The organism is Aerosakkonema sp. BLCC-F183 (genome assembly GCF_041929145.1).
Classification (GTDB): Bacteria; Cyanobacteriota; Cyanobacteriia; order Cyanobacteriales; family Aerosakkonemataceae; genus Aerosakkonema.
On the sequence record NZ_JBHFNU010000016.1, the window covers coordinates 57672 to 173014 of the forward strand.

The 115343-nt window shown below is 43.7% G+C and carries 94 protein-coding genes, 1 tRNA gene and 1 pseudogene (1 of these 96 only partly in view); 58 read left to right on the forward strand and 38 right to left on the reverse strand.

Annotated features, from left to right (window positions below; all coding sequences use genetic code 11):
* The first annotated feature begins 84 nt into the window (after window positions 1–84).
* The 3 genes from ACE1CD_RS03275 to ACE1CD_RS03285 all read left to right on the forward strand — a co-directional run bounded on the left by ACE1CD_RS03275 (window position 85) and on the right by ACE1CD_RS03285 (window position 2598).
* Window positions 85–1104: an ATP-binding cassette domain-containing protein gene (locus ACE1CD_RS03275; RefSeq protein WP_374821585.1), complete on the forward strand. Its 1020-nt coding sequence runs from the start codon at window positions 85–87 to the stop codon at window positions 1102–1104.
* Window positions 1105–1302: 198 nt separating this feature from the next.
* Window positions 1303–2190, forward strand: coding sequence for an ABC transporter permease (locus ACE1CD_RS03280; protein WP_374821587.1), 888 nt, complete (start codon window positions 1303–1305; stop codon window positions 2188–2190).
* A gap of 18 nt (window positions 2191–2208) precedes the next feature.
* On the forward strand, window positions 2209–2598 hold the full coding sequence (locus ACE1CD_RS03285) for a hypothetical protein (protein WP_374821589.1): 390 nt from the start codon (window positions 2209–2211) through the stop codon (window positions 2596–2598).
* Between the two features lie 32 nt (window positions 2599–2630).
* Here ACE1CD_RS03285 and ACE1CD_RS03290 read toward each other — a convergent pair whose 3' ends face one another.
* Complete coding sequence (locus ACE1CD_RS03290) at window positions 2631–3068, reverse strand: peroxiredoxin (protein ID WP_374821592.1); 438 nt, start codon at window positions 3066–3068, stop codon at window positions 2631–2633.
* A 198-nt stretch (window positions 3069–3266) separates the two neighbouring features.
* On the opposite strand from ACE1CD_RS03290, the gene ACE1CD_RS03295 reads away from it, so the two are divergent.
* The 3 genes from ACE1CD_RS03295 (at window position 3267) to ACE1CD_RS03305 (ending at window position 5595) form a co-directional block, all read left to right on the forward strand.
* Window positions 3267–3677 carry an Npun_F0494 family protein gene (locus ACE1CD_RS03295; RefSeq protein ID WP_374790591.1) on the forward strand — a complete coding sequence of 137 codons (411 nt, stop codon included), beginning with the start codon at window positions 3267–3269 and terminating at the stop codon, window positions 3675–3677.
* Window positions 3678–3814: 137 nt separating this feature from the next.
* Entirely contained in the window at window positions 3815–5290 is a 1476-nt protein-coding gene (gene cobQ / locus ACE1CD_RS03300; RefSeq protein ID WP_374790593.1) for a cobyric acid synthase CobQ, read from the forward strand.
* Between the two features lie 68 nt (window positions 5291–5358).
* The gene (locus ACE1CD_RS03305) at window positions 5359–5595 is read left to right on the forward strand and encodes a 2Fe-2S iron-sulfur cluster-binding protein (RefSeq protein ID WP_374790595.1); all 237 of its coding nucleotides are present in this window, start codon (window positions 5359–5361) and stop codon (window positions 5593–5595) included.
* Between the two features lie 52 nt (window positions 5596–5647).
* On the opposite strand, the gene ACE1CD_RS03310 is transcribed toward ACE1CD_RS03305, so the two are convergent.
* A complete protein-coding gene (locus ACE1CD_RS03310) occupies window positions 5648–5794 on the reverse strand; it encodes a hypothetical protein (protein ID WP_374821595.1) in 147 nt (48 codons plus the stop codon).
* Window positions 5795–6421: 627 nt separating this feature from the next.
* The gene (locus tag ACE1CD_RS03315; protein ID WP_374790599.1) at window positions 6422–7258 is read right to left on the reverse strand and encodes a DUF1838 family protein; all 837 of its coding nucleotides are present in this window, start codon (window positions 7256–7258) and stop codon (window positions 6422–6424) included.
* 123 nt (window positions 7259–7381) lie between these two features.
* Between ACE1CD_RS03315 and ACE1CD_RS03320 the strand changes: the two genes are divergently transcribed.
* The 3 genes from ACE1CD_RS03320 (at window position 7382) to ACE1CD_RS03330 (ending at window position 10012) form a co-directional block, all read left to right on the forward strand.
* Window positions 7382–7921 carry a hypothetical protein gene (locus ACE1CD_RS03320; RefSeq protein WP_374790601.1) on the forward strand — a complete coding sequence of 180 codons (540 nt, stop codon included), beginning with the start codon at window positions 7382–7384 and terminating at the stop codon, window positions 7919–7921.
* A gap of 114 nt (window positions 7922–8035) precedes the next feature.
* Entirely contained in the window at window positions 8036–9529 is a 1494-nt protein-coding gene (locus tag ACE1CD_RS03325) for an aldehyde dehydrogenase family protein (protein WP_374821598.1), read from the forward strand.
* A gap of 24 nt (window positions 9530–9553) precedes the next feature.
* Window positions 9554–10012, forward strand: coding sequence for a DUF29 domain-containing protein (locus tag ACE1CD_RS03330; RefSeq protein WP_374821601.1), 459 nt, complete (start codon window positions 9554–9556; stop codon window positions 10010–10012).
* 24 nt (window positions 10013–10036) lie between these two features.
* Here the strand turns inward: ACE1CD_RS03330 and ACE1CD_RS03335 are convergent, their stop codons facing one another.
* Window positions 10037–10543 (reverse strand): thiol-disulfide oxidoreductase DCC family protein, encoded by a 507-nt coding sequence (locus ACE1CD_RS03335; RefSeq protein ID WP_374821604.1) that lies wholly within the window; start codon window positions 10541–10543, stop codon window positions 10037–10039.
* Between the two features lie 80 nt (window positions 10544–10623).
* Between ACE1CD_RS03335 and ACE1CD_RS03340 the strand changes: the two genes are divergently transcribed.
* Window positions 10624–10824, forward strand: a complete 201-nt coding sequence (locus ACE1CD_RS03340) for a hypothetical protein (protein WP_374790609.1) — start codon at window positions 10624–10626, stop codon at window positions 10822–10824.
* Between the two features lie 148 nt (window positions 10825–10972).
* On the opposite strand, the gene ACE1CD_RS03345 is transcribed toward ACE1CD_RS03340, so the two are convergent.
* From ACE1CD_RS03345 to ACE1CD_RS03395, 11 genes are all read right to left on the reverse strand, one after another.
* On the reverse strand, window positions 10973–14227 hold the full coding sequence (locus tag ACE1CD_RS03345; RefSeq protein ID WP_374821607.1) for a tetratricopeptide repeat protein: 3255 nt from the start codon (window positions 14225–14227) through the stop codon (window positions 10973–10975).
* A gap of 54 nt (window positions 14228–14281) precedes the next feature.
* A complete protein-coding gene (locus ACE1CD_RS03350; RefSeq protein ID WP_374821610.1) occupies window positions 14282–16300 on the reverse strand; it encodes a trypsin-like peptidase domain-containing protein in 2019 nt (672 codons plus the stop codon).
* Window positions 16297–17970, reverse strand: a complete 1674-nt coding sequence (locus ACE1CD_RS03355; RefSeq protein WP_374821613.1) for a trypsin-like peptidase domain-containing protein — start codon at window positions 17968–17970, stop codon at window positions 16297–16299. The genes ACE1CD_RS03350 and ACE1CD_RS03355 overlap by 4 nt, the downstream gene beginning before the upstream one ends.
* Complete coding sequence (locus ACE1CD_RS03360) at window positions 17942–19219, reverse strand: WD40 repeat domain-containing protein (RefSeq protein WP_374821615.1); 1278 nt, start codon at window positions 19217–19219, stop codon at window positions 17942–17944. Before ACE1CD_RS03360 ends, ACE1CD_RS03355 begins: the two co-directional genes overlap by 29 nt.
* A complete protein-coding gene (locus tag ACE1CD_RS03365; RefSeq protein WP_374821618.1) occupies window positions 19219–19803 on the reverse strand; it encodes a COP23 domain-containing protein in 585 nt (194 codons plus the stop codon). The genes ACE1CD_RS03360 and ACE1CD_RS03365 overlap by 1 nt, the downstream gene beginning before the upstream one ends.
* 42 nt (window positions 19804–19845) lie before the next feature.
* Window positions 19846–22386, reverse strand: coding sequence for an ATP-binding protein (locus ACE1CD_RS03370; protein ID WP_374821620.1), 2541 nt, complete (start codon window positions 22384–22386; stop codon window positions 19846–19848).
* A gap of 387 nt (window positions 22387–22773) precedes the next feature.
* Entirely contained in the window at window positions 22774–23358 is a 585-nt protein-coding gene (locus ACE1CD_RS03375) for a DUF99 family protein (protein WP_374790623.1), read from the reverse strand.
* A gap of 48 nt (window positions 23359–23406) precedes the next feature.
* Entirely contained in the window at window positions 23407–24414 is a 1008-nt protein-coding gene (locus ACE1CD_RS03380; protein WP_374821623.1) for an ADP-ribosylglycohydrolase family protein, read from the reverse strand.
* A 16-nt stretch (window positions 24415–24430) separates the two neighbouring features.
* Complete coding sequence (gene rbsK / locus ACE1CD_RS03385; RefSeq protein WP_374821626.1) at window positions 24431–25366, reverse strand: ribokinase; 936 nt, start codon at window positions 25364–25366, stop codon at window positions 24431–24433.
* Window positions 25367–25369: 3 nt separating this feature from the next.
* Window positions 25370–25768, reverse strand: coding sequence for a J domain-containing protein (locus tag ACE1CD_RS03390; protein ID WP_374821629.1), 399 nt, complete (start codon window positions 25766–25768; stop codon window positions 25370–25372).
* A gap of 222 nt (window positions 25769–25990) precedes the next feature.
* Window positions 25991–26293: an acylphosphatase gene (locus tag ACE1CD_RS03395; RefSeq protein WP_374821631.1), complete on the reverse strand. Its 303-nt coding sequence runs from the start codon at window positions 26291–26293 to the stop codon at window positions 25991–25993.
* A gap of 106 nt (window positions 26294–26399) precedes the next feature.
* Between ACE1CD_RS03395 and ACE1CD_RS03400 the strand changes: the two genes are divergently transcribed.
* Together ACE1CD_RS03400 and ACE1CD_RS03405 are read left to right on the forward strand one after the other, a co-directional pair.
* Window positions 26400–27485 carry an ATP/GTP-binding protein gene (locus tag ACE1CD_RS03400; protein ID WP_374821634.1) on the forward strand — a complete coding sequence of 362 codons (1086 nt, stop codon included), beginning with the start codon at window positions 26400–26402 and terminating at the stop codon, window positions 27483–27485.
* Window positions 27485–28159: a DUF3226 domain-containing protein gene (locus ACE1CD_RS03405; protein ID WP_374821637.1), complete on the forward strand. Its 675-nt coding sequence runs from the start codon at window positions 27485–27487 to the stop codon at window positions 28157–28159. Before ACE1CD_RS03400 ends, ACE1CD_RS03405 begins: the two co-directional genes overlap by 1 nt.
* A gap of 1 nt (window position 28160) precedes the next feature.
* Here ACE1CD_RS03405 and ACE1CD_RS03410 read toward each other — a convergent pair whose 3' ends face one another.
* On the reverse strand, window positions 28161–29546 hold the full coding sequence (locus ACE1CD_RS03410; protein WP_374821640.1) for an acylphosphatase: 1386 nt from the start codon (window positions 29544–29546) through the stop codon (window positions 28161–28163).
* A 78-nt stretch (window positions 29547–29624) separates the two neighbouring features.
* Between ACE1CD_RS03410 and ACE1CD_RS03415 the strand changes: the two genes are divergently transcribed.
* The 3 genes from ACE1CD_RS03415 to ACE1CD_RS03425 are packed head-to-tail and all read left to right on the forward strand — an operon-like array spanning window position 29625 to window position 31400.
* Window positions 29625–30185, forward strand: coding sequence for a type II CAAX prenyl endopeptidase Rce1 family protein (locus ACE1CD_RS03415; RefSeq protein WP_374821643.1), 561 nt, complete (start codon window positions 29625–29627; stop codon window positions 30183–30185).
* Between the two features lie 28 nt (window positions 30186–30213).
* The gene (locus ACE1CD_RS03420; protein ID WP_374821838.1) at window positions 30214–30600 is read left to right on the forward strand and encodes a DUF1823 family protein; all 387 of its coding nucleotides are present in this window, start codon (window positions 30214–30216) and stop codon (window positions 30598–30600) included.
* A 41-nt stretch (window positions 30601–30641) separates the two neighbouring features.
* Window positions 30642–31400, forward strand: a complete 759-nt coding sequence (locus tag ACE1CD_RS03425; protein WP_374821646.1) for a hypothetical protein — start codon at window positions 30642–30644, stop codon at window positions 31398–31400.
* Between the two features lie 50 nt (window positions 31401–31450).
* Here the strand turns inward: ACE1CD_RS03425 and ACE1CD_RS03430 are convergent, their stop codons facing one another.
* Complete coding sequence (locus ACE1CD_RS03430) at window positions 31451–31834, reverse strand: response regulator (RefSeq protein WP_374790641.1); 384 nt, start codon at window positions 31832–31834, stop codon at window positions 31451–31453.
* Window positions 31831–33159, reverse strand: coding sequence for a sigma-54-dependent Fis family transcriptional regulator (locus tag ACE1CD_RS03435; protein WP_374821648.1), 1329 nt, complete (start codon window positions 33157–33159; stop codon window positions 31831–31833). Before ACE1CD_RS03435 ends, ACE1CD_RS03430 begins: the two co-directional genes overlap by 4 nt.
* 95 nt (window positions 33160–33254) lie before the next feature.
* Between ACE1CD_RS03435 and ACE1CD_RS03440 the strand changes: the two genes are divergently transcribed.
* The 4 genes from ACE1CD_RS03440 (at window position 33255) to ACE1CD_RS03455 (ending at window position 35594) form a co-directional block, all read left to right on the forward strand.
* Entirely contained in the window at window positions 33255–33524 is a 270-nt protein-coding gene (locus ACE1CD_RS03440; protein ID WP_374790644.1) for a hypothetical protein, read from the forward strand.
* A gap of 11 nt (window positions 33525–33535) precedes the next feature.
* Window positions 33536–34702, forward strand: a complete 1167-nt coding sequence (gene bioF, locus ACE1CD_RS03445) for an 8-amino-7-oxononanoate synthase (RefSeq protein ID WP_374790646.1) — start codon at window positions 33536–33538, stop codon at window positions 34700–34702.
* Window positions 34703–34788: 86 nt separating this feature from the next.
* A complete protein-coding gene (modA, locus tag ACE1CD_RS03450; RefSeq protein WP_374821650.1) occupies window positions 34789–35484 on the forward strand; it encodes a molybdate ABC transporter substrate-binding protein in 696 nt (231 codons plus the stop codon).
* A gap of 17 nt (window positions 35485–35501) precedes the next feature.
* Window positions 35502–35594, forward strand: coding sequence for a hypothetical protein (locus ACE1CD_RS03455; RefSeq protein ID WP_374821653.1), 93 nt, complete (start codon window positions 35502–35504; stop codon window positions 35592–35594).
* Window positions 35595–35678: 84 nt separating this feature from the next.
* On the opposite strand, the gene ACE1CD_RS03460 is transcribed toward ACE1CD_RS03455, so the two are convergent.
* From ACE1CD_RS03460 to ACE1CD_RS03470, 3 genes are all read right to left on the reverse strand, one after another.
* Window positions 35679–37979, reverse strand: a complete 2301-nt coding sequence (locus ACE1CD_RS03460; protein WP_374821656.1) for an ATP-binding protein — start codon at window positions 37977–37979, stop codon at window positions 35679–35681.
* A gap of 18 nt (window positions 37980–37997) precedes the next feature.
* Complete coding sequence (locus ACE1CD_RS03465; RefSeq protein WP_374821659.1) at window positions 37998–38189, reverse strand: hypothetical protein; 192 nt, start codon at window positions 38187–38189, stop codon at window positions 37998–38000.
* A gap of 187 nt (window positions 38190–38376) precedes the next feature.
* The gene (locus ACE1CD_RS03470; protein ID WP_374790658.1) at window positions 38377–39045 is read right to left on the reverse strand and encodes a general stress protein; all 669 of its coding nucleotides are present in this window, start codon (window positions 39043–39045) and stop codon (window positions 38377–38379) included.
* A gap of 427 nt (window positions 39046–39472) precedes the next feature.
* Here ACE1CD_RS03470 and ACE1CD_RS03475 point away from each other — a divergent pair, with 427 nt between their 5' ends.
* Both ACE1CD_RS03475 and ACE1CD_RS03480 read left to right on the forward strand, forming a co-directional pair.
* A complete protein-coding gene (locus tag ACE1CD_RS03475; protein ID WP_374790660.1) occupies window positions 39473–39622 on the forward strand; it encodes a hypothetical protein in 150 nt (49 codons plus the stop codon).
* 124 nt (window positions 39623–39746) lie between these two features.
* On the forward strand, window positions 39747–41420 hold the full coding sequence (locus ACE1CD_RS03480; RefSeq protein WP_374790662.1) for a sensor histidine kinase: 1674 nt from the start codon (window positions 39747–39749) through the stop codon (window positions 41418–41420).
* A 357-nt stretch (window positions 41421–41777) separates the two neighbouring features.
* Here the strand turns inward: ACE1CD_RS03480 and ACE1CD_RS03485 are convergent, their stop codons facing one another.
* Entirely contained in the window at window positions 41778–42167 is a 390-nt protein-coding gene (locus ACE1CD_RS03485) for a hypothetical protein (RefSeq protein WP_374821662.1), read from the reverse strand.
* Between the two features lie 337 nt (window positions 42168–42504).
* Here ACE1CD_RS03485 and ACE1CD_RS03490 point away from each other — a divergent pair.
* The 6 genes and pseudogenes from ACE1CD_RS03490 to ACE1CD_RS03515 form a co-directional block, all read left to right on the forward strand.
* A pseudogene (locus tag ACE1CD_RS03490) lies at window positions 42505–42723 on the forward strand (transposase); the annotation flags it as partial.
* A gap of 361 nt (window positions 42724–43084) precedes the next feature.
* A complete protein-coding gene (locus ACE1CD_RS03495; RefSeq protein WP_374821665.1) occupies window positions 43085–48484 on the forward strand; it encodes an AAA family ATPase in 5400 nt (1799 codons plus the stop codon).
* A 260-nt stretch (window positions 48485–48744) separates the two neighbouring features.
* Window positions 48745–51489 carry a CHAT domain-containing protein gene (locus tag ACE1CD_RS03500; protein ID WP_374821667.1) on the forward strand — a complete coding sequence of 915 codons (2745 nt, stop codon included), beginning with the start codon at window positions 48745–48747 and terminating at the stop codon, window positions 51487–51489.
* A 288-nt stretch (window positions 51490–51777) separates the two neighbouring features.
* A complete protein-coding gene (locus ACE1CD_RS03505) occupies window positions 51778–54231 on the forward strand; it encodes a filamentous hemagglutinin N-terminal domain-containing protein (RefSeq protein ID WP_374821669.1) in 2454 nt (817 codons plus the stop codon).
* Between the two features lie 127 nt (window positions 54232–54358).
* Window positions 54359–56278 (forward strand): CHASE2 domain-containing protein, encoded by a 1920-nt coding sequence (locus ACE1CD_RS03510; RefSeq protein ID WP_374821671.1) that lies wholly within the window; start codon window positions 54359–54361, stop codon window positions 56276–56278.
* Window positions 56279–56628: 350 nt separating this feature from the next.
* Window positions 56629–57429: a DUF928 domain-containing protein gene (locus ACE1CD_RS03515; RefSeq protein WP_374790672.1), complete on the forward strand. Its 801-nt coding sequence runs from the start codon at window positions 56629–56631 to the stop codon at window positions 57427–57429.
* A gap of 142 nt (window positions 57430–57571) precedes the next feature.
* On the opposite strand, the gene ACE1CD_RS03520 is transcribed toward ACE1CD_RS03515, so the two are convergent.
* Both ACE1CD_RS03520 and ACE1CD_RS03525 read right to left on the reverse strand, forming a co-directional pair.
* Complete coding sequence (locus ACE1CD_RS03520; protein ID WP_374790674.1) at window positions 57572–59092, reverse strand: UDP-N-acetylmuramoyl-L-alanyl-D-glutamate--2,6-diaminopimelate ligase; 1521 nt, start codon at window positions 59090–59092, stop codon at window positions 57572–57574.
* A 31-nt stretch (window positions 59093–59123) separates the two neighbouring features.
* Window positions 59124–59405 (reverse strand): glutaredoxin family protein, encoded by a 282-nt coding sequence (locus ACE1CD_RS03525; RefSeq protein WP_374790676.1) that lies wholly within the window; start codon window positions 59403–59405, stop codon window positions 59124–59126.
* 433 nt (window positions 59406–59838) lie between these two features.
* Between ACE1CD_RS03525 and ACE1CD_RS03530 the strand changes: the two genes are divergently transcribed.
* From ACE1CD_RS03530 to ACE1CD_RS03560, 7 genes are all read left to right on the forward strand, one after another.
* A complete protein-coding gene (locus ACE1CD_RS03530) occupies window positions 59839–60147 on the forward strand; it encodes an RNA-binding protein (RefSeq protein WP_190464172.1) in 309 nt (102 codons plus the stop codon).
* A 360-nt stretch (window positions 60148–60507) separates the two neighbouring features.
* Window positions 60508–61239: a phosphoadenosine phosphosulfate reductase gene (gene cysH, locus ACE1CD_RS03535; protein ID WP_374790678.1), complete on the forward strand. Its 732-nt coding sequence runs from the start codon at window positions 60508–60510 to the stop codon at window positions 61237–61239.
* Window positions 61240–61320: 81 nt separating this feature from the next.
* The gene (gene sbcD / locus ACE1CD_RS03540) at window positions 61321–62625 is read left to right on the forward strand and encodes an exonuclease subunit SbcD (protein ID WP_374790981.1); all 1305 of its coding nucleotides are present in this window, start codon (window positions 61321–61323) and stop codon (window positions 62623–62625) included.
* A gap of 135 nt (window positions 62626–62760) precedes the next feature.
* Window positions 62761–64077: a hypothetical protein gene (locus ACE1CD_RS03545; RefSeq protein WP_374821673.1), complete on the forward strand. Its 1317-nt coding sequence runs from the start codon at window positions 62761–62763 to the stop codon at window positions 64075–64077.
* Window positions 64078–64199: 122 nt separating this feature from the next.
* Entirely contained in the window at window positions 64200–64640 is a 441-nt protein-coding gene (locus ACE1CD_RS03550; protein WP_374790682.1) for a hypothetical protein, read from the forward strand.
* 100 nt (window positions 64641–64740) lie between these two features.
* Entirely contained in the window at window positions 64741–65166 is a 426-nt protein-coding gene (locus tag ACE1CD_RS03555) for a hypothetical protein (protein WP_374790684.1), read from the forward strand.
* Complete coding sequence (locus ACE1CD_RS03560; protein ID WP_374790686.1) at window positions 65166–67241, forward strand: DHH family phosphoesterase; 2076 nt, start codon at window positions 65166–65168, stop codon at window positions 67239–67241. The genes ACE1CD_RS03555 and ACE1CD_RS03560 overlap by 1 nt, the downstream gene beginning before the upstream one ends.
* Before the next feature lie 55 nt (window positions 67242–67296).
* Here the strand turns inward: ACE1CD_RS03560 and psb30 are convergent, their stop codons facing one another.
* On the reverse strand, window positions 67297–67491 hold the full coding sequence (gene psb30 / locus ACE1CD_RS03565; protein ID WP_374790688.1) for a photosystem II reaction center protein Ycf12/Psb30: 195 nt from the start codon (window positions 67489–67491) through the stop codon (window positions 67297–67299).
* A 141-nt stretch (window positions 67492–67632) separates the two neighbouring features.
* Between psb30 and ACE1CD_RS03570 the strand changes: the two genes are divergently transcribed.
* From ACE1CD_RS03570 to ACE1CD_RS03590, 5 genes are all read left to right on the forward strand, one after another.
* Window positions 67633–67983 carry a YkgJ family cysteine cluster protein gene (locus tag ACE1CD_RS03570; RefSeq protein WP_374790690.1) on the forward strand — a complete coding sequence of 117 codons (351 nt, stop codon included), beginning with the start codon at window positions 67633–67635 and terminating at the stop codon, window positions 67981–67983.
* Window positions 67984–68232: 249 nt separating this feature from the next.
* Window positions 68233–69762 (forward strand): serine hydrolase, encoded by a 1530-nt coding sequence (locus tag ACE1CD_RS03575; RefSeq protein WP_374790692.1) that lies wholly within the window; start codon window positions 68233–68235, stop codon window positions 69760–69762.
* A gap of 173 nt (window positions 69763–69935) precedes the next feature.
* Window positions 69936–70865: a DUF4388 domain-containing protein gene (locus ACE1CD_RS03580; RefSeq protein ID WP_374790694.1), complete on the forward strand. Its 930-nt coding sequence runs from the start codon at window positions 69936–69938 to the stop codon at window positions 70863–70865.
* Window positions 70866–71299: 434 nt separating this feature from the next.
* On the forward strand, window positions 71300–71605 hold the full coding sequence (locus ACE1CD_RS03585; protein ID WP_374790983.1) for a TMEM165/GDT1 family protein: 306 nt from the start codon (window positions 71300–71302) through the stop codon (window positions 71603–71605).
* 36 nt (window positions 71606–71641) lie between these two features.
* Complete coding sequence (locus ACE1CD_RS03590) at window positions 71642–71929, forward strand: TMEM165/GDT1 family protein (RefSeq protein WP_374790696.1); 288 nt, start codon at window positions 71642–71644, stop codon at window positions 71927–71929.
* Between the two features lie 71 nt (window positions 71930–72000).
* Here ACE1CD_RS03590 and ACE1CD_RS03595 read toward each other — a convergent pair whose 3' ends face one another.
* Window positions 72001–72501, reverse strand: a complete 501-nt coding sequence (locus ACE1CD_RS03595) for a hypothetical protein (RefSeq protein ID WP_374790698.1) — start codon at window positions 72499–72501, stop codon at window positions 72001–72003.
* Between the two features lie 197 nt (window positions 72502–72698).
* On the opposite strand from ACE1CD_RS03595, the gene ACE1CD_RS03600 reads away from it, so the two are divergent.
* The 3 genes from ACE1CD_RS03600 to ACE1CD_RS03610 all read left to right on the forward strand — a co-directional run bounded on the left by ACE1CD_RS03600 (window position 72699) and on the right by ACE1CD_RS03610 (window position 80036).
* Complete coding sequence (locus tag ACE1CD_RS03600; RefSeq protein ID WP_374790700.1) at window positions 72699–73259, forward strand: DUF2808 domain-containing protein; 561 nt, start codon at window positions 72699–72701, stop codon at window positions 73257–73259.
* A complete protein-coding gene (locus tag ACE1CD_RS03605) occupies window positions 73256–74791 on the forward strand; it encodes a DUF5009 domain-containing protein (protein ID WP_374790702.1) in 1536 nt (511 codons plus the stop codon). The genes ACE1CD_RS03600 and ACE1CD_RS03605 overlap by 4 nt, the downstream gene beginning before the upstream one ends.
* 133 nt (window positions 74792–74924) lie before the next feature.
* Entirely contained in the window at window positions 74925–80036 is a 5112-nt protein-coding gene (locus ACE1CD_RS03610; RefSeq protein ID WP_374821675.1) for an AAA family ATPase, read from the forward strand.
* Here ACE1CD_RS03610 and ACE1CD_RS03615 read toward each other — a convergent pair.
* Complete coding sequence (locus ACE1CD_RS03615; protein WP_374821678.1) at window positions 80016–80174, reverse strand: hypothetical protein; 159 nt, start codon at window positions 80172–80174, stop codon at window positions 80016–80018. The genes ACE1CD_RS03610 and ACE1CD_RS03615 overlap by 21 nt on opposite strands.
* Before the next feature lie 64 nt (window positions 80175–80238).
* Between ACE1CD_RS03615 and ACE1CD_RS03620 the strand changes: the two genes are divergently transcribed.
* From ACE1CD_RS03620 to ACE1CD_RS03670, 11 genes are all read left to right on the forward strand, one after another.
* Window positions 80239–82662: a PAS domain S-box protein gene (locus tag ACE1CD_RS03620; RefSeq protein WP_374821681.1), complete on the forward strand. Its 2424-nt coding sequence runs from the start codon at window positions 80239–80241 to the stop codon at window positions 82660–82662.
* Between the two features lie 72 nt (window positions 82663–82734).
* On the forward strand, window positions 82735–83712 hold the full coding sequence (gene arsM / locus ACE1CD_RS03625; RefSeq protein ID WP_374821683.1) for an arsenosugar biosynthesis arsenite methyltransferase ArsM: 978 nt from the start codon (window positions 82735–82737) through the stop codon (window positions 83710–83712).
* A gap of 49 nt (window positions 83713–83761) precedes the next feature.
* A complete protein-coding gene (locus tag ACE1CD_RS03630; RefSeq protein WP_190466340.1) occupies window positions 83762–84082 on the forward strand; it encodes a helix-turn-helix transcriptional regulator in 321 nt (106 codons plus the stop codon).
* 267 nt (window positions 84083–84349) lie between these two features.
* Window positions 84350–85504, forward strand: coding sequence for an ACR3 family arsenite efflux transporter (gene arsB / locus ACE1CD_RS03635; RefSeq protein ID WP_374821686.1), 1155 nt, complete (start codon window positions 84350–84352; stop codon window positions 85502–85504).
* Window positions 85505–85692: 188 nt separating this feature from the next.
* A complete protein-coding gene (arsC, locus tag ACE1CD_RS03640; RefSeq protein ID WP_374790716.1) occupies window positions 85693–86088 on the forward strand; it encodes an arsenate reductase, glutathione/glutaredoxin type in 396 nt (131 codons plus the stop codon).
* A gap of 109 nt (window positions 86089–86197) precedes the next feature.
* Window positions 86198–87211: an arsenosugar biosynthesis radical SAM (seleno)protein ArsS gene (gene arsS, locus ACE1CD_RS03645; RefSeq protein ID WP_374790985.1), complete on the forward strand. Its 1014-nt coding sequence runs from the start codon at window positions 86198–86200 to the stop codon at window positions 87209–87211.
* An 11-nt stretch (window positions 87212–87222) separates the two neighbouring features.
* Window positions 87223–87903 (forward strand): TVP38/TMEM64 family protein, encoded by a 681-nt coding sequence (locus ACE1CD_RS03650; RefSeq protein WP_374821689.1) that lies wholly within the window; start codon window positions 87223–87225, stop codon window positions 87901–87903.
* 370 nt (window positions 87904–88273) lie between these two features.
* Window positions 88274–89581, forward strand: a complete 1308-nt coding sequence (locus ACE1CD_RS03655) for a glycoside hydrolase family 5 protein (RefSeq protein ID WP_374821692.1) — start codon at window positions 88274–88276, stop codon at window positions 89579–89581.
* Between the two features lie 165 nt (window positions 89582–89746).
* A tRNA-Asp gene (locus ACE1CD_RS03660) sits at window positions 89747–89820 on the forward strand.
* A gap of 105 nt (window positions 89821–89925) precedes the next feature.
* A complete protein-coding gene (gene gltX, locus ACE1CD_RS03665) occupies window positions 89926–91428 on the forward strand; it encodes a glutamate--tRNA ligase (RefSeq protein WP_374821695.1) in 1503 nt (500 codons plus the stop codon).
* 147 nt (window positions 91429–91575) lie between these two features.
* On the forward strand, window positions 91576–92139 hold the full coding sequence (locus tag ACE1CD_RS03670) for a hypothetical protein (protein ID WP_374790724.1): 564 nt from the start codon (window positions 91576–91578) through the stop codon (window positions 92137–92139).
* Window positions 92140–92172: 33 nt separating this feature from the next.
* Here ACE1CD_RS03670 and ACE1CD_RS03675 read toward each other — a convergent pair whose 3' ends face one another.
* From ACE1CD_RS03675 to ACE1CD_RS03700, 6 genes are all read right to left on the reverse strand, one after another.
* Window positions 92173–95268, reverse strand: a complete 3096-nt coding sequence (locus ACE1CD_RS03675) for a response regulator (RefSeq protein ID WP_374821698.1) — start codon at window positions 95266–95268, stop codon at window positions 92173–92175.
* Between the two features lie 175 nt (window positions 95269–95443).
* The gene (locus ACE1CD_RS03680) at window positions 95444–98098 is read right to left on the reverse strand and encodes a GAF domain-containing protein (RefSeq protein ID WP_374790728.1); all 2655 of its coding nucleotides are present in this window, start codon (window positions 98096–98098) and stop codon (window positions 95444–95446) included.
* Between the two features lie 78 nt (window positions 98099–98176).
* Entirely contained in the window at window positions 98177–98644 is a 468-nt protein-coding gene (locus ACE1CD_RS03685; RefSeq protein ID WP_374790730.1) for a chemotaxis protein CheW, read from the reverse strand.
* 5 nt (window positions 98645–98649) lie between these two features.
* Window positions 98650–99018 (reverse strand): response regulator transcription factor, encoded by a 369-nt coding sequence (locus tag ACE1CD_RS03690; protein ID WP_374790732.1) that lies wholly within the window; start codon window positions 99016–99018, stop codon window positions 98650–98652.
* Window positions 99019–99097: 79 nt separating this feature from the next.
* The gene (locus ACE1CD_RS03695; protein ID WP_374821700.1) at window positions 99098–100285 is read right to left on the reverse strand and encodes a response regulator; all 1188 of its coding nucleotides are present in this window, start codon (window positions 100283–100285) and stop codon (window positions 99098–99100) included.
* A gap of 257 nt (window positions 100286–100542) precedes the next feature.
* Window positions 100543–101718: a response regulator gene (locus ACE1CD_RS03700; protein WP_374821704.1), complete on the reverse strand. Its 1176-nt coding sequence runs from the start codon at window positions 101716–101718 to the stop codon at window positions 100543–100545.
* Window positions 101719–101900: 182 nt separating this feature from the next.
* Between ACE1CD_RS03700 and ACE1CD_RS03705 the strand changes: the two genes are divergently transcribed.
* On the forward strand, window positions 101901–102701 hold the full coding sequence (locus ACE1CD_RS03705; RefSeq protein WP_374790738.1) for a creatininase family protein: 801 nt from the start codon (window positions 101901–101903) through the stop codon (window positions 102699–102701).
* Here ACE1CD_RS03705 and ACE1CD_RS03710 read toward each other — a convergent pair.
* From ACE1CD_RS03710 to ACE1CD_RS03720, 3 genes are all read right to left on the reverse strand, one after another.
* Complete coding sequence (locus ACE1CD_RS03710) at window positions 102686–104047, reverse strand: response regulator (protein ID WP_374790740.1); 1362 nt, start codon at window positions 104045–104047, stop codon at window positions 102686–102688. The genes ACE1CD_RS03705 and ACE1CD_RS03710 overlap by 16 nt on opposite strands.
* Window positions 104040–107411: a PAS domain S-box protein gene (locus tag ACE1CD_RS03715; protein WP_374821707.1), complete on the reverse strand. Its 3372-nt coding sequence runs from the start codon at window positions 107409–107411 to the stop codon at window positions 104040–104042. Before ACE1CD_RS03715 ends, ACE1CD_RS03710 begins: the two co-directional genes overlap by 8 nt.
* A gap of 710 nt (window positions 107412–108121) precedes the next feature.
* The gene (locus tag ACE1CD_RS03720; protein ID WP_374821710.1) at window positions 108122–111022 is read right to left on the reverse strand and encodes a UPF0182 family protein; all 2901 of its coding nucleotides are present in this window, start codon (window positions 111020–111022) and stop codon (window positions 108122–108124) included.
* Between the two features lie 250 nt (window positions 111023–111272).
* On the opposite strand from ACE1CD_RS03720, the gene ACE1CD_RS03725 reads away from it, so the two are divergent.
* The 4 genes from ACE1CD_RS03725 to ACE1CD_RS03740 all read left to right on the forward strand — a co-directional run bounded on the left by ACE1CD_RS03725 (window position 111273) and on the right by ACE1CD_RS03740 (window position 114005).
* Window positions 111273–111911 carry a peroxiredoxin gene (locus ACE1CD_RS03725; protein WP_374790746.1) on the forward strand — a complete coding sequence of 213 codons (639 nt, stop codon included), beginning with the start codon at window positions 111273–111275 and terminating at the stop codon, window positions 111909–111911.
* Window positions 111912–112016: 105 nt separating this feature from the next.
* Window positions 112017–112601, forward strand: a complete 585-nt coding sequence (locus ACE1CD_RS03730) for a Uma2 family endonuclease (RefSeq protein WP_374790748.1) — start codon at window positions 112017–112019, stop codon at window positions 112599–112601.
* A gap of 87 nt (window positions 112602–112688) precedes the next feature.
* Window positions 112689–113663, forward strand: coding sequence for a cysteine synthase A (locus ACE1CD_RS03735; protein WP_374790750.1), 975 nt, complete (start codon window positions 112689–112691; stop codon window positions 113661–113663).
* Between the two features lie 24 nt (window positions 113664–113687).
* Window positions 113688–114005, forward strand: a complete 318-nt coding sequence (locus ACE1CD_RS03740; protein ID WP_374790752.1) for a ferredoxin — start codon at window positions 113688–113690, stop codon at window positions 114003–114005.
* Window positions 114006–114028: 23 nt separating this feature from the next.
* Here ACE1CD_RS03740 and ACE1CD_RS03745 read toward each other — a convergent pair whose 3' ends face one another.
* Entirely contained in the window at window positions 114029–115099 is a 1071-nt protein-coding gene (locus tag ACE1CD_RS03745; protein ID WP_374821712.1) for a YgfZ/GcvT domain-containing protein, read from the reverse strand.
* 51 nt (window positions 115100–115150) lie between these two features.
* Window positions 115151–115343, reverse strand: partial view of a hypothetical protein gene (locus ACE1CD_RS03750; RefSeq protein ID WP_374790756.1) — the 3' portion only. Its footprint extends 191 nt past the window's final position; 193 of the gene's 384 nt are visible here — the last part of the coding sequence; its start codon lies beyond the right edge, outside the window; it ends in the stop codon at window positions 115151–115153.

Here is a 115343-nt window from a genome sequence, read left to right on the forward strand (position 1 = left end):
AATAGCGAGGCCGATGTCGATCGCACCGCAAATCCCGCTACAATAAAATTAAAGATTGTTTAGATTTGTAAATTTGGGACAGCTATGGCTCCCGCAGTTTTAATAGAAAAACTCCAGAAGCGTTACGGTAAGGTTGAAGCCGTCAAAGATGTATCCTTTCAGGTAGAACCGGGAGAAATTTTTGGGCTGCTTGGGCCAAATGGTGCGGGGAAAACTACAACGATCAGATGTCTCTGCACTTTGGCGACTCCCGATGCTGGCAAAATTGAGGTATCGGGCATAGATGCGATCGCCAATCCCAAAGCAGCACGCCAAAAACTCGGTTACGTCGCCCAAGAAGTGGCGCTGGATAAGGTGCTGACCGGTAGAGAAATGCTGCAATTACAAGCGGCATTATACCACATACCTAGCAAATTGATTGAAGAGCGAATTGATAAAATTATAAGTTCGCTCGGTTTGCAGGAATATGCAGACAAAAAAACCGGCACTTACTCCGGCGGTATCCGCAAGCGACTGGATTTGGCGGCGGGATTGCTGCATCAGCCAGATGTGCTAGTTTTGGACGAACCGACGGTTGGCTTGGATATTGAAAGTCGAGTGGTAATGTGGGATATCCTGCGCCAACTGCGGGATGCGGGGACGACTGTGGTGCTGACAAGTCACTATTTAGAAGAAGTTGACGCGCTGGCTGACAGAGTAGCGATTATCGATAAAGGTGCAGTAATTGCTGCCGGTACGCCTTCTGAGTTAAAAGATAGGGTGGGAGGCGATCGCATCACTCTCCGCATCCGCGAGTTTTCGCCGATCGAAGAAGCAGAGAAAGCCAAACAGATGTTGCAATCTCTGCCATTTGTGCAAGAAGCGATTATTAATAGCGCTCAAGGTAATTCGCTGAATTTGGTTGTCACGCCGCAAAGCGATGCTTTAATAACTATTCAGCAAGCCTTGCAAGCTGCTGGGTTGCCTACTTTTGGGATTGCACAATCTCGTCCTAGTTTAGATGACGTTTACCTAGCCGCGACGGGTAGAACGCTGACAGATGCAGAACTTGCAGCAGCTGGTACTCGCGATCCGAAGGCTGAGAAAAAACGCAACATGAGATGAAACAAGCCGGAGGGAATTTTCTCGCTTCGATTGTGGTTTAGAGCTTATCTGAAAAGTCAGTTTCTGGTAATTTTTACCGCAGATATGCACAGATAAACGCTTCGGAACGCAGATAGGTTTAATTTCTAACCATGATTTTGAAGTTAGGCTGTTAATTGCTTTAATCCAAAATCCTCTCATCCAAAATCCAAAATCGATATGAGCAGTACGATAACTCCTTCTAAACCAAATGTTACTTTGCCGCCAGAAGCTGTGCAGGTTAGTCCAGAACCGAATTTCTTTGGCGAACTTGTGCAGGAAACTTTGGCTTTAACTCGTCGTTTGTTTATTCAGTTGCAGCGGCGTCCCTCAACTTTGATTGCTGGGGTTATTCAACCGCTGATTTGGTTAATTTTGTTTGGGGCGCTGTTTCAAAATGCGCCGCAAGGTTTGTTTGGCAATACTGTAAATTACGGTCAGTTTCTGGCGGCTGGGGTGATTGTTTTTACTGCGTTTAGCGGGGCGCTGAATGCGGGTTTGCCGGTGATGTTCGATCGCGAATTCGGTTTTCTGAATCGCTTATTGGTTGCTCCTCTGGCGACTCGGTATTCGATCGTCTTTGCTTCCGCTATCTTTATCGTTACCCTCAGCGCTATTCAAACGGCAGCTATTATTGCTACCAGTGCTTTTCTGGGTGCAGGTTGGCCAGATTTGTTGGGTTTGGCTGTAATTTCGCTGATTCTCTTGCTGCTGGTGTTTGGGGTAACCGGTTTGAGTTTGGGATTGGCTTTTGCTTTGCCCGGTCACATCGAATTGATCGCGGTAATTTTTGTGACTAACTTGCCTTTACTGTTTGCCAGTACCGCTTTGGCACCGCTATCTTTTATGCCGAAATGGTTGCAGGTGGTGGCTACTCTCAATCCTCTCAGTTATGCGATCGAGCCCATTCGCTACATTTATTTGCACAGCAATTGGGCAATTAATAGTATAGTGATGCAGGCTCCTTGGGGTGCCGTAACATTAGGTGGGGCGCTGCTAGTGCTGCTAGTACTTGACGTGGTGGCATTTTTGACCATTCAACCGTTGTTGCGGCGAACATTTGCTTAAATAGAAAGGAAATTTAAGATGTCCCAAGTCTCAGTTAAACGGCTTACTCCGATCGTTCTGGGGTTATTAGCAGGAACTACCCTAGTTCCTTTTGGGCTACCTCAAACCACTTTGGCACAAACACTCGATCGCGACCCTTCCCAGGATTTTCAAAGGCAAGATGATAATAGCTCGTTTTACGGAGGCGGTACAGGTCAGGGTTTCAGCGTGTTTGACTTGATCCACCGAGCTAATTTGGGTCAAAACCGCAGCCCAGAAGAATTCTCCACCGAACAGCGACAAAACCTCGATGATGCTGCGGAGCAGTTCCGGGCCAAACAGCGAGAACGGTTTCAACTTCCACAAAATCAAGCAGTTCCGGGGAATTCTGCCGCTCCTGTCACCACGCCACCTACCCAATCCAATTAATTAGTAGGGTGGGCAATGCCCACCCTACTTAGCTAGACTCCAATTGCTGCCAGAACATCGCTGGCGTGGGTAGAAGTGTTGACGCTGCTATCAACGTGGATAATTTTGCCACTACCGTCGATTACGTAGGTGACGCGCTTGGCATAACCGCCACCATCGACATCGTAAGCTTTGATGATGGCACCATCGGTGTCAGCTAAAAGCGGAAAAGGCAAATTGAACTTTTGGGTAAATTGTTGGTGGGAAGCTTCATCGTCCTTGCTGACGCCTAAGACGACAATATCTTTACCTTGGTAGTCTGCGTAGTTATCCCGAAAGCTACAAGCTTGTTTGGTGCAGCCAGGAGTGTCGTCTTTGGGATAAAAGTACAAAACAACCGTTTTACCTGCAAAGTCAGACAGGGAAACGGTGTTGCCGTTGGTATCTTTTGCTGTAAATGCGGGCGCATCTGTACCAACTGATAGAGCCATAGATGCTGTTTCCTTTTAGTTTTAGATTGTTTCCGCTTTGGATTGTAGCTGATGCTCTCGTGATTTTACAGTTAGGGCCGACAAGCCGATCGCAAGCAGTTTGCTTTCTAAGTGAAGAAAGCGCCTTATGATAGTAACGAATTAGAATGCTAATTTTTCTACCCCTGCGTAGTTGTCCGGTATCATTTGACATTATCAATGACTTCTGTTAAGCAATTAAGCGCTAAATCGCTTTCTTATCCAAGAAAAACCATACAACGGGCAGAGCGATCGCTACGCTGTTCGCCTTTCCAAATGCCTTTGTTTATCAAAATGCGCTCTAGAAGCGTGGATTTCCAAGAAATTGTGGGTTTGGCAGGAGAAAAGCTGCAATATACGCGACGTCCCCTATCTGAGTTGGCAGCTGAAAATAGTCTGCTGTGGTTAATCGAAGTTGGTGTACTGCGACGCGAGGTGGATGGACAAGGTATCACGAATAGTTTTCGCCTCACACCGCTGGGACATCAAATTATCGAACAATGGCAGAATCGAGGTGGCATCATACCACCTGCTTCCTTGAGCGATCGCATCTACAATACCTTAAATCGTTGGTTTCGACTTCCCTTTTAGGGCTAGGGGATAGGGAATAGGGAATAGGGAATAGGGAATAGGAAAAATATTAATTCTTCCGGTCTCCCGCTCCCCCACTCCCCCACTCTCTTCCCATAGCCCTAGCCCATAGCCCTAGCCCCTAGCCCCATTCCCTTATGAAAGCCATTATGGTTGTGGGCACTACGTCCCACGCTGGAAAATCTCTTCTCACATCTGCCATTTGTCGCATTTTAGTGCGACGTGGCTGGCGGGTAGCACCTTTTAAAGGCCAAAATATGGCACTGAATGCCTATGTAACGGCTAGCGGTGGAGAAATTGGCCACGCTCAGGCGGTGCAAGCTTGGGCTGCCGGGATCTCTCCCATCGTGGAGATGAACCCGATTTTACTCAAGCCGCAAGGCGATATGACCTCGCAAGTGATTATTAAAGGCAAAGCGGTAGGCAAAGCTAACGCCTTGGAGTATTACGATCAATATTTTGAAGTTGGCTGGCAAGCTATTACTGAATCTCTACAAGTTTTAGGTTCGGAATTCGATCTAATTGTTTGCGAAGGAGCTGGCAGTCCGGCGGAGATTAACCTCAAGCATCGCGACCTCACTAATATGCGGATAGCTCGCTATCTGAATGCTCCCACATTACTGGTTGTGGATATCGATCGCGGTGGTGCTTTTGCCCACGTTGTCGGTACTTTGGAGTTATTGGAACCGACAGAACGAGCTTTGATCAAAGGTGTTGTTATTAATAAGTTTCGCGGACAGCGAAGTCTGCTGCAACCCGGTATACGTTGGTTAGAAGAACGCACAGGTATCCCAGTAGTTGGCGTTATTCCTTGGATTGACCAACATTTTCCATCTGAAGATTCTCTCGATTTATTTGAACGACGCTATCGCGGTAGTGGTAAAGACCTGACGATCGCTGTAATTCGCTTGCCCAGAATTTCTAACTTTACCGATTTCGATCCCTTGGAAGCGGAATCTACAGTTAACCTCAAATATATTGGCCCCAAACAAGATTTGGGTCACCCAGATGCGGTAATTATCCCAGGTTCTAAAACTACGATCGCCGATTTAATGATTCTCAAGCAAACCGGTATGGCAGAAGCGATCCAAAACTATGTGGCAGCAGGCGGTACAGTGATGGGAATTTGCGGCGGCTACCAAATGCTAGGTAAAGTTGTCGCCGATCCGGAAGGGATTGAGGGTGCTTCGGAAAGTCGTTGCGATGGACTGGGACTTCTACCTGTTAAAACTTCAATTGTGCCACAAAAAATTGCCCGTCAGCGGCAAGTTACATCTCACTATCCCCAACCCGGTTTACCAGTAGTTGGCTACGAAATTCATCAAGGACGCACGCGCACTTTGGATACGGAGGGAACAGAATATTTGTTCGATGACCCCTATTTAGGTATAGTCGATCCGGCTCAATCTGTGTGGGGAACATATCTGCACGGAATTTTTGATAACGGCCCTTGGCGTCGCGCTTGGTTAAATTTGTTGCGGCAACAACGCGGTCTTTCTGCTTTACCTAACGGCATTCCCAATTATCGGGAACAGCGAGAAGCTTTATTAGATTCTCTGGCAAGTGCTGTGGAAGCTCACCTAGATTTATCGCCTGTTTTACCTAGTAATTAGGTTACTACATCCGCTCATTGCAGAGCAAATCCCAAATCCCAAATCCCAAATCCCAAATCGGATGACTGATGCCCAAAATTCGATTTTTACCTGATAATGTAACTGTGGAAGCTGCGGTGGGAGAACCGCTGTTAGAAGTTGCCGATCGCGCCGGCGTTTTTATCCCCACCGGTTGTCTGATGGGTTCGTGTCACGCTTGCGAGGTAGAACTAGAAAACGGTCATTGTATTCGTGCTTGCATCACAGCGGTGCCAGGGGGACGGGAAGAGTTAACGATTAATTTGGTTAGCGATCCGATTTGGTAGCTATAGTTGAAATCTAGCCAAGTTTTGAGAGAGCGTCAATACTTTCGATCCTTTACCGCGAAGTTCGGCTGACTTCTCTGGTGTCAGCAGCGCAAGCAAGCACACCATTTTTATAAGTAGGATTGGCTGGGATGCGCTCGTATAAATATTTTTCACACAGAATTGCCACAGTCTTAGGTACTTCACCGTCCAATTTCATACTCAAAAGTTGTCGGCTTCTCACAAATGAGCCTTTTTACTGCTGAATGACTTTATAAATAAAAAATTAAATATTTTTCTCTAATTTAAAAAGTAAAATCTACAATTTTATTATTTTATCCGACACGACAAATATTTTATTCTATTAAATTAAAAAATCCAATTTTTTTATATTTTTTTTATAAACTACCTCTTCTTTTTGTAGTTACAGGCTAGGTAATTACTTCTAGTGGCTGAGTATAATTACGCCTCTCGGACGATCTAATTTAAGCTGGTAGTTAGTTATTCTTAATAATGAAAAGAAACAGTACTGGATGGGTTTTATGCCGCTGTAGCCCATGATTGGACATCGAACTAAAAGCGACAGTAGATGTCCGAACGGTACTTGCTTAACTGCATAGACGGTGTGGAGTTTTTGTCGCTTGCTTCACTTTATTATTGCCAAGGTGAGGAAGAATCCTCAATAATAGCGGTTTTGGCGATAAACGTTGAGTGTTCTCATAATATCTCATTGTAGCACCCAGACCTTCTTGGCTCAGGTATGACCCAGGAAGGTTTGGCTGCGTTGACAGGGACAGGAAAATTACCTTGGAATGATTCGTTTTTTCAAAATTTATGAAGATGCTCACTACAAGCAAGGCTCATTTATTATAGGTGCTGGCAAGGGAAATTCTTCGCCTCGTAAATAAGCATCGAACTGTTCTTCAAAGCGACTCCAACTTGTCGCGATCGAACGGTCTAATCTACAGGGAGGAGCTTCGCGAAATAAAGGCATCCGTTCTTGTATTATCTCTTTGATACTTGGGTGTAACTCTTCAAATACATCTGTTTTGCTGCCTGTGTAATTCAAAACTAAAAACCCCGGCTTTCCCTTCATTTTCATCCAAGGTTCCCAAGGCCCCATGCGATAGTAAGATAAGGCTACAGATCTGTTTGTGCTAGAGCTAACTGCCACATCGTCAAGCATCTTTGTGGGAAAAATAAATTTATAGGAATCTGATGCTCGGAGATATTTTTCGGGAGAATATTCAGCATATTTAGGATAGCTTGCTAGCTGGTTTGGCAATTTCAAATTGAAATCTAAGGATATATAAGAAATCTCTGGAGCTATATAAGCTATTATTTCTTCGGGAACCAAGAACTCTTGGTAATCGTATGAACGGTGTAAAACATTAAGTTTTTCACCAGTCCAGGGATTTTGCCAAGACTTTAAAATTTCACCAGTTTGAGTGTCTAGATAAAGAGTAATTTTCCGACTCACCAATGTCCAGCGCGAAGTTGCCTCATCCTTAAGGCAACGCGAGATATCCACCCCCAGGAAATCAAACAAGTGCAGGGGCTCATCATCATCTATAGGTTGGGCATACATAGCACCCGTAGCTTCAAAGTAGTGAGTTCTGCCGTCAGTGCTGCAACGTACCTTGACAAATTGCTCATCGGTAATAGTTGATTTTGCTAAAATCATATTTTATACCAAAATAACTAGATGTGAGAATTACACTAAAGGCTAGGTGAAAACCCGGCAAAAAACAACTATCTTTAGTTAGAATTGGGGAAAACGCGGCATTATTGATAACGGGCGGTTGAAATGGTTGAATCTTCTGGAAAAATTCCCTCAGATGTAACGTTTGAGCAGGCGATTGCTCTGAGTTACGATGTTGTCGAGAAGATGGCAGGGGGTGAAATATCCCCATCAGAGATAGAAACGGTAGTTTCAGAGTTAGTTAAAACGGAAAATGGTGCGAGAGGGTTTTTTGTCACCTACCTGACATCTGAGGCAAGTGGGGGAGATAATCCAACAGAGGAAGTAGTGCGGGCATTGCGATCGCATCCGGATACCGTGTCAGAATTATTGGCGAAGAATGTAGCGATGTCTGCCGCAACAGCACTTAGCCATCGCCGCAACGGTAACGAAGAGATGGCAAAGTCTAGCGAGAGAGTGCGCGATCGCACATCGCATCTGATTAAACTGATCGATATTCCTGAAGTATACTCGTGCTGCCGGGAAATACTCAAAAGTGTCACCAACGAAGCAGGAAAATACAAAAGTTTTCTCGAACGGTGGGGCTACGATAGCGAACAACGAGAATTAATCAGTCAGGCACTACAAAAAGTTGTACCTGACTAAAGGGACTAGGAAAAGTCACTCAGTCAAAAGTCAAAAGTCAAAATTGGAATTTCTTCCCTCTCCCATACCTTATGCCCAAATCTAAAATCTAAAATCTAAAATCTAAAATCCAAAATGACTACTCCTAAAACTTGCCTTAATTACATCAACGGACAGTGGTTGCCAGCCAAATCGGGAGCAACTTTAGAAAGTCGCAATCCAGCGGACTGGCGACAACTTGTAGCCACATTTCCGCGTTCGGAAGCGGTAGATGTAGATGCAGCAGTAGAAGCCGCCCGCAATGCTTATCGTCAATGGCGTCTCGTGCCAGCACCAGCGCGTGCAGGATATATTTATCGGGTGGCAGAGTTATTAATTCAGCACAAAGAAGAACTCGCTCAATTGATGAGTCGGGAAATGGGCAAGGCCATCGCAGAAGCGCGTGGAGATGTACAAGAAGGAATAGACTGCGCCCTTTATTATGCTGGAGAAGGTCGCCGATTGTTCGGGCAAACAACGCCTTCGGAAATGCCGAACAAATTCGCCATGACTGTGCGGATGCCCATCGGAGTCTGCGCTTTAATTACGCCGTGGAATTTCCCGGTTGCCATACCATGTTGGAAAGCGCTACCGGCATTAGTATGCGGCAATACAATTATTCTCAAACCTGCCGGAGATACGCCTGCTTGTGCAAGTTTTTTAATCCAAATATTCCACGATGCAGGTTTTCCAGAAGGGGTAGTAAATTTAGTTCACGGCTTTGGTTCGGAAGTAGGAAAAGCTTTAACCGAACATCCCGATATTGACTTGGTATCTTTTACCGGTTCTTCCCAAACAGGTGCAGAAATTGGGTCTACTTGCGGGCGCACTCACAAGCGAGTTTGCTTGGAATTGGGCGGCAAAAATGCCCAAATTGTGATGGATGATGCGGATTTAGAATTAGCTTTGGAAGGTGCAGTTTGGGGAGCATTCGGTACAACCGGTCAGCGTTGCACGGCGACAAGTCGCCTGCTTTTACATCGGGATATCAAAGATAAGTTTACTTCGATGCTCGTAGAGCGGACTGCCAAGTTGCGTCTCGGTGCTGGTATCGACCCGAATACCAATGTAGGGCCTTTGGTAAATGTCGCTCAGCTTCAGCGAGTTAGCGGTTATTTAGAAGTGGCTCATTTTGAGAAAGCAAAGGTGTTAATTGGTGGCAAGATAGCCAACATAGGTGATTTAAAATATGGTTTTTTCTTTGAGCCGACGATTCTAGATAATGTTACTCCAGATATGCGCGTTGCCCGCGAAGAAATTTTCGGCCCTGTCGTATCTTTAATTGAAGTTAATTCGTTTGAAGAAGCCATAAAAATACTCAACGACACGCCTTATGGTTTATCTTCATCGATTTATACTGGCGATGTCAACCGCGCTTTTCAAGCAATGCGTGATATCGAGGCTGGGATTACTTATATTAATGGCCCAACCATCGGTGCGGAAGTGCATTTACCTTTTGGTGGTGTCAAGCAAACGGGTAACGGACATCGGGAGGCGGGGACTGCTGCTTTGGATGTTTTTTCGGAATGGAAGAGTGTTTATGTAGATTTTTCCGGTCGTTTGCAACGCGCCCAAATCGATAATCATTAAATAATTTGTAAGAGGTATTGCGATATGACTGTATCTCAGCCGGAAAATCAAACCGCCAATCTTTACGATCGCGACTTTTGTTTGTGGGCAGAAGAAACGGCAAAACTTTTGCAGGCTGGAAAATTTGGCCAAATCGATTTGGAACATCTCATCGAAGAAGTTGAAGATATGAGCGGTAGCCAAAAGCGGGCATTGCTAAGTAATTTGCGCGTCCTTTTGATGCACTTGTTAAAGTACAAATATCAGTCAGAAAAACGTTCTAAAAGTTGGCGTCACACGATTGTAGAACATCGCATCCGCTTGGAAGATGCCTTTGAGGAGAGCCCCAGTCTGAGAGAGTATTGTCTAGAAATTTTTGATAAAGCTTATCAGAAAGCTAGAAAACAAGCTGCTGAGGAAACGGAATTGCCACTAGATACATTTCCTCGCGAATCGCCTTTTACCCCCGCACAAATTCTTGACGAAGATTTCTTTCCCGATTAAAAATTGCCGATCGCATGGCTAAAATTAATTGTCATCTTCGTTCAGTCTACAACGCCCGTCTGTCTGGCATTCAACGCCCTTATTGCGCTGAGCTACAATTGTTGCTAAGTCAGGTCTTCCGGTCAGCTTAAGCCGCCAGTCAGCCCAAATTTCGTACAGCCGATCGACGATCGCACCAATAATGGGCCACCCGGTCGCCGCATAAATCCATCCCATCCCCAAAATCTCGTAAACGCGACGAAAAACTTCCACATTTTTGATGACAGTACCGTCGGGAAGTACAGCATGAATTCGTCCCATCGCCGTTTCAAAATCAACACCGCCATGTTCTTCCGGGGTGTAGCTGCTGTCGGCGATGTCGGTAAACTTTACCAGACCTCGACCCGCGTCTCGTTTCTGCAAGAAATTGACTTCTCGCAGGCACAACGGACATTCTCCGTCGTACAGCAGCTCGATTTGCCAGGATGCAGAGGATTGAGATGGGGTCGCGACTGGAACGGATTCGGGAAACTGAGTTTTTGACGAGGACATAGGCATCAGTGAATTTATTCCTCAAGCGAGGAGAAACAGATACAAGTAACTATGTTACATAACTTAACACTATTTTGGTTGTGGCGATCGATCTCCTTGATGAAGAAGCTAACCTAGATGGCAAATTAAGAGATAAAATTGTAGATGATGCTTTCTACAAAGGCTTGTTGCTGTTAGGTTGCGGTCAAGCGGCGATTCGTTTTTGTCCGCCTTTAGTGATTGACAGCAACCAAATTCAGGTTGCTTTGCAGATTCTTGCCGACTTGTTGGCAGAGATCTAATTTAAACGCAAAGGAACGCAGAGGTAATCGCAAAGTACGCCAAGAAGAGGTGAAGGATAAGAGCCAAATTTAGCGATACCAATACTTTGCGTTCCTTTGCGTTTCCCTTTGCGTTCCTTTGCGTTGAAAAAAAGTTAAAAGTCAAAAGTCAAAACCCATTCCCAATTAAAATGAAAGGTGCCCAATAAAAGGGATGATTGAGACGATTGCTAACTGCCGATGCACTACCCTGAGAGACTGCGCGGACGGCAATGCCTCTCTGTTCTTCGCTTACTGCTGCTGTCGAATTTCCGGTAATTAAAGCGATTTGTGCTTGTCGCAAAGCTTCGGCTTTTGTGATGTTTTCTTTTTGCAATCCTGCGTAAAAAGCATTCATCAAAACTTGAGTACCGCCATCGGAAATTGACCACAAGGAGGCAATCGCGGCCTTAGCACCAATTCGTTGCATTTGGTAACCAAAACCGAGTATTTCTTTGCCGTTTCCCAATTGTTTTCCTACTCCAGTTTCGCAGGCACTCAGTACTACTAAATCTGCATTGGGTAATGACCAAGTTTCGACATCGCGAAGGGTGACGCGACTGCCATCACCAAATAGGATAAAAGATTCTTCTGGCTGACCGGTGACAAAGGCAGCGTGAGTGGCAAAATGAATAATATTGTAATCGTTGAGACGGGGAAGAACTGCTGCGGGACTGAAGGCAGTATCTAATAATATAATGGTGTTGTTGATTGTTGCTGCCAGGTTGTTTACTTCGCGACCTGCAAACGGCAGTCCGGCGAAATTAAGTTGGCGATTTCCAATCGGAACGCTGTAGTTTCCTGTGGTAAAAGCACCTGCTAAGACGCGGGGATTATTTGGTGATTTTGGTTTGAAATCGGTTAGATTTGCGGCGGTGATATAGTTAATCGCGAAACGCTGCACTAGCCACTGTTTGCCATCATTAAGAGCTGCTAAAGGAATATACCGTAGTTGTGCGTCAGGCGCATAAATAATTGTTTGCGCTTTGCTGTCTGCGATTTCTTTTTCGATTGGTTTGATGAGCCAGTTATATAATTGCTTGGCTGGTATTTTAGCATCTGAATCTGGGTTTTGTAAAGCTTCGCGAAATTGGGCGATCGCCTTTTCTATTTCCTGCCTTTTTACTGCCACAGGTCGATGTATTGGCCCAGAATCAGGCGTTACCAGCACTAATTCCAAACGGTCTTGTAAAACAAGAGGATATAGCAATACAGATGGTTTTGGCAATTTCTGTAAGTTCTGCTGTACTATATTGAGATTATCTAAATTTAGGTTTTCCCCCTTTGTTTCCCGATTTAACTCTTGTACCAGCGCCACGACATCCGGACTGCGGATAAATTCGTTAAATTCTATTTTTTGTTGCTGTTCAATTCTCTCTAATTCGGCAATTCGCTGTTGCTGGGAGGGTGTGCGATCGACCTCTGGTATACTGCGTAATTGTGCGAGTTCTTTACCCAATTGCACAACTTGAAAATATTTTTCCGAAATTTGTTTTTCTTGGGGCAATAAATCGACGCCTTGCGCTGTGCGATCGTTTCCCCGAACGTTTCGCAAATATTCTGCTATTTCTTGTATTTTCAGCAAATCAAGAACTTGTTGTGCTTCGTCAGCGCGATTCTGTTTGAGTAACAAATCGGCTAATCTACGATAGGTATCGGCAACGGTATCTGTGAAAGATTTTTGCTGTTCTATAGACAGGGATTTTAAATCTTTGCGGATAGATTCGGTAAGATTAACGGCTTGCTTGTAGAAAATAATTGCCAAGGTTGACTGCTGTTGTTTTTCTAACAGATAACCGATATTACTAAAAGCTATTCCTTCGCCCGCTTTGTCACCTATTTCTTGGAGAATTGTTAAAGATTGTTGTAAAAAATCCAATGCTTTGGCATAATTGCGCTGACTGTAATAAACGCCTGCGATACTGTTAAGCGTGCGACCTTTTCCGGCTTTGTCGCCTATTTGTTGACGCACTGCTAATGCTTGTTGCAAAAATTGTTGAGCTTGCGAATAATTTCGGAACTTGGTATAGATACCGCCAATATGAGTCAGGGCTTCTCCTTCGCCTGCTTTATCGCCAATTTGTTGGGAAATTGCTAAAGCTTGTTGATAATATTGTAGGGCTTTGGTATACTGGTTTTGACTTTCGTAAATAATGCCGATCGCATCTAAAGCGCGACCTTCCCCCGCCTTATCTCCCGTTTCTTTCCGAATCGCCAATGCTTGCTGCAAAAATTCTAAAGCTTGGGGATATTGACCTAAATTAAAACTAACGCCGCCAAGGTTGTTAAGAGAGTTTCCCACACCAGCTTTATCGCCGATTTCGTTACGAATCGCCAATCCATGCTGATAATATTGTAGCGCTTGCGGATATTTCCCCAAACTGTAAGAAATGCCGCCAATGTTATCGAGAGTGTTGCCAATGCCAACTTTCTCGCCAATTTCTTTCGCAATTGCCAAAGATTGTTGATATACTTCTAAAGCTTTATCGTATTGACCTAAATTTTCATAAATAACGCCAATGCCATTGAGAGTAGTACCAACGCTGGCTTTATCGCCAATATCTTGTAGAATCGGTAAAGCTTGTTGATAGTATTCTAGCGCTTGGGGATATTGACTTAATTGACGATAAACTAAGCCGATGTTGCTGAGGAGACGCGCCACACCAGCTTTATCATTAATCGTGCGGCGAATTGCCAAAGCTTGCTGGTAGTATTGCAAAGCGCGATCGTATTCGCCTAAGCTGGAATAAACGCCGCCGATGTTATTCAGCGTGCGTCCTTCGTCGCGTTTGTCTCCAACTTCCTGACGAATTGCTAAAGCTTGTTTGTATAATTCTAATGCTTTGTTATAATCGCCTTGGGCAGCAGCAAGGGCAGCTATATTGTGCAAAGCTTCCCCTTCCACTACACGCTTACCGATTTGTTTCGCTATTTCTAAAGCTTGTTGATGCAATTCTAAAGCTTTGGGATAATCGCCTAATTGACGATAAACAAAACCAATATTGTTGAGTGTTTCGCCAATACCAACTTTTTCGTCAAGTTCTTTACGAATAGTCAAAGCTTGCTGCAAATTTTCCATTGCTTTATCGTAATCGCCAAGACTGGTATAAACTTCGCCGATTTTGTCGAGTGTTTCAGCAATACCCAGTTTATCTTTAAAATTTTGGCGAATGATGAGAACTTGTTGGTAAGTTTGCAATGCAGCTTGAAATTCACCTGTACGAAATTGTGCGACGCCTTGTTGAAATAGTCGGTCTGCTTCCACTTTTGTATTTGTGACAGAAATCTGTGCTGTGACACTTGCATTGTGAGTCAACGGTGTCGCTGGGATAGCAAGTACCAGAGTAGAAGCGATCGCAATTAAGTAATGAAGGCGGAGGTGCATCTGGCTTAATTAAAAAAATGTTTGATATCGCGTTATTTTTGACATATATAAAATTTAGCGATCGGACAAATTCCAAATCCAAATTTTCTGCCGATCTGCACTAGCTAAAGTTTTTCCATCCGAACTCATAGCAGTCATCTTCTGCCGATTATCTATGTAACTGTTTCCATAAAGGATGCGCTGCACTTTTCCTGTGGCGACATCCCAAATTTTGAAAGTTCTATCAAAATTTTGAGTAATCATATGTTTCCCATCTTTTAACAAAAAGGTAAAATAGTTAGGGCTGTTGTTTTGGATAGTTTTGACAACCTGTTGGTTGCCAATATTTAAAGATTCGATAATATCGCCTTTCCTCCTAACTATAGTTTGACCGTCCGAACTAAAACCGACAAATAAAAACATAGCGATCGTGCGGACAGAACCACTATTTATGGTACTGTTAAGTTGCTTTGTCCTGACGTTCCACAGATTGATAATTCCGCGCCTATTCACACTAGCTAAAGTTTGACCGTTGGGGCTAAACGCAACTGAATACACTGGCGTGTTATCGCCCGTAAAAGTAGTTTGGATTTGACCCGTACCCACGTCCCACAGTTTCACCGCAGTGTCACCAGCACTAGCTAAAGTCTGACTATCTGGACTGAAAGCAATAGAAAGTATGTCAGATGAATGTCCGCTAAGTGTGCTTTTCAATTGTCCTGTGCGAAGGCTCCATAATTTGATGCTACGATCGCTACTACCAGCAGCTAAAATTTCACCGTCTGGACTGATGGCTAAGGTAGAAGCTGAAGCAGAAAGTCCGGTAAGAGCGCTTTTCAATTTACCTGTGCTGACCTGCCACAATTTGATAGTTTTGTCATCATGACCGGTCGCTAAAGTTTGACCGTCGGGAGTCATTGCAACTGCATTTACGTTGGAGTCAGCTTCAATTGTTTTGTTAGGGAAGAATTCTGGCATCATTTTTTTTGTATCTGCCAGCAAGCGATCGCCCCAAAGTTGCGTTTTTAACTTCTCAAATTCGATTAAGAATTCATGGGGTTTATTGAGCTTATTCATTATTGACAAACAACCTTGTCGATCGCCCTTTCCATAAGTTGCTACCGCCAGCGCTAATTGCATTAATGGAATACGCACGTCTTTACCGTAATAATAAGCTTTCGGGTCAACCGTTTGCCAGGAACGAATTGCTCCTTCTACATCTGCCAATTCGTATTTAGCTAAACCTAACAAGAAAGAAGCAGAGCCTAATTTTGCATCCTGTGAAAGCGCTTTTTGATAGTAATCTGCTGCTGCTTTAATTTGGTTTTCTTTATGTATCTTTTCTCCCCAAGCTAATAGAAGAGGAGCAAAAGTAGAGTTGGGTGGAATATCTGTTATCGCTGAATTTTCCAAAAAACTTTTAATTGGAATTGCCACATTAAAGCCAGATTTGATATCAATTGTTTGCCCGCTGTCGGGATCGACGATCGGATTTCCTTCCGCTCGTCCGTGAATGCCAATTACCCGCCCTTGGGCATCTAAAACCGGGCCACCACTCATCCCCGATCGAGTGATATTGGTATAAATTAAAGCATAGCCATCTTCTAGCGGTTTGAGCGATCGACCCGATATTTTGCCTGTTGTGATCTGATAAACTCGTTCCGTGATGGCGCGTCCCGGATGCGGCCAACCAGCAGTATAAACGGTTGCACCTTCTGTCACCGTATCCGAATCTGCTATTTCGGCAACGCGGTAATTTTGGTTACTGGTAAATTGCACTAATGCTAAATCTACCCCTGGCAATTTTTTCACTGTGCTATAGTTGAGGGCGTGTTTTGTGCTGTCATGAGTCAAAACTTCATACTCATCTCGTGTAGCGACAACGTGCTTGGCAGTTAGCACATAATAAGTATTATCTTTCTTACCAATAATTACTCCACTGCCGGGATTTTGACCGTTAATCACAACAGTTACCTCTTTGGCAAGGGATGCGATCGCTTGTTCGTCCAATGTTTGCGGCACTACCATTTGCGGTTGCATTACCGCTATTGCTGCACCAATTATTGCCGACGATAATCGATCGTAATATTTCATCGCTTCACCTGCCAAATCCTTAAAATAGCACCACCATTACTAATCAAAATTTGCCCATCATTACTGAAAGCCAAAGAATTTACTGACGCAATTTGTCCTTGCTGATTCCGCACTGGCAAAGTATGCAGTAGTTGACCGTTGTGCAAGTTCCAAATTTTGATTGTTCCGTCATCACTACCGCTGGCGAGGATATGTGCGTTGGGATCGATCGCCACTGCTCTCACCACCCCAGAATGTGCTTGTAAATTATACAATATTTCTCCGGTGTTTGCGTTCCAAATTTTAATCGTATTGTCAGCACTACCGCTGGCGATAATTTGCCCGAAAGGACTAATCGCAACGCTGGCGATCCAATTGGTATGTCCCTTCAAAGTTTGCCGCAATTCTCCCGTGTTCGGATTCCAAATGTTGATGGTTAAATCCGTACTGCCACTAGCCAAAGTCTTGCCATCTGCACTAAAAGCAACCGCATTAACATAATTGCGATGTCCGGTGAGAGTACGCAGTAATTTGCCAGTTTGCAGATTCCAAATTTTGATATTTGCATCATTTGCACTGGCACTAGCTAAAATTGTTCCATCGGGACTTATAGCAACAGATCTGACATAACTTTTATCTCCTGGAAGGCTATTTATCAATCTTCCGTTAGTCAGGTTCCAAATTTTCACAGTGGCATCATTAGCGCCACTAGCCAAGATTTTGCCATTTGGACTGATGGCGATCGAATTAATATAGTTTGTATGCCCGGTGAGAGTACGCAATTCTTTGCCAGTACTTCTGTTCCAAATTTTAATGGTATTATCCATACTGCCGCTAGCTAAGATTGTACCATCCTGACTGATGGCGACAGAACTTATGGCGTTTGAATGTCCTGCCATCTTGTTAGCTTCAACAAAGTTATCTCCCAAGTAAGCTAAATTAATTCCTGCCCCTGGCGCTAATTTTAAATATGTGTTGATGGGAATTGCTAAATTAAAACCAGATTTGACATCTACTGTTGCGCCAGTTTCCGGATTAAAAATAGGTTCTCCGTCAGCCCTGCCGTGAATGCCAACTACTTGCCCTTGTGCGTCTAAAACAGGGCCACCACTCATTCCGGCACGAGTGATATTAGTATAAACCAAACCGTAGCCATCGTCTAATGCTTGTAACGGACGACCGGAAATGCTGCCTTTGGTAATTTGATAAATAGCTCGATCGATGGCACGTCCGGGACGAGGCCACCCGGCTGTATAAACTGTTGCACCTTCGCTTATTTTGTCGGAATCACCTAACTCGGCAACGCGATAATTTTTATTACTGGTAAACTGCACGATCGCTAAATCGATTCCCGGTAATTTTTTGACATTGGCGTAGTTAAGCGGATATTTTGTGGCATCGGAAGTAAATATTTCGTATTCATCTTGAGTGGCAACAACGTGTTTGGCAGTGAGGACAAAATAAGTGTTTCCTTGTTTGGCAATAATCACGCCAGAACCGGGATTTTGGCCGTTAATCAAAACGGTGACATCTTTAGCCATTTCGCCAATGGCTTTATCATTAAGTGATTGTTGTTCTTGCGGTACGGCAATTTGAGGTTGTATTACCACAATTGCTGCTGCACCGATCGCCACTGCTAGGTCTGGAAAGGAAAATTTCATATCAATATTGCCAAATTTCAATGATGCCATCGTTATTGCCACTTGCTAGCATCTTACCTTGAGGACTGAAGGCGATCGACTCTCCTTTAATGACAACATTACTTTTGTGTGCTGGCAAGTCGCCCAGGAATTGGCCACTATGCAAATCCCACAGCTTGACGGTGTTGTCCCAACTTCCTTCGATGCTGGCTAAAATTTTACCATCCGGGCTGATGGCGATACCAGGTACTAAGTCGGCATGGCCTTTGAGAATATTTTCCAGTTTGTTGCTGCGTAAATTCCACAATTTAATAGTTTTGTCATAACCTGCACTTGCTAGGGTTGTACCATCGGGACTGATGACAACCGACAACACAAAATTGGTATGTCCGGTGAGGGTATTTTGCAATTGTCCTGTACGAAGATTCCAGAGTTTGATGGTTTTATCGTTACTGGCACTTGCTAAGGTTGTACCATCGGGAGTGAAGGCGATCGACTGCACTGGATCGGTATGTCCGGTGAGGGTACGCAGCAATTGTCCGCTTTGCAAATCCCAAATTTTGATGGTGCTATCGAAGCTACCGCTGACTAGAGTTTTTCCATCTGGACTGATGGCGACAGCAGCAATCGAGTCGGAATGTCCGGTAATGGTACGCAGCAACTGTCCGGTGTTTGGATTCCACAGTTTGATCGTTTTATCGTCGCTACCGCTAGCTAATATTTTGCCATCAGGACTGATCGCGATCGCACGCACTTGGTCTGTATGTCCTTTGAGAGTGCGTAGGAGTTGGCCATTCTTCAGATCCCACAGCTTGATCGTACCTTCACGTCCATCTTTGGTTAGGTCATCGTATCCGCCGCTGACGAGAATTTGACTGCGGGGAATGAAGGCGATCGCATAAACTGGGTACTGGGAATGCCTCAGAGCGATCGATTTTGGATTTTGGATTTTGCGGAAAGTCGGCGTCTTGGACGCCATGTCCTCTACTTGGGGAGACCCCAAGATCGGAATGGCTCCGCTTCCCGTCACGATGCCGACCTTTCCAAGACAGGATTTTGGATTTGTTGTCCACGGATCGATCTGGGAGATGGAAACAAAACAAACTGACCCACAATCCCAAATCGGACGACCAGAATTACCTAATAGACCTCTCCAGAAAAGAATCTCAAAGGCAGGCAGGATGCCTACCCCACAAGAATTTTTGGAGATGTCTAATGAAACGCGGTAATTCTGGTAACTGCTACACTGCAACAGAGCAGATAAGATAATTGCACCGCAGCTAAATTTTGCGATCGCCATTACTGAGGATTATTTCTAGATTGAGAACGACGGGTATTGCTTCCCGTTGGCGGATACTTACCCTGTAACCATTCATCCAGACTAATATAAACGGGTTTGGAAGTTTCCATGATAGGGCTGGCAGAAGCCATTCTGATGCGAAATATACCTTGTAGAGCGTCTGCCGGTTTAGTTTGAGGGGGTATGTTGAGAGCGAATAACGGGTCGCCACTGCAAGTTGCCTCATCGTTATTTTGCTCTGCAACGCAAGCTACGGTTTGACCGTTCATTCTCCTAGTGGTGATGTATTTGAAAGTGCCGTTATTGTAATAACTCTGTAACCGATTCGATACATCTTCGCACTGTTTTTGAGTATCGCCCGATGGGACAATTGTGGGAGAATTCCAGAGAATCATCGGCATTTCTCCGCGTGGCGTGCGGGCCATAGTTGCCGGGACGCCGTTGCTGGTGCCGCAGAAGAAAGTGGCGTTGGTGGTGTTGGTGCTGCCGGCTTCAGCGCGACTGGGGGGTGTGAGGGTAGATGCACTCAAAAAGGCGATCGCTAACGCAGAACATAATTGAGGCAACAAAGCAGCGTTATTCATAAAATATGTCTGGTACTCAAGCGAACAAAACCTGTACGATCTCTAGCTTAGCTTTGGTCTGATGGGAAGCTCAACAATAAATTCTGCTCCCTGTCCCGGCGCAGAAACGCACCTCAAGTTACCGCCGTGTTTGTCCACGACCACAGAATAGCCGATCGCCAAACCTATACCAGTACCTTTGCTGGCCGATTTTGTGGTAAAGAAAGGATCGAACAACCGCTGCTGCACTTCGTTGGGGATACCTGGGCCATTATCTGCGATGCCGATCGCGATGCGATCCTTGTCCACCAAGTAGGTGCGAATCCGAATCTCCGGATTTTGGATTTTTAATTTGAGATTTTGGATGGCATATTTCTCTCCCGCTCCTTTGCTCCTCAGATCTTCCAAGGCGTCGTTCGCGAAGCGTGACTCCAAAGAGTCGATCGCATTTGCCAGTATATTCATAAATACCTGATTCAACTGACCGGCATAACATTCTATTTTCGGTAGTCTGCCATATTGTTTAATGACTTGAATGCCGGGACGAGTCGAGCTAGCTTTGAGCCGATTGCTCAAAATTAGCAAGGTGCTTTCTATACCTTCGTGAATGTCTACCGACTTCATTTCGCTTTCATCGATGCGCGAGAAAATTCGTAACGCCTGCACGATCTCCCGAATGCGATCGGCCCCTACTTTCATCGAACGCAAAAGTTTCGGCAAATCATCCATCAAAAATTCCAGGTCAATTTCCTCAGTTATTTGATTGATTCGCTCTCCTGGTGACGGAAAATACTGGCGGTATAACTTTAGCAACTGAAGCAAATCTTTTGTATACTCATCTGCGTGAATTAAATTACCATAGATAAAGTTGATGGGATTGTTAATTTCATGGGCAACGCCGGCTACCATTTGTCCCAAGCTAGACATTTTTTCGCTCTGGACTAGCTGAGTTTGGGTGCGCTTTAGTTCTTGCATCGCTACTTCTAATTGAGAGGATTTTTCTCTTTCTCTCGCTTCCGACTTCAGCAAAGCCATATTTAATTTAGCTAATTCATCTGCTTGCCGCAAAATAATACTTATAATGGCATTTCTTAGTTCGTATGCTGCATCAATTTCGCATTTTTTCCAAGGTAAAGACTTTAATTTAACAATTTCTTTCCACATTTCAAACGATTTGCGAGGAGAAAGGCGCAAACTACCATCTGTCATTCTTTCTTGTATTTGCGCCGGTTGATGGGGATTGCCTGCCCAATTAACCGTTTGAATGACTTCTGGCCGAAACCATAAAACATAGTTGCTCCGCGTTTGCGAAATTGAAATTGCGATCGCACCGCTCGCCACATCTTTAAATTTTTCTGCCTCTGGATACAGTAGCGCCAAATTGTCCGAATAAAAAACATCCAATTTAAATGTATTATCTATCCATTCAATTAACTGCTTAATTTCGCTTATTGAAGGTGTTTTTCCTACGATAGTTAACTTATCATCTATACAGATTGCTGCTCCTTCAGCACTAACTAAATCTAATAAATTAGGATGGTACTTAACTAAGCCGTTAACAAAGTTTTCCTCCTTAGACATATATTCTATAAACTTGCTCGTAATAGATTTTAATTGCAGTTTATAATCATAATCTTCATTATTTTCTTTTGCTGAAAGTTCTACAGACATCACCTGTCCGAGGAATTGGCAAGCTGTTCGCACTTCATAAGAAACAAACTTAGGAGAATAATGATGGCAAGCCACAAGTCCCCAAAGTTTTCCGTCTTTAATTAAAGATATAGACATAGAAGCGCCAACACCCATATTTTGCAAGTATTCTATGTGCATTGGGGATGCGCTTCTTAAAACTGAAAAGCTTAAATCCAGCGCATTATTCATAACTGGATTGTAAGTAGGTATAATGTCAACTGGTTGATAATTGACATCTGCTATTAACCGCAGTAAATTTAAACAATACAGTTTTCTTGCTTGCTTGGGAATATCTGTGGCTGGGTAGTGTAAATTCAAAAAACTAGGTAAATTTTGTCGTTTATCTTCGGCAATTACACAGCCATGTCCCTCCGAATTAAATTTGTATACCATCACTCTGTCAAAGCCAGTAATTTTTCGCACTTCCAGGGCGATCGCTTGGCATAATTCCTGTAGTTTACACGTTTCTTGTAGCTTTGATGCAGCCGCTCTAACATGATGAAAAAAGCTAAAAAATGAAACATTTTCTTGAAGGCTTGCTGGCTCCAATTCCAGAATTAAAACGCCATCAATTCTATGAATTATTCCATCAAAAACACTCCGATCGATAGCGCTTTTAATTGTTAATTTAAGAGGATTTACACTTTTTAAATCTTGAGTTATTAAGGATTGCTTGAATTGTTCTATTTGAGAATTATCGAGCAATTCATTCAGATTCTTCCTAATCAATTTCTCTGCACTCAAGCCAAAAAATTCTAAAGTGTTGTTGCTCACTTGTAGAATTGTCAGATGTGGCTCTCTCAATACCAAAAGTACACCGTGAGGTTGAATGGAACCCGGAGTGTGAATAGGTTCCCTCTCACAATTAGTCAAAACAGCTTCTTCAGCCGTGATAATTTCCCTTCTACTCATCTAAAACCTCACGGGAGAACGGAAACCGCGACGTTTCAACTCGCGGATGAAGTTCGACGCGGCGAATTTATTCGCCGTCAAGCCTAAAAAGAGTAGCTGTAGCCATCTTTTCGGTGTACAATCCTTTGCTCAGACTTTACCCAGTGGCAATGTTGGCTGAGTGTTATATATTATGACAGCGATCGCTCAATTTGTGTTGATCAAAATTGCTCTATAAGCAATGCCCCTGGTTTGCTAGCCCAAGAGGTATTTTGAGCTATCTTATCAATAAATGGTAACTCATGATAAGACGTCCAAAAATACCAATTTTTTTCTAGATTCTTTGCTTTTATGTAATAAATTTTAATATCATAGCAACATCTCTTTATACACTATAGAATCATAAAATTAAGCACAACTGCCACTTTCGCCCTTAACTATAGCCGCACCAATTAAATGTGCCAGACGTAAAGCTTCCGGAACTTTTCCGCAGTCCGTCAGCCGTTGCAGCACCGCAGCAGTTATTTCCGGAGTTTCACCGCAAACTTGAAAGAAAAACGGCCCAAACTCGTGAATAGTACCGGCACGACGCAGTATTTTAAGACGTTTTTCTGGTTGTGGAAGGCGATGAATTGCTTCTTCGATCGCAATCATATCTGGCTGACGGCGCATAACTGCCACGCAGGGGAGTGCGAGCCTTTGGGAAAGTAACGGTAGGTCTATAACATTAAAGCCACCGAAAGCGATACCGTCTAGCAGTAGAATATGCAATTGTGGGAGAAATTTGCCACCGATAAGTAATTTACAAATTGTGTCGGTAGCGTTCCAGCCATCTTGTCGCACCCTTCCCCAGACCATACCCTCAAAGCGCGTATTTGCACAAATGATACCTGCGATCGCAACCTGACTTCCCCTTCGACGCACGAAAGGCGCGTCATCGAAACCGATGACGCGAATGGCACGATTGAGTCTGAGTAAAGATTCTAATTTCATCTAGTTTTTCATTATTAAACCCACCATAGCTGCTGACATTTCGATCGCCTATCCATCCCACAATTCTCCCAGCACCGCAAGTCTTTCCCGATACTCGATCCGACTCGTCCAATCTTTCGGCCATGCCTCCATGCCCAAATAAGCACCTGCAAAAGCGCCAGTCAAACACGCGATCGAATCCGAATCACCAGAAGTAACTGCCGCACGACGCAACGCCGCCACGGGTTCTTCTGGAAATAACAAAAAACACAACAAACCAGTAGCAAAAGCTTCCTCTGCTATCCATCCTTCACCCGTCGCTTCGCAGGGGTCGCGATCGCGATTTGGTTCTGCCAATGCTGCATCGAGGCGATCGAGTACCGACAGACATTCATCCCATCCGCGACTGATAAATTCTTCTGGCGTATTGATGTACGGACGTTGCCAAAGCGACCCCAACCAATCGCTGCGGTAAACTGTGCGTTGCGATAAAGCGTAGCTGCGAAGTCGCTGGGGTAATTGTTCCGGAGTTCCACCAGCCGCGAGGTCTGCGATCGCATAAGCAGTCAAATCCGAAGCTGCGAGGGCGGTAGGATGACCGTGAGTTAGCGCTGCTTGAAATTGCGCGATCGCACCCCGAAGCGAATTATCTCCCCCCAAAGGCAACAAACCCACAGGTGCAACCCGCATATTCGCACCGCAACCCTTCGAGTCAACAACAGTTGCCCTCACCCACGGCAAACCCTCCTCCAGCTTCCGACACGCATTCAAGCAAGTTCGACCGGGGGCGCGGTTATTGTCCGGACTGTGCAACCAAGCGACAAAAGCACGTCGCAGCAATGGTTCCAAACTGCTGGGAGTGTAAACCCCACCCGCCTCAACCAACGCCTCCCCCACACATAACGCCATCTGGGTATCGTCCGTAACGCGGGCGGGATTGCCTGTTGGTTGCTGGGGGCCATTGGGCGGGAAACGACGCAAAATCTCAAAAACATTCAAAAACTCAGTAAAAGCACCAAGCGCATCGCCCAAAGCTAAACCAAACAAGCATCCAGAAGCACAACCCTTTAACTGCATAATCCCCCATTTGATTTTAGATTTTAGATAAATCCCTTTCCTGAAGGAATCTGTCGAATGTTTCGCGATCGCACATCGAAGACATCGCACCCGGCTTAGTAGTAGAAATAGCCCCAGCCGCCGCACCCCAAACCACCGCCTCTCGCAGCGATCGACCTGACGCAATAGCGGCGACCAAACCACCGTTGAAAGCATCCCCAGCCGCCACAGTATCAACCGTTTGCACTGGAAAAGCCGGCACAAAAAATGTTGATTCTGCCGTCGCACAGCAAACTCCTTGTGCGCCCAATTTGACGATCGCAGTTCCCACACCTTTTTGAAGCAAGACAGATGCCGCATTAGCAGCAGTTTCAAAATTCTTTACCGGAAAACCAACTAATTGTGCCGCTTCAATTTCATTCGGCGTAATAATATCGACGAGTGGATAAAGGTGATCGGGTATATCTATTTGCGCCGGTGCGGGGTCGAGAATCACCTTTACATCGGCAGTTTTAGCGGCTTTTGCGGCTGAAATTACGGCTGTTAAAGGTATCTCGAACTGAAGCAGCAATGCGGCAGAGTTATCCAAACAATTAATCAAATTTTTTACATCAGTATCATTTACCTGCCCGTTAGCGCCAGGAACAACGATAATGTTATTTTGCCCTGAATCATCTACGGCAATAATAGCAACGCCAGAATGTGCTGTTTTATCTATTAATATATGCTCTGTTTGGACACCAAATGTCTGAAGATGGGTGAGGAGCGATCGACCAAAATCATCATCGCCAACGCGCCCGACTAACTGAGTAGGAATACCCAATCTTGCAGCTGCCACCGCCTGATTTGCACCTTTACCACCGGGCGCGGTAAAAAAGTCGCGACCCAGGATAGTTTCGCCTGGAATTGGCAAGCGAGGCGATCTGGCTACCAAATCTATGTTAATACTGCCGAAGACGATAACCTTTTTCACAATTTAATCTAACCACGTATCGACATCTTTGCGGCTGAAATTTTTGAAAGGCGTATATTCGTAAGTATAATTTCTGTAGTTTTCTTCTTGAGGCTTGTGAGGTGGCTGTTTGTAGTAATCTTTACTGTTTGATGGGGATGATGGGGATGGTTGCGATCGCGCCGACTCAGACTGCGGTGGTGATGCGATCGTCGCCGCAACAGGCGCAAATGACCGTAACTTTTCGTGCGCTTCGTTAATTAGTTGCAGTTTTTTGTGAGCTTTTTGTCGGAGTCTGGGATGATTGGGAAAACGGTCTGGATGCCACACCATCGCTAGGTCTTTGTATCCCTGACGAATTTCCTCCAGTGTAGCGCCCGGTTCTAGCTCAAGTATTCTATAGTATTGCTCCACATTACTCATCGACAACCCCCTCCGGTCACTGCCAACACAGTGAAGTATTTTCCAGTTTGAGGGTACTTGCGCTGAATGTGGCGCTCCCGAACACATCCTTTTAATAATAAAATCTAAAGATATTTTTCTTAAATCTACTTCATCTTTACTAATGCAAACACTTCATCTAACACCTCCTTACCAAATCCAAGCTCATCTTGAAAGCGGTTAAATTAGTTACAAAATTCCCTGCTAACCCCGCCTTTCGATCGCAAAACTCTCAATTCCTTGTGGTTGTTCGTACTCAACCGCCACGTCCGTAACCTCAGCAGATGGACTACCGCGATAACACCAACGAATCATCGCTTCCACATCTGCCTTAGTTCCTTCAAAAACAGCTTCCACGCGCCCATCCGGGACGTTGCGTACCCAACCGCCCACACCCACCCGTTGCGCCTGTTTTAAAGTTGAATAGCGATAACCGACACCCTGAACGATTCCGGAAACAAAAACGTGGGCGCGGACTTTATTCTGGTGGGGTGATTGTTCTGGCATTGAAGTATGTTATAAATTGCGATCGCATTGTAAGGCTTTGCGAGTACTGCGATCGTATTTTCCCTCTAATATGGGAGATAACAACCGCTGCACAGCCGAGGGTTTTATGCTACGCGATCTTACCATCCAAAACTATCGCTGCTTCAAAGACTTTCACATCGACGCTTTGGCGCGTGTCAATCTGATCGTCGGCTCAAATAACAGCGGGAAAACAAGTCTTCTCGAAGCTATATATCTATTAGTTAATCAAGGCAATCCTCAATCTATAGTTGAGATGCTTTCTAACCGTGACGAAATGGCTGAATGGTATGTTGCACAAACATCAAGCATAATCCAGCAACGCTTACCTGGATATCAAATTAATCATATCTTTAACGATCGTCAGCTTAAAGCAAAGGAGCAAATCCATATTCAATCCCAGCAAGAGAATCCGATATCTCTTCAAATCAACTTAACACCTTGGGATAAGGATCGGAGCGTGGCTTTTGAGTTTGTCCCTGCGTTCGCACTTTCATTGCAATACAAATCAGAAGATATCACGCAAGTAAAATTAGTCCCTGTCCGCGAGGACGGAGTTATTGAACGCAAATCCATTGAATCTGATTTTTTCAATGCTTCAACTCAAGTTTATTCTCCTCTGTTTCTCTCAACCAAGACCTTAAGTTTTTATCAAATGGCTATCTTGTGGGACAATATTACTCTTACCCCTGAAGAAGAAAAGGTAGTGGCGGCGCTGCAAATTCTTGAACCAGACGTAGAACGCATTAGTTTCGCCAGCCGTCCCACTTATAACAGCGGAATTCTACTTAAGATTCGCGGTCAGCGTCACCCTATTCCTTTGAGTAGCATGGGCGAGGGTATGCGCCGTCTTCTGACACTGGCAATGGCAGCAGTAACAGTTGAAAATGGTTTACTGCTAGTAGATGAAATTGAAACCGGCCTATATTACGAAGCCCAAACTGATATGTGGCGTTTGATTTTGCAAACAGCCCAGCGATTAAACTTGCAAGTTTTTGCTACCACCCATAGTTGGGATTGTATAGCTGCTTTTCAAGAAGCATTGGCTGAATTTGAAGATACTTCAATTGGGAAATTGTTTCGATTGAATATGCGGGATGAGAATATACGTCCCGTTGCTTACACCGCAGATGAATTGGCTATTGCAATTCCCCATAGTATTGAGGTACGCTGATGCCAATAGCACGAAAACCTCCGAAACCAAAACCTCAACAACTATTAGTTGAAGGTATTAACGATCGCCATGTTATCTGGGCTTTGTGCGAACAATATCAAGTACCAGAAACTTTTTCTGTGGAAGTGCCAATGATAGAGGAAGGAAAAGGAATTGAAATACTTTTGGAGGAATTACCTGTTAGGCTAAAAGCAGAAAATTTACGTACATTAGGAATTGTAGTTGATGCCGATCGCGATTTACTGGCACGCTGGCAATCGCTGCGATATAGACTCAGTAGCAGCGGTTATCAAGATATCCCCGAAACACCACCACCACAAGGTTGGGTTTACGCACCACCAGATTTACCGAAGGTGGGAGTTTGGTTAATGCCTAACAATCAACTCCCTGGAATGTTAGAAGATTTTGTTGCCCATCTTATCGCCCCAGATGATATTTTGCGTCCGAAAGCAGAGGGTATTTTGCAAGAAATCGAACAAGATGGTATCAACTACTATAGCTTAGTTCACCGTCCCAAAGCTTTAATTCATACTTGGTTAGCTTGGCAAGAAACGCCGGGTATGCCTATGGGACAGGCAATCACAGCGCGTGTGTTGCGTCACGAATCTGCCATTGCGATCGCATTTCTGGAATGGTTAAAGCATCTCTTCAATCCAGCACTACCAACGAGTTAAGCTAACTCACTACTCTTCTATTCAAAAGTTCGGCAACGTGTTCGTGAATCTTTTCGTTTCCCCAATAACTCGTGTGCGCTTTCAAGCCATCCCCTACATCTACTTGAATATCCTGAATACCCGGATATTCTCCGAATAAAGGACGGACTGGAAAAGCCAGCAAGTCATCTATATCGTAGAAAATTTTCCAGATAATTTCTTTACTATCGCGAGGAATGCCTATTTCATCCGCAGGCAAAGTTTCGCCATTAGCAAAAGTATCAACAACGCGCTGAGAACGCAGTAGCAAAACAGGAAGCTGAGAAGCCATTGTCACAACAGAACCCAACTCTAGGCGTTTTTTTTGGGCAGCAATTCGCCAAAATTGATAGCGTTCGACTGTTTTCTGTTTCTCATCTTCCAAAACTTTACTCGTGACGATTGTTGGTTCTTTTGCTTCTTCGGGATTGCTTCTAATGCGGTATCCCGTATTGGAAAATAAACCGTGCAAAAAGTCGTTAATAACAGTTGAACCCAAACTTGTGCCGATCGCGTGCAGACGTACTTTGATGTTTAATTCTTCACTCTCTATATCTTTCTCGATTGGCGATCGATATTTTTCTAATACTTTCAGGACTTGGCGATAAACAGCCAACTGCACTGCTATTTTGCCATCTTCGCCAACATAGTAAACCGCATCCCCAAATCCGCGCAAAAGTAATGTTTCTCGTAAAGGTTTAACCAAAAATCGCCACCAAGGTTGAAAAGTGATATCGCTCTGCAAATCTTGAAGTACGATGTTATTGGCGCTGGGTTTTTGACGCAGGCGATCGAAATTGAGTTGGTCTAGAATAAATTTTTCCGCCTTGTTGATTTTTTCGTCGGGTCTGGGTTCATCTGTTTCATCTAAATATTGTCCCCAATTAACTCTGACAATCTCGTCAATGCGCTCCTCCAGGTTATAGAATTTCTTCACAGGTTCCCACAGGATATCGTATTGCTTTTCTTCTGGCGTGGGATTATCGCTGAGCATTAAACCGTGAACAAAGAAGAGAACGTTAATGGTTTTCGTATTCGCGATCGCTACTTTTTGATAAACTACAGGTTCGCGCGATCGTCTGATGATAAACTCAGTTAATCCCTCCGGTTCTTCATACGCAACCGTAACATTTTTAACCACAGCATCTGGACTTCCCCGGTAACACCAGTTAATAATTGCTTCTACAAGTTCCTTGCTTCCCTCAAAAACAGCTTCCACTCGTCCGTCGGGAAGTTCTTCCACCCAACCGCCAATTCCCCACTGGTTCGCCTTATCCCAAGTGGCTAAGCGGAAGCCAACCCCTTTAACGTTTCCAGAAATAAAAACATGGGCTCGGACTTGTCCAGGTGGTGTTGTTTGGTTTTCCATTGTAGAGTCCGCATTGATAAATGACACGCCTGAATTAGATTTTAGTATTTAACCGTTCCCTATAAGGAGAAGTGCTAAATGAGTTTTGCATCTTTTATCGCTATGACTGCGATCGATAAGTTAGGATTGCGTGTCAGCAGAGCTTTTACCACCCTTCCCAGCATTGATAACTGGTTGCTCTGTGCCTTATTATTAGCGATATTGGCATTGATTTCATTGCCGATCGGTTTCAAATTCGGTTTTTTACAAATTGATATTTTCAAAGCATCGTGGCAAAAGATTGTCAATATTATAGCAGTTTCTCTGCTATTTCCTGCCATAAGTGAGGAGCTATTTTTTCGCGTTTTACTCCTACCTCATCCTACAGAAAATGCTTCTAAAATAACGTTACAGTTGTGGGTATTCGTCAGTTTGGCAGCATTTGTAGTTTATCATCCCCTCAACGCCATTAGCTTCTTTCCAGCGGGAGTCAAAACATTTTTTAATCCCATTTTCCTATCATTGGCAGCGCTGCTGGGCGGTGTCTGTACCGTTGCTTACCTGCAAAGCGGTTCCCTCTGGGTGACCGTGGTAATACACTGGCTAGTTGTAGTAGTCTGGTTGCTTTTGTTAGGCGGATATAGGAAACTACATGAGTAGTCGATCGCAATATGAGCTAACAACTTTCATGTCTAACTTACCGCCGCTAAATACCGAAACGATCTGGGCAATTATCAACGATACTATTGACGATGCAACAGTCAACCAACTCGTTTGGCATTGCTTGGGATATCGCTATGATGAATCTGCTGGCAAATGGGATGCTTCCGGCGTTGCACAGGAATGGCAAAATGAATATCCAGAACCGCCTGATTTTATAGAAAGCCGTCCCGCAACCGTCAAGCTGACTCGTTCCATTCCTCCTGAAAATAAACAACTGTTGAAAGAAAGCTTGGGTTTTAAGGGTTACAAAATCGGAGAATTCGGCCCTCGGCAGACTCGACGGGCTACGGCAGCAAATTGGCTGTTAAGCTATATGCGACAAACAAGTCTAAAGGAACCTGGTTCAGCCTAGAATTCGTCTGAAAATTTCAGAAATATCTACAGCTATGAGCCATGAAAACTACAAACCATTCTCGGTTTACCTCTGGCAATCTCAATAGTCTTTCCTTAAACGAAATTGTAGGTTGGGTTGAGCCCAAGCGAAACCCAACAAACCCAAGTTTAGCGTTGAATTTTGTCAAAGCAAACCAACCTACTTTGTTGTTATACAATCTTATCTGTCAGGTAGGGAAATTATTAACTGTTACCGCATTTAGTGCAACTTTGGCTTTGCTTCCCTGGCAGGTTTCCTCTTTAGCTCAAAATAGAACTAACTGTAATTTTTACGGGTGCTATCCCGTGGGAGGTGGTTGTAATCAATTCGGTTGTTGGAGAACGCCAACTGGCAGTTGCAATCCCTACGGATGTACTGAATACGGCACCTGCACGCCCTACGGTTGCCCTTCCTCTCCCACCACAGGTTATCCTCCGAACTCTACAGGATTTTGTCCGAATACTTATACAGGATCGGTTTTGGTAGAGTTTGTTGCGCGTGGTGATGATTGGGGTAATGTTTGGATTAATGGGCGAGAGGTGTTTCAACCGCGTACATTCGATCGCAGAAAAACAATATATCTGTGTCCCGGCGCTCACAGAATCATTATCACCGGCATTACTAAACTAGAAGTGTGGGCATCCGGCTATTTGGATATCGGTCGCACAAATGTGGTAAGAATTGCCTTTTCTAAATATGGAGGAGTGCAAGTATCGGGCGATCCCTATGCTTGGTTAGCAGATGATAGTAACGATCCATTTGATGTTTGGGAGCGCTAATATTAGGTGGAAAAAGGAGCCGCGCATACAGCCTAAAATTTAGCATTCGATCATTTTTGATATTCCGCATAAGCCGATTCAACCGTCGCCAGTATTAGCGGCACGTCCACCGGCTTAGGTAAGTAATAACGAATGCCCAAAGAAGAAGCTAATTCTTCCAAATCGCTGAATGCTGTCATCAACACAACCGTAATTTTGATTCCTGCCTGCTGGATATACTGGTATACTTCCGCTCCGGTTAACTCTGGCATTCGATTATCTAAAATCAATACCTGCGGGCATTCCTCCGTCAGTTTTTCTAAAGCTTCTTTACCATTACGTGCTTCGACAATTTGCCAACCTTCGCTTTCAAGTAGAAAAGCGAGCATAGTTCGACTATCATCATCATCGTCTGCAATTAGCACTTTTCTATTTAATGGATAGCCTTGATTCATGGATTGTAATTTCCTATTGGCAGCGTCATCGTAAATGGTATTGGGGCTGATTGTACACGCTCGGGTGCTGGCATTGGAATCAAACTGACTTGCCCCGATGAAGCATGAGCGATTTTATGTATTTCGATCCGTACTGCACCGCCTTTTCCTACCAGATCGAAAGCTTGTATAAACTCACGAAAAAGCCTGCGTGAAAGGCTTCTCGGATCTGCTTGTACTCTAACTTCCTCTGGAAAGCACATGAAAATTTCAATCTTACGTATTGTTGCTTCGGTGGAGAGCAGATCGACTAAATCCCGAACAGTATCGGTTAAGGATATCGGTTGGATTGCTCCTACCTCTAATGAAGCTAAATCGCGCCAAAGAGCAGCGCGGCGACGAAATAGTTGAATGGATTCTTCAGCTTGCCGGAGTAATTGTAGCGCATACTCGAAGCGGTTTCCCGCTACCAAACGAGATACTACCTCCAGTCGCAAGCGTCCGGCATGATGGGCTTGAACTATATCTTGGTGCAATTGTTCTAATGCTTGGCCATCGTCTGGTTGAGATGCCAGTACGCGACGAACATCTTCTTCTAAACGCTTTTGCAGCAATTCTGCTTCGATACCGTGGGAGGCACAAAGCAAGATTTCTTTGAGGCGCTGTCCCACTTCTGGTCGCCGCACAGAGATACTGAGGACTCCCATAACTTCTTTTTTGTCGTTACGCAGGGGAATTCCCTGGCAGGTGAAGGGATGAAATCCTTGGATGAAATGCTCTGAGGCGATAATTTCTGCATAACCATTTTCGGCTAAGGGTGTTCCCAGACCGTTGGCACCAGCTACTCCTTCTGATAGTAAAGATCCCGGCCCCGGAACTGCTTCGGGCCCATGCACGCTTTGCTCGTCGCCTACAACGTCGAGTACGATCGCATTTTGCTCGCTTAGCATAACGGCGTGGCGCTCCTGTCCGGCTGCCTGAGATAGTACCCTTAAATAGGGACGAGCGGCATCGATCAGAAAACTCTGTCTTTCTAGTAAGCGCTCTGTATCCAAAGTTGATAACTTATCTGCTTGCAAAGTGCGGGGATTAGCTCCCTCTAGGTGCGACCTTTCCCAGGCACGGTAAATTTCTTGGCGCAACATATCCGCAGAAATTGCACCTGTGGCTATGTATTTACGTCCGGCTTCTAAAGCATTCTTTAATAAATTCGATCTCATCAGTTGATTGGGTTTGGGGACGATCGCTTTATTCACAATTTGCGATGGCTCTATGCGCCAGTTAGACGATCGCTTGTGTGCATCTATGTTCAAATTTATATCAAAATTATATGGAATCAGAGTCATCAGGCCGATTGCGACAATTAAAAGATGAAGAATGAAAGTAGTTTCACTCATATCTATGGAAGCTATGAACATTTCGATTGCGTAAAGCAGCACAAGTGTCAAAATTAAAGAGTATTGAGATTCGATCGGGAGAATCAGTCATGGCAATTGAGCGAAAAATGTTTAGGGGAATGTTTGCCCCAGGCGAGGTGGTTCAGCTTAAGCAATACTGTTTTACACCAGGGCGGGTGTTTGCCCCAGGTAAGTATATAGTTGGGGAGCTGCCAGATGTCGCCTTTGAAATGGCTTTAGTCGAACAGCTGCCCCCAGTTAAGGGCAAGAATGCAGAAATAAAAAATACTGAGGCTCCTCCAGAACAGGAGTAATGACATTTTCAATGGCAACCGATCCTTACGCTTGGCTGGATAAATCCCTCACGACAATTCATCGGGCAGATTGGTATCGCTCTGTGCAAACTATCCAGGGTCTACCAGGAGCCATTGTACGGCTGGAAGGACAGCCTGTAATTAATTTTGCCAGTAACGATTATTTGGGATTGGCGGGAGATGAGCGTTCGATCGCAGCAGCAATTGCGGCGGCGAAGGAATTGGGGACAGGTAGTACGGGTTCGCGACTGCTAAGCGGACACCGAGAACTGCATCGGCAATTGGAGGAAGCGATCGCATCCCTCAAACAAACTGAAGACGCCTTGGTATTCAGTTCTGGGTATTTGGCCAATTTGGGAGCGATCGCCTCTGTGGTCGGAAAACGCGATTTAATTCTCTCTGACCGATACAATCACTCCAGCCTCAAAAATGGAGCCATCCTCAGCGGTGCAACCGTCATCGAATACGCCCACTGCAATATAGAAGATTTGGAAAATCTGCTACATCAACATCGGCAACAATACCGACGCTGCCTGATTATTACCGATAGCGTCTTCAGTATGGATGGCGACTTGTGTCCCTTACCCGCACTGTTAGATTTAGCGGCAAAATTCAGCTGCATGGTGCTAGTTGATGAAGCGCACGCCACTGGCGTTTTGGGTGCAAATGGAGCCGGCTGCGTGGAACATTTCCACTGTACCGGATTGCCTCTTATTCAAATAGGAACTCTCAGCAAAGCTTTAGCTAGTTTGGGTGGATATGTCGCCGGTTCTTCTGCTTTAATTGATTTTCTGCGTAACCGCGCTCCTAGCTGGATTTACACAACCGCTCTCACTCCTGCCGATACAGCTGCGGCATTGGTAGCAATTAATATAGTCAAACAAGAACCGCAACGTCGCACTCAATTGTGGCACAATGTTAATTATTTGAAACATCTTTTTGCCGAATATCTGCCCCATTTCAAACTACTGCCTTCTGAATCGCCGATTATTTGCTTTCAGGTAGATAATCCACACACAGCTTTAATGGTTGCCGATCGGCTGAAGGCATCTGGTATTTTTGCTCCCGCTATTCGTCCTCCCACCGTACCGACAAGCCGAATTCGCATCTCGGTGATGGCAAGTCACGAACCTGCCCATATTGATAAATTAGTGCAAACTTTGGCAGATATTGTATGAAAAATAAAAAGCTTATTGTTTTTGTTAGCTTTCTTTTTATCCTATCTTTTTGGATCGTTAGCTGCACTCGCCAACAGGTAAAGCCTGTGGTACTAATCGTATCGGCATCTGGTGCTTATAGGAATTCCATAGCAGAACTTGTCGAACTTTACAATAAAGAAAAACCCAAGGTTACAATTAATTGTAATATTGTCGGTTCTGGTGTTATGAAAAAACAAATTGAACAGGGAGTGCCAATCGATATTTACATACCTGCGATCGACCGAGAAATGGACGAGCTACAGTCTTTGGGCTTTGTAATTCCGGAGACCCGTCAATACCTAGCAAAAAACGCTATGGTTTTAATTGTTCCCAAGGAATCATCTCTTCCTATATCTAGCTTTTCTGACTTGACTGACAAACGAGTCAAAACAGTTGCTCTAGGCAATGATAAAATCGCAGGCGGAATATATACAAAACAAGTTTTAAATTATTTTAAAATTTTTGATTTAGTCATGAAAAAAGGCGTTTTTGTTGAAGAAGATATCCGTCAAGTTTTGCAAGCTGTAGAGGCAGGAAACGTAGATGCTGGTATTACTTATTTAACAGAGGCTAAGCTATCAAACGAGGTAAAAATAGTTGCGATCGCACCCAAAATTTCCCACATTCCAGTTATTTCCCCAGTAGCAGTACTTAAAAGATGTGAAAACGTTCCGGAAGCAAAAGATTTTCTTGCTTTTTTGAAGAGCGATCGAGCCGTAGCGATATTTGAAAAATATGGCTTTACTATACCGCAGCCGTAGTTAAAAAATGCCAGAATGTGCCTGAAGCACAAAAATTTATTCAGTTTCTTTCTGGTAAAACAGGTAAAGAGATAGCTGAAAAACATGGCTTTATACTAATCAATAACTAGGTTAATCTACAAATTAATCTGAAATTGATAAACCCAAAATCTCTATCGATTTTTCCAGTACAGTTTTCGGACGAAAAGGTTTTGTCATGTAAAGATCTGCTCCCACCTCATTGCCTTTTTGTTTATCAAATTCTTGACCTTTAGTGACAAAATAATAATTGGTATTGCCATAGTTTGGGGATCGTTTTTCAAAACAGCAGCCACATCAAAACCGCCGATCTGGGGCATCATCACATCCAATAAAATTAGATCTGGCTTAGTATTTTTTACCTGCGTAATAGCATCCATTCCATCTTTAGCTTCTTTTACTTCATACCCCTCATTTTCCAGTTCTTGTCTGAGCAATTCGCGAATGTGAGCGTCATCATCGACAACGAGAATAGTTTTATAATTTTTAGATGGAGCGGGGGATATTTGGACAATACTCTGTCTTACTTGCCTGACCAAAGCATTGATATTAAACTTTGCTACTTCTGCATTGATGCGAGGACTTGTCGGCAGAGTGAAGGAAAAAGTACTGCCACGACCCACTTCGCTTTCCACCCAAATTTTACCACCGTGATGTTCTATAATCTGCTTGCAAATTGGCAGACCCAATCCAGTTCCTTTCGGTTTATCTGTGAGCGTTTCTCCTACTTGCCTGAACTTTTCAAATACCTTGGGCTGGTCAGCGGGAGCAATACCGATGCCTGTATCAGTTACACAAATCAGCATTTCATTCTCCTGCTGTCTGGCACCGATCGTACAACTACCAGTATCTGTGAACTTGATCGCATTGGAAATAAGATTGATAAAAACCTGAATCAAGCGATCGGAATCGCCCATTACTTGCGGGAGTTCGGGATCGAGTTCTTTTTGCAGTGGTATATTTTTAGCTTCGCAAATAGATGCAGTCGCAGCAATTGCCCGGTCAATAATATCCTCAATGTCAGTCGGCTGCATATGCCATTCAATCTTCCCGGCTTCCATCTTGGCAATATCCAAAACATCATTAATCAAAGATGTGAGCCGTTCTGCCTCCGACACAATAATATTGATATTTGCACCCACCTGTCTGACTATTTTTTGGGTTTTGCGATCGTTTGTTTGAATTAAAGGAAAAACACCATCTTCTAACTTTTGCTTAATCAGGGAAGCAAACCCTAACACAGAAGTCAGCGGCGTTCGCAATTCATGGGAGACAGTAGAAATAAAATCCGTCTTCATCCGATCGATTTCTTTTTCTGCCGTGATATCGCGAATCAGGATCACCGCACCGAGTATCTCAGTGCTAACATTTTTTTTGTCATCTTTCGCAATCGCCGTTGCTAAAGCTTGACCGACGCGACCTTTTGTCAGATAGATTTCTGCTGTGAAAACTTGTCTGGGTTTTCCCCGTGTCTGTTCCACTAATTCTAGCACCTTCGCATTAGAGAGAATCTGGCAATCTTTACCGATCAAATCCGTATCTTCTATACCAAACATCAGTAATAAAGCCGGATTAAACCGGGTTATTCGGCAGTCTGGGTCGGTCACTAGCAGCGCATCTGCCAAATTATCGATAATAGCGCTCACATAAGCTAAAGTATTTTCTAATTCGTAGCTTCGCGCTTGCAAACTTTGCAACAAGCTGCCAATTTGCGTTGCCATTGTATTGAGCGTAGAAGCTAGCACCCCCACTTCATCTTTAGATGATTCGATCGCCCGCACGTTTAAGTCTCCACTAGCCATCTTGTGGGCAGTTTCAGTTACCCGAGTCAGATCGCTAACAATTCGAGACACAATCAAAAGCGCTACCGAGGCGATCGGTATGCTCAGAATTGCCATCGCCAGTAATAAGAATTGGCTATTTTGAGCGTTCTCGCCGATCTGTTTGTCTAACAAATTCGCGACACTATCTAGCTGAGCTGCTAAGAAATTAGTTAAAGTGTTGATGTCTGCAAGATATTGCTCATTTTTATCTGGTGAAGCGTTCAGATAAACTTCCAAATTGCGTCGATAAATCCGCCACGTCTCTTCAACTTTATTGAGCTGCGCTAGTACGATCGCATCGGTGACTGGTTTGATTCCCAACTCTGTGGAACCTTTTCGCAATGCGGTTAGCAGGTTTTCAAATTTCTCGATTTCGTCTTTGATGGCAATATCTACAGCAGCTCGGTCTAGGACGGTCTTTTTCGTGCTGCGAAGATTAGCCAGATAAGTCAACTTGAAAGCTGTTCCACGCTGGGAACTTATCTTTGTGCTGAGGGGACTACCTTCCATCGCCTGATTGAGGGCTATTGCCCCAATGCCTACAGCGATCGCATTAATTGCCACCAAACTGGAAAAAAGCAAGCTCAAGCGGTGGCGAATACTCAGCCCGAACCTACGCAGACGGATGCTTTGGGTACGGTTGTGGGAAAACAACTTGCTACCTTTGATGTTTTAAAAATCACTAGTTTGCTCAGCAGTATTCGTAGCGTTTGGATTGGTATTAGCGTTGTTGTTGCTAACTTGATCGGCCCTGTTCGCTTCACCAGCATTATTAGGAGCTTCGCTGCTTGTCTTAGAGGCTTCGCAAGCAACCGCACCAAACATGAGGAGACCGCTGAGTATAAATGGAGTTAGTTTTTTCATTTTTTCTTCCGCCTTGGAACTGCTAAAGGTTTGTGTGACTGTGATGCCAAATTGAGAATAGGTTGGATTTTCTACAAATCGCTAAATGACTGACAAAATCAAGTAAAAAATGCCAAGACTATCGAGTCTGAGGTATTTTTAGCTGAAATCATAATTTTGTCAGTCAATCAGCAGGCACTGGCTCGAACTAAAGAACTTCATCCCGACGATCGATTACAACTACGCGATCGTCTATATTGGCAACATTGTCTCGACGCTCAACAGTGGTAGTAGTGGTAGTAGTGTAGTCAGCATGAGAGGTATCGACGCCTGAGTAATCGTAGACACCCCACTCCTCAATGCCTCGGCGATTGAGAATTGTTTGGGCGCGGCGGATGTCATCTTCGCTACCATCTACTATTACTAAATAGCCGCCGCGAGATACGCGATCGCTATAAACTCTAGCTCTATCTTCCGGAATTCCCAAACCAATTAAGGCACCAATTAAGCCACCAGCAGCCGCACCGATTACACCGCCAGAAAGCGCAGTGGCTATCGCCGTTGCAGTTGCTCCTGCTAGCATAACAGGGCCAATGCCCGGAATTGCTAATGCGCCAAGACCGACAAGTAAGCCTGTTAACCCGCCCAATGCACCGCCTGCGATCGCACCGGTTTTAGCACCTTCGTCCGCGTTGGTGTCATTGTCGATATCCCGCACATCACTGCCAGCAAAGCGATCGGCGTTGCCTGTATCTTTAGCAATTAGAGAAACTTTATCCATCGGAAAGCCAGAGTCTCTCAATTCTCTGAGAGCGTATTCTGCGTCTTGACGGTGAGAAAATACACCAACGGCGCGTCTGTTGTGACCTAAAGCCATTTTTCCTCCTTACGCAAGCTGCTGTGGGCACTAGCAAACTTGCTTAATTAAAAGACTGTTTTTTGATTTGTTCCAATTTCTACTTTCCTTTTTTTTGCAAAAACAAACATCAGCCCACAGGTGTAATACGTTCTCTATCAATAGAGAGATAATTGATTGAATATTGTCAATTTTATATTGTTATTTATCTGCGATATTTTTTACAAAAATAAATCATTTTTATGGCCATAAATTATATTTATAGCAGTTTGTAATAGGCGTAATTTACAGGCTTTTTAGGAGAGATTTTGGTATATATTTTTCGTTTGTAACATAAAATTCAAAGCTCTCAACCGCCCCTACAGCAGATGTATTCGGCTTTTCCGTTGTTGTGGTGATAATCAAAACTATTACCGACGCTCGACAACTCTGCTGCTGGTATTAACAGGTGGGTTCGCTCAGAAGCGTACCCGCAGCTGCACCGATGACACTGCCAGAAACTGTTGTTGCTCAAGCGGTCGCTAGCGCTCCTGCTCACATAACTGGCCCTACACCGGGAATTGCCCAGGCACCGATACCGACAAATTTGACTGAGTGACTTTTGACTTCTCCAGCCCCCAGTCGCAACTAATAGCGGCGATCGCGAACTAAAAGTTCGGTTATACTACCCTTGCTGGATGACGAATGCCGGTAACCTCTTAATTAGTAGAGCTGTTTAATTTTTGGCTCCACTATTGTTGTATTTACTGCTGGCTAGTTGCAGTTGTTGTGGGTGGATGTCGGTGCATAAGTGGTTACTGCCAAAACTAAGTGAAGTTTTAGCCCAAAGTACGCCAAATTGGGCTGAGGAATCCCCCTTAACCGCCAAATCTGGGAGGGGAAAGTGGAAGGCTGCAACCGAGATTGATACTCAGCAGCCATCTAAAAATAGGATCGCGTTGCAGCAATTGAAGTCAGAACAAGAATGGCGTGGGGCGATCGCTGCTGTTGAGATGATGCTGCGATCGACTTTATCCTGTAACGATGGGGAAGAAATCGATCCAACCCCCCACGGATTGATTTTAGCTGGGCCAGTGCCTATCTTGAGCGATTCAGCGATAAACTCTCGCTTCCAAACTTGGATTTTCAGCACCCAGCTCGCTCATCCCGGCGCTTGGATGCCGTTTCAGCTGCCTCCCGCCCAAGAGGGCAACCTAAAAACAAACTATTATAGTAACTTCCTGCCTTTGCTGCCAGTCGATCCTTTGGCAGGCGAACAGTTCTGTTTAGTTTTAACTCATAGTTTCAGCTTGGTGATGGTTTTGGGAGAAGACTCCACCAATCAACCAGCTTTTATGTTTTCTTTTGAACCAGAAGTTGTTCGAGATGCTTGGCTAGCGCTCAGAAATCGAGTATTTCTGGGTTCTCCAGACCGGATTTGGCAACTGGATGCGTTTTTTGAGCAATTTGCGCCCATTGCGCCGGATTACCGAACGGTGATGCAATTTACGCGCCTGTTGCTCAAACACATACCGGAAGAACCGTCAACAGTCAGCACTCACTCCTCAGTTGCGAGCGCTCAGCCGTCAGCGGCTAGCGACAAGGAACAACAGACAACGGATATGAGTGTGGAATTGTTGCAGGCATTTGCACACGAAGTCAGGACACCTTTGGCTACAATTCGCACCCTGACGCGATTGTTGCTCAAGCGCAAGAATTTGGCAGCAGACATTATCAAGCGGTTGGAAATTATCGATCGCGAATGTACCGAGCAAATCGATCGTATGGAGTTGCTTTTCCGAGCTGCGGAATTGGAAACAGCCGCTACAGAATCTTCACCGGTTCACCTCACCCAGGTGTCGCTTGCTCAAGTTTTTCAGCAAAGTTTACCGCGTTGGGAAAAACAAGCTTCTCAGCGCAATCAAACTCTAGATGTGATTTTGCCACAACAGATGCCGCAGGTAGTCAGCGATCCGACTATGCTCGATCGCGTTCTGACCGGCTTGATTGAAAATTTCACCCGCAGCTTACCTGCCGGTAGCCATATCCAAGTTCAGGTGATGCCAGCCGGAAATCAACTCAAGTTGCAAGTTCAACCCCAAACTGGCGGTGTAATTTCTGAGTGCGAAAAACAACAGCCGCCTCAAGTGCAGGCTACTCAATCAACTCGGAAGTCGATCGGTCAATTGCTGATGTTCCAACCGGAAACAGGTAGTTTGAGTCTTAACCATAGCGTTACCAAAAATATTTTCCACGCGCTGGGTGGAAAATTGATTGTGCGGCAACGCCCACAGCAAGGCGAAGTCTTCACTATTTTCTTGCCCTTGGACTCCAATGCTACTGAAATTCCGTGGCAACGCGAAAATTTGCGATCGCCACAGCACAATGGGCCTACGATAGTTGGTAAGACTAAGTAAATTGTATTTTTGGATACAATTTACCCGGCGATAGGGTCTAGTGATTATATAAGTAAATTTAATAGTATATCAGCTTTAGGCCAACCCTCTCATGGCCATAAGAATCGTTCTATGAAGGCTTTTTTATTGATATCTGTTAAATTAAATACGTGAAAAATAGCTATGCTACATTATATGTAATTAAAAAAGGTAAACGGGTTACGCTGGCAATTAAAGCTATCCGTCGCCAAGATACTAGCATTAGCAATTCTTACTGACCTTTTAGCATTAATTTATCCTTAGATATTGTGTTAGGTTTTTATCCTCCTTTCATGCGGAAAATGAGTGATTACACAGTGCTCTAAAAGCAGAAGTATGCTATGGACAACCATTTTCGTATCCACCAACAAAAAGCCGATTTGCTGCTTCCCGAAAAGCAGCTTGTTGTATTCGGCTTGCTTGTGCTAAAGCAGCGCGATTTCTGCCATGTGTTCTCAAGTATTCTCTAGCAGCTTGTGCGCCTGCTTCACGGGCTTCTGCACCAAAAATGAAGCATTGACGCAAAACAGGGTCTGAATTTTCCGCAGCAACTTGTCTGGCTTTTTGATAGTACATAATCGCTGTATCATAGTCACCTTTTTTGGCAGCTTGTTGTGCTAAGTTATCATATCTACTCCATTCAGGTATAAGGTCAGTTTGGGCAAAGCTGAGAAGCGTTGAAGCTGCTACTATGACTAATGCCGATAGGATTACAGATGCAAGTTTCATTGATTTGAATAGGATTTGGGTACATAGTTAATATTACCACAAAGTTGAACTCGCTAACGCTAGAACAAAATTAGCATTGGGCTACCCGCATTTCTCACAAACTGTGCGATAGTGAACCACAAAAGCCTTACTGGATAAGGGTTTTACTGTGCATACACCCACTTGCTGAATCCAACAGTGTGCGAACAGGTATTAATTCAAAATAATCAGAAATTAGAGTTATAAAAAATGAAAAATTAATCGTTTTTTTAAAGATAATTAAATTATTTAATCATTAATTGACGGGTAAATAAATCTGCTATAATTGAAAATCAAAAAATCTAATGTCAATCAACTTATGACTCCCAGTTCTCGAAAAAAAGCCAGCAAGCATAAGCAATTCAACTTGGGAAAAGTTAAACAAAAAGAAATCATTGCTAATTTTTCGGGAGGGAGCATCACTTTAAATGCCGGAATTATCTTAATAGCTGAATTAGATAAAAAATTAAAAATTAGCAAGCGGTTCGCTGATTCTTTTCAATATTATAGAAATTCCTCTTATATAAAACCAAGTCTATCTACCTGTGGTTTGACAAAAGGCTGGTTAACGCCCTTAATCCATAAGATTTATTAATCTTTCTCGGCAATTAACCAACTTTGAGTGAAAAGGTAAGTTTTGTATCAAAAGCTACATTTTATTCACCTTTTTAGAGCGATCGCAAAAGTTTTCGGTCTACTGACTATTGCCTGTAACAGACAGAAGCGGAACTCTGCCTAAAACGCTGCGTCTAGAGGATATTATTAGAAAATCCAGCACCAACAGCCAATAGACTATTTCCATTATCAGCAAAAATAAGTATTTTTTCTGATATACATAAACTCATTCTGGTGTCAAGATATCATATACAAAAAAATTATATTTTGGGAGAATACCTTTGATGCTTGCATTATCGGGATACAAAATTACACAAGAGATTGTCTCTGGCTTTAGAACCGCGATCTTTAGAGGATATGACGAGCAACAGCATTCATTAGTAATCATTAAAGTCCTTAAATCAGACTATCCCACTGTTGAAGAGATTACCCGCTTAAAACAAGAATATAAAATTACTCATAATCTTGAGTGCGAAGGGATAGTTAAAGCTATAAATTTTAAAAAATATCTTCATGGTTTTGCTTTAATTTTAGAAGATTTTGGCGGTCAATCCCTGCAACAGTTAATAGCCTCTCGACAAATCTCGCTAAGTGAATTTTTAAATATAGCGATCGCACTAGCACGCACGTTATACGAACTGCATAAGCTATCCATAATTCATAAAGATATTAAGCCTTCAAATATTATCATTAATCCCTTAACAGAACAGGTCAAAATTACAGATTTTAGCATTGCCACACGCTTAGATCGAGAAACTCAAATTATCAACAATCCCAACTCACTAGAAGGCACCCTAGCTTATATGTCTCCAGAGCAAACTGGTCGGATGAATCGCGCTCTGGACTATCGCACAGACTTCTATTCTCTGGGTGTCACCTTCTATGAAATTTTAACAGGACAATTACCCTTTACAACTACAGATACCCTGGAATTAGTTTACTGCCATATTGCTGTTAAACCCGTCCCGCCTCACCAATTAAATCCAGAAATTCCAAGCGCTGTTTCAGAAATAACCATGAAGTTATTAGCCAAAACCGCTGAGGAGCGATATCAAAGTGCTGAGGGACTAAAATTTGACCTAGAAAACTGTTTAGAACAGTTACAAAGAACAGGCAAAATAGAAAAGTTTACCCCCGGTAAACGGGATAAGAAAGGTCAATTCCTCATCCCGCAAAAACTCTATGGCAGAGAAGCAGAAGTTGCCACGCTAATGGCTACTTTTGAAAGAGTTAGTGCTGGCGCAAGGGAAATGATGCTGATTGCAGGTTATTCAGGTATTGGCAAATCGGCTTTAGTCAATGAAGTTCACAAACCGATCGTGCAAGCGCGAGGCTATTTTATCGCTGGCAAGTTCGATCAGTTTCAGCGGAATATTCCTTACGCTGCCTTAATTCAAGCTTTTCGTTCATTAATGCAGCAATTGCTCACCGAAAGTGCCGAAAAACTAGAAATTTGGCAACAAAAATTGTTAGAAGCTTTGGGACAAAACGGTCAAATAATTATTGATGTTATTCCCGAAGTTGAATTAATTATCGGTATGCAATCACCTGTACCGGAACTCGGCCCAACAGAATCGCAAAATCGATTTAATCGAGTATTTCAACAATTCATCCACGTTTTTTGTCAAGCCGACCATCCCTTAGTCGTATTCCTAGATGATTTACAGTGGGCAGATGCAGCATCTCTAAAATTAATCGAACTTTTGATGACCGATCCAGATAGCAAATATTTATTAACTATAGGAGCATATCGAGACAATGAAGTAAGTGCTACCCATCCTCTAATTCAGAAATTAGAGTCGATTCAAAAAGCTGGTGCGATGGTCAATACGATCGTTCTTAAAACTTTAAATATTAGCCACGTCAGTCAATTAATAGCTGATACTATTGATGAATCTGAAAAGTCCAAGTTTCTAGCAGAACTTGTTTTCAACAAAACCCAAGGTAATCCCTTCTTCTTGACCCAGTTACTCAAAACTCTGTACTCGGAAAAACTGCTAACCTATGATTTCAGCAACGCCCGCTGGCAGTGGGACTTTAAGCAAATTCAAGCAATTGGTATCGCCGATTATAACATTGTTGAATTAGTTGCTAGAAATATTAAAAAACTACCAAAAAATACACAGAATGTATTAAAATTAGCAGCTTGTATTGGGAACTTATTTAACTTAAATGTGCTTGCTATTGTTAATGAGTCATCTGCTTCAAACACGGCAACATTTTTATGGGATGCACTGCAAGCAGGCTTGATATTGCCATTATCCGAAACTTATAAAATACCCCTTGTTTTTCTGCCAGAAGAACTAGGCACTTTAGCATTTGATGATTCTAAAGTAAGTTACAAATTTTTGCACGATCGCGTCCAGCAAGCAGCTTATTCTTTGATTCCTGAAGCCGAAAAACAAACTACTCATCTAAAAATAGGGCAAATGTTGCTAAAGAATAATACGCCACAGGAGCGAGACGTAAATATCTTTGATATTGTTAACCAGCTAAATTTTGGTGTTGATTTAATCGCGGATAAGTCCGAAAAATATGAACTAGCTTCCCTGAATTTGATAGCAGGTCAAAAAGCAAAGTCTGCAACAGCTTATGAAGCCGCTTTGAAGTATTTAAATATGGGCATTAAACTCTTGGCAGCAGATAGTTGGTTGCACCAGTATGATCTGACGCTGAATCTATATGTGGAAGCAGTGGAGGCAGAATATTTAAACACCAATTTTGACCGTGCATCTGAATACGCTGAAATCGTCTTGCAACAAGCGAAACAATTGTTGGATAGAGTCAAAGTGTACGAAGCTAAAATGCAAATGTATATGGCTAAAATGCAGATGCCATTAGCTCTTGATACTGGAATTTCTGTGTTGGAGATGCTTGGAGTTTCCCTAGAGAATGAACCTCCGAAAACCTCCATTGAAGATCTAATTAATCTCCCAGAAATGAATGATATCTACAAGCTTGCAGCTATGAGGTGCTTAATTAACCTTTTTTCTGCTGTTTATGTAGCAAACCCAGCGCAGTTGCCTCAGATTATATTTACGCTGGTACATCTATCTATTAAATATGGTAATTCTTCAGCTTCCGCTTGCGGATATGTTTTGTATGCTTTACTCCTCTGTGGATCGATGGGAGACATCGATTCTGGATATCGGTATGGTGAACTGGCTTTAAGAATATTAGATAAATTCAATGCCAGAGAAATTAAATGTAGAGTATTATGTATATTTAATGGTCTTGTAAGAATTTGGCAAGAGCATTTGTATCAAACCCTAGAATCTTTGAGAGAAACCATTCAAATTGGACTTGAAACTGGAGATATTGAATATGCCGGCTATGCAGCTAACAATTATTGTTATCACAGTTTTTTCCTGGCAGAGCATTTAGAACTAATCGCTAAAAAGTCAGACCAATACATTAACTTGATGCTTAAATTGAAACAAGATTTTTCTGCAAATAACAAAAAAATCTTAAGACAAATGGTTTTGAATTTTTTGGGGCAGACAGAGGACAAGTGCCGTTTAATTGGTGGGGCTTTTAACGAAACCTCCATGCTGCCTATTTTTATTAAAGCCAAAAATTCCTTTTCACTTTTTAGTGTGTATTTAGCAAAAACTATACTTACTTATTATTTTAAAGAACCTATAAAAGCAGTTAAAAATGCTTTGATGGCAGGGGAATATGTAGAAGCTGTTACCGGAGGTATCGGTGCTGTCGAACACAATTTCTACCACTCTCTGGCTCTTTTAGCTAATTACACCAATGTCCACCCTGATGAGCAACAAAAATACCTGCTTGAGATTTCAGCAAACCAAGAAAAAATGCAAGTATGGGCGCTTCATGCGCCAATGAATTATCAACATAAATACGATTTAGTAGAGGCAGAGAAAGCGCGAGTTTTGGGGCAAAATGAACAAGCGATCGCACTGTACGATCGCGCCATACTTGCAGCAGGCGAACAAGGTTACATTCAAGAAGAAGCACTTGCCAACGAACTAGCAGCCGAATTCCACGCCGCACGCAGTTCGCACAAAATTGCTCAGTTCTATCTCACAGAAGCTTACTATGGTTATATTCGCTGGGGAGCAACCGCGAAAGTAAATGACTTAGAATCGAAATATCCGCAATACCTTTCTAAAATTACATCCCAAAAAGCCACAAGTATTGATATCTATCATACAACAACTACCACAAGTAGAGGCATTGAAGGCGTATTAGATTTGGCAACAGTAATGAAAGCGTCTTTAGCTATTTCCAGCGAAATAATGATGAGTCAACTAATCTGCCAATTAATGAAGATTGCGATTGAAAATGCAGGAGCGACCAAAGGCTCTATTATCTTGGTAGAAAACGGAAAATTTATTATTGAAGCTGCGGTAGAACTTCAGGGAAACGCTATCATCTTTTTGCCGACTTTGCCAATTGAAATTAGTAAATCTGTACCGTTGGCGATCCTGAACTACGTGCAAAGAACTCAAGAAAGTGTGCTACTAACCCAAACGAAAACTCAAGAAAGACTTCTGGCAGATCCTTACATTGCTGAAAAGCAACCGAAGTCTCTGTTATGTACCCCAATTATACAACAAAAAAAACTTATCGGTCTGTTTTACTTAGAAAATAACTTGGCGACAGATGCTTTTACATCAGAAAGATTAGAAGTATTAAAACTGCTTTCCTCTCAAGCTGCTATTTCTCTGGAAAATGCTCGTTTAGTTGCTAGTTTAGAAGATGCCAAGCAGCAATTAGAAGAATACTCGCAAAGGCTGGAAGTAAAAGTCGAATCAAGAACGCAAGAACTACAAAAAAGCAATCAGGATTTGCAGTCAACCCTCCAAAAGCTGCAACAAACGCAGACTCAACTAATTCAAACTGAAAAAATGTCTAGTTTGGGTCAGCTAGTTGCTGGGATTGCCCATGAAATTAATAACCCGATTAATTTCATCTATGGTAATCTAACTCATGCTAATGAATATACAGCAGATTTATTACGGTTGATTGAACTTTACCAAGAGACTTACTCCCAAAATACGCCAGAAATTGATTCAGAAACTGAAGCGATCGACCTCGATTTTATTAAACAAGATTTACCGAAAATATTAACTTCCATGAAAGTAGGGAGCGATCGCATTCGTCAGCTTGTGTTGTCATTGCGGAATTTCTCCAGGCTTGATGAAGCGGAAATGAAATCGGTTGATATTCATTCTGGTATCGATAGCACGCTCCTAATTTTACAGCATCGCCTGAAAGGAACGGCTGAACAACCAGCCATTCAAATTATTAAAGAATACTCCGAACTGCCAGCGGTAGAATGCTATGCGGGACAGATGAATCAGGTATTTATGAATATCCTTACTAATGCGATCGATGCTCTGGAACAACAATCAAAAGACAACGCTCAGCCAGCAGCATTTACACCAAATATTTGCATTCGCACGCGAGTTGTCAGTGGCGATCGCGTAGCTATCCATATTATAGATAATGCGCTGGGGATGGCTCCTCATGTCCGCTCTAGATTATTTGAGCCTTTCTTTACCACCAAACCCATCGGTAGCGGTACGGGTTTGGGATTGGCTATCAGTTACCAAATTGTGGTGGAAAAGCATGGCGGACAATTGAAATGCTTTTCTGAAGTTGGTAAGGGAAGTGAATTCGCGATCGAAATTCCTATTAAACCTATCCAACTATAACTGGAGTTTAGGGTATCATCTTCGTGACAAAAAGCAACCTGTTTTTTTTTGACAAGTATTAGTCTACGCCGCACACGGTAAGGAGTTAAGCGATACTTCTCACCCCTTCATAGCCGCTCCCGAAGTCAACCCCAGAATCCTTAAAAATTTTGCCAACCCACGAGTCCGATACGGAGAACTAAAAAATTGGTTAAATCTTTGCTATAAGCAGTTAGTGATGGGATAAAATTAAACTATCACTAACCGCTAAACAATAACAAATGAAAACTTTTCGACAGCGGCAACGCTGGTATGTATTATTTTTAGTCAGTTTCCTGCTTTGTACTTTGCTAGATACAGCGGTTTCCGCATCGCAGGTAAGATTTACAGATATTGAGAAAGCGTCGATTTCAGATTTTAAAAATCTATCGGTTGAAAATGCCAATGTCAAAACCGAAATTTCAAATTTACAATTATCTGTTAACCAGTTAGTCCAGCAAGGACAGGGGTTTTATGAAGCTGGCAAATATGGTGAAGCAATTAATCTCTGGCAACAAGCCCTTTCCCAAACTTCAGCTTCAGAGGAGCGGGCAGTAATTTACAGCAACTTGGCTCTTGCTTTTAGGCAAATAGGCCAGATCGATAAAGCGATCGCGCAGTGGGAACAAGCCATTCAAATTTATCAAAAAGCAGGCGATCGCAACTCGCGCACTCAGCAAGCTAAATTAATCGTAGAACAAGCACAAGCTTATAGCGAACTGGGACAGCACAAACGAGCCATCCAGCTTTTACAAACTTCTCTCTTAATTGCACAGCATCAGCGAGACCGCCTCACCGAAGCAGCAGTAGAGGCAGCATTGGGCAATTCTTATTGGTCTTTGGGAGACTACGAACAAGCTATTTCTTCCCTCCAAAATAGCTTGCAAATAGCTCGTGAATTAAAAGATGGAGCATCGGTCAATCAAAATATTCCCAATTACCGATCGGCTTTGATTCAAACTGCACTCAACAACTTGGGAAATGTTTTTGCCAAACGAGCGGATCGATATCTTTATCAAGCTCATGTAGCCCAAATAGAAGGTGATGCACGAGAAAATGCGCGGTTAAATAACCTAGCCAAACAGGATATTTTTGCTGCCAAAAAAGCCTTGCAAGAAAGCATTCAAGTGAGAGTAAGCGATACTGTAACTGTACAAGCTTTACTGAATTTAAATCGCTTGCTAGAGCGGCATAGCACTACATTCAGCAACTCTACATCAGTTGGCTCGGCGGGCGGCAATAATTTTCAGGGCGTCACAGAGCCGGATGCAGTTAATTCAGAAGCGATCGCTAAAAATCGGGAGCAGGCTTATGAGTTGCTGCAAAAAATACCTGACTCGCGGGAAAAATCCTATGCCTTAATTAATTTAGGCGTAGGATCGGAGCCATCTGCTGCTGCCAAAATATTTGCTGATGCGATCGCTGTATCGAGGCATATTGGCGACAGCAGAGCCGAATCTTTTGCGCTTGGCAGTTTAGCGCAATTATACGAAAAAGCACATCAATATACCGAAGCAATGGATCTAAATCGCCAAGCTTTATTTGCTGCCCAGAAAATAAATGCTGTTGATAGTCTCTATCGCTGGCAATGGCAGGCAGGGCGGATCGAAAAAGCCACTGGCAAAATTCCCAAAGCCATATCTTACTACTCTGAAGCGATCGCATCGCTCCAAAGTATACGCAGCGACATTCTCGCGGCTAACAAAGACTTGCAATTTGACTTTCGCGATTCTGTAGAACCAGTTTATCGGCAAATGATGGGGCTGCTTTTACAACCATCAAACTCAGTTGGCTCTGACGGCGGCAATATTTATACGTCACCCGCAGAGATGAATAACGGTGAAACACAACCGAAAAATTTAAGTAAAGTTATCGATATTCTGGAGTTACTTAAATTAGCAGAATTGCAGAATTTCTTCGGCGACGAGTGCGTGCAAGTAGCCAAAGAAAACGCCCAAAATGATGGCAATTTAGCCGATCTAGATGCAGCAATAGTTTACTCGGTTATTTTGGACGATCGCACAGAAATGATTGTGCGATCGCCTGAAGGAAAACTAAAAAATTATACCGTCGCGATGGGGCAAAAGCAACTACAACAAGAAATAGATCGATTGCGCTTGTTATTGGAAAACAGAGCCACAGAAGAATACCTGCCTCAAGCTCAAAAAATCTACGATTTGTTGATTTGGCCAATGGAGAAAGATGGGGAATTAATAAATATTAAAACCCTCGTTTTTATTAACGATGGAGTGTTGCGAAAAATCCCGATGGCAGCATTGCACGACGGCAAACAATTTTTAATCCAAAAATATGCGATCGCCACAACACCAAGCCTGAGCCTAACTGCCAGCAAACCAGTCGAGCGCCGCAACTTCAAAGCTCTCAGCGTTGGTTTAACAGTCGAACGGCCACCATTTGCACCCCTTGCCAATGTAGCAACCGAAGTAGCAGAAGTGCAAAAGATTTTGGGAGGAACCAAACTCTTAGATAAAGATTTTACCTTAAATCGCTTAGAAACAGAACTGCGCCAAAATAACTTTCCCATCATTCATATGGCTACCCACGGTAAATTTGGCGTCGATGCTGCCAGTACCTTTTTATTGGGATACGATCGCCGGATCGGGATCGATGAAATTGATAATTTATTGCGATTCGCGGGACGAAATAACGCTGCAAATAAAAACAAACAACCAGTAGAACTGCTCACATTAAGTGCCTGTCAAACTGCCGCCGGAGATAACCGCGCTGCACTGGGAATTGCTGGCGTTGCGGTTCGTGCGGGAGTAAGAAGTGCCCTGGCTAGTTTGTGGTATATTAATGACGAAGCAACCGTACCGCTAATTGAAGCATTTTATACCCAATTGCGCCAACCTAACATTAGCAAAGCGGAAGCGCTACGAAGAGCGCAAATGAAATTGATTGCTTCAGATGACTACAGTCATCCAGGAGTTTGGTCGCCCTTGATACTGATTGGCAATTGGCTATAGTTTACTAGCTGAGTTGGCTTAAGAATATCGTCATATCAAATGGACAGACTACGCTGGTAACGCCAGTGCAACTTTTTGCCATACGCGCTGAGGGACAAGGTAATGCGGCTAATGTCGATCGTTTAATTTATAAGTAGTTCTTGAGACTCGCTCACGAGTCTTTGATACTGGTGGGTGAGTTGTCAACTCTTCTCAATGAGTATTTTTCCTTTTCTCCTTTCTCCGCTAGCCTTTTTTTGACTTTTGAATCCATGAATTTTGACTTTTTCTACCCCCTAGATTAGAAATGTGCAAAAACTTTTTATTTTCCCCTTAACCTTTTGCCTTATCACTGCCAGAGTATCGGCACAAATTGTACCCGATGCCACTTTGCCAGTTAATTCTATTGTTAACCGACAGGGCAATACCCACTCGATCGACGGAGGAACTAGAACAGGTAACAACCTATTTCACAGTTTTCAAGAATTTTCTATTCCCAGCGATAGTAGCGCATTTTTCAACAACGCTCTCGATATTCAAAATATATTCACTCGCGTCACCGGTGGAAATATTTCTCATATAGATGGTATTATCAAAGCTAACGGCAGCACCAACATATTCTTCCTCAATCCCAACGGAATTATTTTTGGCCCGAACGCGCAGCTAAATATCGGCGGTTCCTTTCTAGCTAGTACCGCCAATACCATTTTGTTCGCAGATAAAACAGAATTTAGCGCTGTTGAACCAAATTTTCCACCCCTACTCGCTGTGAGCGTTCCTGTTGGTTTGCAATTTGGCAGATCGCATCCGGGTACAATGGAAGTGCAAGGGTCAAATCTCGCCGTACAAACTGGAAACACTTTGGCACTTCTGGGTGGTGATGTCACAATTTCTGGCAGCAACAATCCCCAAGCAACTGGTTTAACTGCGGGTGGAATTCCCTTAACAATAGTAGCAGGAAATGTCGTACCAACTACAAGGGGCGGACGGATTGAATTGGGCAGCGTTACTTCTGGTAAAGTGTCGATCGCACCCACTCAACTCGGTTTTGCTTTCGGCTATTCAGATATTCAAAGCTTTGGTAACATTCAACTATTAAATGGAGCAACTGTCGATACTAGCGGTACAGGCGGCGGTGAAATTCAAGTAACAGCGCAAAATTTGCAATTGCAAGATCGATCGCGCATTATATCTATTACTTTGGGTACCGATAACGGCGGCACAATAATTGCCAATACTGCTGAATCATTACAAATGATAGGCACAGGAGAATATGATGAAAATATTAGACGATTCGTGTCTGGAAATCTTACTATTGATGGTCTCCGAAATGGTTTTTTCAGCATCAGCTTTGGTGCGGGAGCCGCTGGTAATATTATAATTAATAGTCGCGATTTTATGGCTAGCAATGGCACCTACGTTACTACTTCCACTTTTAGCACAGGTCGCGGTGGAGATATCGCGGTAAATGCTACAGAATCGATAGATTTGAGCGCATCGTTTTTGGCGACAGGCTCTGGAGTTGGCAATGGCGGGAATGCCGGAAAATTGACCCTAAATACGCGCAATTTTAGAGCGCGGGATAATGCCTTTCTGTCAACTTCTACTATTGGGGGAGGCGAAGGCGGAAATTTGCTTGCCAACGTTGCTGAGTCGCTAGAATTGATTGGCAGTAACCCAATTTATATTTCGCCAATTGTGCGCCTTTTCACTGGTTTTTTTACCAGCAGTTTGGGTACGGGAAATGCTGGTAAATTGCAAGTAAATACTGGACGGTTAACAGTGCGATCGGGCGCAGGATTGGCAGCCAGTTCGTTTTCTCAAGGAAATGGGGGGGATATCGTCATTAATGCTTTGTCAATGATAGAATTAATGAGCAAGTCTCCCGACGGTACGGCTCTCAGTTCTGTTGCTGCTGTTACCGAGCCTGGCTCTACAGGCAATGGGGGAAATCTCATCGTAAATACTGGTAATCTCATTCTTCAAGATGGAGGCAGACTCAGCGTTCGCAGTCGAGGTACCGGAAGAACTGGCAATTTAGATATTAAAGCTGATTCTATTTTTCTTGTAAAAGAAGGTGGATTTGAAGGAACAGCAATAAAGGGAGAAGGTGCAGATATAAATGTCATATCTAGAACCTTGCTACTGGACGAAAATAGTTTCATGTCCGCTACTGCTGGTACAGAAGGCGGTGCGGGTAACGGAGGCAATATTACTATTTTTACAAATACATTAGTTGTGAAAAAAAATAGTGAAATTAATGCCAATGCTTTCTCCGGTCAAGGAGGTAATATACAAATCAACAGTCAAGGAATTTTTATTTCCCCAGATAGCGCTATTACTGCCAGTTCTGAAAATGGAATTAGTGGCGTAGTGCAAGTCAGAACTACTGATAGCAAAGTACCAAATATTTTCGCTCCATTGCTGAATAATTTTGACGTTTCTTCAGCTGTTTTAACAACCAGTTGCCTTGTGCGGGGAAAGAGTTTACAAAACAGTTTTACTTTCATCGGTACAGGCGGTTTACCCAGCAATCCCTACGACGCTCTTACCAGTCGTTACAATCTCACCGTAATTGAAAATATAAGCTCAAGCAAAAGTCCTGAAATGCCGCAAAGTTTACCCTTACCTGTATGGCGCGAACAAGACCCAATTCAGGAAGCGCAAGGAATTGCAATCCTAGCTGATGGTAGCATTATTTTAGGAACAAGCTCTCAATTGGCAGTTGTTGCCAATGCTAACAATTTAATTTGTCAATTTTAATATGGCAGGTGGGCTCAAATACCTAAATAAATAAAATAGCATATTATGGAATTATCTTGAGTAGACGAAATAAAAATAATGGAAAAATTATTAGAGCGAAAATTATCGTCACTTCACTCGATCGGCAATGACTAAATTGCACTTATCCTGGCCCAAGTTAAAACAGAATCTTTGGGAATGGCGGGGTGTTGCACTCGCCACCCCTACTGTAGCAGGATTAATTATAATTATACGTTTGAGTGGCTTATTGCAATCGTTGGAGTGGGCGGCGCTCGATCAATTTTTTCGTTGGCGTCCTAAAGAACCAATTGACGAACGCATCCTGATTGTTGGTATTGATGAATCCGATCTGCAAGGAATTAAAAAGTGGCCAGTTCCGGATGAGGTATTGGCAAAGTTGCTCAACAAAATAAAAAGTCAGCAACCGAGAGCGATCGGCTTAGACTTGTATCGAGATTTGCCAGTAGAACCCGGTCATCAAGCCTTAATTAAGGTGTTTGAATCTACACCGAACCTAATCGGAATTGAGAAAATTGTTGGCGACAGTCGCGGTTTTTCTGTCGCCCCACCGCCAATACTGGGCAAGCAAGGTAGAGTCGGGGCTAATGATGTGGTATTGGATGGTGATGGCAAAATCCGTCGCGGTTTGTTATTTTTGACACCACCAGATAGAAGCATCCCCAGTTTTGGGCTGCTGCTGGCGATGCTTTATTTACAAGCGGAAGGTATTACCCCCCAAGCGGCAGATAACGGTTTTCTGAAGCTGGGTAAAACCGTTTTTGTTCCTTTTGAAGCTAACGACGGTAGCTATGTGGGGGCAGATGCAGGGGGATACCAAGTAATATTGAATTTTAGAGGGCCAAGAGGCACTTTCCCCACGGTTTCCATGAATGATGTGCTGCAAGGTCGGATACCGCCAGAGAAGATTCGCAACCGGATCGTCATTGTAGGCCCCACAGCTGCTAGCTTGAATGACTTTTTTTATACTCCATACAGTGGCGGTCGCACTAATTTCCAAGAGCGGGCAGCTGGTGTGGAGATTCACGCCCATCTAAGCAGTCAAATTCTGAGTGCGGCGCTATCAGGAGGTTCCCTGATTAAAAGTTGGCCTGATGCGCTGGAATATGGATGGATCTTTTTCTGGTCTTGCGTTGGTGCTGCATTAGCTTGGCAGTTACAAAGTTGGCGGTGGACTGCCGGTAGTCTGGCGATCGCTACCACAGCTTTGCTGGGGAGTTCGTACTTGGCGTTTTTGAACAGTTGGTGGATACCAGTGATTCCGCCGATCGCCAGCTTGCTGCTTTCTGCTGTGGCGATCGTGGCATACATTGCCCATATAGAACGAAAAGACCGCCAAATCGTGATGAATATCTTCGGTCGTTACGTAACTCCCCAAATTGCGGAAGCGATCTGGCACGATCGCGATCGCTTACTCAAGGAAGGACGCCTCAAAGGACAAAAGGTGACAGCTACTGTGTTGTTTACCGACTTGAAAAACTTCAGTACCATCTCGGAACAACTCGACCCGGAAGTGCTGATGTCTTGGCTTAACGAATATATGGAAGCGATGTCTCAGCTAGTCTTAGCTCACGGCGGTGTTGTCGATAAGTTTATTGGGGATGCAATTATGGCTGTGTTTGGCGTTCCCATTCCCCGCACCACTGAAGAAGCGATTTCCCATGACGCCAACGCAGCCGTGCGTTGTGCTGTGCAAATGGGCTCAACGTTAGAATTACTGAATGAATTGTGGAAAACCCAAGGACGCCCTACCGTTGCTATGCGTGTCGGTATTGCTACTGGTACGATCGTTACTGGCAGTATCGGCAGTTCCCAAAGGCTAGATTACACAGCAATTGGAGATAGCGTTAACGTAGCGGCGCGGTTGGAAAGTTACGATAAATCGATCGACGGTGGCATCTGCCGGATTTTGATCAACGAAGAAACTTATCGGTATATTCACGCTTCTTTTACCACCAAACTGGTAGGTAGTACGCAGCTTAAGGGTCGAGAACAGCTGACTCCTATCTACCAAGTTCTGCTCGATTAATTCAAAAATACTACCCGTCAAGATCCCAGTGTTTGCATCTTATTTATGTAGAGATTATATAAATTAACCAAATATTTACAAACATCTCTCTACCTTTTGGTATACTAATTAAGTAAGATAGTAATATTTATTTTTGTCCAAAGATACATAATTCCCTCAAACTAGGGAAAGTTTTAACAGGGTGTCCATTCTCTTAGGGCTTATACTCTCAATGCGGTTTTTGAATGAAAATGCGTCATTACAGCCGTTTTTTCTGCGCCAAAAAACCGATTTCTTGAGTAGTTTGGATGGGTTCTATCTTTGTAACTGCAAAACGTAATTGTTAAATTCAACACTGGGATCGACTGGATATGATACTTAATCTTCGGAAATTAGCCCCAGTATTGGCAGGAACGGCCTCTATCGTTGCCATATCGACGATCGGCTTGTCGAACGCTGGTGTGGATCGGGCGTTGCGGAATACCTATCTGAGTTCGAGTTTTAGCTCGATCGCTTGGGCTAATGCTCCTTTCCAATACAATCCCCCCAATCGGGGAGTACCCAAAACTACCGTAGGAGCTGGCTCGCGAGGATGCACTCAGTCTATACCGATAAGCGTGGCTCTGCTGGTTCCTAACGATCATAACGGACAAACTGTCTCCGGTCATCCCACATTTCTATGGTACGTCTCAGATAAAACATCGGTACCGATACAGTTTTCCTTAGTCGAACCGGGAGTATCGAAACCGCTATACTTACAGCAGATGTCCGTAGAAAAAAGCGGGATCGTGCAAGTCCAGCTACCCAAGGAATTGCCGGCACTGGAAGTAGGGAAAAAATATCGGTGGTCGGTGTCCCTCATCTGCGATTCTAATCGCCCTTCTAATAATGTATTTGTGCAAAGCTGGATCGAGCGCGTCTCTCCCAGTGCCGAGCTAACTCAAAAATTGGCAGCAGTACAAACAGGATACTCTTCTGCTCAGACGCTCAGAGAACAAGCCAGAGTTTACGCTCAAGCCGGCATATGGTACAACGCCTTAGAAGATTTAGCTAGGAGCTACACAGCTAATCCAAACGATCCGTCTATCAGTGCCGATTTTATGTCGCTGCTGGAGCAAGCCGGACTGAGTAATGTGTCGGCGCAAGAAAGACAACGGTTGGCGATCAAGTAAATTTGAGCTGTGAGTTATGAGTTATGAGTTAATTTTTTACTTTTCAAACTCATAACTCATCATTAGTTAGACATCTCCTCCAAAATAATCTCAAAGGGCAGGCAGGATGCCTACCCCACAATAATTTTTGCAGATGTCTATTTCAGACTGTTGCTGACAAACGCTCGGATAAAGCCGATCGCGCTTGTTCTCGATCGTCAAAATGAATTTTCTCCGTACCGAGAATTTGGTAATCTTCGTGACCTTTGCCAGCGATTAAAACTCCATCTCCGGGTTGGGCTTCCAAAATAGCAGTGCGAATTGCGACAGCCCGATCGCATATCACCGTCGGATTGACTGACTCTGGAATACCAGCAAGGATATCTTGCAGAATTTTCTCTGCATCTTCAGTGCGGGGGTTATCCGAGGTGACAACGACTTTATCGGCTAATTGAGCGGCAATCCCACCCATTTTAGGACGCTTGGTGCGATCGCGATCGCCTCCGCAACCAAACACGCAAATCATCTGACCCGGTATAAAAGGTCGCGCTGCTTTCAGTAAATTCTCCAGACTATCCGGTGTGTGAGCGTAATCTACGATCGCACTGATATCCTGGTTCGGTATAATTTGTACAGTCTCCATTCGTCCCGGCACACCCGGAAATTCAGGAATTTTGTCCGCGATTGCAGACAAATCCAAACCCAGATGCAAAACCGTTCCCACAGCGGCCAGCAAATTCGCTAAATTATACTGACCTACTAAGGGCGATCGAAAAACAACTTCACCCTTGGGCGTGTGCAGTTTGCCGCTAACGCCAGTTGGCTCGTAGCTGAGGTCGCTGGTCCACAGATCTGCGTTAGGGTTGCTTACACTGTAACTCCAAACTCGATCCGGGCCTAACTGAGAAATTAACCGCTCTCCATAAGGATCGTCTAAATTAACGATCGCCCGCCCTTTCAGATAATCCGAACCAAACAGCAGCGCTTTGGCGCTGAAGTAATCTTCCATATCTTTATGGAAGTCCAAGTGATCCTGAGTAAGGTTAGTAAAAACAGCTACCTCAAACGGACAACCCATCACTCGTCCCTGCGCGAGAGCGTGAGAACTGACTTCCATTACCAGCTTGTGGCAGCCAGCAGCTACAGCTTGAGCGAGTTGATGTTGTAATTCTACGGAGAAAGGCGTCGTATGGGTAGCAGTTTGCTCAAAACCGGGCCAACGAGCGTACAGCGTGCCAATTAAACCTGTAGCTTGCTCTGCTTGATTGAGGAAAAATTCAATTAAGTGAGTTGTAGTAGTTTTCCCGTTAGTACCTGTTACCCCAATCAGTTTGAGTTTTTCTCCGGGATAACCATAAAAAGCTAGCGCCACTTCCGCACAAGCTTTCACCATGTCATTTGCCGGAATCACAAGGGGTTTCTCCCCCGCTCCCCCGCTCAAGATCTCAAGAGCGCCTTTTTGAGCGGCGTGAGGAGAAACCAAGGCAGCTACAGCACCGGCGGCGATCGCGCTGGGCCAAAAATCCCCACCATCTACCCGCGTTCCGGGCATTCCGATAAACAAATCTCCAGGTTTGCAGGCGTGGGAATTGGTCGTCAACCCAGTTACTTCCACATCTAGGGCCGACTCATTGGGTAACTCCACAATATTGGAAACCTTTGCCAATATTTCTCGCAGCTTCATGTCATCAACTCCTCACATATCCCTATTGCGGTTATTCTGAATCATTATTCACAAGATATTTCTGTAACATTTGCTCCAACTGCCGCACCGTAGCGCGAGGCGAAGGGCGGGGTATTGGTTCTTCTACGCCATTACGCTCTTCTCGCACTCGGAACAGGACGGGAATTTCGTATTGAAAGGCTTCAAACCAATCTTCACGAGTGGTGATGTCCCGTACCTCTAGATCGAATTTAAGATTTTCCACTTGTTCGAGCTTTTCTTGCAAGCCTTCGCACAAGTGACAACCGGGCTTGCCGTACAAAATTAATCGCATTTGCTTGATTCGATCGCTTCATACTGCCGACATCGGCTCTTTTGACACTGGGGGGGCTTAGCTGTTCTAGCCAGCGCCGCCCATTTGAGAGTTTACAGAGAATCTACAAGCGGAGAGCCCACTCGTTCAACTGAGAATTTGCCGCGATTTATCCGGCAGAGTGTCAAAATGACTATAATATTCTTCTGTGAGAAGCAGATCGAGAAGCCGCTTTTTCTACACTCCCAGATAAGGCTCAGTTTGCTATGTTGCGTTTTATAACAATTTCTTGCCTCCTGTATTAATTTTGCCAGCCTGTGTTACCATCCTAAATGAGTATAAAGATTCGGTTGTGGCGTTTGTTTTTAGTATTGATGGGCATTTCCCTTTTGGTATTGACAGGCTTCTCTCCGAAATCTCAACCTCTGCACCTCTTAGATTTTGGAGATAATCTATGTCCATTTACGTAGGTAACCTTTCCTACCAAGTTACCCAAGAAGACCTGAGCGCCGTTTTTGCAGAATATGGTTCTGTAAAGCGCGTTCAGTTACCGACCGACCGGGAAACAGGTCGTCTGCGCGGCTTTGCTTTTGTTGAAATGAACAGCGAAGCTGAAGAAGCAGCAGCGATCGAAGCCCTCGACGGTGCTGAGTGGATGGGCCGCGACATGAAAGTCAATAAGGCCAAGCCCCGCGAAGAGCGCGGTCCTTCTGGTGGCGGTGGTCGCGGTCGGAGCAACAACAGCTTCTCTCGTCGGTACTAAGCATTAACGACTTGCCACTTCTCAGTGTGTTGAGATTTGCAGTGTTGAGATTCATCCGTCTCGGTTAATAAATTTAAGCAAAAAAGGCTCAGGCATAGATGCTTGAGCTTTTTTTTAAAAAAATGGCGAAATTTATCTCCTACTCCCCCACTCCCTCCCGTCAGGATTTTTATGTTTTTTTTATATTTTTGCCGCAGATATGATAAACTTCAGACAACCCCTGAGCAATAATACTCAATTAAAATTGCATCATGTCAATTCGATCGTTATATAATAAAGCACAATACCCGATCGGATTACGTGCATATCAGGGTATAATAAATTGAGAAAACGTTAAGAAAAGTGAAGTCGGACGGAAGCATGGTATATTCTCTAGAAACACCGGTACAAATTGACAACCTTGACCTGGACGAACTCAATCAGCGGTTTGAATCCGCTCATCCCAGAGAAATCCTGGCTTGGTGTGTAGCGAATATCCCCACCAAACTGGTGCAAACCAGTGCTTTTAATGTGGATGACTTAGTAATCACCGATATTCTCTACCGCGAACTCAAGCCCAAAAAGGCCGTACCGGTGATGTTTCTAGACACCCTGCACCATTTTCCCCAAACTCTGGAGCTAGTAGCGAAAGCTGTCAAACTCTACAATTTAGATCTCCAGGTTTACAAAGTTCCCGACATCAACTCCCGCGAAGCTTTTGCCGCCGCTTACGGCGATGCGCTGTGGGACAGAGACATTCAAAAATTCCACTACGTCACCAAAATCGAACCGCTGCAACGCGGTTTGGCAGAATTAGGCGCTGTTGCGTGGATTACCGGTCGTCGCCGCGACCAAGCTGTAACTCGCGCCGATATGCCCATATTTGAAAAAGATATCAAACACCGGATCAAAGTAAATCCGATCGCAGCCTGGACGCGCAAAGAAACCTGGGCTTACGTATCCGAGCATAACGTAATCTACAATCCCTTACACGACCAAGGTTATCCCAGCATTGGGGACGAACCCATCACCACACAAGTAGCCCCAGGCGAAGACGAACGCGCCGGTCGCTGGCGGGGAACCGGTAAGACTGAGTGCGGAATTCATATTTAATTTGGTCATGGGTCATGGGTCATTGGTCATTAGTTATTGGAAAATTAACTAATGGCTAATGATTAATAATTAATGACTAAAATGATTAAAATTCTTCACCTGTCCGATATCCATATGGGAAGTGGGTTTCCTCACGGACGAATTAACCCACAAACAGGTTTGAATACGCGGCTGGAAGATTTCGTTAACACGCTGGGTCGGTGTATCGATCGAGCAATTTCCGAACCAGTAGATTTAGTTATATTCGGTGGCGATGCTTTTCCCGACGCTACACCGCCACCGTATGTAAAACAAGCTTTTGCGAGTCAATTCCGCCGTTTGGCAGATGCCCAAATCCCCACAGTAATGCTAGTGGGAAATCACGACCAACATTCCCAAGGTCAGGGGGGTGCAAGTTTGGGCATTTATCGCACTTTGGGAGTGCCTGGGTTTGAGGTGGGGGATAAAATAGAAACGCACCGCATCCAAACGCGCAATGGTTTTGTTCAAGTTATTACTCTTCCTTGGTTGACTCGTTCCGGACTGCTGACACGTCCGGAAACAGAAGGACTCTCGCTAGCGGAAGTCAACGATTTATTGATTAAGCGCTTGGAACCGGCGCTAGAAGGTGAAATTCGCCGCTTAGACCCAGAAATACCGACTGTGCTGCTGGCTCACATCATGGTCGATCGCGCTATCTTGGGAGCAGAGCGCTATTTGGCAGTTGGGAAAGGATTTACAATTCCGCTATCTTTACTGACGCGACCCTGTTTTGATTATGTGGCTTTGGGTCACGTCCACAAACACCAAAATCTCAACTCGTCTAACGACCCGCCAGTGATTTATCCAGGTAGCATTGAGCGCGTAGATTTCAGCGAAGAAAAAGAAGAAAAAGGTTATGTGCTGATTCATCTGGAAAAAGGCAATGCTGAGTGGGAATTTTGTCCTCTACCGGTGCGATCGTTTTGTACGATCGAAGTAGATGTTTCCAAATCAGACGACCCGCAAGCTGCCATACTCAAAGCAATTGCAAAAAAGAATATAGAACACGCGGTAGTGCGACTAATCTACAAACTGCGTTCCGAACAACTAGACCAAATCGACACCGCTTCTTTGCACACAGCGTTAAGTAGCGCCCACACCTATACCATTCAACCAGAATTACTCAGTCAGTTGGCGCGACCTCGCCTACCCGAACTAGGTTCTAGCGCTAGCATCGACCCGTTATCAGCACTGAAAACTTATTTAGATAACCGAGATGACCTCAAAGATATTGCTGGTGAAATGATGGAGGCGGCGCAAAGTTTGCTCGCAGGGTCGGCGGAAACGTGGTTAGATGGATCTGAGATGGAAGAGGGAAATCAAATGCCGATGGTAAATGCCGACGGTCAGTTGCGTTTGCTTTAGCTATTCCGTGAAATAGCTCTAACCAATGGGAATAAATTAAGTTTGTAAGTAAATAGTATAGCAACTGATGAAAAGTCAGTTAGGACATTCTTAATTGCCCAAACGCTTGATTCTAGACTCTTCTAACAAACACCTATGATAGTTGCCGTACAAAATCAACAAACTGCATATCTACATATTGAAGGAGATATTCCAGCAGACCTAGATGAAGGAGCGTTTATTTCTGTAACTAGAAAACCTGCTCTAAAGATTTATTCGCTTGGCTTTCAACCCGCTAAATCAATTCCTGAAATTCCACGTTGGTTTTTACATAAATATGCGCGTAAACCATTTACTGTACTAGATCCTTTCGCTGGATCTGGTACGACAATAATTGAGAGTCTGAAGTATGGAGCATCTGTATATTGGCTAGACTATCACCCTCTCAGCCGTCTGATTTGTCGCGTCAAAACCTCTCCTGTTTCACCTAGCGAAGTTTTGCAGTCAGCATCAGCAATTATTAAAACTTCGGAAAATCAGAAATATGCACCAAACACAGTTCACTTTGCCAATAAGGATTTCTGGTTTCAACAACAAGTTCAAGAAGGACTTGAAATTATTCGAGAACATATAGAAGAAACAAAAATCACAATTCAACCTGTACTTTGGTTGGCCTTTGCCTCAACCGTAAGAAAAACATCAAATATAAACGATGGAATGCTCCTAGCAGCTAAACGTTCTCGTTTTGAAGAAATACCTAAACGTTCGCGAGCGGATGTTTTTAGATATTTTTTGCAATATGTGGAAAAAGCAGTTGAAGCAATAGCTGAATGGAATCCATTTTTAGAAGAATCAATTAACAATGTGGAAGAGTTACCTTTGGCGGATGCGCGAACTTTGTCAGGTGAATGGTTGTGCGATGCTATTGTAACTTCTCCACCTTATATTAATGCCATAGATTATGTTTGGGCGGCTAAATTTGAACTACATTGGCTGGGAATGGTGGAGAGCGATCGCGAGCGATTGGATTTATACTCAAAGGAAATAGGAACTAAACGCATACCTAGAGAAGAATGCAAAGCTCTTGGCGTCACGGGAAATCAATTTCTGGATTCTTTAATTGAGGATATTTATACTGGTAATAATTACAAGGCATCGAAAGGGCAGAATGAATTAAGAGCGCGAGTTGTATATAAGTATTTTCAGGATATGAAAAACCACTTTGCCAGTAGTTTTTCGCATTTGCGTCCAGGCGGTTACTACTGTTTTTCTATAGGCGATATCAGTAAAATTTGCGGCGTTGATATCCCAGTAGCATCAATTTTGACAGAATTGGCTTGCGAAGTAGGGTTTTGTAAGCAATACCATTTTAACCTGCTGTTAAAAAATCGCCAATTGAATCTACCAAGAAATGTAAATTGGGCAGGAACGATCAAACACGACACCATAGTTGTCTTGGAGAAACCTGCTTGATGAACCCTAATGAGATAAACAATTCGTTAGAAAAAATAATTCAACAGTAGTGGATGGAGGATAATGTCGGGTAACGATAGTTACGCATATCTTCTTGAGATTACTGGATTTGATTTACAGTTATGGTTGCAAGAAAGAAGAAATCACTATTCCCTACCGTCCTAATGGGAGTTGCTCTTCTGCTGGGGTACGCAGAACATCCTCAGCTAACACTGGCAGGTACTTGCGCTTCCAAGTGTCCGCCGCCCCCGCTTGGGTTTATACCCGGACAGCGGGTAAATATACAGGTTGTTAACCGCACAGGTAGTATTGTGCTTTTGGAAAAGGTACAGGATACGGACGCATTTCCCCTGCGACCGGGACAGGAGGTCAGATTTCAACGGTGGACGGGAACGGAACCGAATTTGTCGGTGGTGTTTTGGGATGCGACGGGTCTGTCTTTGGTGACGAGACTTTCCAAGCCGGATGAGGATACGCTGCGGATCGAGTTGCGTCCTGGCGGTCGTCCTCCAGGCGATCGCTCTATCTACATTCTCAACGACGGTCGCGTTACTGTACTTTAAAAAAAGGTAAATTTTTGGACGCGATCGTCAAACAAACTGTACTTTCTGTATAATGGCTTTTTGCTATTAAATTTGAAACCAAATTTTGGCAGGGTCTGTTATGCCTAAACTTCCACGCTTTCTGTTGTTAGCAACTGCTCTGTTCGCTACTCCTGTTGTAATATTTAGTACAGCCCTGGCAGGCCCGAAATTTTTGAAGACGGGAAAAGTGCTAAAACCAGAAATGCCGATAAGTTTACAGGTAAGAAATCAAACATCGGAGACAGTTCAAGTCGAAATACCCTCCTACACCGACCAGATTACTATCCAGCCAAAAGAAAGGCGCAGATTTAAATTCAAGCTGAGAAATAACGAACACGGTCTTTCAGTCCTGTACTGGACAAATCAACAAAAAATCGGATTGCAAGGCAAGCTCGTTAAACCAAATTCTCAAACGATAAACTTGGATTTGTATCCCAGCAGCTACTATGATGACGATCGCGCGATCTACGATACGGAAATTCCCGGTAATGTCTTGGTCTTCTAATGCACAATAAACGATTGCCTAACCAGCGATGGCATATTTATCCAGAATTGCCAGAAAAAGCCGAAAAACTAGCGATTGCAAATCACCTGTCCCCATTGTTGGCGCAGGTATTGCTTAACCGAGGCATAGAGACACCGGAACAAGTACAAGCTTTTTTAGATCCGGAATCTCAACTTTTGCCTTCACCAATAGAAGAATTTCCCGATTTGGCGATGAGTCTGGAATTATTGCAAAAAGCAATAAAAAATCAGGAAAAAATTGCCATTTGCGGGGACTACGACGCTGATGGTATGACTAGCACCGCTTTGTTACTGCGTAGTCTTCGCTGGTTAGGCGCTTTGGTTGATTATGCCATTCCCAGTCGTATGAGCGAAGGTTATGGTATAAATAAACGCATTATAGAAGAGTTTTACGCAGAAGATGTCAAACTGATTTTAACGGTAGATAACGGTATTTCAGCTTACGATCCGATCGATAGAGCGCGGCAGTTGGGTATAAAAGTTATCGTTACCGATCACCACGACATTCCGCCACAGCTACCACCCGCTGACGCCATCCTCAATCCCAAATTAATTCCAGAATCCTCTCCCTATCGCAGTCTGGCTGGAGTTGGCGTTGCTTATATTTTGGCAGTTTCTCTAGCGCAACAGCTAGGCAAAGCGAAAGGCTTAGTAAAGCCGATGCTGGAATTATTTACACTAGGTACGATCGCCGATTTAGCACCCTTAACCGGTGTCAACCGCCGCTGGGTAAAACGCGGTTTGCAAATCCTACCCGAATCTCAGCTAGCAGGAGTCCAGGCGTTAATTCAAATGTCTGGCGTGCAGGAAAGCGGAGTAAATGGGGAAAACTCAACTTCAGCAATTAGCAATTCTCAATCTCTCAATCCCAAATCCAAAATCCCAAATCCAAAATCTTTAAAGCCGGAAGATATTGGCTTTAGACTCGGCCCCCGCATTAATGCTGTGGGTCGCATTGCCGACCCCCAAATTGTGATTGAATTGCTAACTACTGATGATATGGGGATAGCACTAGAAAGAGCGATGCAATGCGAACAAATTAACAAGCATCGTCAAGAATTGTGCGAACAAATCGAACAGGAAGCAATTGCTTGGTGCGAACAAAGTCAAATTGATTTGCAGCAAGAGCGGGTTTTAGTTGTTGTTCAACCTAACTGGCACCACGGCGTTATCGGTATTGTAGCTTCTCGCTTGGTGGAACGCTACGGCGTGCCAGTGTTTATCGGTACTTACGAAGAAGACGAACACATTCGCGGTTCGGCGCGGGGAATCCCCGAATTTCACGTATTTGAAGCTTTGTTGTTCTGCGAAGATTTGTTAGGAAAGTTTGGCGGACACAAGGCTGCGGGAGGATTTTCTCTGCCCGCAAAAAATTTAGCAGAATTTCGATCGCGTCTCAGTACTTTTGCTCATCAATGTCTGCAACCAGAACACCTCAAACCGCTGCTGAACATTGATGTCAAAGCCGATCTCGATCGAATAGATTACGAATTATACCAGCAAATTGACGCTCTGCATCCCTGTGGCATCGAAAATTCCGCACCTGTTTTCTTTTCACCCAACGTGCGAGTTGTCGAACAACAAATCGTCGGCAAAGGTCACGTTAAACTAACGGTCGCCCACGAAAGTTCGTCTTTGACAATTAAAGCGATCGCGTGGCGATGGCGCGATTACTTTCCCTTCCCGTCCCCAGTCGATATCGCCTACCGACTCCGGGAAAACGACTTTAACGGTAACAAAACTGTTGAACTGGAATTAGTGGGAGTTCGACTGTCGGTAGTGCCGATCGATCGATCTCTTACTGTTCCTCTCAAAGCAGAATTTTACTACAAAGAGCGACGTTACACCTGCGGCTTCTTTGCCAAAGATGTTTCCCACGAGTTAAGAATTCGCAATGCAGAAGGAAAAGTTTTGGCGATCGAAATCGGACAAACCATAGGCTTGCTTGGAAATAGCCGAGAAGACGCCAAAGAGGTCGATATTTCCCAACCTTTTTATTCTCACTTAGTTGATGCAGCTTATACAGCTTTGGAAATCGCCAAAAGAAAAGTTTGAGGGGGAAATTATCCCCCTTCTCCTTTTTCGCCGCCCTTGAACTCGCGAGAGTTTTCTACAGGTCGCCGCCGCGAGTAGCCAGTACCACAATTACCGCAGGTCCGGCAAGCACGATCAGTGCCAGCAGAACCAGTTGGGCAATCACTTCCCAGTTGAGGCTGGTGATAGGGCTAAGAATCCCAGATAGAAAATCCATTTTTCCTCCCAAACTTACCCAACAAGTGAATGACTGTACTGGAAAATCCGCCATCTATATTACCTGGCGATCGCACCTGTTTTTTAATTAAATTCACAAAACTATAAAAAAAGATAAACAAAAGTGAAGTCAGCGGGGCGGCAGAAAAATCGCTAAGCTCAAGACTGGCAGAGACTTGAGAGTAGGTGTGGAACAATGGCAACTTGGCGTTGTGTAAAGCAGTGTGGAGCGTGCTGTCATCTAGATCCGGCAGACCGTCCCGATTTGGAAGAGTATTTATCAAAAGAAGAGTTGGAGCTATATCTGAGTATGGTGGGAGAAGGGGGATGGTGTATTAATTTTGACCCCATTAACCGGGAATGTCGCATCTATGCTAAGCGTCCGCGCTTTTGTCGAGTAGAGGCAGACGTTTTTCAGGATATGTACGGTATCGAAGCGGAAGACTTAAACGATTTTGCGATCGAATGTTGCCGTCAACAGATAGAGGGAGTGTATGGCGATCGTAGCCTGGAACTGCTTCGCTTTAACCGAGAAGTGGGGGAGTAGGGGAAGTCAAAAGTCAAAAGTCAAAAGTCAAAACTGGAATATTGGTTTAAAATGACCAATATTCCAGTTTAGAGCTTTTTTGCTCATTTTTACTGTTTATTACTTCTTTTCTCTCTTCTTTTTGACTTTTAACTTTTGACTTTTGACTTTCCCGACGCCCTAACGAACAGTTTTTTAGCAAAAAAGCAGCCAGTCTAAGATAATACAGACCAAGCTATTAAAGCAAAAAGGTGTAGGAGTGAGGTAGGAGTGAGACAGCGAGAACCATATCAATCCAAAAGCTCTTATCAAAGGATTAGTGAGCTTGAGGAAAAACTAAACCGTGCCAATCGATTTATCAAGCGGTTGCAGCAGAACAATGCCGAGTTGCAAAAACAGCTTTTCTCATTGCAGAAACGGGATAAGCATCAATCTGCACTTTCGCTCAAAGATATTCCTGTTTTACCGGAAAGACAGCCAAGTCGGATCGAAGATATTCCGCTTTTACCGGAAAAACAACCAAGCCGTAGAAGAAGACGACGCCGAGCTAAACATTCTGCCCGAGAACAGACCCATCCCACCAGGAGACTTACTCCGAAACGTCGCTTAGCCAGAGTATATCAGTTGCGATTGGCTGGCATAGCCTTGGGAGTAGCGGCAATGTTTTTCCTTGTAGGATTAATAGTGGTGCGATTGGTGTATCGACCTCCGGCACCGGAGCCATCTCCCCAACCCACTCCTACCAATGTGCTATTATTGCCGGAATCTCCTTTAGCACCGCCAGAAATTCCCGCCTCGACTGGGACAGTTGCATTGGCAAGTTTCTCGGAGCAGACACCAGAAAATATAGAAATAGTCTACAACCCCAATCTCCCTCCAGACCTGAAACAAAGCCAAGATTTGCAAGCCATTGTTGATGAACTTGTCAATATGGCCGATGAAAAAAACTTGCCCACAGACTCTCTATCCATCACTCTAATTAACGTCAAAACAGGCGAAATTGCCGGATATCAACAACAGGAATTGAGGTATCCTGCCAGCGTTATCAAAATGTTTTGGATGGTTTACGTATACGCTCTGTTAGAACAAGGTATTTTTACAGATGAAGCAGCCTTTAATGTAGACCTCTATCAGATGATTCAAAACTCATCAAATGATGCTGCGAGTCGGATTATGGACGCAGTTACTGGTGCGAAATCAGGAGCGAGATTAAAAGGCGAAGAGTATCAAGATTGGCTCAATAAGCGTCAGCAACTGAATAATTTTTTCCAAAAAGCTGGGTACGAAGGTATCATTCTCAACCAAAAAACCTATCCGATCGGTTATTTGAAGTTGCAAAAACCAGAAGGTAGGGAGATGCAAATGTGGAAAGATCCAGAAGATCCCATGCAGAATAAAATTAGCAGCGATCAAGCTGCCAGACTGATGTATGAAATTGTGACGGGCAAGTCAGTTTCAGAGGCAGCCAGTCGAAAAATGGTTCGTTTGCTGGCTAGGGATTTACATCCAGAAGCTTGGGATGTAGATTCGGCTAGCATAGGAGGTTTCAACCCGGTCAGGGGTTTTTTGGGTGAATCTTTGCCACCGGATAGTGTTGACTTTGCTTCTAAGGCCGGATGGACTTCTACTTCGCGGCACGAGGTTGCTTTTGTGAAGACAAGAGATGGTCAAGTAGCTTACATTTTGGCTATTTTAGGAAGCTCTCGCACCTACTCCAGCAATTGGAAATTATTTCCCCAAATGTCTCGCTTTGTGTTCGATCGACTCACAGTAAGCAATCAAAATCCATCACCGAATTAGGAGCGAAAGAATCAGGATGAAGTACTCTACACAATTTCTTAATTTTGGCTAAGCCCCTGTTTTCCCAACTTTTTCACTATTTGCTCTTAATCTAGCATTTAAGTAGGGGCAAGGCATCGCTCATATAATTAATCGCCGAACCCTATTAACATCAGAGATTGGGGCCAGCAGAAATGACACCAGCCAGTTGTATTGAAGACTTTTCCTTAGCTGAATTATTCCGATGGATAGAACGGGAAGGAAAGTCTGGTCGCTTAACCTTATCGATTCCGCCCGATTCTCCAGTATCTGAAGAGCGAAGACCATACTACATTTGGTTTCAGCAAGGACGGGTCATAGCTGCTGGCGACCGGCTCCACGGTCAAGGTTTAATTTCTAAGATCGTGGAAAAAGGTTGGTTGAGTCAGCGAGCGATCGAACGGCTGCAAAAACTTTCTCAACAAGAAGCTCCTTTAGGGTTAACTTTAAAGGCTCAAGGTGCTTTACAAGCAGAACAGCTTAACTCAATTTTTGCAGACCAGATCCGCGAAATATGTGGATTTTTCAGCATACATAGTGGTAAATTTGATTTCGATTGTAGAGCTACTTTATCAACTGCCGAGATGACTGGCTTGAGCATTCCCGCGATGGAAGTCGCTCTCGCGGGGTTGAGATCGCTCTCTAACTGGGAGGGTTTTGCTGATGTAATTCCCGATGCTACTTCGGCAATTCAAAGTATCGGATCGGGGAAACCTCTACTACCACTGAATTCCCTAGAATGGCAGATTTGGGAATATGCTGATGGCACGCTATCTCTAAGTAGTATCGCTAAGCAAATTAATCAACCTACTGTTAAAGTTCAGCAAGCTGCTTTCCGATTGATGTTTGCTGGGTTATTAGAAGAAATTCCTCTGTTTACATTTAGCTTCAGTTCGGAAGACTTTTCCACTAACGAAGAAGCTGTGGAAGAATACTTTATAGACCCTCCTGAGAATCAATTTTTAACAAATTTTTTAAAAATAGAACTAGGCGAGCGATCTAAAACTTGCAACTGTTTAATGGAGAACTTGTTTGATTTTGTTACAAAGCCGGACTTAACACATAAATTTTCTGGCAATGCCTAGCAAGGCGATGTAAGTGGTAGCGATCGTCGATTATTGGTTGAAAGTTCTGAATTTATCACCCGTACCTAACCTACCCTACGGCAGGCAAGATGCCCGCCCCACAAGAGTTTCACATTCTTGCGATTATTAAAACTAGATGCGTCGCAGTTTATACACAAGCGCAACACAGCCCGATCGCATATAGTGTTGCGCTTTTTTCGGTTGGCTTTAAAATTTCCCTCCCTCCTGGGTGAGATTTCGTGCCGGAGCAGATAAAATGAAAAAAATATGAAAAAAGCGAGTAGTTAGCCAAAGTGCCTGTGAAACTATCCTCTGCATCTGGGAGCTTGCCTGCTTTTGAATCAGTCAGTCAGAGTCTTAGCACCCTGGAAGCTGCAACCGAGCCAAAACCGAAAGACTCGATCGACGACGAACCTGCCGACAACACAAACCAGATCCGACAAGCTCAGAAAGTGCGGCAGGGAGCGTTAGCTGTCTTCGGCTCCACCTTTTTGACCATCTTCCTGTCCGAAATGGGAGATAAAACCCAGGTAGCGACGCTGCTGATGAGTGCCGAATCTCAGTCTCCCTGGCTTGTTTTTGCTGGGGCGTCCTCAGCGCTTGTGGCAACGAGCTTGTTGGGGTGCGTGCTGGGTTGCTGGTTAGCAAACCGCATATCTCCGCAAATGCTCAAAAAAGCAGCTGGAGTGAGTTTGCTATTCATCGCCATCCAGCTGTTCTGGGAAGTCACCCACTACTAAACCGCTACAATCTAAATTCCAAAATTCAAAATTAATATGCTCGACTGGAATCTATTGGGATTAAGTTTCATTACTGTGTTTTTGTCCGAGTTGGGTGACAAAAGCCAACTGGCGGCGATCGCTCTCAGTGGCAGTTCCAAATTTCCGCGCACAGTATTTTTCGGAACGGCTGGGGCGTTACTGCTGACTAGCTTTCTGGGTGTACTGGCGGGAGAAGGCGCATCTGTTCTGTTACCTGTCCGTCTGGTAAAGACGATCGCAGCGATCGGTTTTGCCTTTATGGGGGTACGTTTGCTTTGGCCCGCAGCCGATTCGTCCGATTAAAAAATGTAGGGTGGGCATTGCCCACCCTACAAATATTTCAATATGGATGGTGGGCATTACCCCACCCTACTTTACAATCTTTCCCGATAGCACAGGCTGAGAATCGCACCACCAGCAATGAGTTTGATTACATCAAGAGCCCAATAGCCTTCATGGAGCATATTCATCGTGCCAGGAACTTCCGCAACAGGCTCAAAAAGATTGAGATTTAATCCCAGCGCACTCATTTGGGGACTCAAGGCATAGGTGCAAACCAGAGCGATCGTCAGAAGTATGGAAGATAAGATAATTGCGTTACGGCTCTGCTTCCCACCAATATAATGAGTGCGATCGAGAACTAAAGCCCCTGTTAATACCAAGGCAGCACACAGTAGCTCGATGCGGTTAAAAAACCAGAAAATAATATACCCAGCCGTGGCAAATCCGGCTTGATTCATCATGCCCGCCGCATACATACCGGGCATAATTACTAAATCGAGAATCAGCGTTGCGCTCAGCCAAAAGGCCAACGTAAAAATAACTACTGTTTGCCATACGGGGCGTTTTAATTCAACGCTAGAAAAAGCAGACATATAATTTCCTTGCTTTAGGCGTTATCTTTAGCTTAACTAAAATCTTTTGCAACAAGTGTGAAATATTTTTACAGAGTTTACTGTCAAACCTATTTAAAAAAGTTAATATAATAATTGTTAAGAACTAAGTTAACTCAACAATAATCTGTTAATTAATTTTTCTTTCGCTTTTTAAAGATTAATTTTGGGCAAGGACGATGCGTATTTCTACCATTTTAGGAACAACGTTAACGTTGACAGCAGGACTGTTGTCCAACATCGCAGCAGCATCGGCTATTCGCTTAGCGGATGGCACAGTTTACTTCGCCCAACCTCCCAGCCTCGTCTCTGCATCAACAACCTTTAACGACGTTTATGTCTGGGGAGCTAAATACTATTTTACTCTCAGCGTACCGGAGAATGCCGGAGAACCGCTGCAAAGAGTGACGATTACCCAGCAAGAGGGAATAGATGATATTGAATTCGATTTGGAAGATAGCCGCGCTTTTGAGGGAACTCGCGCGGAAAAAGGTAAAAGTGTGGCGCTAAGATCTGTAATGAGGGATGATAATAAACGTATGCTCTCGATCGCATTCGATCCGCCAGTGCCTCCAGGCAAAACTGTCACAATTGCGCTCAATCCCATTCGCAATCCCAAATATGCCGGAGTCTACTTATTTGGAGTCACAGCTTTTCCCGCAGGTGAGAAAACACACGGTCAGTTTCTCGGCTTCGGACGCCTGCATTTCTACGATAATAGAGATTTCGGTTGGCCTTGAAACGGGCTGTTGCGGATCGATCGCCAATCCAAAATCCTTGCATCGGCCAAGAGGAGGAAAAAACTATTACTGTAGCTACTCAAAAACGCGCCTACGCCCTAGATGCTCTGCGTGGATTCGCCGTTTTAACAATGATCTTATCGGGTACGATCGCCTACAGGATATTACCCACTTGGATGTATCACGCCCAAGAACCGCCGCCAACTCACAACTACAATCCCAATCTGCCCGGATTAACCTGGGTCGATCTCGTATTTCCATTATTTTTATTTTCGATGGGAGCAGCCATACCCTTAGCACTGTCTCGTCGCCTTGCCAAAAAAGATAATTACATAGAAGTTATTTTATATATCCTCAAAAGAGGGTTTTTTTTAGGAACATTTGCCATAGTTCTTCAGCATTTGCGCCCGACTGTAATCAGTGAAGCGTATACTACCCAAAAATGGTGGATTGCTTTGTGGGGATTTTTAGTACTATTTTTTATGTTTGTACGTTTGCCGGATTCTCTACCAAAATGGCAACGCACAACAATTACCGTTATAGCATGGGTATCGGTAATTGTACTGCTTTCTCAACTGCAATATCCGGATGGCAGCGGGTTTTCGCTCGATCGCAGCGATATTATCCTAATTGTTCTGACTAATATAGCCGTTTTTGGCTCCATAATCTGGTTATTTACAAAGTCAAACTTATGGGTACGTCTGGGATTTTTGGCTTTATTATTCGCCGTGCGTTTGTCAGCTACTGTCGGTAACAGTTGGATCGGACAGCTTTGGTCAACTTCACCAATACCCTGGATTTTCCAGTTTGCCTATTTGTCCTATTTGTTCGTAGTAATACCCGGCACTATTGCGGGGGATTTGATTTTAAATTGGCTCCAAACAAACCCAAATGCAGATGCGGTCGATCCGTCCGGAGCAACTGAAGATAAACCATTATCTAAAAAAACAAATCGGCAATGGTCTAAAAATCGGTTTTATTGTATTATTTTATTACTATTATTTAACTGCTTAGCGCTGCTGGTAGGATTGCAAGCTAGATGGATATGGCAAACAACTTTACTCAGTGCTGCGCTATGTTGGCTATGTTGGTTTTTCTTCAGCAAACCTACCAACGAAACCGAATATTTAATCAAAAAATTATATAAATGGGGCGTTTATTGGCTTTTTTTGGGGTTATTTTTTGAGCCATTTCAGAGCGGCATCAAAAAAGATCCTGCCACTTTTAGCTACTATTTTGTGACTGTAGGTATGGCTTTCTTCATATTAATTATTTTTACAATAATAATAGATATCTTTAAATACCAAAAAAATTTACAAATATTAATAGACAATGGCCAGAACCCGATGATTGCCTACGTAGGATTTGCCAATTTAGTATGGCCAATCTTAGTGTTAACCAAAATAGATGGGTGGGTCATAGAAAACACCAAAACTCCCTGGCTGGGATTCCTTAAAGGTATACTTTACACTTTTATAGTGGCGTATATTGTAAGAATCTTTACCAAAAATAAAATATTTTGGCGAACATAGCGATCGCGTACACCATTCCCCACAAATACCAAGATATAAGGCTGCTAACCTCAGTAGCACGGTTGACAAAAAGTATCCTTCTTGGCTATACCTCAAACAATACAGATAAAAGTTTATTACTGGTTGTAAAAAAATGGCTTCGATCGCAATTCCTGGCTATCGCCTCACCGAGCAGATTTACTCAGGTTCCAGAACCGAAGTTTATCGGGGTATTTCCGAATCAGACACTCAACCAATAGTCATCAAACTGCTCAAGTCTGACAATCCCCCTCTGAACGAACAGGTGCAGTTCCGCAACCAGTATACGATCGCTAAAAATCTTGACTTGCCAGGAGTTGTCAAGCACCTGCGACTGCAAACCTTCGATCGCAAGTTAGTTTTAGTCCTGGAAGACTTTGGCGGTATTTCCCTCAAAGAAGAAATGCAAAAATTCGGGGAAAGAGGTTTTGGCACATCCGCCGATTCCCTTAAAGAATTTCTTCAGATTGCCATCCACGTTGTCGAAAGCTTAGAAGGATTATATCAAAACCGCGTTATTCACAAAGATATTAAACCCGACAATATTCTGATTAACCCCGAAACCAGACAAATCAAACTGATTGACTTCAGCATTTCCACCCTACTACCAAAAGAAAACCAGGAAATTCAAAACCCAAACGTCCTAGAAGGGACACTACCCTATATGTCCCCCGAACAGACAGGACGGATGAACAAAAGTATCGACTATCGCACCGATTTTTATTCCTTGGGAGTTACCTTCTACGAACTGCTCACCGGAAAACTTCCCTTCCAATCCGATGACCCAATGGAATTAGTCCATTGCCACATTGCCAGAAAGCCAGTTCCGCCTATAGATGTAAATCCACTCATACCCCAGGTATTGAGCAATATGGTAATCAAACTGATGGCCAAAACCGCAGAAGAGCGGTATCAGTCTGCATTTGGTATCAGGTACGATCTGGAAAAGTGTTTGCAGGAATACTCAGCGAAAGGTAGGATATCACCCTTTGACTTGGCAAAAAGGGATATCGCCGAGCGCTTCTCAATTCCAGAAACGCTGTACGGTAGAGAAGCAGAAGTAGCAACCCTCTTAGCCGCCTTTGACAGAGTGAGTTTCGGAAGCACAGAAATGATGCTGGTAGCAGGATTTTCCGGAATTGGCAAAACTGCCATAGTCAATGAAGTCCACAAACCGATCGTCCGCCAGCGCGGTTACTTCATCAAAGGTAAATACGACCAATTCAAGCGCGATATCCCCTTTTCTGCTTGGGTACAAGCATTCCAGAATCTCATCCGGCAATTGCTCACTGAAAGTGCCGCCGACCTAGCCGAGTGGAAAGCCAAAATCTTGGCAGCTTTAGGAGAAAACGGTCAAGTCATTATTGATGTTATTCCAGAACTAGAAATCCTCATCGGTAAGCAACCTCCCTTAGCAGAACTGGAAGGTAGTGCAGCCCAAAATCGCTTCAATTTGCTATTTCAAAATTTTATGCAAGTATTTGCCACCAAAGAGCATCCCCTCGTCATTTTCTTGGATGACTTACAATGGGCAGATTTAGCATCTTTAAAATTGATGCAATTGCTGATGAGCGAGAAAAATAGCCACAATCTTTTGCTAATTGGTGCTTATCGGGATAACGAAGTTTCCGACGCCCATCCCTTCATGCTCACATTGGACGAAATTCGCAAAGAATCAGCGATAATTAATCAAATTATATTAGCGCCCCTAGACCAAACTTCCCTAAATCGCTTGATTGCCGATACTCTCAGTTGTCCGCCATTACGGGCAATGCCCTTAACAGAACTGGTTTTTCAAAAAACCAAAGGCAATCCTTTCTTTAGCAATCAATTTTTGAAATCACTATATGAAGAAGGGTTAATATTTTTTGACTTTAATAGCGGTTATTGGCAGTGCGATATCGCAGGAGTACGAGCGCTATCCCTCAGCGATGATATAGTCGAGTTTATGGCAACTCAGTTGCAAAAATTCCCAGAAAATACCCGCGAAGTTTTGAAACTGGGAGCTTGCATCGGCAACCAATTTGACTTGGCAACTCTGGCAATAGTACACGAGAAATCTCAAGGCGAAACAGCGGCTGATTTGTGGAAAGCCTTACAAGAAGGGCTAGTTATTCCTGTTGGGGAAGTTTACAAGCTATTTCAGGAATCTGAACCTACGAGTGCAGACGATCGCCATTCGTCTGTACGTTATAAATTTTTGCACGATCGGGTACAGCAAGCTGGATATTTTCTCATCCCCGAATCACAGAAACAGTCAACTCACCTGAAAATAGGACAGTTGTTATTAAGCAATACTCCTCTCGCAGAAAGGGAAGAACTTATTTTTGATATTGTCAACCAATTAAATATTGGCAAAGAGTTAATTACGAAACAAACCGAACGGATCGAACTGGCACAGTTAAACCTAATTGCCGGACGTAAGGCTATGGTGTCTACTGCTTATGCAGCTGCTATTAGGTATTTATCTGTTGGCATAGAACTGTTACCAGATTCTAGCTGGCAAAATCAGTATGACTTAACTTTGGGATTGTACGAGTCTGTCACAGAGGCGTCCTACTTAAACGGCGACTTTGAGCAGATGGAAAAATTCGCAGCAGTTGTCCTGCAACACGCAAAAACTGTTCTCGACAAAGTGAAAGTTTATGAAGCCAAAATTTATACCTACACCCAAATTAACCAACACGAGGCGCTTAAAGTTGGGCTAGAAGTGCTGAAGCTATTGGGCGTAAACTTACCGAATTCGCCTACGCAGTCAGATATTCAGCGGGGATTAGAGGAAACAAATGCTTATTTGAAAGGTAAGAACATACCCGATTTGATTAATCTGCCGTTGATGCAAGATGCGAGCAAACAAGCAGCTCTGAGAATTATATCGAGTTTAGCACCTGCTGCCTACAATCTTATCCCGCCCCTGTTTATGTTGATGGGTTTTGAGCAGGTGAAGTTGTCGATCGAATATGGGAACGCAAACTTATCAACTTCTAGTTATGCTGATTACGCAGGAATTTTATGCGGACTGTTCCAAGATATTGAAAACGGTTATCAATTTGGAGAACTAGCTTTCAAATTATTGGAACGTTTAAATGCTAAAGAATTGAAGAGTAAGATATTCTTCAAAGTGCCGATGTTTACTTGGCATCGCAAACATAAAGCCAGGGAAACTTTATCGCTGCTGCAAGAGTCCTACAAAAGCGGACTGGAAACAGGAGATATGCAACACGTAGGGTATTCGGCATTTTTTAAATGTCAGTACTCTTTTTTCTGCGGTTTGGAACTAACAGAGCTTGAACGGGAAATAAAAACCTTCAGTAATGCCCTAGCTCAGTTGAAGCAAGAAAAACCATTGAATTATAATGAAATATTTCGACAAGTGGTATTGAATTTAAAAGGACAATCGGAAAATCCGTGCGTTTTAATTGGGGAAGCTTATAATGAGGAACAATCTTTAGCAGATTTTCACGCCACAAATAATCGCATCGGACTGCATAATATATATTTAAGCAAATTAATTCTCTATTATCTGTTCGGGCAGCCATATCAAGCTGTTGAAAATGCTGTTTTGGCAGAAGAATATTTGGACAGCATGACAGGAATGTTGTGCGTTCCAGCATTTTATTTATATGATTCATTAGCTCGTTTAGAGACATTTAATGAAACTAAAAAGAACAGAGGCGATATCTTCAAAAAAGTTAAAGCGAATCAAGATAATATGCAGAAATGGACGTACTATGCGCCGATAAATTATCTGCATAAATATTATTTGATCGAGGCAGAGCAGCATCGCGTGCTTGGTAATTTTACGCAAGGAACTTATTATTACGATCGTGCGATCGCCCTCGCGAAAGAAAATGAATTTATCCACGAAGAAGCCCTAGCTTACGAACTTTCTGCCAAAATGTATCTGGCGTGGGGGAAAGAAAAAATTGCCAAATTATATCTAACTGATGCCTACTACACTTACGAGCGTTGGGGAGCTACAGCCAAACTTGCAGATTTACAAAAATGTTATCCAGAATTGCTCTCCGAATTTCTGCCAGAAACAACTAGCTTTGACAGACAAGAGACAATTCTTGAAATGAAGAAAGCAACCGTCACTTCTACCAGTGGCAGTATGTCTCAGTTTCTAGATTTGGGAAGTGTCATCAAAGCTTCTCAAGCTATTTCTGGAGAAATAAATTTGGGGAAATTGCTCTCCAAGCTGATGGAAGTAGCGATTGAAAATGCGGGAGCATCTAAAGGTGCTCTTATGTTAATTTCGGGAGAAAATTTAGTTCTTGAAGCCGTAACTGGGTGTCCGAATTTAGAAAATTATCTCCCACAGAATGAAAATAGTCATAATTCAAACCTTGCCGTCAAAGTGCTGCCCTCAGTGCCTGTCAGCGAAAGCAAAGAGATACCTCTATCAGTAATTAATTATGTTTTTCGTACCCAAGAAGTGTTAGTACTGGCAAATGCGACAACAGATGCGACCTTCGCAGCCGATCGCTATATTATCCAGCACCAACCGAAATCATTATTGTGTGTTCCGATTGTCAATCAAGGCAAAGCGATCGGCATTCTTTACTTAGAAAACAATCTCGCTACAGGCGCTTTTACCCCCGCTCGCTTAGAAGTTCTCAAAATTTTATCGTCCCAAGCAGCTATTTCTCTAGAAAATGCCCGCCTCTATCAAACACTGATCGCCAAAAATGAAGAACTGCGGATCGCAGAAGAAAATTACCGCAGTATCTTTGAAAACGCGCTAGAGGGCATTTTCCAAGCTACCCCCTCCGGTCGTTACATCAGCGTTAATCCGGCTATGGCACGTACCTATGGTTACGATTCTCCCGATGAGATGATCGCTTCCATCGGCAACATTGGGAGCGAAATTTATGTTGACTCTAGCAGCTTGGATGAGTTCTATCACCTGATGCAGTCCCAAGGGAAAGTGAAAGACTTTGAGTATCGAGCTTATCGCAAAGATGGCAGTATTATCTGGGTACAGGAAGATGCCCGTGCGGTTCGCGACGGAGATGGCAATGTGCTTTATTTTGAAGGGATTATTCAAGATGTCACCGAACGCAGGCGCAAAGAAGAAGATCTGCAACGCCAGTTGCAAGAACTCCGCATTGAAATTGACCAGCAAAAGCGCCAGCAGGAAGTTGCTGCCATTACTCAAAGCGATTATTTCCAAGAAATCCAGGCAGAAGCAGGGGATCTGGAGTTAGATGATTTTTGGAACTAGCGATCGCATTCCCTGTAAGGTTTGGGTTTTCTGCTCTGCTAACTCTTTCAAATAATTGTCTACCTGAGCCATATTAGTAATAGGTTGGGTTGGACTGCCAGATGTCCAAAAACTCACATCTTGCAGAATTTTCCACAAAACCTGAGAAACCGGGTTTCCGATGGAATAAGTTTGAATGAGGAAGATCGGGGAGAAGCGCCTTGTGAGAGATTGTGAAAAAACAAAAGAACAACTGATTGATGAGTTGGCACTTCTGCGCCAAGAGATTGACGATCTCAAAGCCAATGTAGCCGATCGTACATCGGAAGCGGTGGCACTGTCCGATCGCGTTGTGGAACTAGAATCCCAATTCCCACCGACAGACAGCGCCAAAATCCGCATCTGCGGACTCGATATAGAATGGCTTCCCCAGGAGCAATGTCTCCTGGGAAACTTACCCGTAGCGATGATGTGGATCGATACCACATTAGCTAGCTTGATGGCTGGCGTGCAGGCAATGATAGGAACAGAGCGTTTTGCACTCATCCTGCAAAGGGAGGGACGCAAAAGCGTAGAAGCTGATTGGCAAGTGATTTCCCAATCTGCCAACTTTGCGGAAGGCTTCCAAGAACTCAGCAAAGTCGCTTTCGTCGCTGGTTGGGGAAATTGGCAGATGGTATCGCTAGATTGGGAAAAGCAAGAATGTAGCTTCCGAGTGAAAAAATCTTGGGAAGGGAGGTATCAAAAAGCTCTGGGCGTCTGTTGGGGTAGCGCTATGTTAGCCGGCAAACTAGCAGGATACTGCACTAAACTGTTCGGGAAAAACTGCTGGACTGAGCAAACTGCCTTTATCGCCAGAGGAGATGAATTCGATGAATTCCTCGTGCTACCTTCCCATCGTTGCATAGAAGAAGAAATTGAGAAACTATTGGGCAGCGATGAAGCAAGTAGCACAGGTATGGCTGTAGCTTTGGAAAAGCTACGCCGGGAAATACGCGATCGCGAACGAATCGAACAGGAATTGCGAGAAAGCGAGCAACGATTCCGCGCCACCTTTGAGCAAGCAGCAGTGGGCATAGCTCATATTGGATTAGAGGGTCGGTGGTTAAGAGTTAATCAAAAATTTTGCGATATCGTAGGTTACACCCGCGAAGAGTTGCTGAGTAGCACTTTTCAGGAAATTAGCCATCCGGACGACGTAAATCTTCACATGGAATATCTGCGTCAGTTATTGTTAGGTGAAATTCAGAACTATTCCATAGAAAAGCGTTACCTTCGCAAAGATCGATCGTCTGTTTGGATTAATTTAACAGTTTCCTTGCGACGTTCTTCCAACGGCACAGCCAAGTATGCGATCGCAGTAGTTGAAGATATCAGCGATCGCAAGCAAGTACAAGCCGAACTAAACCGCATTTTTCATCTTTCTTTCGATATGCTTGCCGTCGCCACTGTGGACGGCTATTTTAAACGGCTCAATCCCGCTTGGGAAAGCACCTTCGGCCATACTCTCTCCCATTTCCTCAATCTACCGTTTTTCGATTTTGTTCATCCTGAAGATCGAGCTGCTACAGTTGCGGAAGTAGAAAAGCTCAAGAGCGGTGTCACTACTCCCTACTTCGAGAATCGCTTTCGCTGCAAAGATGGATCTTACAAGTGGCTGGCATGGAGTTGCGTTCCCGTGGTGGCAGAAGGGTTAATATATTGTGTTGCCCGCGACATTACCGAACGCAAACAAGCTGAGGAAGCTTTGCGAAATTCGGAAGCGAGAGAGAGGGAAAGAGCTTCGCAACTTCAACAAGCTTTAGAAGAACTTAAACAAGCTCAATCACTACTGATTCAGAGCGAAAAAATGTCTTCTTTGGGTCAGTTGCTGGCTGGTGTTGCTCACGAAATTAACAACCCGGTTAACTTTATTTACGGCAATCTCTGCCATGCCAGCGAATATGCTAAAGACCTCTTGGGTTTAGTGGAACTTTATCAAGAGCATTACACCAATCCCATACCTGAAATCGAAGCAGAAGCGGAATCGATCGACTTAGAATTCTTGATGGAAGATTTACCGAAACTATTGTCTTCTATGAAAGTGGGGGCCGATCGCATTCGCGAAATTGTCATGTCGCTGCGAAATTTCTCGCGGCTTGATGAAAGCCAAATGAAGGAAGTCGATCTTCACGAAGGTATCGATAGTACTTTAATGATTTTGCACAATCGCATCAAAGCCAGATCGGATAGTCCAGGCGTCCAGATCGTTAAAGAATACGGTAAATTGCCTAAAATTAACTGCTATCCCGGCCAACTCAATCAAGTATTTATGAATATTATTACGAATGCTATTGACGCTCTGGAAGAGGGTAGTAAGGAAAAATCTCACCCATTAGCTACTATTTGCATTCGCACCGAAGTGTTGGACAGCAACTGCATAGCGATCCGCATCATCGATAACGGCCCAGGTATGAGCGAGTCAGTGCGATCGCAGCTATTCGATCCGTTCTTCACCACCAAACCTGTCGGTGTAGGTACTGGCTTGGGTTTGTCGATTAGCTACCAAATTGTCGTGGAAAAACACCGTGGGCAGTTGCGCTGCTTGAGCGAACAAGGTAAAGGGACAGAATTTATCATTGAGATTCCGATTCGACAGGAAAGTTAAAAAAGAATAAGGATTATTGACAAATCACAAATAGCTAATAACTAATGACTAATAGCTAATGACTAATTACAAATGGCAAAAATGAGTTATCTCGAAACTGCCGCAGAATTTTACTCGGAAGTAGCACAGACGCCACAAGTAGGTCTGTGTTGCGTGCAAAGCAGTCCCCTACAACTGCCAGGACTGAAAGTTCCCTGTCAGATGCGCGACATGAACTACGGTTGCGGCACTACCGTACATCCCACTGAATTGGCAGGCGAGCCCACTGTCCTGTATGTAGGCGTAGGTGGGGGCTTGGAAGCGTTGCAATTTGCTTACTTTTCCCGCCGTCCCGCAGGTGTAATTGCTGTCGATCCGGTCGCCGCTATGCGCGAAGCAGCTAACCGCAATTTAGCGATCGCAGCCGTCAAAAATGACTGGTTTGACCCCAGTTATGTGGAAATTCGGGAAGGCGATGCTTTTGCCCTGCCGGTGCCAGACGCTTCTGTGGATGTAGTCGCTCAAAATTGTCTGTTTAATATCTTTGCACCAAGCGACTTAGCCAAAGCCCTGCAAGAAGCCTACCGAGTTCTCAAACCGGGGGGACGCCTGCTGATGAGCGACCCTATTGCTACTCGTCCGATTCCGCCGCACCTGCAACAAGACGATCGCTTACGGGCAATGTGCCTATCTGGTGCTTTAACCTACGAGCAGTATATCCAGCAACTCGTCAGTGCTGGCTTCGGTCAAGTCGAAATCCGCGCCCGTCGTCCTTACCGACTTCTGGACTGTCAAAACTACAATTTGGAAACACCGTTGCTCTTGGAAAGTCTTGATTCTGTTTCCTTCAAAGTGATAATTCCAGAAGATGGCCCTTGCATTTTTACCGGCAAAACGGCAATTTACGCGGGTGCGGAAGAGTTTTTTGATGATTCCGCCGGACATATCCTCCAGCGCGGCGTCCCAGCAGCTGTGTGCGATAAAACTGCGCGTAAGTTCGCCTCGATCGTGCCAAATGACATTTTAATTACGGATTCCACTTGGCACTACACGGGTGGCGGTTGCTGCTGAACTCAATGATTCAGGTAGGATAGCTGAAGAGACGTTTCAAGAAAATTTGATGCTAAACCTACCTGCGATCGCACCGGATACTATCGTTGCTGGCTTTCATGCCCTATCTGACCCCCTGCGGCTTCAGATCCTGGATCTGCTGCGTTCTCAAGAGCTGTGCGTCTGCGAACTCTGCGATCGATTAAACGTCACTCAATCTAAACTCTCCTTTCACCTGAAAACCCTGAAAGAAGCGGGCTTGGTGTTCGCCCGTCAGGAAGGACGCTGGATTTACTACAGCCTCAACCTATCTCAGTTTGTCGTCCTAGAACAGTACCTGGCAGAGTTCCGTCGCTTCAGTACCATGCTGCCCGCCCGCCCGTGCAAATAGGGGAGTGGGGGAGTGGGGGAGCGGGGGAGCGGGGGAGCGGGAGAAGGGACAATGAGGCAGAAAAAGGGGTAGTTACGGGGATTGAGTATAATTCATCAACTTTCTTAACAAGATTATTTGTTTATTTCTCGTAAAACATACTTGACAAATCAATTTTTTTTGAAATGATAGATTTGTACCCCTAAACTGTTCGATCTGGGGGAAAAACACCGACCAGTATTGTATGGGATCGGCTCTCATAGCCGATCCCAAATTCAGGTAATGATAATGAATACAAATAAGTCTCGATCGAGTAGACTTCCAGTTCATGCTGGAAGCAATCTCAGTTTTTTTGAAAAATATCTGACTGTCTGGGTATTTTTGTGCATTTTGGCAGGAATAGCACTGGGTAGGTTATTCCCAGGTGTAGCGGTAGCACTTGATGCAATGAGCGTTTATCAAGTGTCCATTCCGATTGCCATTTGTTTGTTTTTCATGATGTATCCCATCATGGTAAAAATTGACTTTACCCAAGCAGCAAATGCGATGCGATCGCCCAAACCAGTCATCCTTACTTTAATAGTAAACTGGTTAATTAAGCCATTTACAATGGTAGCTTTTGCACAGTTTTTCTTGGGATGGCTGTTTCGCCCTTTAATCCCAGGAAACGAACTGATTCGCGGCGCTGAAGTCGCATTAACTAACTCCTACATCGCCGGGACAATTTTATTAGGAATTGCTCCTTGTACAGCGATGGTGCTGATGTGGGGATATCTTTCCTACGGCAATCAGGGACATACTCTAGTAATGGTAGCAGTAAATTCTCTGACAATGCTGTTTCTGTACGCACCATTGGGTAGGTGGTTGCTAGCAGCAAACGATCTGGTAGTGCCTTGGCAAACAATTGTGCTATCAGTGTTAATATATGTGGGTTTGCCTTTAGCTGCTGGAATGTTCAGCCGTTACTGGATTCTCAAAAATAAGGGAAGAGAGTGGTTTGAACGACGCTTTTTGAAGTATCTCAGTCCAATTGCGATCGCAGCGCTTTTACTGACATTGATCCTTCTGTTTGCCTTCAAGGGAGAACTAATTGTTAACAATCCCCTGCACATTCTGCTAATTGCAGTACCGCTGTTTATCCAAACCAACTTTATTTTCCTAATTAGTTACGTAGCAGCTTTGAAAATGAAACTTCCTTATGAGGATGCTGCACCCGCTGCGCTGATAGGTGCTAGCAATCATTTTGAAGTGGCGATCGCCACCGCTGTCATGCTTTTCGGTTTAAATTCCGGCGCAGCACTCGCCACAGTAGTAGGCGTTTTAATTGAAGTTCCGGTAATGCTTATGCTGGTAGAACTTTGCAAAAAAACCGCATTTTGGTTCCCCCGCACTCCCGAAAAGGCGTCATTGCGAGACCCCCGCTGTGTCGGTTATTTTGAATAATCTCAACTCCGGTAGCATCAGTTGTATAAAAAATCGCTTTCTTATCCGCGTCCATCTGCGTTTATCTGCTTACATCTGCGGTAAAAATTTAACGCTTGATTCCCACAGATAATCTTTTGTATCGCTCATATACAACCGATACAACCGATGCAACCGGACACAATATAGTTTACCCTGCTTAAAAAGCTATGAAACGAGTCATGTTCGTTTGCAAGAAAAACTCTTGCCGTTCCCAAATGGCAGAAGGATTTGCTCGCAGGTTAGGACAAGGTAAAATATCTGTTACCAGTTCAGGACTGGAAGCAAGTCACGTTAATCAAGTCGCCGTTAAAGTGATGGATGAAATTGGTATCGATATCACCTCTCAAACATCAAAGCCTTTGAGCGATTTTCAACCCCAAGACTACGATATCGTCATATCTCTGTGCGGCTGCGGAGTGAACTTACCAGAAGATTGGGTAATGCGCGAAGTTTTTGAAGATTGGCAACTAGACGATCCCGACGGACAAGCGATCGAAGTTTTTCGTAGAGTTCGCGATGAAGTCAAGGAAAGAGTAGCAAAGTTGGTTGAATTTGTCAACTAGCTTTGGCTGTAGGAGTAATTCATGAATTACCCCTACAGCTAGAGTATGCCAAGCAATCTTAGCGGTGCGTTACACTATTGTTAACGCACCCTACTTATGCCAAAGCAAAATGGTACAGGCACGATCGACTACCACAGAAGTTACCCCATTTAGGAAAAAACTTGGCGAACCTTTAACTAAAAAGAACATTAGTGTTTTGCAAATAAATCTGGGTAAACGCTGCAACCTTGCTTGTACGCATTGCCATGTGGAAGCTGGGCCAAAACGCACTGAAGAACTTTCTCCAGAAATTTGCGATCGACTAATTGAACTTATCTATAAATTCCCCCAAATTAAGATAGTTGACCTGACTGGCGGCGCACCGGAAATGCTCTACGGCTTTAAGCCACTAGCAGAAGCAGCACGTCACGCAGGCAAACAAGTAATTGTGCGATCGAACCTGACAATTTATTTTGAAGAAGGTTTTCAAGATATTCCTGAATATTGTGCCAAACACCAACTGAGAATAGTTGCTTCCTTACCGTGCTACCTGCAAGATAATGTGGATAAAATGCGGGGAAACGGTGTTTACGATGCCTCAATTCGCGCTCTCCAATTGCTTAACAAGCTTGGCTACGCTAAAAAAGATAATTTAATGCTTGACTTGGTATACAATCCGCAAGTACCCAGGACAGAAAATTTTTCTCTAACTCCAAATCAGATTAAGCTTGAACAAGATTACAAAAAGTTTTTGTTAGAGCAATTTCAAATTTATTTTAATAACTTGTTGACCATTACTAATCTGCCGATCGGACGGACAAAACTGCATATACAACGCCAAAAACTCTACGCTCCCTATCTGCAATTTTTGCAATCGAATTTTAATCCCAGCACAGTTGCACACCTGATGTGCAGAGATGAGCTTTCGATCGATTATTTGGGGAATGTTTATGATTGCGACTTTAACCAGATGGAAAATATAGCAGCTAAAACGCGGGATGGCGAACCTTTAACCGTTGCTGATTTACTAGCTGCGGGCAGTTTAGATTTAATTGACGAAGTGCAAACAGCGCCTTATTGTTATGGTTGTACGGCAGGGTGCGGTTCCAGTTGCGGTGGCGCTTTACTTGAAAATTTGAACTAATGAGATGACCGATGACAAATGAGCAAAAAAACCACTCGTGGATAAAACTGGTTGTGGGGATAGTCGTGTTTATCGTGGCTGACTTTCTCCTCCTCAAATATACACCAGTAGGTTCTTGGTTGATGCCAGAAAATCTACAAGCCCTCAAGCAGCAGGCGGGAGTTTTTGCACCGCTGGGGTATATTGTTATTTACTTTTTTGCGACATTATTTGCTATACCGGGTACGATTTTAACACTCTCATCTGGGGCGCTATTTGGGGCGATTTGGGGTGGTTTATGGACGGCGATCGGGGCGACTTTGGGGGCAACGGGTGCTTTTTTGGTGGCCCGGTTTATTGCCGGTGAGTGGGTAAAGCAGCAGTTTGAAAAGGGCGATCGCTTGCGCGAACTCAGTCAGGGTATTGAGGAAAATGAATTTTGGTTTGCCCTATCGATCCGCCTCGCCCCTATTTTTCCATTCAATGCGGTTAACTATTTGTTAGGTTTGACGCCAATTTCCCTACCAGTCTACATCCTGGCCACAGCTATTGGGATTGTACCCGGAACCTTTGCTTATGCTTGGTTGGGCCAAGGTGGATTACAAGCAGCTACAGGTCGTCCCCCTTGGCAGCTTTTCGGTGCTTTGGCAATGTTAGCTGTGCTGTCTGCTTTGCCGATCGTTCTGAAGTGGTGGAAGGCGAAAAAGGGCTAAAAAGGCCAAAAGTCAAAGAAAAAGGGGCTAAGTCAATCCTACACAGCAAAAATACTGAAGCTTAACCTAAAAATTACAGAAGATTTAAATAAAGTATGTAAATTTACAGTGAAACAAGTATGAATTTTTCGTAAAGTACGTAAATATACTAGATTTTCGCTAATAATTATGCCATATTGCTTTGGAATTCCTGAAGAATACTGAGCAATGAATCTGTAATTTTACATAACCTTTGCGCGATGAAAAACTGAGCTTTTTGTTTCGGTTCGCAGTTGATGGTTCATTACTGCGAACCGCGAACTGCACATCATCGCAGGATTAACAAACTAAGTAGACTTCAGGAATATTTGCATCTGCCTGGTACTAAAAAATGAAAATTATCAAATTGTTTAGCATCACAATTATCTGTTGTATGATGCCAGGGATCGCCTATGCCAATGAAGCTATTTCAGGCTCAGAAAGTTTGCAGGGCGACCAAAGCATTAGTAACATCGTCGATACGCGCTTCGATGAGTTAACGCGGGGTATTAATCTCACAGGTTGGTTTTCCCAAACCTCTAGCTTTAACTTCGATCGCATCACCGACAGCGATCTGGAAACCATTAAGAGCTTGGGTTTTGAACACGTTCGCTTGCCGATCGACTCCGCTTTTCTATTCAATGAAAACAATCCAGGAGTACTCAATACTAAGTATTTAAGTTATTTGGACAGCGCCCTTGACAAGATATTGGCACAGGACTTGTCAGTAATAATAGACCTTAGTCCAGAAGATAAATTTAAGCAGCTTTTGGCTAACGATGATGTTTTTGTGAACTCTGTTAGTCAGTTCTGGAAAACTTTGGCAGGACATCTCAGTACTCGCAATCCAGAACAGGTTTTCCTAGAAACGCTCAACGAACCTGCCTTCGGTTACTTTCTCAGTAACAATCCCAGTATTAATCCTGTAGAGCGTTGGAATGAAGTGCAGGGAAAGCTGCTAGCTGCTATGCGCGAAGGCGCACCGAATCATACTTTGATTGCGAAGGGATTCGATTGGGACGGTATTGACGGTCTCAAGGCGCTGACTCCTGTTGAAGATCCAAATGTAGTTTATAACTTTCACTTTTATGAGCCGATGGTTTTCACGCATCAGGGTGCAGATTGGATGGATGAAGCATTTTTATATCTCCACGATCTGCCTTATCCCTACAATCAAGAGGACTGCGCGGCGCTTATCCCCACGATAATTGACGTAACTGCCAGGAAATGGGCGCAATCTTATTGCGATGCCAAGTGGGATGCCGCCAAAATAGAAGCGCGGATTGGAGAAGCTGCTGCTTGGGCCCAAAAAAACAACGTGCGGATAACCGCGAATGAGTTTGGCGTTTACCGTTCTTCTGTGGCTGAGGACGATCGCATTGCTTGGATTCACGACACCCGCGTTGCCCTGGAAAAGTACGATATTGGATGGGCTATGTGGGAATACGCAGGGGGTTTCGGTTTGACGGAGAAGAATGAGGAAGGTGTACGTATTCCTAACGAGAATGTTGTGGCCGCTCTCGGTTTGTATGTTGAGGATGTTGACGATGATGAGGATGACGATCCGCCTCGAAGAATTCCAGAACCAAGGGCGATCGCTGGTTTTGTCCTCCTAACGTTGCTCTTTATGCGAGTAAAGCGCGTTGCCCATAGCGGCTAGCTAGATTCGTAGGTTGGGTTGAGGCACGAAACCCAACGCATTTGTTGGGTTTCGCTTGACTCAACCCAACCTACTTAACTCCCTCAAAGAAATAATTGTAAAGTTTTGTAAACACGATTTGACAAAAAAGGGAAAGAACTGCACAATGGAAAACGTGCCCAAAAAGGGACTGTAGTTCAATCGGTTAGAGCACCGCCCTGTCACGGCGGAAGTTGCGGGTTCGAGCCCCGTCAGTCCCGTAGAAAGTGCTGAGTTGTGAATGCTGAATTCACCAGTGAAAAGACTAGAATTCTAGCATCGGCTATAGCGATCGACAAGTAACAAGTAACAAGTGACAAGTAACTGTGACAGTTAGAGTTCGGATAGCACCCAGTCCTACGGGAAATCTACACATCGGTACGGCCAGAACGGCTGTATTTAATTGGCTGTTTGCCCGTCATCAAGGCGGGCAGTTTATCTTGCGAATTGAAGACACGGATTTAGAACGCTCTCGTCCGGAGTACACCCAAAACATTCTTGACGGTCTGACTTGGCTGGGACTGAACTGGGATGAAGGGCCATTTTTCCAAACCCAGCGTTTCGACCTGTATAAGCAAGCGATTCAAACGCTACTGGAGAAAGGTTTAGCCTATCGTTGCTACACCAGCGAAGCGGAACTGGAAGAAATGCGAGCAGCTCAGATAGCGAGAAAGGAGGCTCCCCGCTACGATAAACGACATCGCAATCTGACGCCAGAGCAGCAGGCAGCTTTTGAAGCCGAAGGGCGACGTCCGGTGATTCGCTTCAAAATCGATGACGATCGCGAGATTTCTTGGCACGATATGGTACGGGGTAAGATCGCCTGGAAAAGCAGCGATCTGGGTGGCGATATCGTAATTGCCCGTGCTTCGGAAACGGAACCCTTCGGTCAGCCGCTGTACAATTTGGCAGTGGTGTTGGATGACATTGATATGAAAATTACTCATGTCATCCGGGGTGAAGACCATATCGCCAACACCGCCAAACAAATTTTGCTTTACGAAGCTTTTGGCGCAGCAGTGCCGCAGTTTGCCCACACTCCTTTGATTTTGAACAAGAAGGGAGAAAAGCTGTCTAAACGTAAGGGTGTGACTTCTATCTTCGACTTTAAGAAGTTGGGTTATACACCTGAAGCGATGGTGAATTACATGACTTTGCTGGGTTGGTCGCCGCCAGACTCGACAAAGGAAATTTTTACCTTGGCTGAAGCCGCCGAGCTGTTTAGTTTCGATCGCGTCAATAAGGCGGGGGCAAAGTTTGACTGGGCGAAGCTGGATTGGATTAATACTCAGTACCTGCACGCGATACCAGTACCGCAGCTAACTGATGTGCTGATTCCCTACTGGCAAGCAGCTGGCTATCAATTCGATCCAGTGAGCGATCGCGCTTGGTTAGAGCAAATTACCGCTTTGATCGGGCCTAGCTTAGTGCGCTTACCCGTAAGCGATCGCGCTTGGCTACAAGAAATTATGACTGCGATCGGCCCGGATTTGGCAGCTGCACCGGATGCGATCGAAATGACCCGATATTTCTTCACCGCCAATGTAGAATTTACGGAAGAAGGAAAAACTCAGTTACAGCAGGAAGCCGCCAAAACCGCACTCAAAGCCATACTTGATGCGCTCGATCGCCATCAACCGCTAACAGAAGCAGGCACGCAAGAAATTATCAAACAAGTCACCAAAGAACTTAACCTGAAAAAAGGATTAGTAATGCGAAGTCTCCGAGCTGCTCTCACCGGCGACGTGCATGGCCCAGACTTGATACAATCTTGGTTGCTGCTGCATCAGCGGGGAATCGATCGGATTCGCTTACAATCAGCGGTGTAAAATTAAAAATTAAAAATTAAAAATGGCAAATTATTCATTTTTAATTTTTAATTTTTAATGTATTTGTTTGAATGGGGAACTTTGTTGATAATCTCAGCGTCTGTTTCAATATAAACTTATATAGCTGTACTGTTTTTCCTTTAATCTATGACAATTGTAGCGCCAAATAAGGTGCTAGATATAGAGGCAGAGTTTATGCTAAAAGAGCGAATGCAAGAAATAAAACAAAAAAACAAACAGGCGTTTATATTCTACTTTTCACTTATTACTTTTTTCTTTTTACTTGCTCAAAAAACTTTGGCTCAGCCAGCGCCAGCTATGCCAATGTTCGAGAATGTTTCTATTGGGCCTGGGTTTAAACCCGATCCCACTATTATTAGAGGTATTAGCGGTGGTTCTCAACGTGCTGCCGACATTGCTGGTGTTCAGGAAACAACAAATGGCCCTTGTGTGGGTTTTGTGGGTAGCAATCCCAGCCATACATTAGTTCTCGCTTCTGGCTTTAATTATTTGCGCCTTCAGGTTGATAGTCCAGAAGACACCACCCTAATAATTAAAGGCCCAGGCGGAACTTGGTGTAATGATGACAACGACAAGAAAAATGCTGGCATTGCCGGTCAGTGGCTAGCTGGGACTTATAGCATTTGGATAGGCTCTTATCAAAAAGACAAGTTTACTCCATACCTTATTCGCATCACCCAAATTCAATAAATTTAACTATTTGTCAAAGTAGCAGATTTACTTTTATTGCAAACAAGCTTTTAAAGTATTGTGCAACTGCTTCTCTAAATATGGTTTAGTTAAATAAGCAGTTGCTCCTAATTTTTTAGCTAACAAACGATACCTGTCGCTACTGCGGGATGTCAGCATAATGATAGGTAAATGACGATCGGCAAACTCTTTGCGACAGCGACTGAGAAATTCAAACCCGTTCATTTGGGGCATTTCAACATCGGAGACGATCGCTTTAATTTGGGGGTTTTGGCGTAATTGCTCGATCGCCTCCCAACCATTGCGAGCTTGCAATACTTGATATCCACCTTTGCTAAGAGTCAAAGACAGACTCTTCCTCATCGTGAGCGAATCATCGATTACCAAAACGGTAGATGTTGATGAGCTAGCAACATAATTTAAATTTGGCGCTATTGGTAAATCCAAAATAGGAGTATTTGCCAGTGATTTCTGTTGTTGAAGCCAAGCTACTAACTGTTGGCTATCGATTACAGGAACCATACGTCCATCGCCCATAATTGTACAACCATACAGATAAGGAGGTGGCGTCATCACTTCACCGAAAGGTTTAATTACAAGATCCTGTTCCATCAAAATTCGATCTATTTTCAAGGCAATAAATTGAGAATTTTGCGATATTAATAACAGAGGAACTTTTCCAGATTCCTGCCCAAGGTAATCAGCCCCGCGTTGCCATAAAACTGCTGCCGTGTTGGGATAATTATAGGCAGATATAACCGATTCGGAATAGACAGGAATTAGTTGCCCTTGCCAACGGTAAAAATCTTGTCCTTGACGGTTTTCTATTTGGTTTTGTGGCGCTAAGGCGATCGCTGCCAGGGCATCTACAGGAATTGCCAAGAGATTATTGTTAACAGTGAAAATCAATAACCTAGTAATTGTCAAAGTAAAAGGCAAACGCAAGATAAAAGTAGTTCCTTTTCCTGCATCGGAATTAACCGCGATCGAGCCTTTTAAAGCAACGACTTGCAAACGTACCGCCTCTAAGCCGACTCCTCGGCCAGAAAGTTCGCTCACTTGAGCAGCAGTAGAAAAACCAGGAACAAACATATATTCATACAAGCGTTTTTTGGGCAATTTAGATGCCTCAGATGCAGACAGCAAATTTAAAGCCGCAACGCGACGAGCAATTTTTTCTACATCAATACCTTGACCGTCATCTTGCACTTCAATATAGGTGTGATTGCCTCGATGGTAAGCGCGGATAGTAATAGTACCTGTTGCTGATTTTCCTTGTTCCTGGCGCATTTTGGGGGTTTCGATACCGTGATCTAAAGCATTGCGTACCAGATGAATTAATGGGTCGTAAAGTTTTTCTAAAATTGCTTTGTCGATTAACGTAGACATCCCAATTAGCCGCAGGTTGACTTGTTTGTGGCTTCCCGCCAAGTCTCGCACCATGCGAGGAAATCGGTTCAGGAGGTTTCCCAAAGGCAGCATCCGAGCCTCTAGGATATTTGTTTGCAGCTGCTTGAGAGTTTGTTGCCTTTTTTTGATAATTTGTTGCACTTGCTGTTGGGTTAAAGCCATATCTTGAATGGCTTCTTGCAGTTGTGCGATTTCTTCTCCTATTGTTTGTGTTAAGGAAACCAGTAATTGATAATTATTAATTGTTAATTCTTCTTTCTCCTCTACTCCCCTTCTCGTACTGCGGGGAGATGGTGGAGTGACTACCCTGTTCAAATAATTGCGACTTTGTTTATGAAAGAGGTTCAATTTCTGTGCGATCGCATCAACAATTTCTTTCTGTTGCTGATGTTGCAGGAGAAAGCTGTTTTCTTGAGTGACTAGATCGCCAACTAAATTATTGACAAGTTCCAGTCGTTCTAAATCGACTCGAACTGCCAATTTGGAATTGCGATCTTTGGCAGGTTCTTGTTTTTCTTCAGTCGCTTCTAATTTTAAATTAGCTGGGGAAGGAGGAACGGGTATATCCACAGCTTCGATTTTGACACTGCCATTGCGAGCGAAGCCGTTTTTACTTTCTCTTTTCGGCGACGGTTTAGTTACTATAGGTTTGACATTTGCAATTGGAGATGGCGGCTTTGGCGAGCCGTTACTGTTTCTGTTTAAGCCATTTTCCAGATCCGCCAGCAGCGATGATTCTGACTCAGATCCCTTTGGCGATATCCCAACTTCAGTAGAAGTTTTGTCGAGATATTCGAGTAAGGATGATGTTGATTCTTGTAAGTTTTGAATTGGGCCAGAATTTTGCTCCAAATCTTCCAAAAGCGATTTAGTTGAGGATTTAGCTTTTGGTTGCGATCGCATTCGATGACCGTTGCTAGTTTTAGCTTTTAATTGAGTAGTTTGCGCGAGTTTTACTAACTCAGCGTCAGGACTTCCTCCTGTTGAGCGATCGCCTTTTAAAACTGCCGCTTGCGCTGCCCGAAAATCAGCACCAGCTAGTTTTCCAATCTTCTTCACTCGGTCAGGATTAGCTTGCAACGCCGAGATAGTTTTTTTAGCAATAGTGACAAAACCGGGGAGATTCAACAGTTCCCCAATACTGGCAAAAACTTCTGCTTGCTCCTTTAATTTTGCTACTAATTCTGATGTTTGGGAATTACTTAAAAGAGCCGACCAGCGAGCCAGTCCCTGTTCTACTTCCTCAGTAAACAGAAACTGCACGATATCTACATCCATTTCCACTTCAGGAAGTTGAGTTTCTTCCTCCAAGCTATGGCCGAGTTTAACTTCCAATTGGCTACTTATCAGTTTTATCTTTTCGATCGCGCCATCAGTAGAACATTTGCCCGATTGAATTTGCTCCATCAGAGGAGATCGCAGGGTATCGTAAGCTTGCAACAGCAAATCTTCCAGTTCGCGATCGAATTTAATATTTTCTCTATATAACGCCCTCAATCCGTTTTCTAGCTCATGAGCTAAAGTTTGAATCCCAGTTAAACCAACACAGCCTGCTCCTCCTTTGATAGAATGAGCCGATCGCATAAGGTTGTGTACTTTTTTGATGCTATGGTCTTGCTGTAAAGTTAGCAATCCTTCTTCAAGGCGTTGTAGTAATTCCAAGGATTCTTGGACAAAAAATTGGTAAGTTTCATCATCAATTTCAATTTGATTCATCATCTTTTTTAGGCTTTTTTAGACAAATGTACGCGAAGTTATAGTTGCTTGCTTAATCTTCCGATTCAGGATTTTAGATAGAGTAATTTTACGCTGTTTCGCCCTTAAACCTACCTAAAAATAGGTATTTTTCTATAATTTTTAGGTAGGTATTGATGACCGACTTTTGATTAAAGTTTTACTTTACTTTGAACTGGGCGACGCTTTCTTGGAGTTCATCGGCAACTCCTAAAAGTTTTGTGAATGAGTCCGCTACAGCTTGGGATTGTTCGGAAGTTTGATTGGCAATAGTAGCTACTTCCTGTATGCTTTGGCTGAGGTTGCTCGATGTCTGCATTTGCGATGTTGCGGAAGAAGCCATATCTTCAACAAGGGTGCGAATTTGGGCGCTGACTGCGGCGATCGAAGTCAGTTTGGCTCTTGTTGTTTTGACAAGGTTGGTGCCGGTACTCACCTGTGCAATTCCAGCTTCCATCGCGGCGACAACTTCGTTGGTTTCGATTTGAATTTCTTCAACAATTTGTTCAATTTCTTTGGCAGCCCCGGCTGATTGTTCTGCCAATGTACGTACTTCTTCGGCGACAATAGCAAATCCTTGGCTTTGTTTACCAGATCCTGTAGCTTCAATGGAAGCATTGAGCGCCAAAATGTTTGTTTGATTGGCTAAATCTTTGATCAGGCTGCTGACTCTGGAGATTTTTTGAGAAGATTCGCCCAAGCGTTTGACTTTTAAGGCTGTTTCTTCAACTGTTTTTTGGATGGCTAAAATCCCATCTACTGTTTTGTTCATGGCTTTGTCACCCACTTTTAATGTTTGATTTGCCTCCTGAACTTTGAGTGCTGCTTGCTGGGCGCTACTGGCAACTTTCTGGATGGAATTTGCCATGATTTGAATTTGCTCTAAAATAGCAGCGATCGACTCTGACTGCCGTCTCGCTTCATCGGAAAGCGTATTTACGTCTACTTCGCTCACCTTGGCTGTTTGCGTTACCGCATCGGCAGATGATTGCACTTGCATAACAATGTATTGCAAGTTCTCGATCAAGGCGTTGAAAAAGTCAGCTACGGTTCCCAGTTCGCCAGCAGTTACGCCAGCGCGAACTGTTAAATCTCCTTGAAAAGCTCCTTCTATCTGTTGCAGAAATTTTTCTAATTGTGCTTGCAATGCTTCTTTTTCTTGACGTTGTTCGGCAGACTTTGCTTCAGCTTCTTGGCGGGATTTTTCTAATTCTTTGATAAACCCAACGTGGTCGAGAGCGTATTCAATTTGTATGGCTACTTGCAGCAAAAAATCAATTTCTGACTGCTGCCAATTACGCGGACTGGAACATTGATGAACTATGAGCAAACCTACCAGTCGATCGTCTTTCCGCATGGGGGCAACGAGATTAGCTTTGACTTCAAATTGTTCTAAGGTACGAATGTGACAATCGGTTAATCCCGATTCGCTGTATATATTGTCGATCGCACGAACGCGCCCATTTTGGTACTGCGGGATATAACGAGCCCGAAAACAGGGATCGTCAATTTGTTCGTCAAGAGCTTTTGTCCAACCGGTAGCTACCGATTCGGCAACTATTGTGCCGCTCCAATCTGGGTTGAACTGATAAATTAAAGCTCGATCGACTTGCAAAACTTTGCGGATGCTATTAAGACATGAGGATAAAAGTTCCGATGGTTCTGTTGCTTGACGGGCTTTCCAAGCAAGATCGCCTAATAATCTCTCTCGTCTGGCAACAGCTTGCAGTTGTTCGATGAAGCCCACGTGGTCGAGAGCGTATTCTATTTGAGAAGCTAATTGTAAGAAGAAATCGATTTCTGATTCTTTCCAGTTGCGTGTCCCGGAACATTGATGCGCGATCAGCAAACCTACCAGTCGATTATCTTTTCGCATCGGTGCGACGAGGTTAGCTTTGACTTCAAATTGTTCTAAGGTACGAATGTGACAATCGGTTAATCCAGGTTCGTTGTAAATATCGTCGATCGCACGAACGCGCCCATTTTGGTACTGCGGGATATAACGAGCCCGAAAACAGGGGTCGTCAATTTTTTCGTCGAGAGCTTTCGTCCACCCGGCACCGACTGACTCGGCCACTATTGTGCCGCTCCAGTCTGAATTGAAACGATAAATTACAGCGCGATCGACATTTAAAATTCGTCGAATCCCAGCCAGAATTCTGTTTGTCAGTTCTTGGGTATCTGTGGCTTGACGCGCTCTCCAAGCTATGTCGCCCAGTAACCTATCTCGTCTGGCGGCTGCTTCTTTTTCTGCTAATAGCGTTTGCAACCGATCTGCTAGTTGGTTGATGTTAGATCCTAAGATGCCGAGTTCGTCTTTTGTTTCAAAGTTAATGCGCGTATCGAGTTTACCTTGTCCGAGTTGCTTGACGGCAGCTGCTGCTACCAATATGGGCAGAATGATGCGGTTAGCGAGGAAAATGGCGATCGCACTCCCTATCGCTACAGAAAAGCCTGTGCCAATTACTACACCAGCTAATTTGTCGGCAGAATAATAGCTGGTTGTACCTATTATCAATGTTGGCAGGGTAGCGATCGCGATCGCACCGATTGTGGCTTTATTTTTCAAACTCAGTTTTTTCCACCATCCGGCTTCGATCTCCAGTGCTATGGTATCGATTAGCTTGTTTGGAGATATTGAATTGCTTGTAAGTGGCAAGGAATCTGAGGGATCTTGTAACGCCACTGCACTGGGTTCTGTATTTGGCGCTACTGGTAGAATTTCCGATGAAGAAGACAGTGAAATTAAATTCCCTTGCTCTTCAGAATTAGTAGTACTATTTGAGGTTGAAGTTTTGGTAGATGTCCGATCCATGTGAGAAACCTTGTTGTATTTTGTCGTCGATTGGCTTAAATTTTACCCCTAGACCCTATTTTACAGAGCGTAAAAGTATTATTGATGTCGATGTTTGGCTAAAAATTCCATAATGGGATTTGCATCTAAAATCAGCATATTTTTGCCGTTCGGGTTGATTATCTGACCTTTTAGACATAAGGTTAACACCTGCATCTGGGGCATGGCAATTTTTGGGGGTGGCTGGATTTGGGAGCGATCGTAACCCATCATATTGCCCAATTCCTTAACTGCTAAGCCCAAAACTTTACTTTTATTGCGAACTACCAGGACGGTATATTTTCGCTCGTCCAAATCTTGGGAAAAAAGGGAACCGAGCCCCAATAGATAAGCTAGATCTACCAGCCATAGAACTTGCGATCGCCAATTACAAACGCCCATCACACCTGCGGGCATATCAGGTATGGGGGTAACGTGACTGGGCTCTAAACTCAACACTTCAGCGACGCGATCTGTTGGAAGTCCGGCTTTATTTTCGGGCGTGAGGGAGAAGCTGATCAATTGCATTTTTGCTATTTAAGTTGGAGAAAGCGTTGTACTGTTTGCAGAAGTTCTTCCCGATCTAATGGTTTAGTTAAATAAGCAGAAGCTCCCTGCTTTAACCCCCAACTTATATCTATTTTTCCATTTTTACTGGAGCAAATTATAATCGGTATATGGCTGGTTTGGCCTTCGTTTTTTAGCTGTCTACAAAAACCAAAACCGCTTTCTCCCGGTAAAACTACATCCAAAACAATAGCATCAATCTTTTTTTGTGAAACTATTACTTTGGCCGCTTCCGCAGTGTTAACTGTAATAGTATTTAATCCAACTTCCCGAAGAGAATTAGAAATGAATTGCGCTTCGGTTATGCTATCTTCTACTACTAAAATTGTTGCCATATGCTACACCAAAAATCACCATTTATCTTGATTATAAGATAACAAAAATTACATCAACCTTTACGGTAATAACTGACACCTATGGTTGCCGATCGACAGACAGATACTTCTGGATTACTTGTAAGACTTTTTCGGGTTCTGGGGGTTTGCTCAAAAAATCGGAAGCACCAGTCAATTTAGCTTGACCGCGATTGACAACGGTATCGCGACTGGTAAGAATAATAATTGGCGTTTTCTGAAACATTGGTGTTTTCCGCAAAAATGTGCAGATGTTATAACCGCTGGCATCAGGCATGAGCAGGTCGAGAAAAATTAAGTCTGGTTTGTGCTTGACAAGTGCAGACATTTGCCGCAACGGTTCGGTTATTTTCAGCACTCGATACCCAGCCGGGGCCAGGATTTTTTCTAAGGTTTGTGCAACTACGGGACTGTCATCAATACAGGCAATCAAGGGTTGTTTATTGCTAGAGGTACTCTTGCCCGCAATCGCCAATCGAACTTTTTTATTTCTTTGCTTGAAAATTGGTGAAGACAAATCGGGCACTTCTTTTAGTTCTACCGCTCCCCGCTTAATCAAAGGAAGCAACGAGAGAGTTACGTTTGTAACAGGACGCTTCAGCTGATAAGCAATATCCCAAAGGGTGTTGTCTCCGTTGAGTAATTTTTGTAGGCTCCAATTTTGCTCTTTAGGAGGCTCTTTCCAAACAGGTACCTGTTCGGGTAAAATGTTATCTAAATTCGCTTTTTGCCATTGTTGCCACAGGTGTTGAACTTTTTTGATACTTGGCTCGATCTCTTCTGAGGGCAACGGTAAAGATAATAGGATTTCAACATTAGGTTGTTTGCTGGGCAACCAACGACTGCCTGTAACTGAATGGCAAGCTAGAGAAAATAAAACTTCCTCCGCCATCGTGCGAATAACAGCTTTGGCTTGAGTGATGCTAAGCTGTTTTTGAGAGATCCCAAAGTTGAGCAGCTGGTACTCCCAAGGTTCGTTGAGATCTGTTTCTTCTGGTACGAAGTCAGGGCAATGTTGTTTGAGAGCTCTTTGCCACCGTCGGCAGCGGTGGACGCCTCCAGGAGTACAGAGGAGGCGACCGCGATAGAAGTTTAGCTTCCATTCGCTATTATTGCTGTTGAGAAGCCATTCTCCGGTTGCTCGTTTCTGGCTCAGCAATGCGATGTTCTGGGCCAGCTTAGGTAATGTAGACATATGAGTGGCGATCGCGCTGCTAACGGCTAAGTTATCTAGTTTACGGAGCTTCACTCTTTTTAATATAGAGCTTTTTTCCCGTAAAGCTATGATATCTTTCTTAAGTTTAATTTAATATTTTTTTTCCGACAAACTACACATAATTAGCATCTATTTAAACAGAGAGGACGGAAAAGCACGGAAAAATTTAACTTTTTACAAAAAATATCCGTGCAACTTAGAGTCGGTGTCTCCAATTGCACAGACATTGTACCTCTTAGCAATTTGACCCAAAAGGACAAAGCCTTAAGAAGGGGCAAGATATTGAGATTTCATTGTGCAAATTTTAATGTATGTTCATGACGTATGACCTGGATATCGCGATCTTTTTTTACGAGGTATTTCTGAAGTGTTTGCATCAGTTTTTCTCGTTCGGGAGGTTTGCTTAAAAAATCTGAAGCACCTATTAATCTCGCATGGGCGCGATTAATAATATTATCTCGGCTGGTGAGAATAATAATTGGCGTTTTCTGAAATATTGGCGTTTTCCGTAAAAAAGTGCAGAGGCTGTAGCCATTTGTATCTGGCATAAGCAAGTCGAGAAAAATTAAGTCAGGCTTTTCTTTAACGAGGGTAGTCATTTGCTGTAGAGGGTTGGTTATATTTAGCACGCGATAGCCAGATGGTGAGAGTAGATTTTCTAAAGTTTTGCCAATAACAGGACTATCATCAATGCAGGCGATTAAAGGCTTATGTAGCAATGTGAGATTCGGACTTACTAAATTTGATGGCTCTCTTGAAATTTGTCCTATTGGCAAATGTAAATCCGCCACTTCTTTAAATTCGACTATGCCTTGGCGAACCAAAGGAAGCAAGGAAACCATTGTTGCGATCGCAGGAATGCGGTGATGGTAAGAAATATCCCAAAGCGTGTTTTCACCGTTGAGTAAAGATGCCATACTTTCCATATTCAGGTTTTTTTCCAGGTATGGTTGTCTCAAAATCGGCGCTAAACTAGGTGAAAAATTTCCTAAATCGTGGGCTTGCCACTGTTCCCAAAAATGTAGAGTTTTCTGAAATATTTGGTTGGCATCTAGTAAAGCTATTTGAGTGTTAGGTGGTTTGCTATTTTGCCAACGGCTCTTGACAGGATTTGGATAACTGACGAGCTCGAAAAATACTTCCAAAACGCTACTTTGAATTATACCTCTAGCTTGGTTAACACCAAGCTGATTTTCAGCAATGCCTTGCTCGAGCTGATGGTACTCCCAAGGTTCATCCACAGACGATTCTTTAGGTGTAAAGTTAGGGCAGTGTTGTTTCAGGGCCCTCTGCCAGCGCCGGACTTGGTGGCTTCCTCCAGTTGCATAAAGTAGCCGACCGTGGAAAAAGTATAGCTGCCATTGCTTGTTGCTGCCAGCCAAAATTAATTCCCCGGTTCCTCGTTGATGATTCACGCAGTCTAGTAAATGCGCTATCTTGGCCACAGATAAAGAGTTTGCGTTCATTTTTATTAACTTTTTTTAATTAATTCATGTTATTATTAAAAATTTTTTTAATAATCCGTGCAACTGTAATTTTGCTGAAATTATCGTTTTTCTGTCTGGATGTGTTGATAAATTCAACAGTAGAGTATATTTGGTTGGCCAGTTGAATACGGATAAAATGCGGACATAGTTAAAAAATGATTATGAAATCGAGCTTCATTCCACCAACGCGCTTTTTTCCTTACCTCCGCTGGACAGATATCCAGGCTATGCCGGATAAAGCAAACGTGGTGTTAATTTTACCTGTGGGAGCGATCGAACAGCATGGCCCCCATCTGCCGCTAATTGTGGATGCGGCAATTGGTGAAGCAGTACTGGGTAAGGCGCTGGAAAAACTAGAACCCGACATCCCAGCTTACGCCTTACCATCCCTGTACTACGGCAAATCGAACGAGCACTGGCATTTTCCCGGCACAATTACCCTCAGCGCCCAAACTCTGTTGGCAACCATTACCGAAATTGCCGAAAGTCTTTACCGCGCTGGTTTTCGCAAACTGGTGTTGATGAATTCCCACGGGGGTCAGCCCCAGGTGATGGAAATTGCGGCGCGGGATCTGCACGTCAAGTATGACGATTTTTTGGTTTTTCCTCTATTTACGTGGAGGGTACCGCAGATAACCAAGGAATTACTGACACCCAAGGAACTACAGCTGGGTATTCATGCGGGTGACGCCGAAACCAGTTTAATGCTATCCATTTTGCCCGACCAAGTGAAAATGGAAGCGGCGGTGATGGAGTATCCCGATTTCCCAAACGATAATCTTGTAACGATGGAGGGTAGGTTGCAATTTGGCTGGGTGACGCGAGATTTGAGCCAAAGCGGAGTTGTGGGCGACGCGACTGTGGCGACAAAAGAGAAAGGCGATCGCATCCTAGAATCACTTTCGGATAGCTGGGTAAAAATGATTAAGGATGTTTACCTTTTTCCTCAACCTACTTTTTGAAGTTGCTGGCGCAGAGGAATTTCAATCATGAATTGTGTCCCCTCTCCCAGTACGCTTTCACAAAAAATTTCTCCGCCGTGATGCTCCACCACAATTTGATAAGCGATCGACAGACCCAATCCAGTTCTAACACCTAATTTCTTAGTTGTAAAAAATGGATCGAAGGCTTTCTTTTGGATTGCTTCTGTCATTCCTGTACCATTATCGCCAATACGAATTATTACTCGATCGCCCTCCTTAATTTGCGTGCAAATACTAATGGTAGGTGATGGATTTAATTGTTCCGTACTCCCCTCTAACAAAGCATCGTTCGCGAAGCGTGACTCCAAAGAGTCAATCGCATTATTCAAAATATTCATAAAAACTTGATTAATTAAACCTGCATAGCATTCCACGAAAGGTAGCGTTCCGTATGCTTTTACTACTGTAATAGCTGGACTATTAGACTGTTCGTTAAGCCGATGCTGTAAAATCATCAAAGTGCTGTCCAACCCTTCATGAATATCCACTGGTTTGAGTTCCGCCTCACCAAGACGCGAAAAATTTCGCAAACTCAACACAATATCTCTGATTCGTTCAGAGCCTGCCTTCATAGAAGCTAAAAGTTTCGGAAAATCTTCTGCGAGAAATTCTATGTCTAGCGACTCTTGCAATTGCTGAATATCTGTGGAAGGATTGGGCAATATTTGCTGATATAGTTGAATTAGTTGTAACATCTGATAACTGCACTCATTTATATAACGAAGGTTGCCATAGATAAAATTAATTGGATTATTAATTTCGTGGGCAATTCCAGCCACAGTTTGACCCAATGAAGACATTTTTTCACTTTGAATTAATTGAGCCTGGGTTTGTTGCAGCTGGTGCAAAGCTTGCTCAAGCTGTTGGGATTTCTCCCGCTCTAAAGCTGACGACTTTTGCAGGAGAGCATTTTGTTCGGCAAGTTTATTTTGCAAGCGCTGGATAGTTAAGTGCGTTTCAACTCGCGCCAAAACCTCTTGAAATTGAAACGGTTTGGTAATGTAATCTACTCCACCCACAGAAAAAGCTTTAACCTTATCCAGTACATCGTCAAACGCACTTAAAAAAATTACAGGAATCTCGCGATTTTTGTCATCGCTTTTCAGTTTTTTGCAAACCTCATAACCATTTATTTCCGGCATATTGATATCGAGCAAAATCAGATCCGGAGGAGAAGCCTGCACTCCCATCAGCGCCATTTGCCCATTCAGTGCTTTGCGAACTTTATATCCAGAATCAGTCAACATATTTGCTAAAAGGTTGATGTTATCTAGAGTATCATCAACTATTAAAATTTTTCCTTTTGATTCGCGCTCTTCAGTCATGATTAATTTGCTCAATTAACTCAGTAATTTTATCAAAACGAACTTTTTTAGATAACTCTACCAAGCAGTTAGCTATACGTGCATCTGAATTTTTGATTTGTGCGCTCAGTTGTACGATCGTCTCATCATCCAATGCTTTAGCAGCTTGGTATAGTTGGACTATCCACTCATTTGGCATAGCAGCCAAATCCTCTGAACTCACTTGCCAGTTAGTGGTTTGTTCTGGGATTTGTAATTTTTGTTCGAGCTGTGATTCTTCATAGACATAACGCACCCCCAAATATTCAGACATTTTACTAAAAATCAGTTCTTCTCGAAAAGGTTTGCTGACAAAATCATCGCATCCTGCTGCTAAAACCGTGGCGCGGTTCTCTGCAAAAGCGCTCGCAGTTAAAGCAATAACTACAGGTGGAGGAACGGGGCATTCAGAATAATGATTCCCTTCTTCACCATAGCTTTTTTGGATCGCTTTGATTTGTTTAGTAGCCTCATATCCGTCCATCACAGGCATCTGCATATCCATCCAAATTAGGTGCGGCTGCCAATTTTGCCAGATAGAAATAGCTTCTACACCGTTAACAGCTTCTTGCACTTCAAAACCTAATGGAGAAAGTAAGTTAACAAGCAACAATCGGCTCTCCCATTTATCATCAACCACCAAGATGCGATACTGAGGTTGGTCTGCCGCCAAACCAATTACCTTTTTGCTAGGTATTTGACTGGGGACTTCCCTTGCTTCGGCGAACTTAATTTGGATATTAAATTTAAAAATAGTTCCTTTACCCAATCTGCTGCTGACGGTGATATCTCCCCCCATCAGTTGTACGAATTGACGGCTAATAGGTAAACCCAAGCCTGTACCAGACTGAGATTTCTTACCTGTTTCTGTTTGTACGAACGGAGCGAATAAGGTTGACAATTCCTCCGGTGCAATGCCTGGGCCTGTATCTTCTACTTGAAATTGAATTATTATTTTTCCTCTACTTTTTTCATCTGTTATATCGTCTAATTTATCGGCCAAAATAGCCGAACTATTTGCTAAATTTGAAGAATTGATAACCAATAATACCCGTAATGTTACACTACCTTTTTCAGTAAATTTGATCGCATTTCCTACCAAGTTAATTAATACCTGACGTAACTTACTTTCGTCAGTTTTTACATATTGGGGAATGTCTTGGGAACGCTCGAAAATAAGTTGCAATCCTTTAGATTCAGCTTTAAGCTGGAACATCTCTGCGAGCGTATTGAGGAGTCGGAACAGGTCAAAACTATGTTCGTGCAGTTCGATTCTGCCTGCCTCGATTTTGGACATTTCTAGTACATCGTTAATCAAGGTGAGTAAATGTTCTCCGGCGCGACTAATAATCCCTAAATGTTCTTGCTGTTGCGTGGTGAGGGAAGAATCCCGCGCTAGGACTTGGGTAAAGCCTAAAATAGCGTTTAGCGGCGTTCTCAGTTCGTGGCTCATTTTGGAGAGAAATTCGCTTTTGGCGCGATTGGCTGCATCTGCGGCTTCTTTTGCTTTTTTAAAGTTAGCTTCCGATTCCCGTAAAGCATCTTCTGCTTGTTTGCGATCGGTAATATCTCGACCTACTGCCTGAAATTCGATAAAGTTACCTGTATCGTCAAAAATAGCCCTGTCTGTCCACTGATGCCATCTTTGCACTTTCCCAAACAAGACTCTATGTTCGATCGTCCCTATCGGGTTATCTAAATTTAAAGACGCAAGCAACTGTGCGATATTAATTTTATCTTCTTCCGACACTAAACCCTCAAAGCTACGCCCGATTAGTTCGGATCGCTTGGCGTTAAAATATCGACAATACGCATCGTTGACAAATGTCAGGGTACCATCAGGTTTGAAACGACAAACTAATTCGGTTTGATCTTCTACAACTGCACGATAGCGTTCCTCACTTTGCCGCAGCGCATCTTCTGCACGTTTGCGCTCGGTAATATCGTTCATGACCGAAAGGGTATAGACTTCTCCACCCAGATCGATCTGATCTGAAGATAAAAGTATCGTCCTTACATTGCCTGATTTAGTGCGAACGTTTAATTCTTGATTTCGTATTTTTTCATCTACTTGCAATACTTGTGCGTATTTATGGAAGTCTTCGGGATTAAACAAAATATTAGTTTCCAGTACTGTATGACCGATAACCTCCGAGCGGGAATAACCAAATATACTCAAAAAGCTATCGTTTACATCAATATATGTGCCATCTGCAAAATTGGTAATTGCGATCGGAAATGGCGAAGAAAGAAAAGCTTTGGCAAACTTTTCTTGCTCCACTCGCAAAGCTAATTCTGTTTGTTTTCTAACGATAATTTCCTGTTGCAATTCTTGAGTGCGCTCTTGCACTTTAACCTCTAGGGTCTGGGCATACTCTTTTTGAGCTTCATAAAGCTGAGCATTTTCTAGACAAATCGCTGCCTGGGAACAGAGCAATTTCAAAATTTCCAATCGTGCCGGAGTAAACGCCCCAGTAGTTAAGCTGTTTTCCAGGTAAAGAATGCCGATTAACTTACCTTGACCGAGTATAGGAGTACACAAAACAGATTTAGATTGCTGCGCGATGATGTATGGATCGTTGGTAAATTTTCCCTCAGTACGTGCATCGTTTAAAACTACATCTGACTGACTTCTGGACACATAATTAATAGCAGATACAGGCAATATATCGCTACTTATAACTGGCATCGATTGCCGTACTTTTACCTCATTTTTGGCCATATTACCGGAGGCTTCTATTAGTAGTTTACCTTCTCTGTTGAGAATTAGAAAACCTGATTCTGCTCCAGCATTTTCCATAACGATAAGCATCAGCTTTGCCAGTAAATTATCCAGCATAACTTCACCAGCAAGCGCTTGACAGGCTTTGATCACTGTGCTTATATCTAGCACGCTTTCATAACCTTTAGTGGAAATCGATTGCGAAGTTTTTGTGAGTGTCACCAAATGCAATTCTGCCGAACTGTTTCCTACCGTCGGTGCAGCTGTCATGGCAACATCTTTACTGATGGTTTCGCGGTGAACCAAGGACGAGAAAAACTCAGGATATCTTTCTTCTAAATCTTTAATCTTTGTTTTGTCTCCACAGCGAATATAGGTATAGTAAGACTGAGTTAAATAAAATTCCCCTACTTTCTTTATACCAAGAGACAAATAAAACTCTGCTGCTAGTTCGTTTGCTAGTGCTTCTTCCTGAATGTATCCGTTTTGAGAAGCTTCTTGAATCGCTATTTGATAATATTCGTTTGCTCGGTCATCTTGACCCAATACTCGTGCTATTTCTGCTTCCACTAAATCGTACTTATGTTTAAACTTATCTGGATTCTCATAAACCCACTCTTTCATTTTCTTTTGATTGGATGCAACTCGGCTTAAATATTGCTTTTTTTCTCTTTTTGAAGCCTTGGGATATTCAGCCAATAGTGCCAGAGAATAATGTATATTATGTACAGCGTTCTGCATATTACTACCTATAAATTTTGTGTCTTTTTTAGCAATTTTACCTGGTTCTATTTTTATTAGATCTCCTCGCTCCAACCCAATTTCCATTTTCTCGCCCAGAGGTATTGTTTTTTTTGGAGGCTCTTTCCAGAGCGAGATAGCGGTATTTTGTTAGAAAATGTAAAGATAAGTTTTGCTTAATAAGTTATTTAAAAAATAGCTTTCTTTAGGTTAGCTTTTTTGTTCCTGTGTGGCAAGGGCTTCTTCTGTTTGTCAAATATCAATGACAAGCGAAAAATAGCGGCTCTCCCCTGCTAAGTGTGAAAGGGCGAGTTTGCGGACATAAAACTTAAGATATGAAAAAGCTTTATACACTGATAATACGAGCAAAACAATCTCAGATGCCGATCGTACAGTGTATGGGACAGCCAAAAAAGTAAAGATTTTTTTACGTTTTTCACGAAACGCAGTAGGTAAGAGTATACTGGTTATTTAACCTATTTTTGGATTTGTAGCTCGATCGCATCTCCTCGCCTGCGCCTCTAGTAGGAGAAGTTTCATAGTTTTTGGATTGTCGTCATTTCCAATAAACCATTAAAAATCAACATATACTATTATCTTTCTCCAACACCTCGAACAATTGGCGGAGTAGGTTTCGGCTCCATAAAAATTGCTTTAATTGCTTCTTCGAGAGTTTTTCCCATCACAATCTTGTTCTCATAAGCTACAATTACCCTTACTAATGTCGGCAAGCTATTGTGCGTTGCTTCCAAATAAAGCGGTTCTACATAAATCAAAGACTTCTCGATCGGAATCGCCAAAAGATTTCCTTGCAGCACTCGCGAACCTTCGCGATTCCATAGAGCAATTTGCTGGGAAATGACCGGATCTTGGTTAATTAACGCCTCAATTTGTTCGATTCCATATACCAGTTCTTGTTTAGGGAACTGGTAAAGCAATAGCTTTCCGTAGTTTTCTCCATCCGAACGTCCTGCTAGCCAGCCAATTAAATTAGGGCGCTGGGTGGGGGTAAATGGCAACAACAGAATAAATTCTTCGTTTGCTTCTGTAGGCAATTTCATAATTAAATAGTAAGGTTCCATCCGTTGCGGTTCGTTACCGTAAATTTCGGTAGGAATCTGCCAAACATCTTCGCGATTGTAGAAAACTTGGGGATCGGTCATGTGGTAAGTCAGCAATCTTTCTGATTGAATGCTGTAAAAATCTACAGGATAACGCAGATGACTGCGTATGGTTAAAGGCATCTCGCTTAATGGTTTAAATAGTTCGGGAAAAATAGCTTTCCAGGAATTAATGATTGGATCTTGGAAGTCGGAGATGTAGAAAAAGACCTTGCCATTGTAAGCATCAATCAGAACTTTGACCGAATTGCGTATGTAATTGAATTCGTCTTTTCCGGGATCGGAATAAGGGTAGCGTTCGCTTGTAGTATAAGCATCGACTAGCCAATACAAATAATTTCGCGAACTAGAGTAAACACTTTTATCTGCTACATAAAGATTGGCATTAGCTACTACAAGATATGGATCTTTGTCATAGCGTAAAAAAGGAGCGATCGTCCTAATTCGCACATCGATATTTCGGCGCAAAAGCACTTTAGTCTCAGACGTAAAGTTGCCAGTAAAAAGCATTTGCCAATCTTTCAAATATTCAGCAAATACTAAACGACGCCACCATGAATTAATACGGATACCACCCCGTCCATCATAGGAATTATAAACATTTTCATCACCCGTAGGATAGTCCAACTCGTTCACTTTAGTTGGAGCCATCACATAATTATCAGTAATTTCGCCATAATAAATTCGAGGATAACCAATCGGAATGCTAACACCAATCTTTTGACTGGAAGTTTCCAAGCCACCACCTTTATTTGGATTGGGGCTATTAATATTTTTAACGAAGTAATCTGGCAGCCCTCCAGCCCCAACGGTATTCACAGGAGACATAGTAAAACCATAACCGTGAGTATAGATTAAGTGTTTGTTTACCCAAGTTTGAGCTTCTTTTGGTACAGCACTGTAATCTAACTCGCGTCCTGCCAGAATTACTTGCCGCTTTTCAGTATCATTATTATCGCTTTTCAAGGTGTAGCGATCGATATCAGCGTTAGCAAACTTGTAATAGGGTCGAATTTGTTGCAGTTGTCGATTAGTTTGCAATAGGGGGCGCGTATCCCAAAGACGAATATTATTAATAGTCAGATCGTTAGCCTGGATTTTTTGATAAGTTAGCCCTCCTTCAGGTTCAAAAGTTCTGACTTCGATATCATCCAGACCAAATGCCTGACGTGTGAGGGTAATACCGCGCTCTATGTAGGGTCTTTCTCTCGCTAATTCGTTAGGTTGGACGATGAACCGTTGCACTGCATTCGGCAATAGAACGGCAAAAGTAAAGACACAAAACAAGAAAGAAATAGGCAAAATTATACTTAGCTTATTTAACCAAGGCTTCTTTTTTGGAAACCAGAAAACAGTTTGCCACAGCAGGAAAAGGCCGATCGCCAGTGAGAGAAAACTTAACCCGGTATAAACAGGTAATTGCACCGTCACATCCGTGTAAGTGGCACCGTAAGTAACTCCGCGATTAGAATAAACCAGTTCGTAGCGACGTAACCAATAGCTAAAAGCTATACTAAGCATGAAAGCACCGCCCAGTCCGTATAAGTGGCGCTGCTGTGACCTGCTGAAACCGGGAAAAATTCCTTGGCTGAGGCTATCTCCAGATAGTAAATAGACTAATGCGACAGCTAACAAGGTGTACAAAAATAATCCGACTAGCCAAAATTCTAGTAATTCTCGACCGGGCAAAATAAATACATAAAAACTAATATCTCTATGAAATAACGGATCGGTACGGTTGAATAATATAGGATGAAAATACTGCAAAACCTCAGCCCAGTATCCCGATATAATTACACCAAAACATAAACTCATTAGCAGCCCGACCGCTTTCAAGCAAAACTGGGGGCGACTGATAATCGGGATCGCCATAATTGTCAATACACCCAGCCACCAAATTTGCCCTGACGGTAACCCCAAAATCTGCCAAATCGAACTGAAATCGAAGCGAGGCGGTAATAATGGTGGCGCAGTGGCACTGCTGCGATCGGGTTGCCAAAAGTTTAAGGCAGCGCGACCGTAATGAATTAACATCATCCCGATCAGGAAACTCAATACCACCACGATCGGCAACAGCCAGGGCAGCTTTATCGTTCTTGTGACAGAAGATACTCGGATCTGCGCTTTCGTTGTTTCTGGTTTGGGATGCTGCCACCGTCGCGCTATCCACAGATTAAGCACGATAAAGACTGTGCTGGCAGTGGATGCGATCGCCCACAACCCCAGCTGCGTCTTGAGACTCAACAAAAATACCGACAGATACCCAACTTCGTTAAACCATAAGATTTCTACTGCTAAATGGGACAGCAGGTCATAAACCAACCACAGTCCCAGCAGTAAAGCGATCGCTTGAAAAATGATTTTCCACAACACAGATTTTAGCAATTAGCTCGATTTTGCCAATAGCTACATTTTGCACCAAGTTGCACTTTCCCCATCCTTGAGTCTAGATCCTCTGTAAGTATGGGTAGGTGCGATCGCCAAACCAGGCATAGGCATTTATTCCCGTTTCCCCGACCCCAATTCTTAAAATATCTAAACTCCGCTCGGACAACGGGAGTATTTATGGCATGATCTCAAAGTAAATGATTTAGCGGTTTCAGATCAGAGGAAACCAATTATTATGGCGCTTAGACTTGGCGACACCGTACCCAACTTTACTCAAGCATCGAACGAAGGCGAAATCAACTTTTACGACTGGGCAGGCGATAGCTGGGTCGTACTTTTCTCCCACCCCGCAGATTATACACCAGTTTGCACCACCGAGCTAGGCGAAGTCGCCCGTCTCAAACCAGAATTTGACAAGCGCAACGTCAAAGCGATCGCTCTGAGCGTAGATGACGTGGAATCTCACAAAGGCTGGATTGGAGATATCGAAGAAACCCAGAGTGTCGCTCTCAATTATCCCATTCTGGCAGACCCGGATAAGAAAGTCTCTGACCTTTACGACATGATCCACCCGAACGCCACCAACACCGTGACCGTTCGGACAGTCTTCGTAATTGACCCGCAAAAGAAATTGCGTCTCAGCTTCACCTATCCTCCCAGCACAGGTCGCAATTTCGACGAAATCCTGCGAGTCATCGACTCCCTGCAACTGACGGATCAATATAGTGTAGCGACTCCAGTTAACTGGAAAGATGGGGATGATGTGGTGATTGTCCCTTCTCTCAAAGATCCCGAAGTCCTCAAGCAGAAATTCCCCAAAGGATACGAAGAAATTAAACCCTATCTACGGATGACACCTCAACCCGACAAGTAAAGTAAAAGTAGGGTGGGCAATGCCCACCTTTTTTTTAATATGTTGTTGTGCTTTATGCTTCAGTCATAATGTTATTTAGTAAAAGTAACCCTTGAGGAAATTGATATGCTTTCCGAACTAATAGTATTGCGGATGCCGCCAGCACTGCAAATGACAGACGAGCAATTTTTTGAGTTCTGCCAAATCAATCGCGATTTACGCATCGAACGTAACAAATTTGGAGAATTAATAATTATGCCCCCCACTGGTTCGGAAACAGGAAATAGAGAAGGTAATGTATTTGGGCAGTTATGGGTGTGGTCGGAACAAGATGGTACTGGTATAGCTTTTAGCCCAAGTACCGGATTTAAACTGTCAACAGGTGCAGAGCGATCGCCGGATGCTTCCTGGATAAAATTAGAACGGTGGAATGCTCTTTCTTCTGAAGAACAACAAAAGTTTGCTCCCATTTGTCCCGACTTTGTAATTGAACTCAGGTCGCCTTCCGATAACCTGAAACCATTACAAGAAAAAATGGCAGAATATATGAGAGAGCCTGGAGTACAATTAGGCTGGTTAATTGACCGAAAGCAGCGAAAAGTTTATATTTATCATCCAGCTAGAGAAGTAGAATGTTTAGATAATCCCGATAGAGTTAGCGGCGATCCTGTATTGCCTGGATTTGTTCTGAATATGAGTAAAGTTTGGTAGAAAGAGCGATCGCACTCCCAAAAAATTCTAAATCCTAAAATACCGCAATAAGTGAAAATTTTAAAGGAACTTTAAGTAAATCCAAAAATGGACATCAAAAACGGCTTTATAGGCACTGTTGGCAACACGCCCCTAATTCGGTTAAACAGCTTCAGCGAAGAAACCGGGTGCGAAATCCTCGGCAAAGCAGAATTTCTCAATCCCGGCGGGTCTGTGAAAGACCGCGCCGCCCTCTACATTATCGAAGATGCCGAACAAAAAGGTTTACTCAAACCAGGCGGTACAGTAGTTGAAGGAACCGCAGGCAACACAGGCATCGGATTGGCCCACATTTGCAACGCCAAAGGCTACAAATGCCTGATTATCATTCCAGATACTCAATCCCAAGAAAAAATGGATATGTTGAGGACGTTGGGTGCAGAAGTGCGTCCCGTTCCAGCCGTACCTTACAAAGACCCAAATAACTATGTGAGACTTTCTGGCAGAATTGCCTCGGAGATGGAAAACGCTATTTGGGCTAACCAATTCGATAATTTAGCCAACCGTCACGCCCACTACGAGACTACCGGAAAAGAAATCTGGGAACAAACAAACGGTAAAGTTAATGCCTTTACTTGCGCTACCGGAACAGGCGGCACTTTAGCAGGTGTAGCGATGTACCTAAAAGAAAAAAATCCCGATGTGAAAACTGTTTTGGCAGACCCAATGGGCAGTGCGCTTTACAGTTACATCAAAACAGGCGACCTTAAAATGGAAGGCAATTCGATTACAGAAGGAATTGGTAACAGTCGCGTTACCGCTAACATGGGAGATGTGCCGATCGACGACGCGATCCAAATTGACGATAAAGAAGCAGTGCGCGTAATTTACCAACTGTTGAAAAAAGATGGTTTATTTCTGGGCGGTTCTTCCGGTATCAACGTAGGTGCAGCTGTAGCATTAGCAAAGCAAATGGGCCCAGGTCACACGATTGTCACCATCCTCTGCGATAGCGGCAGTCGTTATCAATCGCGACTTTACAATCGGGAATGGATGGCATCAAAAGGGTTGCTACCCGATTAGGCATCGGTCAAAAACAGATGAAAAATGACCGATGACAAATCACAAATAATGCCATTTCCCAGAACAGTTTTAATTTGCCACAGCAACGCTTGCCGCAAACAGGGTGCAGCCAAAGTCCTAGCTGCTTTTCAGGCGCACCCCGTTCCAGATGTAAATGCGATCGCCTCCGGTTGTCTGGGACAGTGCGGCAACGGCCCAATGGTACTCGTAGAGCCAGACAATATCTGGTATAATCGCGTACACCCAGATGAAGTACCGACCGTAGTAGAACGCCATTTGCGCGGCGATCGACCTGTGACGGCAATGCTCTATCAGAAGAAACTAGGGCGTCGGGAGGAGTAAATTTCTACTTTTGACTTTTCACTTCACTGAGGAGTGTAAGTCAAAAAAGGAACAGCAACTATTTCTCCTTCCACTTCGCCAACCTGTACCTTTAATCCTTCGCCGCCAGCTTTGGTACGAATATAACCCAGTCCGAAGCAACCGCGATCGCTTTCCGTATAGCTGGTAAGTTTACCGACTTTTTCATCTCCAACAGTAATAATGCTACCGGGTTCGGCAGGTGCTTGTAGACGAATACCCCAAAGTTGTTGCTTTACTCCTTTATAAGTATTCAATCTCGCAATAGTTTCTTGACCGATGTAGCAACCTTTATTAAAAGAAATTGTTTGCCACAGTCCCGCTTCTAAAGGATTGTAATCCTCAGTCAGTTCGCGATCGGGCACTGGGCGTCCTTGTTCTGTTCTTAATTGTTCCCAAATGCTAGCGCCCATAGGCACAGCACCCGCTTGCACTAAGTTACTCCAAACTTTCGGCGCATCGCCCGCAGGAACAATTAAAGTGTATCCCGGTATTGCCAAACCGCTACCCACAGCAATGCGAACTTCCACTTTATCCCCCGCATCGGAAGAGAGGTTAGGCAAAATCGGCAATAACTGATGACTGGCGTAGGCTTGACCGATAATTGACCCAGCCCCCAACTTTTCCAAAATCGCATCGCTTTCCGGCCCAATCAAACTAAAAGTAGCCGTATCATCTGTAATATCGGTTAACTTGACCTTATCCGCGAAAAAGATATATTGGTCTAACCATTTCATCAACTTCTCGCGGCGATTCGGCGAAACCAGCAGCAACACAGCATCTTCCAAGACATAGCCAGTCGCTAAATCGATTGTGCGAGCTGTAGAGGTGACAAAAACAGTATCGCAACCTTCTCCCGGTTTGAGTTTCTGGAAATCGTTGGTACTTTGGTTGTGCAAAAATCGCAGTCGATCGGCATCACCAACCAGAATTCTACCCCAGTGAGAGCGATCGCACAAAGCCACCTTCTCTTGCGCCGCCAAAATAGCTGCCGCATCATTGCCAAAACTAACAGCTACCGAATCCTCGAATTTCGCTCCAATTGATACTTCTACATCTCGCAATGCCTCAATCATTTCTGCCTGCCTCTGCGTTTTCTTTTGCGTACATTTCCGTCAAAAAAATTACTAAACATCCGGCAAATCAGTAAACACTTGTTCCACGATTGCTCTTGTTTTTACCTCTAAACGCTCCCAATCCACATCCCCAGTTTCATCGATCAGACTTGTATCGATATCAACTTCTTGACTTTCCCATTCGCTATGTGTGGGTTTGTAGTCAAGGAAACACACTTGATAGCATAGATCCCACAAGTTGACG

What these genes read in the sequence shown, in the direction of transcription:
- ACE1CD_RS03275 (WP_374821585.1), top strand. Translation starts at nt 85, where the DNA reads ATGGCTCCCGCAGTTTTAATAGAAAAACTCCAGAAGCGTTACGGTAAG.
- ACE1CD_RS03280 (WP_374821587.1), top strand. Translation starts at nt 1,303, where the DNA reads ATGAGCAGTACGATAACTCCTTCTAAACCAAATGTTACTTTGCCGCCA.
- ACE1CD_RS03285 (WP_374821589.1), top strand. Translation starts at nt 2,209, where the DNA reads ATGTCCCAAGTCTCAGTTAAACGGCTTACTCCGATCGTTCTGGGGTTA.
- ACE1CD_RS03290 (WP_374821592.1), bottom strand. Translation starts at nt 3,068, where the DNA reads ATGGCTCTATCAGTTGGTACAGATGCGCCCGCATTTACAGCAAAAGAT.
- ACE1CD_RS03295 (WP_374790591.1), top strand. Translation starts at nt 3,267, where the DNA reads ATGACTTCTGTTAAGCAATTAAGCGCTAAATCGCTTTCTTATCCAAGA.
- cobQ (WP_374790593.1), top strand. Translation starts at nt 3,815, where the DNA reads ATGAAAGCCATTATGGTTGTGGGCACTACGTCCCACGCTGGAAAATCT.
- ACE1CD_RS03305 (WP_374790595.1), top strand. Translation starts at nt 5,359, where the DNA reads ATGCCCAAAATTCGATTTTTACCTGATAATGTAACTGTGGAAGCTGCG.
- ACE1CD_RS03310 (WP_374821595.1), bottom strand. Translation starts at nt 5,794, where the DNA reads ATGAAATTGGACGGTGAAGTACCTAAGACTGTGGCAATTCTGTGTGAA.
- ACE1CD_RS03315 (WP_374790599.1), bottom strand. Translation starts at nt 7,258, where the DNA reads ATGATTTTAGCAAAATCAACTATTACCGATGAGCAATTTGTCAAGGTA.
- ACE1CD_RS03320 (WP_374790601.1), top strand. Translation starts at nt 7,382, where the DNA reads ATGGTTGAATCTTCTGGAAAAATTCCCTCAGATGTAACGTTTGAGCAG.
- ACE1CD_RS03325 (WP_374821598.1), top strand. Translation starts at nt 8,036, where the DNA reads ATGACTACTCCTAAAACTTGCCTTAATTACATCAACGGACAGTGGTTG.
- ACE1CD_RS03330 (WP_374821601.1), top strand. Translation starts at nt 9,554, where the DNA reads ATGACTGTATCTCAGCCGGAAAATCAAACCGCCAATCTTTACGATCGC.
- ACE1CD_RS03335 (WP_374821604.1), bottom strand. Translation starts at nt 10,543, where the DNA reads ATGTCCTCGTCAAAAACTCAGTTTCCCGAATCCGTTCCAGTCGCGACC.
- ACE1CD_RS03345 (WP_374821607.1), bottom strand. Translation starts at nt 14,227, where the DNA reads ATGCACCTCCGCCTTCATTACTTAATTGCGATCGCTTCTACTCTGGTA.
- ACE1CD_RS03350 (WP_374821610.1), bottom strand. Translation starts at nt 16,300, where the DNA reads ATGAAATATTACGATCGATTATCGTCGGCAATAATTGGTGCAGCAATA.
- ACE1CD_RS03355 (WP_374821613.1), bottom strand. Translation starts at nt 17,970, where the DNA reads ATGGCATCATTGAAATTTGGCAATATTGATATGAAATTTTCCTTTCCA.
- ACE1CD_RS03360 (WP_374821615.1), bottom strand. Translation starts at nt 19,219, where the DNA reads ATGGCGATCGCAAAATTTAGCTGCGGTGCAATTATCTTATCTGCTCTG.
- ACE1CD_RS03365 (WP_374821618.1), bottom strand. Translation starts at nt 19,803, where the DNA reads ATGAATAACGCTGCTTTGTTGCCTCAATTATGTTCTGCGTTAGCGATC.
- ACE1CD_RS03370 (WP_374821620.1), bottom strand. Translation starts at nt 22,386, where the DNA reads ATGAGTAGAAGGGAAATTATCACGGCTGAAGAAGCTGTTTTGACTAAT.
- ACE1CD_RS03375 (WP_374790623.1), bottom strand. Translation starts at nt 23,358, where the DNA reads ATGAAATTAGAATCTTTACTCAGACTCAATCGTGCCATTCGCGTCATC.
- ACE1CD_RS03380 (WP_374821623.1), bottom strand. Translation starts at nt 24,414, where the DNA reads ATGCAGTTAAAGGGTTGTGCTTCTGGATGCTTGTTTGGTTTAGCTTTG.
- ACE1CD_RS03390 (WP_374821629.1), bottom strand. Translation starts at nt 25,768, where the DNA reads ATGAGTAATGTGGAGCAATACTATAGAATACTTGAGCTAGAACCGGGC.
- ACE1CD_RS03395 (WP_374821631.1), bottom strand. Translation starts at nt 26,293, where the DNA reads ATGCCAGAACAATCACCCCACCAGAATAAAGTCCGCGCCCACGTTTTT.
- ACE1CD_RS03400 (WP_374821634.1), top strand. Translation starts at nt 26,400, where the DNA reads ATGCTACGCGATCTTACCATCCAAAACTATCGCTGCTTCAAAGACTTT.
- ACE1CD_RS03405 (WP_374821637.1), top strand. Translation starts at nt 27,485, where the DNA reads ATGCCAATAGCACGAAAACCTCCGAAACCAAAACCTCAACAACTATTA.
- ACE1CD_RS03410 (WP_374821640.1), bottom strand. Translation starts at nt 29,546, where the DNA reads ATGGAAAACCAAACAACACCACCTGGACAAGTCCGAGCCCATGTTTTT.
- ACE1CD_RS03415 (WP_374821643.1), top strand. Translation starts at nt 29,625, where the DNA reads ATGAGTTTTGCATCTTTTATCGCTATGACTGCGATCGATAAGTTAGGA.
- ACE1CD_RS03420 (WP_374821838.1), top strand. Translation starts at nt 30,214, where the DNA reads ATGTCTAACTTACCGCCGCTAAATACCGAAACGATCTGGGCAATTATC.
- ACE1CD_RS03425 (WP_374821646.1), top strand. Translation starts at nt 30,642, where the DNA reads ATGAAAACTACAAACCATTCTCGGTTTACCTCTGGCAATCTCAATAGT.
- ACE1CD_RS03430 (WP_374790641.1), bottom strand. Translation starts at nt 31,834, where the DNA reads ATGAATCAAGGCTATCCATTAAATAGAAAAGTGCTAATTGCAGACGAT.
- ACE1CD_RS03435 (WP_374821648.1), bottom strand. Translation starts at nt 33,159, where the DNA reads ATGACTCTGATTCCATATAATTTTGATATAAATTTGAACATAGATGCA.
- bioF (WP_374790646.1), top strand. Translation starts at nt 33,536, where the DNA reads ATGGCAACCGATCCTTACGCTTGGCTGGATAAATCCCTCACGACAATT.
- ACE1CD_RS03465 (WP_374821659.1), bottom strand. Translation starts at nt 38,189, where the DNA reads ATGAAAAAACTAACTCCATTTATACTCAGCGGTCTCCTCATGTTTGGT.
- ACE1CD_RS03470 (WP_374790658.1), bottom strand. Translation starts at nt 39,045, where the DNA reads ATGGCTTTAGGTCACAACAGACGCGCCGTTGGTGTATTTTCTCACCGT.
- ACE1CD_RS03485 (WP_374821662.1), bottom strand. Translation starts at nt 42,167, where the DNA reads ATGAAACTTGCATCTGTAATCCTATCGGCATTAGTCATAGTAGCAGCT.
- ACE1CD_RS03495 (WP_374821665.1), top strand. Translation starts at nt 43,085, where the DNA reads ATGCTTGCATTATCGGGATACAAAATTACACAAGAGATTGTCTCTGGC.
- ACE1CD_RS03500 (WP_374821667.1), top strand. Translation starts at nt 48,745, where the DNA reads ATGAAAACTTTTCGACAGCGGCAACGCTGGTATGTATTATTTTTAGTC.
- ACE1CD_RS03510 (WP_374821671.1), top strand. Translation starts at nt 54,359, where the DNA reads ATGACTAAATTGCACTTATCCTGGCCCAAGTTAAAACAGAATCTTTGG.
- ACE1CD_RS03515 (WP_374790672.1), top strand. Translation starts at nt 56,629, where the DNA reads ATGATACTTAATCTTCGGAAATTAGCCCCAGTATTGGCAGGAACGGCC.
- ACE1CD_RS03520 (WP_374790674.1), bottom strand. Translation starts at nt 59,092, where the DNA reads ATGAAGCTGCGAGAAATATTGGCAAAGGTTTCCAATATTGTGGAGTTA.
- ACE1CD_RS03525 (WP_374790676.1), bottom strand. Translation starts at nt 59,405, where the DNA reads ATGCGATTAATTTTGTACGGCAAGCCCGGTTGTCACTTGTGCGAAGGC.
- ACE1CD_RS03530 (WP_190464172.1), top strand. Translation starts at nt 59,839, where the DNA reads ATGTCCATTTACGTAGGTAACCTTTCCTACCAAGTTACCCAAGAAGAC.
- cysH (WP_374790678.1), top strand. Translation starts at nt 60,508, where the DNA reads ATGGTATATTCTCTAGAAACACCGGTACAAATTGACAACCTTGACCTG.
- sbcD (WP_374790981.1), top strand. Translation starts at nt 61,321, where the DNA reads ATGATTAAAATTCTTCACCTGTCCGATATCCATATGGGAAGTGGGTTT.
- ACE1CD_RS03545 (WP_374821673.1), top strand. Translation starts at nt 62,761, where the DNA reads ATGATAGTTGCCGTACAAAATCAACAAACTGCATATCTACATATTGAA.
- ACE1CD_RS03550 (WP_374790682.1), top strand. Translation starts at nt 64,200, where the DNA reads ATGGTTGCAAGAAAGAAGAAATCACTATTCCCTACCGTCCTAATGGGA.
- ACE1CD_RS03555 (WP_374790684.1), top strand. Translation starts at nt 64,741, where the DNA reads ATGCCTAAACTTCCACGCTTTCTGTTGTTAGCAACTGCTCTGTTCGCT.
- ACE1CD_RS03560 (WP_374790686.1), top strand. Translation starts at nt 65,166, where the DNA reads ATGCACAATAAACGATTGCCTAACCAGCGATGGCATATTTATCCAGAA.
- psb30 (WP_374790688.1), bottom strand. Translation starts at nt 67,491, where the DNA reads ATGGCGGATTTTCCAGTACAGTCATTCACTTGTTGGGTAAGTTTGGGA.
- ACE1CD_RS03570 (WP_374790690.1), top strand. Translation starts at nt 67,633, where the DNA reads ATGGCAACTTGGCGTTGTGTAAAGCAGTGTGGAGCGTGCTGTCATCTA.
- ACE1CD_RS03580 (WP_374790694.1), top strand. Translation starts at nt 69,936, where the DNA reads ATGACACCAGCCAGTTGTATTGAAGACTTTTCCTTAGCTGAATTATTC.
- ACE1CD_RS03590 (WP_374790696.1), top strand. Translation starts at nt 71,642, where the DNA reads ATGCTCGACTGGAATCTATTGGGATTAAGTTTCATTACTGTGTTTTTG.
- ACE1CD_RS03595 (WP_374790698.1), bottom strand. Translation starts at nt 72,501, where the DNA reads ATGTCTGCTTTTTCTAGCGTTGAATTAAAACGCCCCGTATGGCAAACA.
- ACE1CD_RS03600 (WP_374790700.1), top strand. Translation starts at nt 72,699, where the DNA reads ATGCGTATTTCTACCATTTTAGGAACAACGTTAACGTTGACAGCAGGA.
- ACE1CD_RS03610 (WP_374821675.1), top strand. Translation starts at nt 74,925, where the DNA reads ATGGCTTCGATCGCAATTCCTGGCTATCGCCTCACCGAGCAGATTTAC.
- arsM (WP_374821683.1), top strand. Translation starts at nt 82,735, where the DNA reads ATGGCAAAAATGAGTTATCTCGAAACTGCCGCAGAATTTTACTCGGAA.
- ACE1CD_RS03630 (WP_190466340.1), top strand. Translation starts at nt 83,762, where the DNA reads ATGCTAAACCTACCTGCGATCGCACCGGATACTATCGTTGCTGGCTTT.
- arsB (WP_374821686.1), top strand. Translation starts at nt 84,350, where the DNA reads ATGAATACAAATAAGTCTCGATCGAGTAGACTTCCAGTTCATGCTGGA.
- arsC (WP_374790716.1), top strand. Translation starts at nt 85,693, where the DNA reads ATGAAACGAGTCATGTTCGTTTGCAAGAAAAACTCTTGCCGTTCCCAA.
- arsS (WP_374790985.1), top strand. Translation starts at nt 86,198, where the DNA reads ATGGTACAGGCACGATCGACTACCACAGAAGTTACCCCATTTAGGAAA.
- ACE1CD_RS03650 (WP_374821689.1), top strand. Translation starts at nt 87,223, where the DNA reads ATGACAAATGAGCAAAAAAACCACTCGTGGATAAAACTGGTTGTGGGG.
- ACE1CD_RS03655 (WP_374821692.1), top strand. Translation starts at nt 88,274, where the DNA reads ATGAAAATTATCAAATTGTTTAGCATCACAATTATCTGTTGTATGATG.
- ACE1CD_RS03670 (WP_374790724.1), top strand. Translation starts at nt 91,576, where the DNA reads ATGACAATTGTAGCGCCAAATAAGGTGCTAGATATAGAGGCAGAGTTT.
- ACE1CD_RS03675 (WP_374821698.1), bottom strand. Translation starts at nt 95,268, where the DNA reads ATGATGAATCAAATTGAAATTGATGATGAAACTTACCAATTTTTTGTC.
- ACE1CD_RS03680 (WP_374790728.1), bottom strand. Translation starts at nt 98,098, where the DNA reads ATGGATCGGACATCTACCAAAACTTCAACCTCAAATAGTACTACTAAT.
- ACE1CD_RS03685 (WP_374790730.1), bottom strand. Translation starts at nt 98,644, where the DNA reads ATGCAATTGATCAGCTTCTCCCTCACGCCCGAAAATAAAGCCGGACTT.
- ACE1CD_RS03690 (WP_374790732.1), bottom strand. Translation starts at nt 99,018, where the DNA reads ATGGCAACAATTTTAGTAGTAGAAGATAGCATAACCGAAGCGCAATTC.
- ACE1CD_RS03700 (WP_374821704.1), bottom strand. Translation starts at nt 101,718, where the DNA reads ATGAACGCAAACTCTTTATCTGTGGCCAAGATAGCGCATTTACTAGAC.
- ACE1CD_RS03705 (WP_374790738.1), top strand. Translation starts at nt 101,901, where the DNA reads ATGAAATCGAGCTTCATTCCACCAACGCGCTTTTTTCCTTACCTCCGC.
- ACE1CD_RS03710 (WP_374790740.1), bottom strand. Translation starts at nt 104,047, where the DNA reads ATGACTGAAGAGCGCGAATCAAAAGGAAAAATTTTAATAGTTGATGAT.
- ACE1CD_RS03715 (WP_374821707.1), bottom strand. Translation starts at nt 107,411, where the DNA reads ATGAAAGAGTGGGTTTATGAGAATCCAGATAAGTTTAAACATAAGTAC.
- ACE1CD_RS03725 (WP_374790746.1), top strand. Translation starts at nt 111,273, where the DNA reads ATGGCGCTTAGACTTGGCGACACCGTACCCAACTTTACTCAAGCATCG.
- ACE1CD_RS03730 (WP_374790748.1), top strand. Translation starts at nt 112,017, where the DNA reads ATGCTTTCCGAACTAATAGTATTGCGGATGCCGCCAGCACTGCAAATG.
- ACE1CD_RS03735 (WP_374790750.1), top strand. Translation starts at nt 112,689, where the DNA reads ATGGACATCAAAAACGGCTTTATAGGCACTGTTGGCAACACGCCCCTA.
- ACE1CD_RS03740 (WP_374790752.1), top strand. Translation starts at nt 113,688, where the DNA reads ATGACCGATGACAAATCACAAATAATGCCATTTCCCAGAACAGTTTTA.
- ACE1CD_RS03745 (WP_374821712.1), bottom strand. Translation starts at nt 115,099, where the DNA reads ATGATTGAGGCATTGCGAGATGTAGAAGTATCAATTGGAGCGAAATTC.